Origin of the sequence: Vreelandella malpeensis (genome assembly GCF_020622355.1) — a bacterium.
Lineage (GTDB): Bacteria > Pseudomonadota > Gammaproteobacteria > Pseudomonadales > Halomonadaceae > Vreelandella > Vreelandella malpeensis.
The window spans coordinates 1-112566 of the sequence record NZ_WHVL01000005.1; the positions used below are offsets into that span (position 1 = coordinate 1).

General features: G+C 63.2%; 106 protein-coding genes, 5 tRNA genes and 3 pseudogenes (1 of these 114 only partly in view). 35 read left to right on the forward strand and 79 right to left on the reverse strand.

Annotated elements, in window-relative coordinates; all coding sequences use genetic code 11:
* Window positions 1–692: electron transfer flavoprotein subunit alpha/FixB family protein (locus GEV37_RS11765; RefSeq protein WP_227390458.1), on the forward strand; the 692-nt coding region annotated here is incomplete at its 5' end.
* 29 nt (window positions 693–721) lie between these two features.
* Entirely contained in the window at window positions 722–1681 is a 960-nt protein-coding gene (locus tag GEV37_RS11770; protein ID WP_227390459.1) for an NAD(P)H-dependent flavin oxidoreductase, read from the forward strand.
* Here GEV37_RS11770 and GEV37_RS11775 read toward each other — a convergent pair.
* The 7 genes from GEV37_RS11775 to GEV37_RS11805 form a co-directional block, all read right to left on the reverse strand.
* A complete protein-coding gene (locus GEV37_RS11775; protein ID WP_227390460.1) occupies window positions 1663–2442 on the reverse strand; it encodes an enoyl-CoA hydratase/isomerase family protein in 780 nt (259 codons plus the stop codon). The genes GEV37_RS11770 and GEV37_RS11775 overlap by 19 nt on opposite strands.
* An 11-nt stretch (window positions 2443–2453) precedes the next feature.
* On the reverse strand, window positions 2454–3575 hold the full coding sequence (locus GEV37_RS11780) for an acyl-CoA dehydrogenase family protein (RefSeq protein ID WP_227390461.1): 1122 nt from the start codon (window positions 3573–3575) through the stop codon (window positions 2454–2456).
* Between the two features lie 10 nt (window positions 3576–3585).
* The gene (locus tag GEV37_RS11785) at window positions 3586–4779 is read right to left on the reverse strand and encodes an acyl-CoA dehydrogenase family protein (protein ID WP_227390462.1); all 1194 of its coding nucleotides are present in this window, start codon (window positions 4777–4779) and stop codon (window positions 3586–3588) included.
* Window positions 4776–6191: an enoyl-CoA hydratase/isomerase family protein gene (locus tag GEV37_RS11790; RefSeq protein WP_227390463.1), complete on the reverse strand. Its 1416-nt coding sequence runs from the start codon at window positions 6189–6191 to the stop codon at window positions 4776–4778. The genes GEV37_RS11785 and GEV37_RS11790 overlap by 4 nt, the downstream gene beginning before the upstream one ends.
* Before the next feature lie 94 nt (window positions 6192–6285).
* Complete coding sequence (locus GEV37_RS11795) at window positions 6286–8292, reverse strand: TRAP transporter permease (protein ID WP_227390464.1); 2007 nt, start codon at window positions 8290–8292, stop codon at window positions 6286–6288.
* 47 nt (window positions 8293–8339) lie between these two features.
* A complete protein-coding gene (locus GEV37_RS11800; protein WP_227390465.1) occupies window positions 8340–9500 on the reverse strand; it encodes a TAXI family TRAP transporter solute-binding subunit in 1161 nt (386 codons plus the stop codon).
* A 215-nt stretch (window positions 9501–9715) separates the two neighbouring features.
* Window positions 9716–11416 carry a SulP family inorganic anion transporter gene (locus tag GEV37_RS11805; RefSeq protein WP_227390783.1) on the reverse strand — a complete coding sequence of 567 codons (1701 nt, stop codon included), beginning with the start codon at window positions 11414–11416 and terminating at the stop codon, window positions 9716–9718.
* A 204-nt stretch (window positions 11417–11620) separates the two neighbouring features.
* Here GEV37_RS11805 and GEV37_RS11810 point away from each other — a divergent pair, with 204 nt between their 5' ends.
* A complete protein-coding gene (locus GEV37_RS11810) occupies window positions 11621–13264 on the forward strand; it encodes a methyl-accepting chemotaxis protein (protein WP_227390466.1) in 1644 nt (547 codons plus the stop codon).
* Here GEV37_RS11810 and rarD read toward each other — a convergent pair.
* Entirely contained in the window at window positions 13241–14143 is a 903-nt protein-coding gene (rarD, locus tag GEV37_RS11815) for an EamA family transporter RarD (protein ID WP_227390467.1), read from the reverse strand. The two genes, GEV37_RS11810 and rarD, sit on opposite strands and share 24 nt — an antisense overlap.
* Before the next feature lie 77 nt (window positions 14144–14220).
* Here rarD and GEV37_RS11820 point away from each other — a divergent pair, with 77 nt between their 5' ends.
* Window positions 14221–15036, forward strand: coding sequence for an amidohydrolase (locus GEV37_RS11820; RefSeq protein ID WP_227390468.1), 816 nt, complete (start codon window positions 14221–14223; stop codon window positions 15034–15036).
* A complete protein-coding gene (locus GEV37_RS11825) occupies window positions 15036–15737 on the forward strand; it encodes a pseudouridine synthase (RefSeq protein WP_227390469.1) in 702 nt (233 codons plus the stop codon). The genes GEV37_RS11820 and GEV37_RS11825 overlap by 1 nt, the downstream gene beginning before the upstream one ends.
* A gap of 85 nt (window positions 15738–15822) precedes the next feature.
* Here the strand turns inward: GEV37_RS11825 and GEV37_RS11830 are convergent, their stop codons facing one another.
* From GEV37_RS11830 to gloB, 6 genes are all read right to left on the reverse strand, one after another.
* On the reverse strand, window positions 15823–17415 hold the full coding sequence (locus tag GEV37_RS11830) for an ABC transporter ATP-binding protein (RefSeq protein WP_227390470.1): 1593 nt from the start codon (window positions 17413–17415) through the stop codon (window positions 15823–15825).
* Window positions 17408–18475, reverse strand: coding sequence for an ABC transporter permease (locus GEV37_RS11835; RefSeq protein WP_227390471.1), 1068 nt, complete (start codon window positions 18473–18475; stop codon window positions 17408–17410). Before GEV37_RS11835 ends, GEV37_RS11830 begins: the two co-directional genes overlap by 8 nt.
* Window position 18476: 1 nt before the next feature.
* Window positions 18477–19550, reverse strand: coding sequence for a microcin C ABC transporter permease YejB (locus GEV37_RS11840; protein ID WP_227390472.1), 1074 nt, complete (start codon window positions 19548–19550; stop codon window positions 18477–18479).
* 32 nt (window positions 19551–19582) lie between these two features.
* Complete coding sequence (locus GEV37_RS11845) at window positions 19583–21364, reverse strand: extracellular solute-binding protein (RefSeq protein WP_386110809.1); 1782 nt, start codon at window positions 21362–21364, stop codon at window positions 19583–19585.
* Between the two features lie 173 nt (window positions 21365–21537).
* Window positions 21538–22767, reverse strand: coding sequence for a transglycosylase SLT domain-containing protein (locus GEV37_RS11850; protein WP_227390474.1), 1230 nt, complete (start codon window positions 22765–22767; stop codon window positions 21538–21540).
* A 23-nt stretch (window positions 22768–22790) separates the two neighbouring features.
* Window positions 22791–23558 (reverse strand): hydroxyacylglutathione hydrolase, encoded by a 768-nt coding sequence (gene gloB / locus GEV37_RS11855; protein WP_227390475.1) that lies wholly within the window; start codon window positions 23556–23558, stop codon window positions 22791–22793.
* Between the two features lie 98 nt (window positions 23559–23656).
* On the opposite strand from gloB, the gene GEV37_RS11860 reads away from it, so the two are divergent.
* Genes GEV37_RS11860 through nudC form a run of 4 tightly spaced genes read left to right on the forward strand, consistent with a single transcriptional unit; the run spans window position 23657 to window position 26417 of the window.
* Window positions 23657–24454: a methyltransferase domain-containing protein gene (locus tag GEV37_RS11860; RefSeq protein ID WP_227390476.1), complete on the forward strand. Its 798-nt coding sequence runs from the start codon at window positions 23657–23659 to the stop codon at window positions 24452–24454.
* Window positions 24447–24920, forward strand: coding sequence for a ribonuclease HI (rnhA, locus tag GEV37_RS11865; protein WP_227390477.1), 474 nt, complete (start codon window positions 24447–24449; stop codon window positions 24918–24920). The genes GEV37_RS11860 and rnhA overlap by 8 nt, the downstream gene beginning before the upstream one ends.
* Window positions 24908–25645 (forward strand): DNA polymerase III subunit epsilon, encoded by a 738-nt coding sequence (dnaQ, locus tag GEV37_RS11870; protein WP_227390478.1) that lies wholly within the window; start codon window positions 24908–24910, stop codon window positions 25643–25645. Before rnhA ends, dnaQ begins: the two co-directional genes overlap by 13 nt.
* Window positions 25638–26417, forward strand: a complete 780-nt coding sequence (gene nudC / locus GEV37_RS11875) for an NAD(+) diphosphatase (RefSeq protein ID WP_227390479.1) — start codon at window positions 25638–25640, stop codon at window positions 26415–26417. The genes dnaQ and nudC overlap by 8 nt, the downstream gene beginning before the upstream one ends.
* A gap of 27 nt (window positions 26418–26444) precedes the next feature.
* Here the strand turns inward: nudC and GEV37_RS11880 are convergent, their stop codons facing one another.
* Window positions 26445–26756, reverse strand: a complete 312-nt coding sequence (locus tag GEV37_RS11880) for an SCP2 sterol-binding domain-containing protein (protein WP_227390480.1) — start codon at window positions 26754–26756, stop codon at window positions 26445–26447.
* Window positions 26757–26921: 165 nt separating this feature from the next.
* Between GEV37_RS11880 and sohB the strand changes: the two genes are divergently transcribed.
* Window positions 26922–27962: a protease SohB gene (gene sohB, locus GEV37_RS11885; RefSeq protein WP_227390481.1), complete on the forward strand. Its 1041-nt coding sequence runs from the start codon at window positions 26922–26924 to the stop codon at window positions 27960–27962.
* Window positions 27963–27996: 34 nt separating this feature from the next.
* Here sohB and GEV37_RS11890 read toward each other — a convergent pair whose 3' ends face one another.
* Window positions 27997–28317 carry an ArsR/SmtB family transcription factor gene (locus tag GEV37_RS11890; RefSeq protein WP_227390482.1) on the reverse strand — a complete coding sequence of 107 codons (321 nt, stop codon included), beginning with the start codon at window positions 28315–28317 and terminating at the stop codon, window positions 27997–27999.
* 267 nt (window positions 28318–28584) lie between these two features.
* Between GEV37_RS11890 and GEV37_RS11895 the strand changes: the two genes are divergently transcribed.
* A complete protein-coding gene (locus tag GEV37_RS11895) occupies window positions 28585–30549 on the forward strand; it encodes an acetate--CoA ligase (RefSeq protein ID WP_264477789.1) in 1965 nt (654 codons plus the stop codon).
* A gap of 77 nt (window positions 30550–30626) precedes the next feature.
* On the opposite strand, the gene GEV37_RS11900 is transcribed toward GEV37_RS11895, so the two are convergent.
* Both GEV37_RS11900 and GEV37_RS11905 read right to left on the reverse strand, forming a co-directional pair.
* A tRNA-Ser gene (locus GEV37_RS11900) sits at window positions 30627–30717 on the reverse strand.
* 57 nt (window positions 30718–30774) lie between these two features.
* Entirely contained in the window at window positions 30775–32481 is a 1707-nt protein-coding gene (locus tag GEV37_RS11905; protein WP_227390484.1) for a potassium/proton antiporter, read from the reverse strand.
* Between the two features lie 274 nt (window positions 32482–32755).
* Between GEV37_RS11905 and GEV37_RS11910 the strand changes: the two genes are divergently transcribed.
* Window positions 32756–33829, forward strand: a complete 1074-nt coding sequence (locus GEV37_RS11910) for an ABC transporter substrate-binding protein (protein ID WP_227390485.1) — start codon at window positions 32756–32758, stop codon at window positions 33827–33829.
* 22 nt (window positions 33830–33851) lie between these two features.
* The gene (locus GEV37_RS11915; protein WP_227390486.1) at window positions 33852–35237 is read left to right on the forward strand and encodes a 3'-5' exonuclease family protein; all 1386 of its coding nucleotides are present in this window, start codon (window positions 33852–33854) and stop codon (window positions 35235–35237) included.
* Window positions 35238–35250: 13 nt separating this feature from the next.
* Here the strand turns inward: GEV37_RS11915 and GEV37_RS11920 are convergent, their stop codons facing one another.
* From GEV37_RS11920 to GEV37_RS11930, 3 genes are all read right to left on the reverse strand, one after another.
* Complete coding sequence (locus GEV37_RS11920; protein WP_227390487.1) at window positions 35251–36069, reverse strand: alpha/beta fold hydrolase; 819 nt, start codon at window positions 36067–36069, stop codon at window positions 35251–35253.
* 27 nt (window positions 36070–36096) lie between these two features.
* Window positions 36097–36765, reverse strand: coding sequence for a 7-cyano-7-deazaguanine/7-aminomethyl-7-deazaguanine transporter (locus GEV37_RS11925; protein WP_227390488.1), 669 nt, complete (start codon window positions 36763–36765; stop codon window positions 36097–36099).
* 105 nt (window positions 36766–36870) lie between these two features.
* Entirely contained in the window at window positions 36871–38553 is a 1683-nt protein-coding gene (locus tag GEV37_RS11930; protein ID WP_227390489.1) for an alpha/beta hydrolase, read from the reverse strand.
* 198 nt (window positions 38554–38751) lie between these two features.
* Here GEV37_RS11930 and GEV37_RS11935 point away from each other — a divergent pair, with 198 nt between their 5' ends.
* Window positions 38752–38973, forward strand: coding sequence for a hypothetical protein (locus GEV37_RS11935; RefSeq protein WP_227390490.1), 222 nt, complete (start codon window positions 38752–38754; stop codon window positions 38971–38973).
* Window positions 38974–39023: 50 nt separating this feature from the next.
* Here the strand turns inward: GEV37_RS11935 and GEV37_RS11940 are convergent, their stop codons facing one another.
* Window positions 39024–39197 carry a hypothetical protein gene (locus tag GEV37_RS11940; RefSeq protein WP_227390491.1) on the reverse strand — a complete coding sequence of 58 codons (174 nt, stop codon included), beginning with the start codon at window positions 39195–39197 and terminating at the stop codon, window positions 39024–39026.
* Between the two features lie 101 nt (window positions 39198–39298).
* On the opposite strand from GEV37_RS11940, the gene GEV37_RS11945 reads away from it, so the two are divergent.
* A complete protein-coding gene (locus GEV37_RS11945) occupies window positions 39299–39475 on the forward strand; it encodes a hypothetical protein (RefSeq protein WP_227390492.1) in 177 nt (58 codons plus the stop codon).
* A gap of 24 nt (window positions 39476–39499) precedes the next feature.
* Here the strand turns inward: GEV37_RS11945 and GEV37_RS11950 are convergent, their stop codons facing one another.
* A complete protein-coding gene (locus GEV37_RS11950) occupies window positions 39500–39673 on the reverse strand; it encodes a hypothetical protein (protein ID WP_227390493.1) in 174 nt (57 codons plus the stop codon).
* 69 nt (window positions 39674–39742) lie between these two features.
* Window positions 39743–40579: pseudogene (locus GEV37_RS11955) on the reverse strand (dienelactone hydrolase family protein).
* A gap of 159 nt (window positions 40580–40738) precedes the next feature.
* Between GEV37_RS11955 and GEV37_RS11960 the strand changes: the two are divergent.
* The 5 genes from GEV37_RS11960 to GEV37_RS11980 all read left to right on the forward strand — a co-directional run bounded on the left by GEV37_RS11960 (window position 40739) and on the right by GEV37_RS11980 (window position 42905).
* A complete protein-coding gene (locus tag GEV37_RS11960; RefSeq protein ID WP_227390494.1) occupies window positions 40739–41419 on the forward strand; it encodes a Bax inhibitor-1/YccA family protein in 681 nt (226 codons plus the stop codon).
* 72 nt (window positions 41420–41491) lie between these two features.
* Window positions 41492–41881 (forward strand): sulfurtransferase complex subunit TusD, encoded by a 390-nt coding sequence (tusD, locus tag GEV37_RS11965; protein ID WP_227390495.1) that lies wholly within the window; start codon window positions 41492–41494, stop codon window positions 41879–41881.
* Window positions 41882–41890: 9 nt separating this feature from the next.
* Window positions 41891–42256, forward strand: coding sequence for a DsrE family protein (locus tag GEV37_RS11970; RefSeq protein WP_227390496.1), 366 nt, complete (start codon window positions 41891–41893; stop codon window positions 42254–42256).
* Between the two features lie 9 nt (window positions 42257–42265).
* On the forward strand, window positions 42266–42553 hold the full coding sequence (gene tusB / locus GEV37_RS11975; protein WP_227390497.1) for a sulfurtransferase complex subunit TusB: 288 nt from the start codon (window positions 42266–42268) through the stop codon (window positions 42551–42553).
* Window position 42554: 1 nt separating this feature from the next.
* Complete coding sequence (locus GEV37_RS11980) at window positions 42555–42905, forward strand: TusE/DsrC/DsvC family sulfur relay protein (RefSeq protein ID WP_227390498.1); 351 nt, start codon at window positions 42555–42557, stop codon at window positions 42903–42905.
* A gap of 2 nt (window positions 42906–42907) precedes the next feature.
* Here the strand turns inward: GEV37_RS11980 and GEV37_RS11985 are convergent, their stop codons facing one another.
* Entirely contained in the window at window positions 42908–43540 is a 633-nt protein-coding gene (locus GEV37_RS11985) for a helix-turn-helix domain-containing protein (protein WP_227390499.1), read from the reverse strand.
* Between the two features lie 59 nt (window positions 43541–43599).
* The gene (locus GEV37_RS11990) at window positions 43600–44544 is read right to left on the reverse strand and encodes a histone deacetylase family protein (protein WP_227390500.1); all 945 of its coding nucleotides are present in this window, start codon (window positions 44542–44544) and stop codon (window positions 43600–43602) included.
* A 125-nt stretch (window positions 44545–44669) separates the two neighbouring features.
* Between GEV37_RS11990 and GEV37_RS11995 the strand changes: the two genes are divergently transcribed.
* Window positions 44670–47417 carry a bifunctional acetate--CoA ligase family protein/GNAT family N-acetyltransferase gene (locus GEV37_RS11995; protein ID WP_227390501.1) on the forward strand — a complete coding sequence of 916 codons (2748 nt, stop codon included), beginning with the start codon at window positions 44670–44672 and terminating at the stop codon, window positions 47415–47417.
* A gap of 21 nt (window positions 47418–47438) precedes the next feature.
* Here GEV37_RS11995 and pdxH read toward each other — a convergent pair whose 3' ends face one another.
* The 4 genes from pdxH to GEV37_RS12015 are packed head-to-tail and all read right to left on the reverse strand — an operon-like array spanning window position 47439 to window position 49669.
* Window positions 47439–48083, reverse strand: coding sequence for a pyridoxamine 5'-phosphate oxidase (pdxH, locus tag GEV37_RS12000; protein WP_227390502.1), 645 nt, complete (start codon window positions 48081–48083; stop codon window positions 47439–47441).
* Window positions 48084–48124: 41 nt separating this feature from the next.
* Entirely contained in the window at window positions 48125–48517 is a 393-nt protein-coding gene (locus GEV37_RS12005) for a DUF2069 domain-containing protein (protein WP_227390503.1), read from the reverse strand.
* A complete protein-coding gene (gene wrbA / locus GEV37_RS12010) occupies window positions 48514–49140 on the reverse strand; it encodes an NAD(P)H:quinone oxidoreductase (protein ID WP_227390504.1) in 627 nt (208 codons plus the stop codon). Before wrbA ends, GEV37_RS12005 begins: the two co-directional genes overlap by 4 nt.
* The gene (locus GEV37_RS12015) at window positions 49130–49669 is read right to left on the reverse strand and encodes a gamma-glutamylcyclotransferase family protein (protein WP_227390505.1); all 540 of its coding nucleotides are present in this window, start codon (window positions 49667–49669) and stop codon (window positions 49130–49132) included. The genes wrbA and GEV37_RS12015 overlap by 11 nt, the downstream gene beginning before the upstream one ends.
* Before the next feature lie 101 nt (window positions 49670–49770).
* Between GEV37_RS12015 and smrA the strand changes: the two genes are divergently transcribed.
* Window positions 49771–50361 carry a DNA endonuclease SmrA gene (gene smrA, locus GEV37_RS12020; RefSeq protein WP_227390506.1) on the forward strand — a complete coding sequence of 197 codons (591 nt, stop codon included), beginning with the start codon at window positions 49771–49773 and terminating at the stop codon, window positions 50359–50361.
* A gap of 85 nt (window positions 50362–50446) precedes the next feature.
* Here the strand turns inward: smrA and GEV37_RS12025 are convergent, their stop codons facing one another.
* The 3 genes from GEV37_RS12025 to metH form a co-directional block, all read right to left on the reverse strand.
* The gene (locus tag GEV37_RS12025; protein WP_227390507.1) at window positions 50447–50980 is read right to left on the reverse strand and encodes a DUF934 domain-containing protein; all 534 of its coding nucleotides are present in this window, start codon (window positions 50978–50980) and stop codon (window positions 50447–50449) included.
* On the reverse strand, window positions 50970–52625 hold the full coding sequence (locus GEV37_RS12030) for a nitrite/sulfite reductase (protein WP_227390508.1): 1656 nt from the start codon (window positions 52623–52625) through the stop codon (window positions 50970–50972). Before GEV37_RS12030 ends, GEV37_RS12025 begins: the two co-directional genes overlap by 11 nt.
* A gap of 164 nt (window positions 52626–52789) precedes the next feature.
* Window positions 52790–56509 (reverse strand): methionine synthase, encoded by a 3720-nt coding sequence (metH, locus tag GEV37_RS12035; RefSeq protein ID WP_227390509.1) that lies wholly within the window; start codon window positions 56507–56509, stop codon window positions 52790–52792.
* 269 nt (window positions 56510–56778) lie between these two features.
* On the opposite strand from metH, the gene nfuA reads away from it, so the two are divergent.
* Window positions 56779–57384 carry a Fe-S biogenesis protein NfuA gene (gene nfuA / locus GEV37_RS12040; RefSeq protein WP_227390510.1) on the forward strand — a complete coding sequence of 202 codons (606 nt, stop codon included), beginning with the start codon at window positions 56779–56781 and terminating at the stop codon, window positions 57382–57384.
* A gap of 277 nt (window positions 57385–57661) precedes the next feature.
* The gene (locus tag GEV37_RS12045; RefSeq protein WP_227390511.1) at window positions 57662–59302 is read left to right on the forward strand and encodes a BCCT family transporter; all 1641 of its coding nucleotides are present in this window, start codon (window positions 57662–57664) and stop codon (window positions 59300–59302) included.
* A 61-nt stretch (window positions 59303–59363) separates the two neighbouring features.
* On the opposite strand, the gene GEV37_RS12050 is transcribed toward GEV37_RS12045, so the two are convergent.
* Window positions 59364–60395, reverse strand: a complete 1032-nt coding sequence (locus tag GEV37_RS12050) for a DNA-binding protein (RefSeq protein ID WP_227390512.1) — start codon at window positions 60393–60395, stop codon at window positions 59364–59366.
* A 265-nt stretch (window positions 60396–60660) separates the two neighbouring features.
* Between GEV37_RS12050 and GEV37_RS12055 the strand changes: the two genes are divergently transcribed.
* Entirely contained in the window at window positions 60661–61740 is a 1080-nt protein-coding gene (locus GEV37_RS12055) for a tyrosine-type recombinase/integrase (protein WP_338035127.1), read from the forward strand.
* Window positions 61741–61787: 47 nt separating this feature from the next.
* Window positions 61788–62204 (forward strand): SufE family protein, encoded by a 417-nt coding sequence (locus tag GEV37_RS12060; protein ID WP_227390513.1) that lies wholly within the window; start codon window positions 61788–61790, stop codon window positions 62202–62204.
* Here the strand turns inward: GEV37_RS12060 and yidD are convergent.
* The 15 genes from yidD to GEV37_RS12135 all read right to left on the reverse strand — a co-directional run bounded on the left by yidD (window position 62201) and on the right by GEV37_RS12135 (window position 80162).
* A complete protein-coding gene (yidD, locus tag GEV37_RS12065) occupies window positions 62201–62539 on the reverse strand; it encodes a membrane protein insertion efficiency factor YidD (protein ID WP_227390514.1) in 339 nt (112 codons plus the stop codon). The genes GEV37_RS12060 and yidD overlap by 4 nt on opposite strands.
* Complete coding sequence (gene hisI, locus GEV37_RS12070; RefSeq protein WP_227390515.1) at window positions 62540–63007, reverse strand: phosphoribosyl-AMP cyclohydrolase; 468 nt, start codon at window positions 63005–63007, stop codon at window positions 62540–62542. It lies immediately after the preceding gene.
* A 38-nt stretch (window positions 63008–63045) separates the two neighbouring features.
* Window positions 63046–63492 (reverse strand): transcriptional repressor, encoded by a 447-nt coding sequence (locus GEV37_RS12075; RefSeq protein WP_227390516.1) that lies wholly within the window; start codon window positions 63490–63492, stop codon window positions 63046–63048.
* A gap of 37 nt (window positions 63493–63529) precedes the next feature.
* Window positions 63530–64528 carry an alpha-L-glutamate ligase-like protein gene (locus GEV37_RS12080; RefSeq protein WP_227390517.1) on the reverse strand — a complete coding sequence of 333 codons (999 nt, stop codon included), beginning with the start codon at window positions 64526–64528 and terminating at the stop codon, window positions 63530–63532.
* Entirely contained in the window at window positions 64525–66048 is a 1524-nt protein-coding gene (locus GEV37_RS12085; RefSeq protein ID WP_227390518.1) for an inactive transglutaminase family protein, read from the reverse strand. The genes GEV37_RS12080 and GEV37_RS12085 overlap by 4 nt, the downstream gene beginning before the upstream one ends.
* A 38-nt stretch (window positions 66049–66086) precedes the next feature.
* Window positions 66087–66923: an ATP-dependent zinc protease family protein gene (locus tag GEV37_RS12090; protein ID WP_227390519.1), complete on the reverse strand. Its 837-nt coding sequence runs from the start codon at window positions 66921–66923 to the stop codon at window positions 66087–66089.
* A 237-nt stretch (window positions 66924–67160) separates the two neighbouring features.
* A complete protein-coding gene (locus tag GEV37_RS12095) occupies window positions 67161–67556 on the reverse strand; it encodes an ectoine synthase (RefSeq protein ID WP_227390520.1) in 396 nt (131 codons plus the stop codon).
* A 67-nt stretch (window positions 67557–67623) separates the two neighbouring features.
* Window positions 67624–68895: a diaminobutyrate--2-oxoglutarate transaminase gene (ectB, locus tag GEV37_RS12100; RefSeq protein WP_227390521.1), complete on the reverse strand. Its 1272-nt coding sequence runs from the start codon at window positions 68893–68895 to the stop codon at window positions 67624–67626.
* A 92-nt stretch (window positions 68896–68987) separates the two neighbouring features.
* Window positions 68988–69569 carry a diaminobutyrate acetyltransferase gene (gene ectA / locus GEV37_RS12105; protein WP_227390522.1) on the reverse strand — a complete coding sequence of 194 codons (582 nt, stop codon included), beginning with the start codon at window positions 69567–69569 and terminating at the stop codon, window positions 68988–68990.
* 272 nt (window positions 69570–69841) lie between these two features.
* Complete coding sequence (gorA, locus tag GEV37_RS12110; RefSeq protein WP_227390523.1) at window positions 69842–71224, reverse strand: glutathione-disulfide reductase; 1383 nt, start codon at window positions 71222–71224, stop codon at window positions 69842–69844.
* Window positions 71225–71293: 69 nt separating this feature from the next.
* Window positions 71294–71914: a peptide-methionine (S)-S-oxide reductase MsrA gene (gene msrA, locus GEV37_RS12115; RefSeq protein ID WP_227390524.1), complete on the reverse strand. Its 621-nt coding sequence runs from the start codon at window positions 71912–71914 to the stop codon at window positions 71294–71296.
* Between the two features lie 9 nt (window positions 71915–71923).
* Window positions 71924–76117, reverse strand: coding sequence for an autotransporter assembly complex protein TamB (gene tamB / locus GEV37_RS12120; protein WP_227390525.1), 4194 nt, complete (start codon window positions 76115–76117; stop codon window positions 71924–71926).
* A gap of 9 nt (window positions 76118–76126) precedes the next feature.
* Window positions 76127–77980 carry an autotransporter assembly complex protein TamA gene (gene tamA, locus GEV37_RS12125; protein WP_227390526.1) on the reverse strand — a complete coding sequence of 618 codons (1854 nt, stop codon included), beginning with the start codon at window positions 77978–77980 and terminating at the stop codon, window positions 76127–76129.
* A 64-nt stretch (window positions 77981–78044) separates the two neighbouring features.
* Window positions 78045–78863, reverse strand: a complete 819-nt coding sequence (locus tag GEV37_RS12130) for a hypothetical protein (RefSeq protein ID WP_227390527.1) — start codon at window positions 78861–78863, stop codon at window positions 78045–78047.
* A gap of 9 nt (window positions 78864–78872) precedes the next feature.
* Entirely contained in the window at window positions 78873–80162 is a 1290-nt protein-coding gene (locus GEV37_RS12135) for a nucleotide sugar dehydrogenase (RefSeq protein ID WP_227390528.1), read from the reverse strand.
* A 210-nt stretch (window positions 80163–80372) separates the two neighbouring features.
* Between GEV37_RS12135 and ubiG the strand changes: the two genes are divergently transcribed.
* Together ubiG and GEV37_RS12145 are read left to right on the forward strand one after the other, a co-directional pair.
* The gene (ubiG, locus tag GEV37_RS12140; protein ID WP_227390529.1) at window positions 80373–81116 is read left to right on the forward strand and encodes a bifunctional 2-polyprenyl-6-hydroxyphenol methylase/3-demethylubiquinol 3-O-methyltransferase UbiG; all 744 of its coding nucleotides are present in this window, start codon (window positions 80373–80375) and stop codon (window positions 81114–81116) included.
* A gap of 6 nt (window positions 81117–81122) precedes the next feature.
* Window positions 81123–81824: an HAD-IA family hydrolase gene (locus tag GEV37_RS12145; protein ID WP_227390530.1), complete on the forward strand. Its 702-nt coding sequence runs from the start codon at window positions 81123–81125 to the stop codon at window positions 81822–81824.
* 27 nt (window positions 81825–81851) lie between these two features.
* On the opposite strand, the gene GEV37_RS12150 is transcribed toward GEV37_RS12145, so the two are convergent.
* The 13 genes from GEV37_RS12150 to GEV37_RS12210 all read right to left on the reverse strand — a co-directional run bounded on the left by GEV37_RS12150 (window position 81852) and on the right by GEV37_RS12210 (window position 92818).
* The gene (locus GEV37_RS12150; RefSeq protein WP_227390531.1) at window positions 81852–82613 is read right to left on the reverse strand and encodes a YciK family oxidoreductase; all 762 of its coding nucleotides are present in this window, start codon (window positions 82611–82613) and stop codon (window positions 81852–81854) included.
* Window positions 82614–82631: 18 nt separating this feature from the next.
* Window positions 82632–83429, reverse strand: a complete 798-nt coding sequence (ybgF, locus tag GEV37_RS12155; RefSeq protein WP_227390532.1) for a tol-pal system protein YbgF — start codon at window positions 83427–83429, stop codon at window positions 82632–82634.
* 68 nt (window positions 83430–83497) lie between these two features.
* Window positions 83498–84046, reverse strand: coding sequence for a peptidoglycan-associated lipoprotein Pal (pal, locus tag GEV37_RS12160; RefSeq protein WP_227390533.1), 549 nt, complete (start codon window positions 84044–84046; stop codon window positions 83498–83500).
* An 82-nt stretch (window positions 84047–84128) separates the two neighbouring features.
* Window positions 84129–85415, reverse strand: coding sequence for a Tol-Pal system beta propeller repeat protein TolB (gene tolB, locus GEV37_RS12165; protein ID WP_227390534.1), 1287 nt, complete (start codon window positions 85413–85415; stop codon window positions 84129–84131).
* Window positions 85415–86563, reverse strand: a complete 1149-nt coding sequence (tolA, locus tag GEV37_RS12170; RefSeq protein WP_227390535.1) for a cell envelope integrity protein TolA — start codon at window positions 86561–86563, stop codon at window positions 85415–85417. Before tolA ends, tolB begins: the two co-directional genes overlap by 1 nt.
* Window positions 86564–86576: 13 nt before the next feature.
* Window positions 86577–87014, reverse strand: a complete 438-nt coding sequence (gene tolR / locus GEV37_RS12175; protein ID WP_227390536.1) for a protein TolR — start codon at window positions 87012–87014, stop codon at window positions 86577–86579.
* An 11-nt stretch (window positions 87015–87025) separates the two neighbouring features.
* Window positions 87026–87706, reverse strand: coding sequence for a protein TolQ (gene tolQ / locus GEV37_RS12180; protein WP_227390537.1), 681 nt, complete (start codon window positions 87704–87706; stop codon window positions 87026–87028).
* A gap of 96 nt (window positions 87707–87802) precedes the next feature.
* On the reverse strand, window positions 87803–88213 hold the full coding sequence (gene ybgC, locus GEV37_RS12185; RefSeq protein ID WP_227390538.1) for a tol-pal system-associated acyl-CoA thioesterase: 411 nt from the start codon (window positions 88211–88213) through the stop codon (window positions 87803–87805).
* The gene (gene ruvB / locus GEV37_RS12190; RefSeq protein WP_227390539.1) at window positions 88210–89247 is read right to left on the reverse strand and encodes a Holliday junction branch migration DNA helicase RuvB; all 1038 of its coding nucleotides are present in this window, start codon (window positions 89245–89247) and stop codon (window positions 88210–88212) included. Before ruvB ends, ybgC begins: the two co-directional genes overlap by 4 nt.
* A gap of 61 nt (window positions 89248–89308) precedes the next feature.
* Window positions 89309–89914, reverse strand: coding sequence for a Holliday junction branch migration protein RuvA (gene ruvA / locus GEV37_RS12195; protein ID WP_227390540.1), 606 nt, complete (start codon window positions 89912–89914; stop codon window positions 89309–89311).
* A 106-nt stretch (window positions 89915–90020) separates the two neighbouring features.
* Complete coding sequence (ruvC, locus tag GEV37_RS12200; protein WP_227390541.1) at window positions 90021–90572, reverse strand: crossover junction endodeoxyribonuclease RuvC; 552 nt, start codon at window positions 90570–90572, stop codon at window positions 90021–90023.
* A 123-nt stretch (window positions 90573–90695) separates the two neighbouring features.
* Window positions 90696–92477: an aspartate--tRNA ligase gene (aspS, locus tag GEV37_RS12205; protein WP_227390542.1), complete on the reverse strand. Its 1782-nt coding sequence runs from the start codon at window positions 92475–92477 to the stop codon at window positions 90696–90698.
* A 41-nt stretch (window positions 92478–92518) separates the two neighbouring features.
* Window positions 92519–92818, reverse strand: coding sequence for an FmdB family zinc ribbon protein (locus GEV37_RS12210; protein WP_227390543.1), 300 nt, complete (start codon window positions 92816–92818; stop codon window positions 92519–92521).
* 186 nt (window positions 92819–93004) lie between these two features.
* Between GEV37_RS12210 and GEV37_RS12215 the strand changes: the two genes are divergently transcribed.
* Window positions 93005–93952 (forward strand): D-2-hydroxyacid dehydrogenase, encoded by a 948-nt coding sequence (locus GEV37_RS12215; RefSeq protein ID WP_227390544.1) that lies wholly within the window; start codon window positions 93005–93007, stop codon window positions 93950–93952.
* Between the two features lie 39 nt (window positions 93953–93991).
* On the opposite strand, the gene GEV37_RS12220 is transcribed toward GEV37_RS12215, so the two are convergent.
* Together GEV37_RS12220 and GEV37_RS12225 are read right to left on the reverse strand one after the other, a co-directional pair.
* Window positions 93992–94267: an acylphosphatase gene (locus tag GEV37_RS12220; RefSeq protein WP_227390785.1), complete on the reverse strand. Its 276-nt coding sequence runs from the start codon at window positions 94265–94267 to the stop codon at window positions 93992–93994.
* A 21-nt stretch (window positions 94268–94288) separates the two neighbouring features.
* A pseudogene (locus GEV37_RS12225) lies at window positions 94289–95185 on the reverse strand (YihY/virulence factor BrkB family protein); the annotation flags it as partial.
* Window positions 95186–95437: 252 nt separating this feature from the next.
* Here GEV37_RS12225 and GEV37_RS12230 point away from each other — a divergent pair.
* Window positions 95438–95566 (forward strand): annotated as a pseudogene (locus tag GEV37_RS12230) (bifunctional nicotinamide-nucleotide adenylyltransferase/Nudix hydroxylase); the annotation flags it as partial.
* A 1-nt stretch (window position 95567) separates the two neighbouring features.
* Here the strand turns inward: GEV37_RS12230 and GEV37_RS12235 are convergent.
* From GEV37_RS12235 to GEV37_RS12265, 7 genes are all read right to left on the reverse strand, one after another.
* The gene (locus GEV37_RS12235) at window positions 95568–96485 is read right to left on the reverse strand and encodes a LysR substrate-binding domain-containing protein (protein WP_227390545.1); all 918 of its coding nucleotides are present in this window, start codon (window positions 96483–96485) and stop codon (window positions 95568–95570) included.
* Window positions 96486–96520: 35 nt separating this feature from the next.
* Window positions 96521–97939, reverse strand: coding sequence for a cardiolipin synthase (cls, locus tag GEV37_RS12240; RefSeq protein ID WP_227390546.1), 1419 nt, complete (start codon window positions 97937–97939; stop codon window positions 96521–96523).
* A gap of 96 nt (window positions 97940–98035) precedes the next feature.
* Window positions 98036–99541: a fumarate hydratase gene (locus GEV37_RS12245; protein ID WP_227390547.1), complete on the reverse strand. Its 1506-nt coding sequence runs from the start codon at window positions 99539–99541 to the stop codon at window positions 98036–98038.
* A 178-nt stretch (window positions 99542–99719) separates the two neighbouring features.
* Window positions 99720–100544 (reverse strand): endonuclease VIII, encoded by an 825-nt coding sequence (gene nei / locus GEV37_RS12250; protein ID WP_227390548.1) that lies wholly within the window; start codon window positions 100542–100544, stop codon window positions 99720–99722.
* 2 nt (window positions 100545–100546) lie between these two features.
* Window positions 100547–102571, reverse strand: a complete 2025-nt coding sequence (gene uvrB / locus GEV37_RS12255) for an excinuclease ABC subunit UvrB (protein ID WP_227390549.1) — start codon at window positions 102569–102571, stop codon at window positions 100547–100549.
* 39 nt (window positions 102572–102610) lie between these two features.
* Window positions 102611–103021: an OsmC family protein gene (locus GEV37_RS12260; RefSeq protein ID WP_227390786.1), complete on the reverse strand. Its 411-nt coding sequence runs from the start codon at window positions 103019–103021 to the stop codon at window positions 102611–102613.
* Window positions 103021–103218 carry a hypothetical protein gene (locus tag GEV37_RS12265; protein ID WP_227390550.1) on the reverse strand — a complete coding sequence of 66 codons (198 nt, stop codon included), beginning with the start codon at window positions 103216–103218 and terminating at the stop codon, window positions 103021–103023. Before GEV37_RS12265 ends, GEV37_RS12260 begins: the two co-directional genes overlap by 1 nt.
* 180 nt (window positions 103219–103398) lie before the next feature.
* Between GEV37_RS12265 and ygfZ the strand changes: the two genes are divergently transcribed.
* A complete protein-coding gene (ygfZ, locus tag GEV37_RS12270; RefSeq protein ID WP_227390551.1) occupies window positions 103399–104355 on the forward strand; it encodes a CAF17-like 4Fe-4S cluster assembly/insertion protein YgfZ in 957 nt (318 codons plus the stop codon).
* 63 nt (window positions 104356–104418) lie between these two features.
* On the opposite strand, the gene GEV37_RS12275 is transcribed toward ygfZ, so the two are convergent.
* From GEV37_RS12275 to GEV37_RS12305, 7 genes are all read right to left on the reverse strand, one after another.
* The gene (locus GEV37_RS12275) at window positions 104419–106008 is read right to left on the reverse strand and encodes a peptide chain release factor 3 (protein WP_227390552.1); all 1590 of its coding nucleotides are present in this window, start codon (window positions 106006–106008) and stop codon (window positions 104419–104421) included.
* A gap of 236 nt (window positions 106009–106244) precedes the next feature.
* On the reverse strand, window positions 106245–106454 hold the full coding sequence (locus tag GEV37_RS12280) for a putative motility protein (RefSeq protein WP_227390787.1): 210 nt from the start codon (window positions 106452–106454) through the stop codon (window positions 106245–106247).
* A 91-nt stretch (window positions 106455–106545) separates the two neighbouring features.
* On the reverse strand, window positions 106546–107790 hold the full coding sequence (locus GEV37_RS12285) for an NAD(P)/FAD-dependent oxidoreductase (RefSeq protein WP_227390553.1): 1245 nt from the start codon (window positions 107788–107790) through the stop codon (window positions 106546–106548).
* A 417-nt stretch (window positions 107791–108207) separates the two neighbouring features.
* Window positions 108208–108282, reverse strand: a tRNA-His gene (locus GEV37_RS12290).
* Window positions 108283–108327: 45 nt separating this feature from the next.
* Window positions 108328–108402: transfer RNA gene (locus GEV37_RS12295), tRNA-His, on the reverse strand.
* A gap of 59 nt (window positions 108403–108461) precedes the next feature.
* Window positions 108462–108538, reverse strand: a tRNA-Arg gene (locus GEV37_RS12300).
* Between the two features lie 91 nt (window positions 108539–108629).
* Window positions 108630–108706: transfer RNA gene (locus GEV37_RS12305), tRNA-Pro, on the reverse strand.
* A 203-nt stretch (window positions 108707–108909) separates the two neighbouring features.
* Here GEV37_RS12305 and folD point away from each other — a divergent pair.
* Both folD and mtnN read left to right on the forward strand, forming a co-directional pair.
* Window positions 108910–109764 (forward strand): bifunctional methylenetetrahydrofolate dehydrogenase/methenyltetrahydrofolate cyclohydrolase FolD, encoded by an 855-nt coding sequence (folD, locus tag GEV37_RS12310; RefSeq protein ID WP_227390554.1) that lies wholly within the window; start codon window positions 108910–108912, stop codon window positions 109762–109764.
* A gap of 53 nt (window positions 109765–109817) precedes the next feature.
* Window positions 109818–110528 (forward strand): 5'-methylthioadenosine/S-adenosylhomocysteine nucleosidase, encoded by a 711-nt coding sequence (gene mtnN / locus GEV37_RS12315; RefSeq protein WP_227390555.1) that lies wholly within the window; start codon window positions 109818–109820, stop codon window positions 110526–110528.
* Between the two features lie 96 nt (window positions 110529–110624).
* Here the strand turns inward: mtnN and pyrC are convergent, their stop codons facing one another.
* Window positions 110625–111662, reverse strand: coding sequence for a dihydroorotase (gene pyrC, locus GEV37_RS12320; protein WP_227390556.1), 1038 nt, complete (start codon window positions 111660–111662; stop codon window positions 110625–110627).
* Window positions 111663–111832: 170 nt separating this feature from the next.
* On the opposite strand from pyrC, the gene GEV37_RS12325 reads away from it, so the two are divergent.
* Together GEV37_RS12325 and GEV37_RS12330 are read left to right on the forward strand one after the other, a co-directional pair.
* On the forward strand, window positions 111833–112246 hold the full coding sequence (locus GEV37_RS12325) for a hypothetical protein (RefSeq protein WP_227390557.1): 414 nt from the start codon (window positions 111833–111835) through the stop codon (window positions 112244–112246).
* A protein-coding gene (locus GEV37_RS12330; RefSeq protein ID WP_227390558.1) for an ATP-binding protein crosses the window boundary here: on the forward strand, window positions 112243–112566 show its start. The gene runs 963 nt beyond the window's last position; only the first 324 of its 1287 coding nucleotides appear in the window; the start codon lies at window positions 112243–112245; the stop codon falls past the right edge of the window. Before GEV37_RS12325 ends, GEV37_RS12330 begins: the two co-directional genes overlap by 4 nt.

Consider the following 112566-nt stretch of genomic DNA (forward strand, 5'->3'; position numbering starts at 1 on the left):
AGCTCGCCGGCGACTACACCCACGTGCTCGCCAGCGCCTCGACCACCGGCAAGAACGTGCTGCCGCGCGTGGCCGCGCTCAAGGACGTCAGCCAGCTCTCCGAGATCGTCGCGGTCGACGGCCCGGATACCTTCAAGCGCCCGATCTACGCCGGCAACGCCATCGCCACGGTGAAAAGCGACGATGCGCTCAAGGTGATGACCGTGCGTACCACGGCCTTCGACGCCGTCGGCCAGGGCGGCAGCGCCGCGATCGAGGCAGTAGACACCGTCGTCGAGAACGGCCAGTCGCAGTTTATCGGTGAGGAGCTTGCGGCCTCGGACCGTCCGGAACTGGGCGGGGCGAAGGTGGTGATCTCTGGCGGCCGCGGCATGGGCAACGGCGAGAACTTCAAGCTGCTCGACGCCATCGCCGACAAGCTCGGCGCGGCGGTCGGCGCCTCGCGGGCGGCAGTGGACGCCGGGTTCGTGCCCAACGACATGCAGGTGGGCCAAACCGGCAAGATCGTGGCGCCGGATCTGTACATCGCGGTGGGTATCTCGGGGGCGATCCAGCACCTGGCGGGGATGAAGGACTCGAAGGTGATCGTGGCGATCAACAAGGACGAGGAAGCGCCGATCTTCCAGGTGGCAGATTACGGGCTGGTGGGGGATCTGTTCGAGATCCTGCCGGCACTCGAGAGCAAGCTGTGACGTTCATCTGATTCGACCGGGAGCATGCCATGCCGAAGGATCTTGTTGAGTCTCTGACGCTGCCCGTGATCGGCTCTCCCATGTTCATCGTGTCTGGCCCTGAACTCGTCATTGCCCAGTGCCAGGCCGGTATCATCGGTGCCTTTCCCGCGCTCAACGCTCGCCCGGCCGAGGCGCTGCGCGACTGGCTCGAGCAGATCACCCGGTGCCTTGAACAGTACAACGACGACCATCCGGACACACCGGCGGCACCTTTCGCGGTGAACCAGATCGTGCACCCGACCAACGATCGCCTCGAGAACGACATGGCGCTATGTGCCGAGTACCGGGTGCCGCTGGTGATTACCAGCCTGCACGCGCCGAACCGCGTGGTCGAACAGGTGCATGCCTACGGCGGGCGAGTCTTTCACGACGTCACCACGCTGCGCCACGCCAGAAAGGCCGTCGAGGCCGGAGTGGATGGCCTGATTCTGGTTTGTCAGGGCGCCGGTGGCCACGCCGGGCGGCTCAATCCCTTCGCCTTCGTGGCGGAGGTGCGTGCTTTCTTCGATGGGCCGCTGGTGCTGGCCGGCGCGATCACGCGCGGCGAGCAGATCGCGGCGGCCCGCGCCTTGGGCGCCGACCTGGTCTACATGGGCACCCGCTTTATCGCCACTCGAGAGGCCAACGCCGAGGCGGCGTATAAGCAAATGCTGCTGGAATCCGCGGCAGGAGATATCGTCTATACGAACCTGTTTACCGGCGTACACGGCAACTATCTGCGTCAGAGCATCGAGACGGCGGGGCTTGACCCGAACGCGCTTCCCGAGGGCGACAAGAGCGCGATGCGCTATGGCTCCGGCGGCAGCAGCAAGGCGAAGGCCTGGCGGGATATCTGGGGCGCGGGCCAGGGCGTGGGGTCGATCAACTCGCTTGAAAGCGTGGCCGATGTAGTAGCCACGCTTTCAAGCGATTATCGCTTGGCGCTAGATCACTTGCGCCGGCTTTGACGAAACGCCGCGAGGCGCTGCGTGAAGTCACCCGACGCCTTGCACCGATCCTGAAGCTCGCCTTCTAGGGTCATGGTTTCGGCAAGCGAGAGCGCCTGGGCGCTTCGAAGCGCTCGCTTGGTGGCTGCCAGCGCCTGGGGCGACTGCGTGACCAGTTGACGCGCCAGTGCGTGCGCCTCGGCGACCACCGCATCGTCATCGACAACGCGATTGGCAAGACCTAGCGATCGGCAGCGCTCGGCCTCGATAGGGGTGGCCAGCACCGCCATTTCGAAAGCCTGCGCATGGCCCAGCTTGCGCACCAGGTGCCAGTTGGCGCCGCCATCCGGAATCAGGCCGATGTTGATGAATGCAAGTTTCAGGTAGGCCGAGCGCCCCATCACCACCAGGTCGCTCGCCAGTACGTAGGAGACACCGATGCCTGCCGCCGCTCCGCTGACCGCGGCGATGACGGGCTTCTCCATGGCCATCATGCTCTTCAGTGCGGGCAGGAAAAGCCGTGCCAGCCGCTCGCTGGCCGGCTGTGCGTTGGTGTTCTCGAACTCCGCCAGATCCGCCCCGGCGCAGAAGGCGCTGCCTTCGCCACGCAGGATCACACAGCGCACATCAGGATGTTCAGCCACGCTTTTCAAGGCGTCGCCGAGCGCCAGTGCTGTCGCTTCGTTCAAGGCATTGCGCACGCTCTGGCGATTAATCACCACCTCTATAACGCCGTCTTCCACGGCGCTGATGGTGACCACTTCATCGGTGCAGGACCACATGAAAAGAATCCTTAGGCAGCGTCGAGCCGGTCGCTGACGGTTTCAAGGTGGAAATCGGTATCGCCCAGGTAGTGGTCGAACATCACCAGATGCCGGGCAACGCTTGCGATAGGGCACTCGTCGGTCATGCCCATGGCACCATGCAGCTGGATCGCCTGCTCGGCAATGAAACGGGCTGATTCACCGCAGTACGCTTTGGCGGCGGCGATCCTGTAGTCACGCTCCTCACACGAGAGCGAAAGGCTAGTGGCGGCCAGAATTGTCATCGAACGCGACTGCTCCAGATGCAGGTGCATATCGACCATACGGTGCGAAAGCGTTTGAAAAGAGGCTAGCGTCTGGCCGAACTGCTTGCGCTCCTTGAGATAGGAAAGCGTCTGATCGCAGGCCGACTCCATCGCGCCTAACGCTTGGGCGCAAAGCCCGGCCCGGCCGATGGCAAGTACCTCGTCCAGTGCACCTTCCACGTTCTCGCTCAGACAGTGGTCATTGCTCAGCTCCACGTCCTGTAGTGTCAAATCGCCGGCACTCTGCTCGTCCATCGTGCGGTAGTCGAAGCCCGAGGCGCCGGCGCTAGCGGCGGGCACAACGAACAGCCCCAGCTTGCCGCTATCGAGTTTCGCCGTGATCAGTGTCGCCGCGGCCGACTCAAGGTTCATCACTAGCGTCTTCTGGCCTGTGAGGCGCCAATGGTCGTTCTCGCGGCGCGCCGTGGTGGTGATTCCCTTGGCATCGTTACGGGCGGCGACCTCTTGCCAGGCGAGCGCCAACTGATGCTCGCCGCCAAGCAGAGGATCCAGCCAGCGGGTCTGCTGCTCGGCGCTGGCCGTCAGGGCCAAAAGCTGCCCTGGCAGCACGAGTCCGAACAGGTAGGGCTGTGGTACCAGCCCGCGGCCCAGAGCCTGAAGGATGATCATCAGATCGGTGCCGTCACCATTGAGCCCGCCCACCGACTCGCTGAAGGGCATGTGCAGAAGGCCAAGCTCGGCGAAGGTCTGCCAGAGTGCGTTATCGGCACCTGCTTTAGAGTCGTTGCGCATGTGGCGGCGCTGCTCGAAGGAGACCTTATCGGCCACCAGGCGAGTCAGCGTCTCGTCGAGCATGCGTTGCTCGTCGGTCAATGCAAAATCCATGGCGCTCCCCTTACATGCCCAGAATGGTCTTGGCGACGATGCTTTTCTGTATCTCATTGGCACCGCCGTAGATCGAAAGCTTGCGCCGGTTGAAATACTGGGCGCTGGCCGCCGCGCTGGTGGCGTAGCTTTCGTCCAGTGGTTCGTCGCCGTAGAGAAACTCGGGAAAGAAAGCCACAGCGGCGGGGCCCAGCGCGCGTCGCGTCAGCTCGCTGAGCTCCTGGCGAAGTTCCGATCCGCGCACTTTCAACAGCGAGCTCTCGGCGCCGGGCGCGCCGCCATCGCGGGCGGCAGCGATCACGCGCAAATTGGTCACCTCCAGCGCCATCAGCTCGAGTTCGGCCTTGACCACGCGCTGGCGAAAGCTCGGCTGCTCGAGCAGCGGCTTACCGCGATGCTCGATACGCTTTGCCAGAGATTTCAGGTGGCGAAGTGCCTGCTTGGCATGACCAAGCCCGGCGATGCCGGTGCGCTCGTGGGTGAGCAGAAACTTGGCGCAGGTCCAGCCCTGGCCCTCGTCGCTCACCCGGTTCTCGACCGGCACGCGCACGTTGTCGAGAAACACTTCGTTGACTTCATGGGCGCCGTCGAGCGTGATGATCGGGCGCACCGTGATGCCCGGTGTCTGCATGTCGATCAGCAAGAAACTGATACCCGCCTGTTTCTTGGCAGCGGGGTCGGTGCGCACCAGACAGAACAGCATGTTGGCGTGCTGGCCCAAGGTGGTCCAGGTCTTCTGGCCGTTGACGATGTAGTGATCGTTCTCGCGTACCGCACGAGTAGTGAGGCTCGCCAGATCCGACCCGGCACCGGGTTCGGAGTAGCCCTGGCACCACCAGTCGCGGTTGTCGAGGATGCGCGGCAGGTAGCGCGCTTGCTGCTCGGCGGTACCGAACTTCATGAGTACCGGCGCCACCATGGTGACGCCGAAGGGCACGACCGTGGGGGCGTGGGCGGCGGCGCACTCTTCATCGAAGATATGGCGCTGCACCGGGCCCCAGCCCGGGCCGCCGTGTTCGACGGGCCAGTGGGCCGCTAGCCACCCCTGACGGCTCAGAAGGTTCTGCCAGCGCAGATGATCATCGGCGCGCAGGTGACGGCCAAGGCGCACGCGCTCCTGTATGTCGCCCGGAAGTGCGTCGACGAGAAACTGACGAACCTCGGTGCGAAAGCGCTGCTCCTCGGCGGTAAAGGTCAGGTTCATGGCGACTCCTGGACGGTCAGGGTGGCTTGGCGGTGCGGGCCGCCGAGCGCGCGCGGATAGCCGAGCACCTCCACGGCCAGCAGGTCGATATCGGCCGGACGGAAACACTCGCCCCGCTCGGCGATACCCAGGCTTGCGGCTTCGAGCACCGTCCGACCCGCATCGTCCGAGGCATTCTCGAGAGCGGCCTCGAGCGTGGCCAGTATGCTGTGACGGCGGCTGGCGACCACGTTGACGCGCAGTGCCTTGAGCGTCAGCGCGGCGCGCTGGTGGGTCAGCGGGTCGTCGACGTGATCGACCAGCTCATGAAAAACACCTCGATCGGCCAGAACGAGGCTCAGGCCGACGTTGGGAATATCATCCGATGCTTCTTGTAGGGTGATGCGCACGGCATCGACCGGACAGGTCTCGGTACCGGCGTTCGGGGCGATCAGACAGAGTTCGGTATGCGCATCGGGCGCGTCGAGTAGCGTCATATTGGCGCGAGAGGCGGCGTTGGAGAGCGATTCGAAGAGTGGATGCTCGCCGACGAGCGCCACACGCTCAAAGGCAGTGATGTCTTTCACACCAGTGACCAGATGCGGGCTGCGCGCCGCAAAGAAGAGGTGAATCAGGCCGGCGCGCTGGGGGGAGTCCATGCAGGCCATGAACAGTTCGCGTTCGCGCTTGAGCCCTTCATCGAGCGTTCTTGCGCTGGACGATGCTTCGATGGCCTCGACGATGCGAAAGGGCGAGAAGAGCTCCGGCGTTTCCCGCTGCAAGTGTTCCTGGGCCGCCAGAATGGCTTTCGGGTTCGCCTCTGGCGCAGGCAACTGACCGGTAACACGTGGCGTGATACGCCCGGCCAGCATATCTCGGGCGGCCTTCAACCCTGCGTCCAGAGGGGTTTTAGCCTCACTTACGCTATCGATGATGCTGGCTTCGAGCGCTTCATCGGTATTCACGAAACGCCCGCTGGTGATGATGTCCAGTGCAAGCTCGACGCCGGTCAAGCGCGGCAGGCGTTGGGTGCCGCCGGCGCCGGGTAGAAGCCCCAGCTTGACTTCGGGAAGCCCGACCCGGGTGCCCTCGAGTGCTACGCGGTAGTGGCAGGCCAGCGCCACCTCGAGCCCTCCGCCGAGGGCAGTGCCGTGCAGGGCGACGATCAGCGGTTTGGGGCAGTTTTCGAGCGCCCTGATGACATCGGGAAGTATGGGTGGCTTCGAGGGTTTGCCGAATTCACGAATGTCGGCACCGGCGATAAATGTGCGACCGTTGGCCACAAGCACCAGTACCTGGGTTTGCGGATCGGCGATACCCTCCTCGAGTGCTTCTATCAGGCCACTGCGTACGCAGTGGCCCAGTGCGTTGACAGGGGGATTGTCGATCTCGATCACGCCGATAGCATTGTGGCGTTGGTAGGAAACGGTCATGGTTCTCTCGTCTTGAATGAATGACACATGTGTTCGATCCGGGTGGTTGCAGGATAGTGGCGGTAGCGTTCTTATCGTCATTGTTTGATGGCACTCAAACGGTCTGCTGGACGGTGTGCTGCTTGCGCTGGCCAAGACGCGCAAGCAGCACAGCGGGCACCAAGGCAGCGAACGCGAGGCCTGCAAGCTCGAGTTGACTTAGCGGCACCATGCCGCCGCCGGGTAGCGCGAAGAGCAGCCCCGCCAGCAGTACCAGCGAGCGGATGACGCTCTCCTGTACCACGCCATACCCCAGTCGACCAACGCCGATCAGATAGCCCTGCATGGCAGAGGCGAACAGCACGATACCGATGAGCGCCTGAATGAAGACCGCCGCGATCAGCAGAGGCGCGCCTTGCATGATCAGTGCCGGATTGAGCACGAACAGGAAGGGAATGAAGTAGATGACGCTGCCCAGTCGCATGGCCTGCAGGCCAGTGGCCATGGGGCGGGCGCCGGCTACCGTCGCGGCGGCGAAGGCGCCGAGCGCCACTGGCGGGGTGATGAAACTCAGCATGCCCCAGTAGAGGATGAACATGTGCACTGCCATCGGGTCCAGTCCGCCGCCTTGAATCAACGCCGGTGCCAACGCCACGGCCAGGAAGATGTAGGCGGCGGTGACTGTCATGCCGATACCCAGCACGAAGCTGGTGACTGCGCCCATGATCAGCAACAGCGGCACGCTGCCTCCAGCAATGTTGATGAAATCATTGGCGATGGTGCCGGAGAGCCCAGTCATCGAAAGCGCCCCTACCAGCATGCCTACGCCGGCCAGGATCGCGATCAACTCGGCGAAGAGCTTGGCCGACGAGGAGAGCGCATCTCCCACATCCGACCAGCCCCAGCGGTTGTGCTTCGATAGTTGGTTGAGTACCAGCAGAAGCGCGGTGGCATAGAAAGGCGCGACGGCTTCGCGTTGCATCACCAGTAACATCCAGACCAGCAGGGCGAACACGAAGATGAAGTACCAGCCCTCCTTGAGGGTCTGCTTGAGCGAAGGTAGTTCGGCCGCCGGCAGGCCTTGAATCTCGTTGCGCGCGGCGTAGGCATCGATCTGGATGAAGAGCCCCAGAAAATAAAGAATCGAGGGAATCACCGCTGCCAGTGCTACCGCCGAATAAGGAATGTCGAGGAACATGGCCATCACGAAGGCGGTCGCACCCATCACCGGCGGCATCAGTACGCCGCCGGTCGAGGCGCAGGCCTCCACGCCGCCAGCAAAGGAACGGCTCATGCCGATGCGCCGCATTGCCGGGATCGACAACACCCCGGTAGTCAGCACGTTGCTGATGACACTACCGCTCATCGAACCCATCAGGCCGCTCGAGAAGATCGAGACCTTGGCCGGTCCACCTCGAACGTGGCCCAGCAAAGCAAAGGCCAGATTGATGAAGAACTTGCCGCCGCCGCTTTTCTGAAGCACCACTCCGAAGACCAGAAAGCCGATGACCAGCCCGGCGAAGGCCTGCAATGGCACGCCCATGATGCTTTCGGTACTCATGGTGTGGTACATCGCCGTCTGTTCGAGCGTCGAGGGAAATGCCTGAATCGGGCCGGGCACTTTATCCGCCACCAGCGGATAGAGCGAAAAGAGACCGGCAATGATGGCAATCGGCAAGCCCCCGGCGCGGCGAGCCGCTTCGATGATCAGTACCCAGTAGGCGTAGCTTGCGTAAACCGCAAGGGGCGGTGCCGAGAAGGCCCAGCCGCGCTCGAGAATGGGTACGGCGTTGTAGACGAAGTAGCCCCCCACGATCAGCGTGACAGCGCTGAGCACATAGTCGTACCACGGTATGGGCTGACCCAGACGGCTCACGTGCAAGGGCCAAAGCAGAAATACGAGTGGTAGCAAAAGCGCTACCACAGCGTAGTAGAACTGAGTTTCCAGTCCGGTAACGAAGGTCAAAAGCCCCGTATTGAACAGGTAGTCCAGCGTCAGCAGCATGAGGATGACCGTCACTGCGGCGGGTATCCAGCGAAGGCATGCGGGCAACTCGCGAATCTGACTGATCTTCTCTTTGAGCTGTGCCTTGCGTGCAGCAGGTGGTGTCTCGTTGGTCATGGGAGGTCCCCCCTTCAGTGGACGGGGCAGCGATCGCCCCGAACGAGTCACTCGAAGATCGGTTCGAAACCGGCATCGCGCAGTGCAGTGGCGCGCGCGTTCATCCATTCGCTGGTGAAAGCGTCGTCATCGGCGGGAGCGTTCTGCATGAACTGCTCCCAGGCTTGCATCAGCACGTTCTGGCGTTCGATCAGCAGCTCTTGGTGGGCCTGCAGCTCGTCACTCCACGCGCCGGTCTCTTCGTAGTACTCGACCACCGCATCATGAAACGGCACGACCCACTCGAGATCTTGGTACTCCAGCGCATAGCCGTTTGCACCAGGGGCGTTGTCTTTGTAGTCGTCGTAGTTGTCCTGCAGCGCCTTGATCAGGCCATAGGCGATGTTGTCGTCCAGGTCCTGGTTGGCTACCACGATGGGGTAGGGGTAGCTGGCGCTCGACAAGGGTGTGTCAGGGCCGATGTTACCGGCGCCTGCCGTCACTTCGTGTGGGCGAAAATACGGTGCGACGGCGGCCATGCGCTGCCATCCCGCCTTATCGCTCGGGTCGAGCATCGGCCAACTGATGCCGCGCGGGCTGCTGGCTAGTTGCTGGGCCGGCGGGGTCACGGTGGTCGTGAAGGACGCATCGACGTCACCGGCGATGATGCCGTCGAAGGAGCGCGCGTAACCGGGATAATCCACCCGCTCCACGTCGTCCCAGGTAAGCCCTCCAAATGCCAGATACGCCTCGGTACCCTTGTTGAGTGCGTCGTCACCTCGAATGTAGGCAATGCGCTTGCCGGCAAGGTCTGCAGGGGTCTTCACATCCAGATCTCCCGCCACCGCCAGCGATAATCCGAACGAGGCGGTGGACGTGGTGATCACGCGGATTGACTGAGGCCCCCAATCGCGGTCGGCGAACATCAGTACGCCCTCGGCCCCGTAGTAGCTTGCGATGCCGCAGGCACAGAGGTCGACGCGACCCTGCTTGAGTGGCGTCATTCGGGATACGTCGTTTTCACCCGGCAGCACGCGCACTGACGAACCGTATTCGTTTTGCAGCATGTTGCCGATGGCGACCGCCTGGGCATAGCCGCTGGAGTTGGTGCCGTAGGCCGTCCAGGCCATGGTAGCGGGTAGATCGACTTCGTCTGCTTGAGTGGAAAGGATACCGGCCAACGAGAGGGTGAGGGCGGCGGCGAGCGGGCGTTTATGGAATGAGCGCATGGGGGCTCCTGCGTTGTGCATCTAGGATTGGCGTTATAGTTTTATTTACACTTCATTACTTAATGTTCCGCTATGCGGTACGTTGTTTTGCAATATGCAATTGATAGTAGAGAAGCTTCGAGACCAATGTCAACGCCGGCGTCATTGCAGGAGAAGGGTAGGTACAGACACTCGGAAGCCAGCACGCGGCTGGCTCCATTCATATGTGTGGAGAACTACTGAAATTCGCGCCAGGCGGCGTAGGTACTAAGGAAGACGCGCCCGGTGAGCGCATCGAGGAAATCGCTCTGCTTGAGGCGGTCCATTACCGGGCCTTTCACCTCGGAAAGATGGAGCTTGACTTCGGAGTCCTTGAGGCGCGCATTGATCGCATCCAGGCTTTCCAGCGCCGAGGCATCGATGAGGTTCACCGCCGAGCAGATCAGCACCACGTGCTCGATCTCCGGGCGGCTCGCCACCAGGTTGTAGACGGTGTCCTCGAGATAGCGCGCATTGGCGAAGTAGAGACTTTCGTCGATGCGCAGGAGCGCGGCGTTCTTGGGTGCCTCTACATCGTGACGCTCGACGTTGCGAAAGTGTTCGGTATCCGGCACGCGACCGACCAGCGCGCTGTGGGGGCGACTGGTGCGGTAGAGAAACAGCGCAAGCGACAGCGTCACGCCACCGATGATGCCTGCTTCGACTCCCTCTACCAAGGTGAGCACGATGGTTAGTGCCATGGCCGCGAAGTCGCTGCGCGAGTAGCGCCAGGTCTGGCGTAGCATGGTGATGTCGACCAGGGTGAGAATCGCCACCGTGATGGTGGCCGCCAGGGTGGCGATGGGCAGGTAATGGAGCCAGCCGGTGAAGGTCAGCGTGACGAGCGCAATGCCGAGTGCTGCGAAGGCGCCCGCCGCCGGCGTCTGGGCGCCGGCATCGAAGTTGATCACCGTGCGCGAAAGCCCGCCGGTCACCGGCATGCCGCTGGTCACGCCCGCCGCCAGGTTGGCGGCACCCAGTCCCACCAGCTCCTGGTTCGGCGCAATGCGCTGGCGCCGCTTGGCAGCGAGCATCTGCCCCATGGAAACCGACTCGACGAAGCCCACCAGGCTGATCAGTAGCGCGGGTATCAGAAGCGTCTTCCAGAGCGCGACATCGAAAGACGGCAAGCTCAAGGCGGGGAGTCCGGCGGGAATATCACCCACTACGGCCACGCCCTGGTTCGTCAGCTGGAAGTGCCAGCACGCGAGCGTCGTCACACTGACGGCGAAGACGGGTCCCGCCTTGGTCAGAAGATCCGCCACCCCGTCTGGCAGGCCGAGGCGGATGAACGAACGCTTGCCGAAGCGGCGCATGCCGACCAGAAAGAGCAGCGTGCCCGCGCCGATCACGAGGGTATAGACGTTGCTTGAAGCCAGGTTCGGCACCAGCGTCATGACCCGCTCGACCAGGGTGAAACCGCTGCTGTCGATGCCCAGAAGGCTCCCGAGCTGGCTCGCCGCGATCAGGATGCCCGACGCCGTCAAGAAACCGGAGATGACCGGGTGACTCAGAAAATTGCTGAAGAACCCCATCCGCGCAAGTCCCATGCCGACCAGCATCAGCCCGGAGAGCAACGACAGCACCAGCGCCGCCTCCAGGTAGAGCGCCGAGCCCGGCTCGGCTACCGCACTCAGCGCCGCGCCGGTCATCAATGCGATGATCGCTACCGGCCCCACGGCCAGCGTCTGGCTGGTGCCCATCAAGGTGTACAGAAGCTGGGGCAGGATGCTCGCGTAAAGCCCCACCACGGCGGGCAGGCCCGCCAGCAGCGCGTAGGCCAGCGACTGTGGAATCACCATGATGGTGACGATCAGCCCGGCCAGCGCATCGGCGCCGAGCAGCCGACGGTGGTAGTGGGGTAGCCAGGTGAGGATGGGAAAGTAGTGCTTCAACATGGTGTCCAGACGTCGGCGTTCGAGCGGAAGTCGCACGCCCTATACTAGCGCGTTCACGCAAGGCTTAGCGTGTCTGGTTGAAAATAACGCCCGTCCTTCGTCCAAAGTGCAATTTGCTCGCCGCGCGCGACGCGGTAATCTGGCTTTGCTACCCACGCTTGCAATACGCGTTTCACCAATGACACGACAATAAAGGTGCACGCCATGTGGCGATTGACGATTCTGGTGCCCTTGGCACTGTTGGGGGCTTGCCTCCCTCTGCTGGCGAGTGGCTGGGTGTATTCGGCGTTGGGCTTGGCCTTTCTGGCCGGGGGGCTGACCTGCGCTTGGCTTTACCGCGAGGTCTACGAGAGCGCGAGCGTTGAGGGCTCGTGGCGTCCGGGGTTCAAATCGCTCGCCGATTACGCCTCGCTCAAGGCCATGGCCTATCGCTTGATGGGGCGGGCAAGCCGTACGGCGATCGCCTCCGCCGAGGTATCGCACCACGCCGATGCCATGGATCGGCGCCTGCAAGATCAAAAGCGCAGCACTCGGGAAGCCGCCGCCAGCATGGCCGAGGTGGCCACCGCGATCAGCCAGGTCAGCGCCAGCGCCACTCAGGTTGCAGCACTGGCCGAGCGGGCCGGGCGCTCCAGCCACCAGAACCATGCAAGCCTTGCTGAAATTGTCGAGGAGATGAACGGCGTGACCCAGCGCTCCGGCGAGGCGCTGGCACTTCTTTCGTCACTCAACGAGCGCATCGACCGGGTGCGTAACGTCACCTCGGTGATCGATGAGATCGCCGAGCAGACGCACCTGCTATCGCTCAACGCCTCGATCGAGGCGGCGCGTGCCGGGGAGTACGGGCGCGGCTTTGCGGTCGTGGCAGGCGAGGTGCGAAACCTGGCGCAGAAGACGTCCCAGGCCACGGCGAGCGTGGAGACGCTGGTCGGTGACATGCACAGAAGCGCTCACGAGGTCGTGGCGACTATGACGGATCTGATGACCCGTATCGGCGAGCGCGCCACCGGAATGCGCGCGGTGGGCGAAGGGCTTTCGACGATCACCCAGGAGTTCGACGAGGTGAACCGCGAGATCGGCGGCGTTGCCGAGGCCATGATCAGCACGCGAGCTCACAGTCAGACCGTCAGCGCGATACTCGTTCGTCTCGAGCAGGACGTGGACGAGGGCCATCACCGCATGCATGATCTCGCCTTTCGGGCGCGGGATCTGATGGAAGCGGCCGAAGGTACGGATGGGGAGCTCGCCCAGCAGCGCCTTGAAGGGCGTCACCAGGTGGTGTACAAGGCCGCGCGCGAAACCGCGAATCGACTCCAGGCGCTGTTCGAGAAGGCCATCAGCGAGGGCGAGCTGTCACGTCAGGCGCTGTTTCACCCCGAATATCTGCCCATCGCGGGTACCCAGCCGCCGCTTTATCGTACCGGTTTCGACAGGTTCACTGATCAAAACTTCCCCGCGCTTCAGGAGCCCCTGCTCGAGAAGCTGTCGCTCGCCTACGCGATCGCCTGCGATCGCAATGGCTACGTGCCGACCCATAACCAGGCCGTGAGCCGGACACCGACCGGCGATCTCGAGCACGACCTCGCGTACTGTCGCAGCAAGCGCATCTTCGATGACGCGACAGGCAGCCGCTGCGGCGCCCATACCCAGGCGCTGCTGCTGCAGACCTACAAGCGCGATACCGGCGAGGTGATGCACGACTTGTCGGTGCCGATCTTCATCGGCGGCGAGCACTGGGGCGGCTTTCGCATCGGCTATCGACCCGAGACGACATTGCAGTCGTCGGCACGCTACGTGTCTATCGAAACCGACGAGACCACGGCGCTAGCCCGCCTGGCGCGGGCGTGATCGCCAGGAGGACCAGGAGTAAAGGCCAAGGCCTGCCCAGATCATGACGAAGGTAACGAGCTGAATGCTGCCCAGCGGCTCCCCGAAGACCACCAGCGCGATCAGGAACTGCAAGGTCGGGTTGATGTACATGAGAAACCCGAGAGTCGACAGGCGAAGCCTGCGAGCAGCGCCGGCGAAGGCCAGAAGCGGCAGAGCGGTGGCGACGCCGCAGCTCGCCAGCAGGACGCTCGTCGGCAGGTCCTGCAGAAAGTGCGACGCGCCTTGGGCGCTGATAAAGCCAAGGGCCAGCAGCGCCAGCGGCAGCAGCACCAAGGTCTCCACGAAGAGTCCCGACAAGCCATCCAACGCGACCTGCTTGCGAAAAAGCCCGTAGCTGCCGAAGCTCAGCGCCAGCAGCAGGCTGATCCAGGGCAGCTCGCCGAGGGTCAGAAGCTGGATCAGAATGGCCACGCTTGCAAGCCCGAGTGCGGCGAGCTGCGGCTTGGCCATCGTCTCGCGCAGCACCAGCACCCCGAGCGCTACGTTGATCAAGGGCGTCAGGAAGTAGCCCAGGCTCGCTTGCAGTACCTGGCGGCTTTCCACCGCGTAGATATAGAGCCCCCAGTTGACCCCGATAAGCACCGCACAGACCAGCACCCGCCCGAGCCGTTTCGGCGCTTTCAAGGCATTAGTCACCGGCGCCCAGCGCTTGAGCAGCGTGATCACGCCGACGAGGAAGACGCAGGACCAGAGGATACGGTGGATCAGCACCTCGAAGGCAGGCACGCCGTCGAACAGCGCGAAGTAGAGGGGAAAGCAGCCCCACATCAGGTAGGCGGTCAGCCCGAAGGTGACGCCCTTGGCGACTTCCGGATCGCGAGACGGGAACGAGAGCATGACGGCCTCATTATCAAAAAATGCTAATCTAGCACACAACGTCAACATACACCGGTAGAGCGAAAAGGAGACACGGCATGGCCGAGTTGAAGACGAGCCTCATTCAGTGCGACCTGCGCTGGGAGGACCCCCGGGCCAATCACGCGCACCTGGAAACGCTGCTCGGCGAGCTCGACGGGCGCGATACCGACCTCATCGTGCTGCCGGAGATGTTCGCCACCGGTTTCACCATGAACTCGCGCGAAATGGCCCAGCCCATGGCGCAGAGCGAAAGCGTTGCCTGGCTCTTGGAGCAGGCGAAGGCGCGCGGCTGCGTGATGACCGGGAGCGTGGCGATCGTCGATGGGTGCGAGTACTACAATCGCCTGATCTGGGCGACGCCCGAGGGCGAGGTCATCCACTACGACAAGCGCCACCTGTTTCGCATGGCCGGCGAGCACGAGCGCTACGGCATGGGCCAGGAGCGGCGCATCGTTGAGCTCAACGGGTTCAGAATCCTGCTCAGCGTCTGCTACGACCTGCGCTTCCCGGTCTGGATGCGCCAGCAGCCCGCCGAGGGGGAGCACTTCGAGTACGACGCCATCCTGTGCGTAGCCAATTGGCCCGCCGCCCGTCGCCAGCCCTGGCGAACGCTTCTGCAGGCGCGCGCGGTGGAGAACCTGGCCTACGTGGTCGGCGTGAACCGGGTGGGCGAGGACGCCAAGGGGCTTGGCTACAGCGGCGACTCGCTGCTGGTCGATTTCAAGGGCGAGCCCTTGATCGATCGCCCCGCGAACGAGGCCTTCATCGCCACCGGCGTGCTCGACAAGGCCGAGCTCGACGCCTTTCGCGAGAAGTTTCCCGCCTGGCAGGACGCGGACCGCTTCACCCTCGTGCCGGGGGTGGGCCACTGATGCGCCTGGACCGTTTTCTGAGCGAAACCACGCCGCTCACGCGAAGCCTCGCCAAGCGTGCCTTGAAGGGCGGCAAGGTCACCGTCAACGGGGTCGCGGTCAAGCAGGCCGCGACCCATGTGGTCATGGAGGATGAGGTACGGTTCAACGGCGAGCGCCTGGCTCTGGTCGGGCTGCGCTACGTGATGCTGCACAAGCCTGCCGACGTGGAGTGCACCGCGCGACGCGGGCTTTATCCGCGGGCGATCGATTTGATCGATTTGCCCAAGGCCGAGCGCCTGCAGCCGGTAGGGCGCCTCGATGTCGACACCACCGGGCTCTTGTTGTTGACCGATGATGGTCAGTGGTCGCACCGGGTGACCTCGCCGCGCCATCGCTGCGACAAGGTTTACCTCGCCGAGCTGGCCGAGCCGCTGGAAGGCGCGGCCGCCGAGCGCGCCGAGGCGCAGGTGCGCGAGGGCATCCTGCTCGAGGACGACGACACGCCGACCGCGCCGGCCACCCTCGAACTGCTCACGCCCACACAAGCCAAGCTGACCTTGACCGAAGGGCGCTACCATCAGGTCAAGCGCATGTTCGGCGCGCTCGGCAACCGGGTGGTCGCGCTGCATCGCCATTCGATCGGTTCCATTGCGCTGCCCGACACCCTGGCACCGGGCGAGTGGCGCGAGCTCAGCGCCGAGGAAATTGCCCGCTTCTAGCGAGCGAGTTGCCACGATCATGATTTATACCGTTATCTTGCTTTCAAGCCCCTTCATTTCGAAGGGGCTTTTCGTCTTGACGTCATCAGGCGACGACAGAGGTGAGGTGGGCGGCGTCGATCAGCGCGCGGGTATAGGCATGGCGAGGTGAGGAGAGGACCTCGAGGCAGTCGCCGTGCTCGACGACCTCGCCCTCCTTGAGCACCATGACCCGGTGAGCCATGGCGCGTACCACCGCCAGGTCGTGGCTGATGAACAGATAGCTCAGCCGTCGCCTGGCCTGTACGTCGCGCAGCAGGGCGATCAGCTGCTTTTGCACGGTGCGATCCAGCGCCGAGGTCGGCTCATCGAGCACCAGAAGCTCGGGTTCCAGGATCAGCGCCCGGGCCACGGCAATGCGCTGGCGCTGACCGCCGGAGAACTCGTGCGGATAGCGTGCCGCGCAGCTTACAGGCAGGCCGACCTCCATGAGCGTCTGATGAACCCGGGTGCTCACATCGGCGGCGTCGAGCTCAGGGTGGTGAAAGCGCAGGCCTTCGCTGACGATATCGAACACCGACATGCGCGGCGAGAGTGCCCCGTACGGGTCCTGGAACACCATTTGGAAGCGGTGTCGCTGGCGGCGCAGCGCGTTGCCGGAAAGCGTGCCGAGCGGCGTATGACCCAGGGTGATGCCGCCTTGGCTCGGCACCAGGCGCATGATCGCCGAGGCCAGCGTCGTCTTGCCGGAGCCGGATTCGCCGACGATACCCAGCGTCTCGCCCGGGGCGATGGTCAGGTCCATCGGTTTCACCGCCTCAATGGGTGGCGGCGGGCGTTTGAACAGCCCGCTGCGGGGGCGCGGGAAGCTCACTGCGAGCCGCTGCGCGCTTAGAAGCGGTTGCGCATCCGTGACCGGCGCCGGCCGACCCTCGGGTTCGGCGGCGATCAGCGCCTTGGTGTAATCGCTTTGCGGGTGCGCGAAGATCTGCTCGACGGGGCCGATCTCTTCGATACGGCCCGCCCGCATGACGCACACCCGCTCGGCGAAGCGGCGCACCAGGTTCAGGTCGTGGCTGATGAACAGCATTCCCATGCCGCGGGTGTCGCGAAGCTCACGGAGCAGCGCCAAGATCTCCTGCTGAACAGTGACGTCGAGCGCGGTGGTCGGCTCGTCGGCGATCAGAAAGGCCGGGTTGTTGGCGATCGCCATGGCGATCATCACCCGCTGGCGCTGGCCGCCGGAGAGCTGGTGCGGCCAGGCGTCAAGGAGCTCGTCGACTCGCGGCAGCTTGACCTGTTCGAGCAGCTCGCGGGCGCGGCGGCGCGCGGCGTGACCGCGAAGCCCTTGGTGCAGGCGCAGGGTTTCGCCGATCTGCCTGCCGATTCGGTGCAGCGGGTTGAGCGAGGTCATCGGCTCCTGGAAGACGAAGCCGACCCGATTGCCGCGTAGCGCGTTCCACTCGCGCTTGTCAAGGCTGGATAGCGAGGTGCCCTCGAGCCAGCGTCCGCCACTCACCTCGGCGTTGCCTGGCAGCAGATCGATTGCTCCCAGGGCGGAAACCGACTTGCCGGAGCCCGACTCGCCGACGATCGCCAGGGTCTCGCCGCGTGCCACGCTCAGCGAAAGCGAGGTCACCACCGGCTGCCCGTCGAAGGCGACGCCAAAGTCATCGAGGCGAAAAAGCGGCTCAGGCATGCGAGGCTCCCGGGGTCGGTGCGGTGGCGGCATTCACGTGGCGCGGATCAAAAGCGTCGCGCAGCCCTTCGCCGATGAACACCAGCAGCGACAGCATGATCGCCAGTGTCATGAATGCGGTGATGCCGAGCCAGGGCGCGTGCAGATTGTTCTTGCCCTGGGCGGCGAGCTCGCCCAGCGACGGCGAGCCCGGCGGCAGGCCGAAGCCGAGAAAATCGAGCGCAGTCAGCGTGCCGATGGCCCCGGTGAACAGAAACGGAATGAAGGTCAGCGTCGCCACCATGGCGTTGGGCAGCACGTGGCGCCACATGATCAGCCGTGACGGCAGGCCCATGGCCCTGGCGGCGCGCACGTACTCCAGGTTGCGCGCGCGCAGAAACTCGGCGCGCACGATGTCCACGAGCCCCAGCCAGGAGAACAGCAGCATGATGCCCAGAAGCCACCAGAACCCCGGCTGCACGAAGCTCGCCAGGATGATCAGCAGAAACAGCACGGGAAGCCCCGACCAGATCTCGGTGACGCGCTGGCCGATCAGGTCCACCTTGCCGCCGAAGTAGCCCTGCACGCCGCCGGCCAGCACGCCGGTGACGATGGAGCCGGCGGTCAATACCAGAGCGAAGGCCACCGACAGGCGAAAGCCGTAGATCACCCGGGCCAGCACGTCGCGGCCCTGGTCGTCGGTGCCAAGCCAATGGCGGGTATCCGGCAGGGCGGGTGACGGGCGGCTCATCTGCATGTCCAGCGTCTGGTAGGAGAAGCGGATCGGTGGCCAAAGTGCCCAGCCGTTCTCCTCGATCTGCTCCTGGATGAACGGGTCCAGGTAGTCGGTTCGGGTAGGCAGGAAACCGCCGAACTCGGTTTCCGGGTAGTCCACCAGCAGCGGTGCGTACCACTGGCCGTCGTAGTGCAGCACGAGCGGCTTGTCGTTGGCGACGAGTTCCGCCGCAAGGCTTACCAGAAACAGCATGGCGAACAGCCACAGCGATACCCGAGCGCGGCGGTTGGCCTTGAAGGCGTTCAGGCGGCGCCGGGTGATCGGCGAAAGGCGAAGGGCGGCCATGTCACGACTCCCGGGTAGCAAAGTCGATGCGGGGGTCGACCCACACGTAGGTGAGATCCGAGACGAGCTTGAGGATCAGCCCGATCACGGTATAGAGAAACAGCGTGCCGAAGATCACAGGGTAGTCGCGCTGCATCACCGCCTCGAAGCCGAGAAGGCCGAGCCCGTCCAGCGAAAAGATCACTTCGATCAGCAGCGCCCCGGTGAAGAAGATGCCGATCATCGCCGCCGGTAGCCCGGCAATGATGATCAGCATGGCGTTGCGGAACACGTGCCCGTAAAGGATGCGGTTTTCGCTTGCGCCCTTGGCGCGAGCGGTGAGCACGTACTGCTTGTGGATCTCGTCCAGAAAGCTGTTCTTGGTCAGCATGGTCAGCGTGGCGAAGCTGCCGATGGCCGCCGCGGCGACCGGCAGGGTGATATGCCAGAAGTAATCCTTGATCTTGCCGAGAAGCGAAAGCTCGGCGAAGTCCGGCGAGGTGAGCCCGCGAAGCGGAAACCAGTCCAGGTAGCTTCCGCCGGCGAACAGCACGATCAGCAGGATGGCGAACAGAAAGCCGGGAATGGCGTAGCCGACGATCACCAGCCCCGAGCTCCAGACGTCGAACCGCGAGCCGTGGCGCAGCGCCTTGCGGATGCCCAGCGGAATCGAGATCAGATAGACCAGTAGCGTTGTCCAGAGCCCGAGCGAGATCGATACCGGCAGCCGCTCGATCATCAAATCGATCACCGGACGGTCGCGAAAGAAGCTGGTGCCGAAATCCAGGCGCAGGTAGTCGCCCATCATGGTCAGGAAGCGCTCGTGGGCGGGCTTGTCGAAGCCGAACTGCTGCTCGAGCTGGGCGATGAAGCGCGGGTCGATGCCGCGGGCCCCGCGCGAGTCGTCGTTGACCTGGATGTCCGCGCCGCCCATGTCCAGGCGCGTGCTGGCCATGGCGTCGGCGCCTTCGAAGCGTGCCAGCATCTGGTCGATCGGCCCGCCCGGGGCGGCCTGCACGATCATGAAGTTGAGCAGCATGATGCCCAGCAGTGTCGGGATCATCAACAGCAGTCGGCGTAGGGTATAGCGGGCCACGGTGAACTCCAGTCAGTAGGGCGAAGGCCCGGTCAACGGCGCCGCTCGAGCTCGGCTTCGCGCTCGGCGTCCACCCACCAGGCGTCCAGATCCATGGCGTAGGCGGGGAAGGGTTCCGGGTACCCGAACTTGTCCCACACGGCAATGCGCGTCTCGCCGGAGTGGTAGTGGGGAATGGCGTAGAAGCCCCAGCGCAACACCCGATCCAGTGCTCGGGTCGCGGTGTCCAGGGCCTCGCGGTCCTCGGCGCGGATGATGTGATCGACCAGGTCGTCCACCGCTGCGCTTTTCAGGGCCATGCGGTTGCGGCTCTGAGGCGTGTCGGCCGCCGCGCTCGTCCAGTAGTCGCGCTGCTCGTTGCCGGGGTTGTTCGACTGCGGGTAGTGGCTGATCACGATGTCGTAGTCATAGTCACGCACTCGGTTGAGGTACTGGTTGATGTTGACGATGCGCATGGACGTATCGATGCCAAGCCGTGCCATGTTCCTGAGCATGGGTTGCACCACCCGCTCCATCGCCGCGTCGTACATCAACACCTCGAGGCGCAGCGGGCGGCCGGTGTCGGCATGGATCAACTCGCCTTCCTCGATCTCGTAGCCTGCGTCGTGTAAAAGCGCCAAGGCGCGGCGCAGGCGCTCGCGCAGATTCTCGGGCTCGGCGATCGGCAGGGGATCGGTGAACAGCCGCTCCGAGTGAAAGGCGTCGAGTAGCTCCTCGCGGTGCGGCTCGAGCAGCGCCAGCTCCTCTTCGGAAGGTACTCCTCGGGCTTGCATCTCGGAGTTCTGGAAATAGCTCTCGGTGCGCGAGTAGGCGCCGTAGAAGATATTGGTGTTAAGCCACGGGAAGTCGAAGGTGAGCGAGAGCGCCTCGCGTACCCGGGCGTCCTGGAATTTCGTCTTTTGCAGGTTGAAGACGAAGGCTTGCATCAGCGATGGGTTCACGTCGGGCACGGTGATGCGCTCGATCAGCCCCTCCCGGTAGGCAGGGAAGTCGTAGCCGATCGCCCAGGTGGCGGCGCGAGCATCCTCACGAAAGTCGATGAGTCCCGCCTTGAAGGCCTCCCAGGCGATGTCCCGGTCGCGGTAGTAATCGAAGATCACGCGGTCGATGTTGAAGCGCCCGACGTTGACCGGCAGATCCTTCCCCCAGTAGTTCTCGTCGCGCGCGTAGACGATGCGTCGGCCCGGGTCCACCTCGGCGATCTTGTAGGGGCCAGAACCCGGATGGGCGGCGAGGGTGGGCGAGCCGAAGTCTCGCGGCTCCCAGTAGTGGCGCGGCAGGATCGGCAGCTGGGTGACGATCAGCGGCAGCTCCCGGGAGGTGGTGTCGCTGAACTCGAAGCGCACCTGATGCTCGCTCTGCGCGATCACCTGGGAAACCCCGGCATAGTAGCTTGCGTAGAACGGACTGCCCTGCTCGCGCAAGAGGTCGAAGGAGAACACCACGTCGTAGGCGGTCAGCGGCTCGCCGTCCTGGAAGCGCGCCTCCGGACGCAGGTCGAACTCGATCCATTCACGGTCCGGGTCCAGGCGTACGCCTTCGGCGACCAGCCCGTAGAGGCTGAAGGGCTCGCCGGGGTTACTCGCCATCAGCGTGTCGTAGATCCGGCCGATGCCCGTGGCGGGGGTGCCGCGAATGATGAACGGGTTGGTCGAGTCGAAGCTCGATCCCACGGCGGTCTGGATCATGCTGCCCCCCTTGGGGGCCTGCGGGTTGACGTGGGGAAAGTAGGCGAACCCGTCGGGAAGCTCGGGGCTGTCATAGAGCGACAGGGCGTGGACGGTCTCTACCGGGCCGCTGGCGGGCTCCTCCATGAGCGATTGCACGACGCTCTCGTCGCTTGCCGCCACCGGCAGGGAGAGCGCGCCGAGGGTCAGCAGCAGCGCACGCAAGGTATTCACAAACGCCACACCGCTTTTCATGAAGGATGTCCTGTCGTTGCCAAGAGGCCATCACACCCGCGCGATGGCCAAAGGATGAATGCTCCTCAGCGCGCCGTGAGCGCCAGAAGCTGCCCGGGGGTGAGTGCACCGGGGCGGTCTAGCGCATTCCAGCGAATAAGATCGCGCTGGTCAAGGTTATATCGTGCGGCGATAGCGGAAAGGCTGTCGCCGCTTTCGACGCGGTGGACCGCCGGCGTGTCCGTCGAGGCCAGCACGGCATCGGTGCTCTGCGAGAGTTCGGCGATCAGTTCGCTGTCCGCGGACTCTGGCACCAGCAGCGTTTGGCCATTGCGCGGCCCGGCCTGGGCGCCGAGCAGGCCGGGATTGAGCTCGGCCAGGGTCTGCTGGCTGACGTCGAGAAGCTGCGAGGCCTCGGCCAGGCTCAGCGGGTTCTCGAGCTGGATCTTGGCGAAGGCCGGCGTGGCCTGGATGTCCGGAAGCTCCACCCCGTAACGCTCGGGATTCTGGATGATAGTGGCGATCGCCTTGAGCTTGGGCACGTACTGCATGGTTTCCGACGGCAGCGACAGATCCCAGTAGCTGCCGTCGAGCCCCTGGCTCTGGGCGCTGCGCAGGGCCTTGTTGACGGTACCGGCGCCGGCGTTGTAGGCAGCCAATGAGAGCATGATGTCGCCTTGGTACCACTCGGCGGCCTGGGACTCGAGGTAGTCGAGCGCCGCCTGGGTCGAGGTGACAACGTCCAGGCGCCCATCGTAGCTCTGGTTGCGCACCAGCCCCAGGGCGTCACCGGTGCCGGGCATGAACTGCCAAAGCCCCGCCGCGCCGCGATGGCTCTTGGCACTGGGGTCGAAGGAGCTTTCCACGAAGGGGATCAGCGCGATCTCGCCGGGCAGGCCGCGCTCGCTGACCTGCTCGCTGATCCAGGCAAGCCAGGGCGTGGCCCGCCGGGTGATCTCAACGATGTTCTGCGGACGGGCGCGGTAGTGCTCGATCCATTCGTCGACCCGCGCCTGTGCCTCCAGCGGCAGGGTGATTTCCTGCCACTGGAAGCTCTGGCGCATCACGCTCCAGACGTCTTGGGGCTCGAGGCTCAACGAGTCCCAGAAGTGACCGTGGTAAGCGTCGAGACGCGGCGCCCGGGCTTGCTCTTCGCGCGGCGAGGGCAGGGGTGTCGTGGTGTTGGAGGAGACGTTGAAACTGCCGAGCGTGCCGGGGGAGGCTTCGGAGTTCGCGGCGGCGGCCATCAAGAGGCCCATGATCACGGTGCTGCCGGCGCTCAACAGAAAGCGCTGGCGGATCGTACGATAGGTCATAGTCGGTCTTTTGGCTAAAGGCGTTAGAAACGGTTCTTCCATTCGCGCAACGTCGTGAACGTCGCCAGGTCGTCACCATTCGGGCCTTGTGTACCTGCGCTGCGGCGCACGCTGTCGGTGGCCAGGCGCAAGTAAGGGTTGATCTTGAGTTCGCGCCCGATGGTGCTGGGAAGCGTGGGGCGATCCATCGCGCGCGCTTTGTCGCATTCGTTGCGGACATGAGGGAGGGCGGCATTGTCCGGGTCTGCCGCCTGAGCGAAGGCCAGATTGGCCTGAGTGTATTCGTGTCCCGCGAACACCAGGGTGTCCTCGGGGAGGCGCGCCAGGGTGTTCAGAGAGTCGAGCATCTGGGCGGGCTCGCCTTCGAACAGGCGACCGCAGCCGGCGCTGAACAGAGTATCTCCGCAGAACAGCAGCGCCGGAATGCCGGCGGCGAAGTAGCTGACGTGATCGAGGGTATGGCCGGGGGTGGCGATCACCTCGAACAGACGCCCCATCACGCGGATCTCGTCGCCCTGATCGACGGTCTGGTCGAGGCCTTCGATAGTCGGGTTGTTCGGGCCGATCACGTGGGCCCCGTAGCGCTTCTTGAGCTCCTCGATACCGCCGGTATGATCACCGTGGTGGTGGGTGATCAGGATCGTGGCGAGCGTCAGGCCTTCGCGCTCGAGAAGCTCGATGACCGGTGCCGCCTCGCCGGGGTCCACCACGCAAACGTTTTGGCTGGTATCCTGTCTCAGCAACCAAATATAGTTGTCACTCAGCGCGGGAATCGGTGTCACGCTCATCATGGGCGAGATCCTTTAACGTTCAGACAACGCTGCTGCGTGGGTCTTGGACGACCCTCAGCGGTCGAAAAAAGTCGCTACTTTGGAGGCAAGCGCAGTTCATGTCAAATTCCCCGACGGCGGCGATGCTCGCCCGATGCATTACCCAAAGCCAAGCTTACTGGCAGTCACCGGCGGGGCGTTCGCTGTGGGAAGTGCAACGTGCCTGCCTGGGCCCGGTGGTGGAAAACCGCCGTGGCCAGCACGGCCTGGAGATGGGCATGGGGCGCTCGCTGCTCGGCCCCTCCGCCATTCCCCACCGCATTCGCTGGGCGCCGAGCGAGGCGCTGGCGGAGTCCGCCTCCACGCTGGTGTGCCCGCCGGATCGTTTCGCGCTGCCCGACCGTTGCCTCGACACCGTGGTGATCCATCACTGGCTCGAACAGTTGCCGGATGCCCACTTCACGCTGCAGGAGGCCGCCCGGGTCACCAGCGATCACGGCGTGCTGGTGCTGTTCGGCTTCAACCCGCTGAGCGTGGGCGGGCTCGTGAAGCGCTGGCGCAAGCCCGGCGCGACGTTTCCCTTCGCAGGGCGCTGGATGAGCGTCAACCGCCTGCGCGACTGGCTGGCGTTTGTGGATTTCGAGGTGGAGCGCGTAGACTACTGCTGTTTTCGCGGCCGCATGAATGCTCCCTGTGGCGAGCACTGGGAAGCCCTCGGACGGCGCCATAACTTGCCGCTAGGGCAGAGCTACATGATCAAGGCACGCCGCCGCGAGCGGGGGGCGCCGATCGAACGCATCCGCTTCGGACTGCCCGCCAAGGTTTCCCCTTCGTCGCTGGGCGCCACGCGTCGCCATGCGCCGGTAAAATCCGTCGAGTCGTCATCCCGTCTAGTGAAGGAAAATCAGCGTGACTAAGCAGGACAATCAGCCCCATGTCGTGGTCTATACCGATGGCGCCTGTCGTGGAAATCCCGGGCCCGGAGGCTGGGGAGTGGTCCTGTCGAGCGGCCCGCACGAGAAGAAGCTCAAGGGGTTTGAGCCGCAGACCACCAACAACCGCATGGAGTTGATGGCCGCCATCATGGCGCTTCGCGCGCTCACGAAATCTTGCCATGTTGAGCTTTGGACCGACTCCCAGTATGTGCGTCAGGGCATCACCCAGTGGATTCACAACTGGGTAAAGCGGGGCTGGATGACCGCCGCCAAGCAGCCGGTCAAGAACGCCGAGCTCTGGAAGGCGCTGTATGAGCAGACCCACCGCCACCGCGTCGAGTGGCACTGGGTGAAAGGGCATAGCGGCCACCCCGGCAACGAGAAGGCCGATACGCTGGCCAACGAAGCAATCGACGACCAGAAAAGGAGCACGCCATGCGCCAAGTAATCCTCGATACGGAAACGACCGGCATCGAACCCAAGGACGGTCACCGCATGGTGGAGATCGGGGCCGTCGAGATGATCAACCGCCGCTTTACCGGACGCACCTATCACCAATACATCAATCCCGAGCGGCACATCGATGCCGAGGTGGTGGCGGTTCACGGCATCGACGATGCGCGGGTGGCCAACGAGCCGGTGTTCGCCGCGATCGCCGACGAGTTCTGGGCGTTCATCGAAGGCGCGGAGCTGGTCATCCACAACGCGCCGTTCGACGTAGGGTTCATCGACCATGAGCTGAACCTGGCCAACAAGAAGCGCCACGGCCCGGTGCTGGGGCCGGTGCGCGATCACTGCCGCGTGCTGGATACACTGACCATGGCGCGGCAGATGCATCCAGGCCAGCGCAACAGCCTCGATGCCCTGTGCAAGCGCTACGACATCGACAATGGCCACCGCGTGCTGCACGGCGCCTTGCTCGACGCCGAAATCCTCGCCGACGTCTACCTGGCAATGACCGGCGGACAGACGGCGCTGAGCCTCGATGCGGAAGCCTCGGCCGAGCGCGAACAGAGCGCCCAGGCAAGTGAAGGCATGGCGATTCGGCGTCTGGTGCTGACGCCTGGGCAGCTTCGTGTCATCCGCCCGAACAGCGCGGAAGAAGCAGCGCACAGCGCCAAGTGCCAGACGCACCAGCTGCGCTGGCACGAAGGCGAGACGAACGATGCTTAGGCGCGAGATACCCAGCGGCGTGCGTGAAGGGCGGGTGATTCGACTGGCCCGCGGTCGGCTGGCGCCAGGGCTTGCGACCGAGGAGGGCATGCTCACTCCGCTGCAGCCGAATCAAGCCTGGAGTGCTGCGTTCGAGCCGCTTTGCTACTGGCAGGACGAGCCGGTGGCGCTGTCGATCGAAGCCGACTTCGAGGAGCACTGGCTTGAAGGGCGCGCCTGGCTCGATCAGCTCTCGAGCACCTGGTTCAGCCTGCTTTCGACCGCGTTGCAGGTGGGAGCCTGGCTCGAGAATCACCGCTTCTGCGGGCGCTGCGGCGCACAGGCAACGCGCTTGTCCGCGGAGTTCGCCATGCACTGCCACGCCTGCGGGCATCGCAACTACCCGCGCATTTCGCCGTGCATCATAACGCTGGTGACCCATGGTGACGCGATGCTTCTCGCCCGCAGCCCTCGTTTTCCGCCGGGGCGTTACTCGACGCTTGCCGGCTTCATCGAGCCTGGCGAGTCCGCCGAGGAAGCGGTGCATCGTGAAGTATTCGAGGAGGTGGGGGTTCACGTCGACAACCTGCGCTATCACCAGAGCCAGGCGTGGCCGTTTCCCCATTCGCTGATGCTGGGGTATTTCGCCGAGGCCACGACGCGGCGCATCGTCATCGACGGCGTCGAGATCAGCGACGCCGCCTGGTTCTCGCCGCGCACATTACCGTCGCTGCCGCCGACCTACTCGATTTCGCGAGATTTGATCGAGACGCACCTGGCGCGCGTTCGCTAGGAGGTTTTCGCTAGCCGGTTATCGGTATCATTCGCCGGGGAAGAGGCTGGTGAGCTTGGTGGCCAGCATGATGTTGCCGGTAGCCTTGAGCTTGCCGGTCATGAAGGCGGTCATGCCGTTGACCTCGCCGTTCATTATGCCCTTCAGGGTTTCGGTGCTGGTGCTGAGTGTGACCGAGGGGTCGTCGTGCTCGCCCTGCTGGATGTCCAGGGTGCCATCCTGGACGTGAAGGTAGTGGCTCTGCTCGTCGGAGAAGTGGAACTGGAACACATCGTCCATTCCCTTGGCGGCCTCGGGGTCGAAGCGGCGCTTGAGCTTGTCGAAGGTGGTCGTGGACATCGTGCATTTCCTGTGCGTATTCGTGTGAAGGCATTGCGTACCTGCTCACTGTGAGATGAGAGCGAACGTACGCCTTGGCAGACTATTTAAAACGTTCTTCTTAGGCAAGCGTCGCGACAGGCAGAGCCTTCGCGACATGCCGACAACTGCAAAAGGAGAGTGCAGATGAGTGAATGGATCGTCCATATAGGCACCTTCCTGATTCAGAGCCTCATTCTGACGGTACTGCTAGTACTGGCGGGACTGGTGCTGTTGCGCGGCAAGCGCAGTGGCGAGCGTCAGCCGACGCTGCACGTGGAATCGCTCAACGAGCAGCGCCGCGGGCGCACCCGGCGTCTGAGAGTGGCCGGGACTGCCGAGAGCGCGCGCAAGAAGCTGATCAAGTCGTTACGCCGCGAGGAAAAGGCGCGGCGCAAGCACGCGGCACAAAAGCACGGCAACCCATCGCCGCGCGTGTGGGTGTTGAGTTTTCACGGCGATATCAAGGCCTCGCAGACCGAGCAGTTCGCCCAGGAAGTCTCGGCGGTCATCGAGGCGGCGCGCCCCGACGACGAAGTCGTCATACGGCTCGAATCCGGAGGCGGGCTGGTTCACGCCTACGGCCTGGCCGCCGCCGAGCTCGACCGGCTGCGCGAGGCGGGGCTCGTCACCACCGTGTGCATCGACAAGGTGGCGGCCAGCGGCGGTTACATGATGGCCTGCACCGCCCATCACATAAAAGCGGCGCCGTTCGCGGTGATCGGTTCGATCGGTGTGGTCGCCCAGGTGCCCAACATCCACCGGCTCCTCAAGCGTCACGATATCGATGTGGAGCTTCTCACCGCGGGGCGCTACAAGCGCACGCTCACGGTGCTGGGCGAGAACACCGAAGAGGGGCGAGCCAAGTTCATTGACGATCTCGAGAATACCCATCGGCTCTTCAAGGAGTACGTGGGGCGCCACCGGCCCGGCATGGAGATCGACAAGCTCGCCACTGGCGAGATCTGGTACGGCAGCGAAGCGCTCGAACAGCGTCTGATCGATAGCGTGGGGACGAGCGAGGCATATCTCGTGGAGCGCATGAAGAAGGCGGAGGTCTACACCCTGCGCCTGGAGCCGCCGCGTACGCTGGGCCGGCGTTTCGGCAAGGCGGTGTCGGCGGGCGTCGAGCAGGCGGTGACCAAGGCCCTGGGGATGCTCGAGGCGTCTGGCTGGCAACGCCGTTGAAGGTATGGTTCACGCGGCGCCTTTCGCGCCTTGATCACGCCGCGTAGTGGTGTGCTAGGGCCGACAGTACGGCCTTGGCGCTTTCACTGCTCAGCGAGTAGTAGATCGTCTGGGATTCCCGCCGGGTCTGTACCAGGTCATCGCGGCGCAGAATCGCTAAATGCTGCGAGAGAGCCGACTGGCTGAGGGCGAGCTGTTGGTTGATCTGAGTGACCGATAGCTCGCGCTCCATGAGCAGGCAGAGAATCTGCAGACGTTTCTCGTTGGCCAGTGCCTTGAGGAGCAACGTGCCCGCCTCCAAGGCATGACCATCGTGTTCGAGCAGGCGCGAGGCGGCGCTTGGGGAAGTAGCCATGAAGATCTCCTTGCCGACGCGACCAGGATAGGTGGAAATGGCGTTCGCCAGTAGCGTCGAAATTGCAGTTACGGCGCGATCATACGTTGAATTATTGTTGATCAATGCTCGTTAATTTAGCGATGTTTGTCCAAGTGGGCGTTTAACGCTTTATCAATGGTCAGGAAATTGATGGTCTGACGATCTTTGCCATGGCCATAGCAGCCTGGCGCGATGAGCGCGAGCGTTAGCCAATAGTATGAAGGTCGAGGCGGCGATAACTGCTTATTGTGTCAACAGCACCGATTCTTCGGCCATCGACACAATAAACACAAGGTGACCATGAGCCGCTATCACACCATCTATCGCGCCGCGCTCGACGCACCGCAGACCTTCTGGGCCGATCAGTCCCGGCGCATTCCCTGGTTTCGCGCCCCGGACACCATTCTCAGCTATGACGATCAGCAGCACGCACGCTGGTTCGAGGGCGGTACGCTCAATATCTGCCATGCTGCGCTCGATCATCATGTCGAACAGGGGCGCGGCGAGCAAGCGGCGCTCTACTGGGATTCGCCAGTTACCGGCACCAAGCAGACCCTGAGCTATCGGCTTCTTCGCGATCGCGTGGCACGTGTCGCCGGCGGGCTCGCGCAGCTTGGGGTGACGAAAGGTGATCGGGTGGTGATCTACATGCCCATGGTGCCCGAGGCGGTGATCGCCATGTACGCCTGTGCGCGGCTCGGGGCGATCCACTCGGTGGTGTTCGGCGGCTTCGCGCCCCACGAGCTCGCCCTGCGTATCGAGGATGCCGAGCCCAAGGTGGTCATCGCCGCCTCCTGCGGTGTCGAAATCAATACCGTGCTGCCCTATAAGCCGATCGTCGATCAGGCTCTGGCTCAGAGCCGTTTCAAGCCTTCGGCGACGGTCATCTTCCAGCGCGATCTTAACCGCGCCGAGCTCGGCGAGGGCGAATATGATTGGCAGGAGCTTGAATCCGCCGCCGCCGCCGAGTGTGTTGCGGTGGAGGCCACACACCCGCTTTATATCCTCTACACCTCCGGCACCACCGGCAAGCCCAAGGGTGTGGTGCGCGACACCGGCGGCTACGCCGTGGCGCTCGCCTATTCGATGGAAGCCGTCTACGACCTGGCGCCGGGAGAGGTGTGCTTCACCGCCTCGGACGTCGGCTGGGTGGTGGGCCACTCCTACATCGTCTACGGACCGCTATTGCGCGGCTGCACGAGCGTGCTGTACGAGGGCAAGCCAGTGAAGACGCCGGATGCGGCCAGCTTCTGGCGCATCATCGACGAGTACAAGGTCAAGAGCTTCTTCACCGCGCCGACCGCCTTTCGAGCCATCAAGAAGGAGGACCCGGACGCGCGACTTCTGGCGCGCCACGACCTGACGAGTCTCGAGTACGTCTTCGTCGCCGGTGAGCGCTTGGATCCGCCCACTTTCCACTGGCTGGAGGACGTGCTCGACGTGCCGGTGATCGATCATTGGTGGCAGACCGAAACAGGCTGGCCCATCGCCGCCAACCCGGCGGGTATCGAGCTCGCCCGGGCCAAGGCGGGATCGGCGACCTTTCCGATGCCGGGGTTCGACGTGGCGATCCTCGAACGCGATGGCGCACCCGCCGCGCCGCTTAGCGAGGGGAGCGTGGTCATTCGCCAGCCGCTGCCGCCGGGCTGCCTCACCGGCATCTGGAAGGACCCCCAGCGCTTTCACAGCGCCTACATGGCGGCGTTTCCCGGTAGCTACCTGACCGGTGACGGCGGTCATTTCGACGCCGAAGGTTACCTGTTTATCATGGGGCGCACCGACGATGTGATCAACGTGGCGGGGCATCGGCTCTCCACCGGCGAGATGGAGGAGGTGCTGGGTGGGCATCCGGCTGTGGCGGAGTGCGCGGTGATCGGCATCCACGACGATCTCAAGGGGCAACTGCCCTTGGGGTTCGTCATTGCCAAGGACGGTTTCGACGGCGACGAGGCCAGACTCGAAGCGGAGCTCGTAAAGCGGGTACGCGAGGTGATCGGTCCGGTCGCCGCGCTCAAGCAGGTGTTGGTGGTCGACCGCCTGCCCAAGACCCGTTCCGGCAAGATCCTGCGCAAGCTCATGCGCACCATGGCCGATGGCAAGGCCTATGCCGTGCCTTCGACCATCGACGATCCGGCAAGCCTCGAAGAGATTCACGCGGCCCTGTGCGAACGCGATATCGGCCAAGCCGGGCAGGCTGCGCCCCGAGAGTAGTGACGAGCGGTCCAGACCGAATAGAGCATAACCCATACGAAAAAGGCCCCGACGATGTCGAGGCCTTTTCGATAAGGTGGCGGAGGGACAGGGATTCGAACCCTGGATAGGCTATTAACCTATGCCGGTTTTCAAGACCGGTGCATTCAACCGCTCTGCCATCCCTCCGGCTTATGGGTGCGTATAATACCACCTTTTCCTTGGAAGTCAACGCCTTTGGATGGATCAGTAAAGACGCAGGCCGATACGCGTGATCGTGGAACCTTCCATCTCGCTGACGACCCAGTGAATGCCGTGCCAGTCGATGTCGTCACCCACGACCGGATGGCCGCCAACGCGCAGCGCAATGAAGTCGGCCAGGCTCATTTCCCGCTCGCCGGGGCTCAGGGTGAGCCCGTAGGCCTGGGCGACGTCGAGCATCTGGGCGCTGCCGTCCAGCGTGAAGGTGCCGAAGAAAGCGCGCTCCTGCTTCAGCTTGGCATCGCCGTTGAACAACCGATTTAGGGCGGCGAGATCCTCGGTGCGGCCGATCACGCAGATCACGTCGCCGATCTTGAGCCGGGTGTTGCCCTTGGGGTGCAGCATGACACGGTTGCGAAACAGCGCCGAGATCAATGCTCCTGATGGAAAGCGCAGCAGCCGAATCGGCACGTCGTCGAGATCCTCGTTCTCGACCACGTAGACGAACATCTCGAAATCGTTGTCGGGCAGTATGCCCAGCGGCCCGCGCCGATCCGGAGTAATGCCCTTGGGAACCTGGACCTTGAGCCAGCGCGCCATCAGACCCAGCGAGCCGCCCTGGATCAGCAGCGACATCAGCACCACTGCAAAGGCGACATTGAAGTAGAGCGAAGCGTTCTCGACCCCGCCGATGACCGGGAAGATCGCCAGCACGATCGGCACGGCACCGCGCAGACCCACCCAGGCGATGAAGAACGTTTCGCGCCAGCGGAACTTGAAGAATGGCTTGATGGTGATGAGCACCGCCAGCGGGCGGGCGACGAAGATCAGCGCCAGCGCCACCAGGCCCGCTGGCAGGATGACCTCCCACAGCTGACTCGGGGTGACCAGAAGCCCCAGCACCAGAAAGAGGCCGATCTGGCTTAGCCAGGCCAGCCCGTCGTGAACAGGCAGGATGAAGTTGAGGTGACGCCCGGGCTGGTTACCGATCATCAGCCCCGCCAGGTAGATGGCGAGAAAGCCACTACCACCCAGCACGCTGGTGAGCCCGAAGACGCTGAAACCCAGTGCCAGGGCAAGCATGGCGTAGAGGCCGGGGGCAAGATCGAGCCAGCGCAAGAGCTTGGCGCTGAGCCAGCCGCCGCCAATACCGACGATCAGGCCGATACCGAACTGGGCGATGAAGAAGATCGCCGTATCGCCGAACCCGCCGATGTCGCCGGTCAAAAGCTCAATCAGCATCAAGGTCAAAAAGATCGCCATCGGATCGTTGGTGCCGGACTCGATCTCGAGCGTGGCGCTCACCCGCTCGTTGAGATTCACTCCTCGACCGCTGAGCATCGAGAACACCGCAGCCGCATCGGTGGAACCAACGATCGCCCCGACCAGCAGCCCCTGAACCAAGGACAGGTCGAACACCCACATGGCGATCAGTCCGACCAGGGCACTGGTAACGAAGACCCCGGCGGTGGCCAGCGATAGTGCCGGTTTGAAACCCACCCTGAAGGTTTTCAGACGGGTGCGCAGCCCGCCATCGAGCAGGATCATCGCCAGGGCCAGGTGGCCGATGGTGAAGGCCATCGAGTAGTCGTCGAAAGCCAGGCCCAGCAGCCCCTCTTCGCCTGCCAGCATTCCAAGCCCCAGAAAAATCAGCAATAGCGGAACGCCGAACATCGATGAAAGCCGGCTGGCCAGAATGCTCAGCGCCATCAAGGCGCCGCCCACCAGGAAAAAGGTATACAGTGTGTCCATGTTTCTCCGTCTCTACATCAATGCCGCTCTATTATTGCATGTCACCGAATAATTTATCGTGATCACCGGTGCATCCTGTCATCGAGGACTGGTCATCCTCGCCGACCTGCCGCTACACTCCGCCTTCACGACTTTGGAGTGTGGAGTGATGGCGCACCTGGTTTTGCCTTGGCGACGGTATGGAACACCGGCGCTGATCGCCTTTTTATTGTTTTTAAATTCAAGTCTTTATGCAAGCGATGAAACGGTCGTCAACGATGCCGACGGGGCGCGTTTGACCCTCGATACCGATGTCGTCGTTCCCGATGGGCTCTGGGAGACGCCGCGTGAGCCGCTGCTCGTCACCCCTGAGCCGGGGCTCGACGAGATCCCCAGGGAAGAGGCGTCGAGCAGCGATCCCGCGCCATCGGCGACTCTGGCGCTGCCGCCACCGCTCGACCCGCCACCGCTCAAGGCGTTCGCGGTGATGCTGGACTGGTACCTGAGTCCACAGCACGCCGCGCTGGTGATCGCTAAGGAGCGTGAACTCTTCGAGGACCAAGGGCTCGATGTCGAGCTTTTGAGCCCGGCGGACCCGACCTTGCCGCTCAAGCTGCTGGCCGCCGGCGAAGTCGAGCTGGCGCTGACCCGCGAACCCATCCTGCATCTGCAGGCGCATGCCGGTGAGCCTTTGGTGAGGGTGGGCACGCTAGTGGAGACGCCGCTCAACGCGGTGATCGTCACCCGGTCGACGGCGAGCGTCGACGAACCGGCTTCACTTGCCGGGCTGCGCTACGGCTTCTCCACTCGGGAGGGCGAGAGCGTGGTGGCCGAGCGCCTCGTTCCGCAGTCGATTCGTCAGACCGATGATTTCGTCGAACCGGTCAACGTGCACTTCGATGCCGCCGCCGCCGTGGTCGATGGCCGGGTCGACGTGATCGCCGACGGCTACTACGCCACGCTGCCGGACCAGCTCGCCCCGGAAGGCATCGACAGTCGCGTCATTCACTACGAAGAGATCGACATTCCGCGTCACGACGGCCTGGTCGTGGTGGCGAATGCGACTACGCTTGCCCACACCGTCCAGAGCATCGCACGTTTCATGACCGCCGTGGAGCAGGCGAGCCACTGGATGATCGATAATCCCGAGGCGGCCTGGGCACTGGTGACTGAACGTCACCCCATTCTGGACAACGAAGTGAACCAAGCCGGCTGGGAGGCACTCCTTAGGCGCATGTCGCTGAGTCCGGCGGCGGTGAACACTCGCCGCTACCAGGCGTTCGAAGCCTATCTTCTTTCTCGGGGCATCATCGAGACGGTGTTGCCGGTCTCGCGGCTGGCCATTGACCCGCACGCGTTACAGGAGTAAATCCCTCTTTCAATGGAGTGCCATGAGCCAGCAAGCGCTGATCTTCATCGACCTGGAAACCACCGGTACCCGCGCCACTCGGGACCGGATCACCGAAATCGCTGCTCTCAAGGTCGTCGAGGGGCAGATCACCGAACGCTGGGTGAGTCTCATCGATCCCGGCGTCGCCATCCCGCCGTTCATCTCCCGGCTGACCGGCATTCACGACGAGATGGTCGCCGGTGCCCCGAGCTTTGCGCAGGTCGCGCCGGCACTCCGGGAGTGGCTAAGTGACGGCCGTCTGGTCGCCCACAATGCCCGCTTCGATGCAGGCTTTCTGCGCAATGCTTTCAAGCGCGCCGGCCTCGACTATCGCCCCGAGGTGCTGTGCACGCTGCGCATCTCCCGGCGCCTCGAGCCGCAGCAGCGTCAGCACAATCTGAAGGCGCTGCTTTCGCGTTTCGCGATCGACTCCAGGCGTTCTCATCGCGCCGAGGATGACGCCGACGCGCTTTGGCAGCTGTGGCAAGTCTGGCAGCAGCGTTTCGACGGCGAGACCTGGCAGGCGGCACTCGCCCAGGAGCACCAGCACAAGAACCTTCCCGCGAACCTGGATAGCGACATCATCGCGGACCTGCCGTCGGCACCGGGGGTGTATCTTTTCTACGGGCACAACCGATTGCCGCTCTACGTCGGCAAGAGCATCAACCTGCGTAATCGGGTAAAAGGCCACTTTCAGCGCGATCACCAGGACGACAAGGCGATGCGCATGCTCCAGCAGATCCAGCACGTCGAGTGGGAGGAGACGGCGGGGGACCTGGGGGCTCAGCTTCGCGAGGCGCAGCTGATCAAGGAGCTGATGCCGATCATGAATCGCCAGCTGCGCCGCCAAGGGCGGCTCAAGACCTGGTATTGGGGGGAGGGCGAGCACGCGCCGACACTCGCCGGCAGCGCCGTGCTGGCCAATGCGGAACCGGGCCAGTGCTTCGGGCTGTTTCGCAATGCAGCCGAAGCCAAGCAGGCGCTGCGTACCCTGTGCGACGAGCACAAGCTCTGCGCCCAGGTGCTGGGGCTGGACAAGGGGAAAGGGCGCTGCTTCAAGCAGCAGCTAGGCAAGTGTCTCGGTGCGTGCTGCCAGAAGGAGTCGCTCGAGGCGCATACCGCCCGGGCGCAAATGGCGCTCGAACGGCTCAAGGTCGATGCCTGGCCATGGCCCGGGCGAATCGTGATACGCGAGCGCAGTGCCCGGACGCGCCGCTCGGCCTACCACGCGGTCGATCACTGGTGCTATCTCGGCAGTGCCGAGACGCTGGCGAAGGCGAAACGGATCAAGGGAGCGGCGCCGCAATTCGATGTCGACACCTACCGTATCCTGAACCGCTTCTTGCGCGACGCCGAGGCGCACCGGCTGACCATCACCGCGCTCTAATCCCCCTTTTTGGCTACGCGCGCTGTTCGTCGTAGGCGTCAATGAAGGCCTCGACCGCCTGCTGGAACGCCTCGGGCTGGTCGGCGTGCAGCCAGTGGCCGGCTGCCTTGAGTGTCACCAGGCGCGCCTTGGGCAGCACCTTGCGCAGGGTGGGAAGCATGTCGTCGGTGACGTAATGGGAGTCGGCGCCGCGCAGCACCAGCGTCGGCCCCTCGAACGCTCGCTCGCCGGCAGGCTCGTCGATCACGTCCTCGTAGCCGTTTCTGATCTCCTCGAGTCCGACGCGCAGCGCCATTGCGCCGTCTGCGTCCTTGACCAGGTTGGTGGCCAGAAACAGTCGCGTCGGGCGGGCATCGACGTGTTCGGCCATCAGCGCATCGGCGTCGCGTCGCGTCGCCGGGCGCGTCTGGCGAACCGCGTCCAGTGCGGCAAACACGTCGTCATGACCGTGCTGGTAACGCACCGGGGCAATATCGCCCACGATCAGCGTGGCGGTGATTTCGGGTGCCGTGCGCGCCAGGCTGATCGCCACCTTGCCGCCCATGGAGTGGCCCAGGATGTGCGCCCGCTTGATTCCCTCGCGCGCGAGCAGTTCGATCACGTCACGGCTCAGCTCGGCGTAGGTCATGCCTTCGGCGTGGGGCGAGCGGCCGTGGTTGCGAAGATCCACGGCGATCACCCGGCGCTTTTGCTGCCATACCTTGAGATGCGAGCGCCAGTTGTCCGCGCTACCCAGAAGCCCATGGAGTACCACCAGCGGCGCTTTCGTGGCGTCCGCCTCCGGGGCGGCGGCATCGATGAAGTGAAGATCGAGCGAAGGGGTAGTGTTCATGGAAACTCCTTGGAGTGAAGGCGCTTATCAGGCCGTGCGCGGTGTGCTATCGCGCTGGCCGGTCCAGACCATCAGTCGGCGCGTCAGCCAGGCCAGCAATAGCCCGTACAGCGGCAAGAAGAACAGAAGGCTGATCAAGAGCTTGATGGCGTAATCCACCATGGCGATCTCTACCCAGTGGGCGGCCATGAACGCATCGGGGCTATTATGAAAGGCGGTGAAGAAGAAGGCGAAGGTGTCCGCCAGGTTGCCCAGAATCGTCGAGCAGACCGGCGCCACCCACCAGGCAAGCCGGCGCAGCCGGTCGAACACCTGGACATCCAGCAACTGACCCAGGAAATAGGCCAGAAAGCTCGCCAGCGCAATGCGCGCCACGAACAGGTTCCATTCGCCCAGCGCCTCGATGCCGGCGAAGGCCCCCTGGGGGAAGATCACCGAGACGACGTAGGAGATCACCAGCGCAGGAAACATGACGCGCAGGATGATCGAACGCGCTGGCCCCTTGCCGAACAGGCGCACGGTCAGGTCGGTGGCCAGGAAAATGAACGGAAAGCTGAAGGCGCCCCAGGTGGTGTGCAGGCCGAACAGGGTGAAGGGAAGCTGTACCAGGTAGTTGCTGGCGGCGATGACGGCGATATGAAAGAGAACCATGACCGTCAGGCAGCGACGGTGCTGGGTATCGGTAAGTGCGAACATGCATGAGCCTTTTTGAGTGCGCGAGGGGTTAGGGAACCCTCCTGGGCGGCGCTTGCGCCGTTGGGGCGCGCATTATACGCCATCCAAGGCGCATTGAAAGTGTGCCTACTCGCTCCCCTGGTGCGCGGCCATGACGTGCGCCGCCAGCCTTTCCAGGTCGCTCTCGCTCCACCCTTCGGGCTCGACCAGCGCATTCCAGGCTTTGAGATAGTGCTCGGCGGCCACTTCATGTCCGTACCCCGGCGGTGCACCGCCGGTGGCCAGATCCACCAGCAGCTGGAACATGGTGACCACCGGGTACCAGCGCAGCGCCGGTGAGACGTCCGGGCCGCGGGGCGCGCGCATCCAGTCCGGCTCGCGCCAGAAGGCGGCGGGGTCGAAGAAGACGATCGGGTCGCTTGCGTACTGAAGGTAGGCAATGCGGAAGTCTCCCCAGGGTTCGGCGTAGCCGTCGTAGCCAAGGGTCTGGTTCATGAAGCGTACGCCGCGACCGCCGCGAAACACCGGAAGCCACTCGGGGGAGCCGGCGTCGCGGTCGGCGGTGACGCTGCGCCACGTGTCGCTTCGAAACGGCGGGCCGGCCCACAGTGCCCCGTCGAACGGGTCCTCGATAATGTCGTAGAAGTCAAAAGAGCGGTCGGAGTTGAGCGCCCCGAGGCTCAGTCCGAACAGGTAGAGCGCCGGGCGCTGGTTTTCCGGCAGCTCGCTCCAGTAGCGGTAAATGGCGATGAACAGGGCGCGAGCGCTCTCCACCCCATAGTCGCCCTCGGCGATCAGTGACAGGTGACTGGGCAGGTAGGAGTACTGCGCGGTGACCGTGGCGATGTCACCGCGCGTCAGGTACTCGATGGTGTCCTGGGCGCCGGGGTCTACCCAGCCGCGCCCGGTGGGGGTGGCTAGAACCAGCATCGAACGCTCGAAGCCGCCGATGCGCACGAGCTCCGCCAGGGCAAGCTCGGCGCGCTCCTCGGCGGTTTCTCGAGCATTGAGCCCCACGTAGACCCGGATCGGGTCCAACGCCGGGGCGTTCAGGAAGTCACCGATCTCGTCTCCGTCAGGGCCTTCGGTAGTGAAGCGCCGGCCGCGGCTACCCAGCGCCTCCCAACTGATGAGCGAGGCGTCGCTTCCCGGGCGCAATGGGTCGAGGGGGGCGGCCAGGTCGTCCTGCATGACATCGTCGAGCTGCTGATAGAAGCGATCCGCAAAACGCAACGCGTGCGAGAACAGTACCCCTTCGATGAGCAGCCAGAAAAGCGCCAGTGCCGCCAGGCTGCCGAGCAGGTAGGCAAGGCGGCGTGGCAAGAAGAAGAACACCCGTCGGGACATCAGCCGATAAGTGCGTTTAAACGCCAGCCCGACAAGGTAGAAACCGAAAAAGATCAGCAGGGCAATGGCGGCGATGCTCACCCCGCGAGTACCGCTGTCGGGCTCCATGCCCATCAGCAGCCGGATGCCGTTTTGCCAGTTGGAGGCCTGCCAGAGAAACAGGGCGGCGACGAGGGCGCCGGCAAGCCAGGCCACGCGGGAGACCAGCCGGCGAGTGCGCGCGCGGGGCTCGGGAAGTCGCAGATAGCGCCATGCTTCGTGAAGCAGCACGCCGATCGCGTAACCGGCACTGATGCAAAGCCCCGAGACGATGCCTTGGGCAAACAGCGGGCGCGGCACCAGGCTCGGCGTGAGCGAAAGGGCGAACAGGAGCGTGGCCGTGATGAGCCCCGTACTCGAGAAGCGCTCCAGAAAGCGCCGTACCCGCCACAAAGGACGGCTAGCGTTGAAAGGCTGCGACATCCTGTACCTATAAAAAATTGAATTCCAAGGATAGTTTATCAGATCCACCTATACTGGAAGATGAAGCGCCGACAATAACAGGTGCGCGTTTCGTGCCACGTAGCCTTCGCCGGAAAAGGTTTTTGGCAACGTGGATCAAGGAACCTATTGCGACACGTAGTGTTCAATAGGAGAAGTGGCTAGGTCAGGAGAGACGACATGCAGCATATCGAGAAATGCGACAAGTGTGGCAAGGAGTATGACCCTTCAGCGAAGAAAGGTCCGCCAGAAGATCCTCAGAAATGCGATGAGTGCGGTGCCGATGTTCAACCCAAGCACCACCACCCGCATTCGGAATTTCTCGTCGATGATGCCGATGGCGATCATCACTCCCTGGAAAAGACGTTGAGAGAGGCCTCGCACAAGGCCGATCGCGACTAGATACTCAAAGGCCCGGTCACTGACCGGGCCTTTTTCGCTCGCGGGGCGAATCAGAAGCCACTCTGGGTTCGGGCGCCGCGCAGGCAGTCACCGTAGTGCTTCGTGTCGCCCATCTCCTCAGCCTGTTTGCGGCATTCGGCGCTGCGCGACGAGGAGGGTCCGGAGGCGCAGCCAGCACTGGCCAGCATGACGCCGATTAGGGCGAGAGTCAGAAGATGTTTCATTGATGTCTCCAAGACGGTTGCGTGAGTGACACCTTTTGATGATACCAGCGATGACGCGAGAAGCGCATCGCCCGGTGTGTTCGAGACAGCGAGGTGATGTTATGGAAAGAGTCTATGCCTGGGACGTAAAGCGAGAATGCGTGGTCTACCGTATCCCCGGTCACACGTTCGACGATGGTCGCGAAGACAGCGACTTCAATCCCGTATGGCTTCCCGCCAAGGCCGATGAGCTGCCCGAAGGGGTCAGCGTCGACGACCTGCGCGAAGTGGAAAGTTGAAAGAAGCGTCGTCGCACCGGGCGCTTATTGATTGCTTTCGTCGTTGAGGCGGGCGACCACCTCGTCCGCCTCTGGCTTGGTCGCCACGCGTTGATGCACCAGTGGAACATCTGCACGGGTATCGACGACCCACCATTCGGGTTCCGCGTCGATGGCGGCATCTTCCTTTACTGCGCGATAGACGGCAAATCGGGTCATGGTGATCCTTCTCCTTGTATGAGCGAACTCTAAACGTAGTGCATCTTCACGTAATGGAGAAGGGCATGCTCACAGCGTCTCGTCGAGCCATGCCAGAAAGGTGTGCCAGGAGCGCTCGTCCGCTTGCTGATCATAACGGTCGCTTCCGAAGACGCTGAAAGCGTGAGGCGCACCAGAGTAGATGCCGATTTCATAATTCAGGCCGGCCTGTTCGAGCTCGTCGGCAAAGGTTGCCACGTCCTGAAGGCTTACCGATTCATCGGCGCCGCCGTGGGCGATGAAGATCGGCGCCGTATCGCTTGGGTAGCCTTGTCCTTCCGGTGTTTCCAGTCCGCCATGAAAGCTTGCGTAGGCAGCGATGTCATCGGTATTGCCTTCACGCGCCATTTCAAGCGCGACGGCGCCTCCAAAGCAGTAGCCAAGCACGATGGTGCCGGTTGCCGCCCCCAGTGTGTGCGCCTATTCTAGTCCCGCCTGGGTGAGTTCGCGCATTCGCTGGCGATCATCATAGAGCGCCTGAGTCGCTGCTTGTTTCTCCTCCGTCGCCTGAGGGCGATGGCCTTCACCGAAAAGATCGACCGCGAAGGTGTCGAAGCCTTGTTCGGCCAGCATATCGGCGCGCTCGCGCTCGTAATCGTCGATACCATCCCAATCGTGCACGAGCAGAACGCTGCCTCTTGATGTCCCTTGGGCCTTGACGAAATAGCCTTCGAAAGCCTCGTTGTCGACCTGGTAGTCGATATCTTCACCACTTGGCGAATAGCCGAGCGCCTGGACACTTACCGCCATAGTCGTACAGGCAACGACGTATTTGATGAACGGGTAAATGGCAGGGCGTTTGCAAGACGCGATGGGCTGTACGGCGCTATGACCGACCCGTACCTGATGTTGAAATTGTGCTCGCATTTGTTGCTCCAAGTGGTATAGGTAATGATATGGCCGAGGACACGTGGCGTTGAATCACCGTCCAAAGCACGGGTCTTTTTGAACTTCAAGGGCTTGCGTCTGGAACTACGGGACGGCATGCTTGTCCGTTGTTAGTACGACCACTAGGGAGCTTAGACCATGGCGTTCAACGATTCGCATACCGTACGACCGCATAACGAACAGGCGGTCAGCGGTGCTAGAGCCAACAAGGTATTGCGCAACACCTATGCGCTGCTGGCCATGACGCTGCTGTTCTCTGCCGTGACTGCAGGTGCAGCCATCGCACTGGGCATTCAGCAGATGAACATCTTCGTGTTTTTCATCGGTGCTTACGGGCTGATGTTCCTGGTCCACAAGACCGCCAATTCCGCGATGGGGCTACTCGCCACTTTCGCTTTCACTGGTTTCATGGGCTTCACGCTCGGTCCGATCATCTCGGCCTACCTGACACTGCCCAACGGCGGCGCGCTGATCATGAACGCGCTGGCGATGACGGGCCTGACCTTCATCGGTCTTTCCGCCGTCGCGCTGATGACCAAGAAGGACTTCAGCTTCCTGGGCAACTTCCTGCTGGCCGGCGCCATCGTGCTGGTACTGGCCATGGTGGCGGGGCTGATCTTCCAGATTCCGGCGCTGTCGCTGATGGTGTCTGCCGGTTTCGTGCTGTTCGCCTCCGCGGCGATACTGTACCAGACCAGTGAGATCGTTCACCGTGCCGGCGAGACCAACTACATCCTCGCGACGATCTCTCTTTACGTGTCGATCTACAACCTGTTCATCAGCCTGCTGTCTATCCTGGGCATCATGAGCAACGACTGATCGATACAATTTGCGCTACCCAAACAGGCCCTACTTCGGTAGGGTCTTTTTTTTATTCGAGAGAAAGCGTGCATGAAGTACGGGCTACTGGTCACGGGGGCGCCCTATACAAGCCCGGCGCCCCATTCGGCCCTGCGATTCGCTCAGGCGCTGATAGCGAAAGGTCATGAGCTGGCGGGTGTCTTCTTTTACCAGGAAGGGGTGATGAATGCCTCTTCGCTGATGTGCCCGCCCCAGGATGAGCTCAATCTGCGAGATGCCTGGGTTGCGCTGCACGAGGCACACGGGACTACCCTGGATGTCTGTATTGCCGCCGCGCTGCGGCGAGGCGTGCTGGATGATGCCGAAGCGAGACGGCATGGTCTCGAGAATGCAAGTTTCGACGCCCCCTTCGAGCTGACCGGGCTGGGCCAACTGCTCGAGTTGCAGCGCCGCTGCGACCGTTTCCTGACCTTTGCCTGAGAGGATGCCATGGCCAATGACGTTTCCCGCCTGATCACGCTCAGCCGAGCGCCTTACGACTCCAACGCCCTGCGTGAAGGTCTCGACGTTGCCTTGGTCGCGGCGGCCTTCGGCGAGCCGGTCACGCTACTTTTCCAAGGGCAGGGGGTGCTGGCGCTGGTCAAGGACCAGGCGGCGGGGGCGCCGGGACAGAAAGCCGTGCACCCGACCCTTGCGATGCTCGCGATGTACGATATCGACGAGTTGTTGGTGGCAGAGGAGAGCCTTCAAAGGCTCGGGCTTGCGGTCGAGCAGCTGATACCCGCTGCACGGGTAATCTCGAACGCTGAATTGGCCGCGCTGTATCGCGCCGGGCGCGACATTCTGCATTTTTGAGGGCGGAGCATGCTGCATATTCTCAATAAGGCGCCGGCAAGCGACCGGGCCGACGACATGCTCGCCGTGGTAAGCGAGACAGACGAGGTGGTGTTGATCGAGCAGGCCGTGCAGGCGTGCCTCGTACCGCACTGGCCAGGCTTCGAGCGCTGCCGGGGCCGCCTCTACCTCTTGGAGGAGGACCTGGCATCCCGTGGGCTTCTTGAAATGGCCAGGCGCGGCGCATTTTCCACCATCGATGTTGAAGGGTTCGTGGCCTTGAGCGAGCGACATACTCGGAGCGTGACGTGGTACTGACATGAGCGATAAAATTTTATACCGTTATCTTGATATGAAAGAAACCATCGAATTAGACCCTGAAGGATATTTGGTCAATAGAGCGGACTGGTCGCCAGACATTGCCGAACGTCTGGCGCAAGAAGAGGGCCTTGCGCTCACCGAGGCTCACTGGGAAATTCTGCACGTGGCGCGGGATTTCTACGTACGCTTCGAGATGGCGCCAGCGATGCGGGCGCTGGTCAAGGCGACCCGGCTGGCGCTGGGCGACGAAAAGGGCAGTTCGATCTACCTGATGGGGCTTTTCCCCGAAAGTCCCGCCCGCCGCGTGGCTCGCCTCGCAGGGCTGCCCAAGCCCACCAACTGCCTATGACGCTAGACCAGGTCGCCCCGGGTGCAGACCGACAGCACCACGGCGTCCTGGGCGCTGGTCGAAACCAGCGCGTGCCCCATGTCGCTGTCGAAGTAGATGCTGTCGCCCTGGCCAAGCGCAAGCGGGGCGTAGAACTCGGTGTAGAGCAGTATCTCGCCTTCGAGGATCATCAGAAACTCCTCGCCATCGTGGCGCACCCACTGATGGTACTCGGCGAAATCCCGGGCGCGGACGATGGTCTTGAAAGGAATCATGCGCTTCTGGGCGAGCTGATGACCCAGAAGCTCGTGCTCGTAGGTGGGGGTCGGGTGAAGCTCACCCTTACCCTTGCGGGTCAGGTCGCGCCGGCCCATGGTGTACTGCTCGCGCTTGGGCGGGGTGAATAGCTGGGGCAGGTCGATATCGAGCCCGGCGATCAGCTTCTGGACGACGCTGAACGTCGGTGAGACCTGATCGTTCTCGATCTTGGAGAGCGTCGAGCGGGCAAGGCCGGTGCGCTGACTGACGTCCTCGAGGGTCCACTGGTTGGCCAGGCGAATCTCCTTGAGGCGCAGGCCCAGACGCAGCGGCTCCACGAAGGGTTTGCGTCCTGACGCGATGCGCAGCGCCGCCTGCTCGTCATAGCTCTCCGTCATGCTCTCTGCCCGTTGTCGAATGCCTGGGGAGCGCCATGGTACCACAGCTTGTCGGCGGCTCAGGCCGCCGGCGTTGCGAAAGGCAGGCCAAGCAAGGCCTTGACATGGGCCTCGCAGCCGCTGGCCAGCGACACCGGGTTGTAGCCACCCTCCAGCACCGATACCAACCGGTTCTCGGCATAGAGCGCGGCGATTTCAATCGCCAACTGCGTGACCCAGTGGTAGTCCTCGTCATCGAGGCAGAGGTCGCCCATGGGATCGTCGCGGTGGGCGTCAAAGCCGGTGGAGAGCAATACCAGATCGGGCTTGAAGGCGTGCAGGGCGGGTAGCCAGTGGCGCTCGATCGACGCTCGGAACGCCGCACCGTCGCAACCCGACTCAAGCGGCGTATTGACCACGTTGTGCCATTCGCTTCTCAGGTAGCGCCAGGGATAGAAGGGGTATTGAAAACTCGTGCAGATCAGCACGTTCGGATCGTTCTTGAAGATGTCGATGGTGCCGTTGCACTGATGAACATCGAAATCGAGGATCGCCACGCGGCGTGCACCATGCCTGGCCCGGGCGTGGGCAGCGCCCACGGCCACGTTGTTGTAGAAGCAGAATCCCATGGCCTCGGTGGCCTCGGCGTGATGTCCCGGCGGGCGCACCGCGCAGAAGACGTTGTCTGCCTGGCGTCGAAAGACCTGGTCCACCCCCTTGATCACCGCGCCGGCCGCGACCCGCGCAGCCTTGAGCGAGTCGGCATTCATCAGGGTATCACTGTCGATCGCCGCCAGGCCCTTGCTGGGTAGGCACTTCTCCAGCGCCCGGAGGTGACGCGCGGGGTGAACGCGCTCGAGCGCCTCGAAGGATGCCTCCTTCGCTTCGCCCTGCATGGTCTGCTGCAAGAGTCCGCAAAGCGACAGGCGCGCGCGTATCGCCTCGAGCCGCGCCGGGCTTTCCGGGTGCTCCGGCCCCATGTGGTGCAAGATGCAGTGGGGATGGGTAAGGTAGGCGGTGATCATGCGCTCGCTCCGTTTATCGTCAGGCTACCTTAAACGTCATGTGGGCTTGCGCGACACTGGTCATAGGTCGTAAACACATAGCTCGGTCGTACACAGAGAGTGGCACATTTTCGGGAGAGGCGTTCGTGAGCACACGTTTTTTGCACCACTTCTTCGAACCACATAGCGTGGCCGTGTTCGGTGCTTCCGAAAAGCCTGAGTCCCTGGGCGGCCTGGTGCTGCGTAACCTGCAGGAAGGCGGTTTTACCGGCACGCTCTGGGCGGTGAACCCCAAGGGGTACCGCGACGTGTTCGGCACCGCCTGCTTCAAGAGCGCAAGCGATCTGCCAGGTACGCCGGATCTGGCGGTGATCTGTACCCGGGTGGAAGGCGCACCGCGGCTGATCGGCAAATTGGGCAGAAAGGGCGTCAAGGCAGCGCTGGTACTCTCCGGCGGGGCGTATCTCGATCAAGAGCAGGGCGACGAGGGCTCGATTCGCGAGCAGATGCTCCACGCCGCCCGCGCCTCGGGCATGCGCGTGCTCGGGCCGGAGTGCATGGGCTTGATCGTGCCGGGCAGAAAGCTCAACGCCTCCTACGCCAGCCAGCCGGTCAGGCCCGGGCGAGTGGCGTACCTCGGTCAGTCCGGCATGCTCGCCAACGCCATGATCGACTGGGCCGCCGGGCGCGAGGCGGGCTTTTCCCACCTGATCACCGTGGGCGACAGCGTCGATGTATTGCTGCCGGATCTGATCGATTACGTGAACCAGTTCTCGCCGGCCCAGGCGATCCTTCTTCACCTCGAGCGGGTGATGGACGCCCAGCACTTCATGACCTCGGTGCGCGACGCTTCGCGCAACCGCCTGGTGCTGGCGATCAAGAGCGGCCGTACGCCGGCTTCGGATCTTTCCGGCATGCCGCCGACGCCCGGCATCATCAATCGCGACGTGGTGTTCGATGCCGCCTTCGCCCGGGCCGGAGTGGTGCGGGTCGACGACTCCGACGAGCTGTTCGATGCGCTGGAGACGCTCTCGCGCATGCGCCCGCTGCGCGGCGACCGGCTTGCGGTGGTCTCCAACGGGCTGGGCCCGGCGATGCTGGCCATCGACAAGCTGGTCAGCGCCGGCGGTACGCTCGCCACCTTCAGTGATGAGACGCGTGCTGCGCTCACAACGCGCCGGGTGGACATGAGCAAGCCCGGCGAGAACCCGGTGGACGTGGGCGGCAACGCCACGCCCGCCCGCTTTGTCGATGCGCTGGAGATCGTCACCGCCGACCCCGGCGTCGATGCGGTGCTGGTGGTGCACGCGCCCACGCGGCTCGCGCCCTCGGTTGAGACCGCACAGGCGCTGATCGATCAGCGCAAGCGCTTCAAGCGCAACCTGCTGACCAGCTGGATGGGGTTGAAGGAGGCCTTGAATGCGCGCGGCCTGTGCAGCGCAGCGGGCATCCCGACCTATATCTCGCCGGAGAAGGCGGTCAAGGCCTTCATGCACATGGTCGACTATCAGCGAGTGCAGGCGCTGCTCCAGGAAATTCCGCCAAGCTTGACCTTCACCACCCGCGCCGAGGATCGCGCCGAGTGCCGCGCGCTGATCGAGCGCGCACGCGCCGCCGGCCGTCAGACGTTGAACCATTCGGAAACCGCCAAGGTGCTCGAGGCCTACGGCATTCCCACCGCGCCGAGCGTCTACCTGCAGCACCCGCACGAGGCGCACGAAAACGGCGGCCATTTCGACGGTCCCAAGGCGGTCAAGGTGGTCCACGAGGGCAACTGCCGGCCCTACCGCTACCGCCGCCATCCGCACAAGCTCTCCGCCGGGCTTCTGCAGGACCTGGAAACCGCCGAGCAGGTGGAGGAGGGCATGCAGCGCCTGGGCGCCAAGGTGCAGGAGAAGTTTCCCGAGTACGCCATCAAGGAGTTCTGCCTGCAGCCCATGCAGCGCGGCAAGCACTCGATGCAGATCTGCGCCGGCATCACGCGCGACCCGGTGTTTGGGCCCCTGATCGTGTTCGGTATCGGCGGCTACAAGGTGAACGTGCTGGCGGATCGCCAGGTGGCACTGCCGCCGCTCAACATGAGCCTGGCCGCCGACGTGGTCCGGCGCACCCACGCCGCTTCGCTGATTCGCGAGCACTCGGCGGACGTGGAGCGCGATCTGGAGCGGCTTTGCCAGCTGCTGGTGAAGCTATCCCAGATGGCGTCGGATCTCACCGAGCTTCGCGGGCTCGAACTCAACCCGCTGCTTTTGAACCGTGACGGCATGCTGGCGGTGGATTTCGCCATGGACCTGGGGGCGCCGGCGCGGTTCGCGATCATGCCCTATCCGGAGGAGCTGCGTGAATGGGTGACGCTGAACAACGGCTGGCGGGTCGAAATTCGCCCGATTCGCGCCGAGGATGCGCCCTTGATCACCCGCTTTCATACCCGGCTTTCCGAGGAGAGCATCCGCTTTCGCTACTTCCACAACAAGGCAAGCCTTACCCAGCGCGACCTGTCGATGCTTTCGCACATCAACTACGACCGCCAGATGGCCTTCATCGCCGAGCACCAACACGACGACGGCAGCAAGGAGATGCTCGGCGTGGTACGGGTCTACAATGATGCCGACAACATTCGCACCGAGTTCTCGATCATCGTGCGCGATGATCTGCAAGGGTTGGGGATCGGGCGGCTGCTGATGGAGAAGATGATCGCCTACTGCAAGGGGATCGGCACCATCGAGATGATCGGCAAGATCATGATGGACAATCACCCCATGCGTGCACTGATGAAAAAGCTCGGCTTCAAGAGCCGCTACAACATGGACGAGCAGGTGATCGACGCGGTGCTGCGCCTCAACGAGCCGGACAGCGAATGGCAGCGCCACCGCCTCGAGAGCCTGGCGGACTAGCCGCCCGGCTCGTTGGCGAACTCACGGGGCGAGACGGAAGCGACTCCAGGGGCCGTCACCCTGGCGTTCGAAGCGCAGGCGATCGTGAAGCCTGCTGGGCTGGCCCTGCCAGAACTCGATCATGTCGGGCTTGATGCGATAGCCGCCCCAGTGGATCGGGCGCGGGATCTGCTGGTCGGCGTAGGCGTGCTCGAAACGGGTCTGACGCTCCTCGATCCAGTTGCGATCGGGAATCACCACGCTCTGGGTGGCGATCCAGGCGCCCAGCTGGCTGCCACGCGGGCGGCTGGCGAAGTAGGCATCCGACTCTTCGGCTGCCACCTGCTCGACCGGGCCTTCGACACGTACCTGGCGCGACAGGCCGGGCCACCAGAAGGTCGCGGCGGCGAAGGGGACGTTGCTGAGCTCACTGCCCTTGTGGCTATGGTAGTTGGTGTAGAAGGTCAGCCCCTGATCGTCGAAACCTTTCAGCAGTACCACCCGGGCGTGGGGTCGCCCTTGGCTGTCCACGGTGGCGAGCGTCATGGCATTGGCGTCCTGGCCATCGCTTTGAAGCGCAAGGTCCAGCCACTCGCCGAAGAACGCCAGCGGATCGGTCGGGGTGGTGGCCTCTTCCAGGTGGCGGCCTTCGTAGTCACGCCGAACGTCGGCAATGTTACGGGTCATGGTGCCTGCTCCCTTGTGTTGTTGACGTTAGTGTACATCACTCATGCGGTGCCGCGGATTTGCCGGGCGCGAAACCGCGCGTAGCCAAGCGAGCCTGCGAACAGCCCCAGGGCGGCCAGCACTTCGAGCGCGCCGCGCAGCATCTGACCCGTGGCAGAGGCGAACATCACGCCCTGGGCCACGTACAGAAGGCTCACGAAGGCGAGCCAGGCGTGACCACGAGGACGCTGGGCGATGATCGACGGCAAAAACAAAATCAACGGCAGAACGAAAGCGAGTACCGGACGCCACTGATACTCGTCGCCCTGGACCATGAAGCCGCGAAACATCACCAGCGCCAGCAGCACCACGAAGCTTGCCAGTACCAGCCGGCGCGTCGTGTGCGTCAGGGCATCGACGCCATGGCGACGCTCGAAGTCGTCGAGCCACCTCATGTACGCTTCTCGGCGCGCATCGCGTGAAGCGCGAGCGAAAGCCGGGCCAGGCGCTGGCCCTGGGCCACGCACAGGGCGCGCTCGTGCTCGTCCACCGAGCGGTCGGCGCGGGCCCCGGCCACGTGGCTGGCTCCATAGGGGGTGCCACCGGAGCGGGTCTCGATCAGCTCGGTTTCGCTGTAGGGAATGCCCGCGTAGACCATGCCGTGGTGTAAGAGCGGCACCAGCATGGTCAGAAGCGTGCTCTCCTGGCCGCCGTGCAGGCTCGACGACGAGGTGAAGCAGGTGGCGGGCTTGTCGATCAGCGCGCCGTTCATCCAGAGCCCGCTGGTGGTGTCGAGAAAGTACTTGAGAGGTGCGGCGATGTTGCCGAAACGCGTGGGGCTGCCCAGCGCCAGGCCCGCACAGTGGCGTAGATCGTCGTGGTCGGCGTAGATCGCACCTTCCTCGGGAATCTCGCTCTCCACCGCCTCGCAGGTGGGCGACACCGCCGGTACGGTGCGCAGCCGGGCCTCGATGCCCGCCACGCGCTCGACCCCCGCCGCCACCTGGCGTGCCATCTCCCGCGTCGCCCCGGAGCGCGAATAGTAGAGAACCAGAATGTAGGGCGTGTCATGACTCATGGCGTATCCTCGAAACGGGGCTTGCAACGATGGGGCGCGCCGTGTCGGCGGCCAGCTGTGAGTATCCTATCAGAGCTTGGCGGCTCGGCGCAGTCGCGGTGTGGGTATGCGGCTCGGCCAGACGCCGATAGACCCAGGCCTGCTCGCCGTCTGCAAGAGTCAACTCTTCGCGCCGGTAACGCACGCCCAAACGCTCGTAACGGTCGAGCCGGGCAAGCTCCTGCGGGGTCACCTGCAGCACAAGTCCCGATACCGTGGCAGCTTCGTCCCGGGTCAGGTCAAGCCCTTCGCGGCGAAAGCCGGCCAGCGACGCCGTCTCGGGGTCGCCGCCGGCCCGCATCACCACCCAGCGCACCGGCGCGACGGTCAGCGTCCCGTAGACGAAGACCTGATGGGAGCGCTGCTCGATGGGCTCAAGATGCGCCGGGCGCTCGTAGAACCAGGGGCTGAGCATGGTCAGCCAGAGCCATGCGGCTGCCGCTCCAAGCAACAGGGCAAGGGCGAGCAACGTCCGTTTCACCACGATCATGTTCTATCCTTGTAAAAGAAAGCCGGCCGGCGCCAGGAAGTCTTAAGCCGGGCGCCCGGGTTTGCTAGGATACATAACGCACCCCATCGAAGGAGCCCGCTATGAACCAGCCACTTCGCGATGACATGGATTTTCGCGCGTTTGTCGGTGATGTGAAACCACTGGCAAAGCGTAATCGGGCGGAAACCAGGACAGGGCATGCGCGCCCGACGGAGGCGCAGCTGGCACGCCGCGAGCATGCTCAGGAGGTGCTCGGCGCCAGCAACTTTCTTTCCGACGATTTCGTCGACCTGCTGGCCCCGCTCGATCCCATCGAGTACCGGCGCGAGGGCATTCAGCAAGGGGTGGTCGACAAGCTGCGTCACGGCGGCTACAGCGTGCAGGCCCAGCTGCACCTTCTGCGCCGCCCGCTCGACGAGTGTCGGCGCATGCTGTTTCCCTTCATTCAGGAGGCCTACGCGCACGATCTGCGCTCGGTGATGATCGTCCACGGGCGGGGGCGCGAACTCGAGAGCCCGGCCAACGTCCTGCGCTCTTACTTGGCCAAGTGGCTCGCCCAGTTCGACGAGGTGCAGGCCTACGTGTCGGCGCAGCCCTCGGAAGGCGGCATGAGCGCCACCTGGGTGATGCTCAGAAAGAGCGAACGCGCCAAGACTAACAACCGCGAGCGCCAGCAAAAGCGTCGCGGCTGATTTACTTTGAACGCCGTCACGGAAGATCGACGCAAAAGGGCGGCCCGAAGGCCGCCCTTTGCATGAGCGCTGATTCGATTGCGTTTCAGTGCGTCTGTACCAGGCGCCGCTCGAACAGCGCCGAGCGCTGGTGGACGTCACTCTGGTAGCTCACGCTGAAGGCGCTCAAGGCGCGCAGGGCATCCGCCGGGTCCTGATCGTCGCGCAGGGCCATGGCGTCGAAGCCGCAGCGACGCATGTAGTCGAGCTGGTCGACCAGCACGTCGCCCACGGCGCGAAGTTCGCCCTTATAGCCATAGCGCTCGCGCAGAAGTCGCGCCAGGCTGTAGCCACGCCCGTCGGTGAAGGCGGGGAAATCGATGGCGACCGCCTTGGCCCGCGCAAGCTCTTCGCCAAGTGCGGCAGTGAGCTCGGTGTCGCTGGTCAGAAGCGGGGCGAGCTCGTCGTCATCGGCGTGCTCGCGCCACAGCGCCAGCGGCACGAAGGCCGGCAGCTGTTCGGGCAGGGCGCTCTCGTCGAAAGAGACGCACCAGGCGTTTTCCATGGCGAGTTCGCCATCGACGATCAGGTGATCGACGTGAACCGGCGCAGGCGCGCTCTCTTGGACTTCAGTGGGCATAGACGCGCTCCTTGAAGGGTTTCAGGCCGATGCGGCGATAGGTGTCGAGAAAACGCTCGTCCTCGTGGCGCTCGGCGACATAGACCTCTAGTACCTTCTCGACCACGCCGGGCACGTCCTCGCGGAAGAACGACGGGCCGAGGATCTTGCCAAGCGAGGTGTCGTCGGTGGCGTTGCCACCGATCGAGATCTGGTAGTACTCCTCGCCCTTCTTGTCGACGCCGAGAATACCGATGTGGCCGACATGGTGGTGGCCGCAGGCATTCATGCAGCCGGAGATGTTGAGATCGATCGGCCCCAGGTCGTACAGGAAGTCGAGATCCTCGAAGCGCTCCTGCAGTGACTGGGCGATCGGGATCGACACCGCGTTGGCGAGGCTGCAGTAGTCGCCGCCGGGGCAGCAGATGATGTCGTTGAGCGTGCCCACGGTGGGGTTGGCCATGCCGAGCGCCTCGAGCTTCTGCCAGAGCGCTTCGATCTCGTCGACCGGCACGTCGGACAGCACCAGGTTCTGCTCGTGGGTGACGCGGATTTCACCGAACCCGTAGCGGTCAGCGAGATCCGCCACCGCGTCCATCTGGTCGGCGGTGACGTCGCCCGGGGCGTGCTCGCGACGCTTGAGCGACAGTGTCACCGCCTTGTAGCCCGGTACCTTGTGATCGGTGACGTTGTTGGTGACGAAGCGCGCGAACGCCCGGTTCTCCTGGCGCAGCGCCTCGAACGCGTCGATCGCGCCATCGGCGACCGGTCGACGTTCGGGCTCGGGGAAATGACGTTTGGCGTCATCCACCGCGGCTTGGGTCAAGGTCTGCGGGCCATCCTTCAGGTGCGCCCACTCCTCGTCGACGCGACGGCGATACTCCTCGACGCCCAGCGCCTTGACCAGAATCTTGATGCGCGCCTTGAACTTGTTGTCCCGGCGGCCGAACTGGTTGTAGACCCGAACGCAGGCCTCGAGGTAAGTGAGCAGGTGCTGCCAGGGCAAGTCCTCGCGCACGGTTTCGGCGATCATCGGCGTACGACCCAGGCCACCGCCGGCGAGTACTTTCACGCGCAGCTCGCCTTCGTCGTTGCGCCACAGGCGCAGGCCAATATCATGGACCTGGATCGCCGCGCGGTCGTGAGCCGCGCCGCTCACCGCGATCTTGAACTTGCGCGGCAGGTAGGCGAATTCCGGGTGCAGGGTGGACCACTGTCGAATCAGCTCGCACCAGGGGCGCGGGTCTTCCACTTCGTCGTTGGCGATGCCGGCGAACTGGTCGCTGGTGGTATTGCGGATGCAGTTACCGCTGGTCTGGATGGCGTGCATCTGCACCTTGGCGAGCTCAGCGAGGATGTCCGGCACGTCCTCGAGCGCCGGCCAGTTGAGCTGCAGGTTCTGGCGCGTGGTGAAGTGACTATAGCCGCGATCATAGCGGCGCGTGATCTCGGCCAAGGCCTTCAGCTGATGGCCGGCCAGCATGCCGTAGGGGATGGCGATACGAAGCATCGGCGCATGACGCTGGATATACAGGCCGTTTTGCAGGCGCAGCGGGCGAAACTCCTCTTCACCGAGCTTGCCGGCCTGGTAACGTTCCATCTGATCGCGGAACTGAGCTACCCGCTCGTCGACGAGCGTTTGGTCGTGAATATCATAACGGTACATGTGCACGGTCCTGCATAGCGAAATGGTCACGTCGAGACGGACGGTAATTTGCCGTCACCTTAACGCATATCTGCATATTCTATGAAAGAATATATAATTATCTTTTTATCGTTAAAAGCTATTTGACGGTTTTGGGCGCCGGCGGTCTGGACGGCGTCATCCTGTCATCCGGCGGCTCGATCCTGGTTCTGGCCGGGCTCGTAGGAGAGCACCGGCGAGAGCCAGCGCTCCATTTCCTCGAGGTGCATTCCTTTACGCGTCGCCAGCGCCTCGACCTGGTCGCGGGTAATCTTGCCGGTCGAGAAGTACTTCGACTGCGGATGAGCGAAATACCAGCCGGATACCGCCGCCGCCGGCCACATGGCGAAGTTCTCGGTCAGCTCCAGACCGGTGTTGTCCGGGGCGTTCAAGAGCCTGAAGAGTGTGGCCTTCTCGGTGTGGTCCGGGCAGGCGGGGTAGCCCGGCGCCGGGCGGATGCCCTGGTACTTCTCGGCGATCAGCGCGTCGTTGTCGAGCGTCTCGTCCGCGGCGTAGCCCCAGAACTCCTTGCGCACCCGCTCGTGGATGCGCTCGGCGAAGGCTTCGGCCAGGCGGTCGGTGAGCGCCTGCACCATGATCGCGCTGTAGTCGTCACCGGCTTTCTCGTATGCTTTGGAAAGCTCGTCCACACCGTGGCCGGTGGTGACCGCGAAGCCGCCGATCCAGTCGGCTTTGCCGGTCTCCTTGGGGGCGATGAAGTCCGCAAGGCTGTAACAGAGCCCGTCGCGGCCCTTGGTGGTCTGCTGGCGAATATGGTGGAGCCGTTCGACGACCTCGGTGCGGCTTTCATCCCTGTAGACCTCGATCACGTCATCGTCGACGGTGTTGGCCGGCCACAGCCCGATCACGCCTCGGGCATGGATATGGCTCTCGGCAAGGAGCTTCTCGAGCATCACCTGGGCGTCGTCGAACAAGTTGCGCGCGGCCTCGCCGACGACCTCATCGTCGAGAATCTTCGGGTACTTGCCGGCGAGCTGCCAGCTCATGAAGAACGGCGTCCAGTCGATGCGCTCGACAAGCTCGCGCAGATCGTAGTTCTCGAATACGGTGATGCCGGGCTGCAAGGGGGCGACGGGCGTGACCTCGTTCCAGTCGGTCTTGAAGCGGCGCTTGCGCGCCTGGGTATAGTCGAGATCCGCCGCTTTCGGCCGGCGTTTGGCGTTGCGCTCGCGTACCACCTCGTACTCCTCGCGAATGCCCTGGACGTACTCGGCCTTAAGACTCGGGGTGAGAAGCTTGCCGGCCACGCCCACCGCGCGGGAGGCATCGGTGACGTAGATTACCGGGTGTTCGTACTGTGGCTCGATCTTCACCGCGGTGTGCGCCTTCGAGGTGGTGGCCCCGCCGATCAGCAGCGGCAGGTCCATGCCACGGCGCTGCATCTCCTTGGCCACGTGAACCATTTCGTCGAGCGACGGTGTAATCAATCCGGAAAGGCCAATGATATCGGCATTATGCTCTTCGGCGGCCTTGAGGATCTTCTCGGCGGGCACCATCACGCCCAGGTCGATCACCTCGTAGTTGTTGCACTGAAGCACCACGCCGACGATGTTCTTGCCGATGTCGTGGACATCGCCCTTCACCGTGGCCATGACGATCTTGCCCTTGGCCTGGGTGTCTTCGCTCTTTTCCGCCTCGATGTAGGGGATCAGATACGCCACCGCCTGCTTCATCACCCGAGCGGATTTGACCACCTGGGGCAGGAACATCTTGCCGGCGCCGAACAGATCGCCCACCACGTTCATGCCGTCCATGAGCGGGCCTTCGATCACCTCGATGGGGCGCTCGGCCCGGGCACGGGCCTCTTCAGTGTCCGCCTCGATGTGGGCGGTGATGCCCTTGACCAGCGCGTGCTCGATGCGCTTGTTCACCGGCAGGCTGCGCCACTTCAGGTCCTCCTTCTTCGGGCCGCTGCTGCCATCGCCCTTGTACTCGTCGGCGATGTCCAGAAGGCGCTCGGTGGCATCCGCACGGCGGTTGAGCACCACGTCCTCGACGGCGTCGCGAAGCTTGGCCGGCAGATCGTCGTAGACGGCAAGCTGGCCGGCGTTGACGATGCCCATGGAGAGGCCATTCTTGATCGCATGATAGAGAAAGACCGAGTGGATCGCCTCGCGCACCGGGTTGTTGCCGCGAAACGAGAACGATACGTTGGAGACGCCGCCGGAGATCATGGCGTGAGGCAGGTTCTCGCGAATGAAACGGCACGCCTCGATGAAGTCGACCGCGTAGTTGTTGTGCTCCTCGATGCCGGTGGCGATGGCGAAGATGTTGGGGTCGAAGATGATGTCCTCGGCAGGAAAGCCGATCTCGTCGACCAGCAGGCGGTAGGCCCGCTCGCAGATCTCGCTCTTGCGAGCGAAGGTGTCCGCCTGACCCTCCTCGTCGAAGGCCATGACCACGATGGCGGCGCCATAGCGCATGCACTTGGTCGCCTGCTCGCGGAAGATGGCTTCACCCTCCTTGAGCGAGATCGAGTTGACCACCGCCTTGCCCTGCACGCACTTGAGCCCGGTCTCGATGATCTCCCACTTGGAGGAGTCGATCATGATCGGCACCCGGGCGATGTCCGGCTCGCCGGCGATCAGGTTCAGAAAGCGCTCCATGGCCTCGCGGGACTCGAGCATTCCCTCGTCCATGTTGATGTCGATCACCTGGGCGCCGTTTTCCACCTGCTCCAGCGCCACCTCGAGCGCGGTGGTGAAGTCCTCCTCGACGATCAGGCGCTTGAAGCGCGCCGAGCCCGTGACGTTGGTACGCTCGCCGACGTTGACGAACAGCGAGTCCGCCTCGATGTTGAACGGCTCGAGCCCGGAAAGTCGGCACGCCTTGGAGCGTTCGGGGATGATGCGCGGCGCGACATGGCGCACCTTTTCCGCAATGGCGCGAATGTGTTCCGGCGTCGAGCCACAGCAGCCGCCGATAATGTTGACCAGCCCGCTACTGGCGAACTCGCCGACGATCGCCGCCATCTCTTCCGGGGTCTGGTCGTACTCGCCGAACTCGTTGGGCAGGCCTGCGTTGGGGTGGGCGGAGACGAAGGTGTCCGCTTTGCTCGAGAGCTCCTCGAGGTAGGGGCGCAGCTCCTCGGCGCCGAGGGCGCAGTTGAGGCCGACGGACAAGGGCTTGGCGTGGCGCACCGAGTTCCAGAACGCCTCGGTGGTCTGGCCCGAGAGCGTGCGGCCCGAGGCGTCGGTGATGGTGCCGGAGATCATCACCGGCAGACGCGCTCCGAGATCCTCGAACAGCACTTCGAGTGCGTAGATCGCCGCCTTGGCGTTGAGCGTGTCGAAGATCGTCTCGATCATGATCAGGTCGCTGCCGCCCTCGATCAGCGCGGCGGCGGCCTCGTAATAGTTTTCATACAGCGCATCGAAGGTAACGTTGCGCTTGGCCGGGTCGTTGACGTCCGGCGAGAGCGAGGCGGTGCGCGAGGTCGGGCCAAGCACGCCTGCTACGAAGCGCGGCACGCCGGTCTCTTTGGCCACTTCGTCGCACACCCGGCGAGCCAAGCGTGCGGATTCTCGGTTGAGCTCGACGACCAGCGCCTCCATGCCGTAGTCGGCCTGGGAGAGGCGGGTGCTGTTGAAGGTATTGGTCTCGATGATGTCCGCGCCGGCCATCAGGTAGTCGCGGTGGATGCGGGCCACGAGTTCCGGGCAGGTCAGCGCCAGCAGGTCGTTGTTGCCTTTCAAATCCGACGGCCAGTCGTGAAAGCGCTCGCCACGGAACTCCTCCTCGCCCAGCCCGGCTTCTTGCAGCATGGTGCCCATGCCGCCATCCAGAATCAGGATCTGCCGCGTGAGGCGGTGGGTAAGCGATGCAGTCGTTTCACGTAAAGCCATGGCGAGGGGGAGCTCCAGCAACACAGTCGGATATGTCTGCGCGACGATCCACGCAAGCGGCGCACAGCATATCAAAGGGCGCGTGGCGGGGCAGCATCGCAAGCGCCCGACATCATGCCCGTTTGGACTTTACTTAGATGCGCGCCAGGCCTGGAACGAATAGTTTACTAAAATGGTCGGGATTGTGTCGGCCCGCGGTTTTGCTTACCATAAGCCGCAAATGACATGTGAGGCGGCCGTGCCGCTACCACAGAAGGAGTAGACCGCTCATGACCACGACTATCGAAGCGCCCGGCATCGACATCACCGACAGCGCCCAAGGCTATCTCGCGGAGCTTCTGGAAAAGCAGAACGTTGAAGGTATCGCGGTGCGCATCTTCATTACCCAGCCCGGCACCCCCTACGCGGAAACTTGCCTGGCCTACTGCCGCCCGGGCGAAGAAGAGCCCACGGACGTGCTGCTCGAGCTCGACAAGATCAACGTCTACCTGGACAAGAACAGCCTGGCGTTTCTAGAGGAAGCGGTCGTCGACTTCAACGCCGATCGCATGGGGGGGCAGCTCACCATCAAGGCGCCCAATGCCAAGATGCCCAAGGTGAATGCGGATAGCCCTCTGGAAGATCGCATCAACTACATTCTCTACAGCGAGATCAACCCGGGCCTGGCGGCTCACGGGGGCGAGATCAAGCTCGTCGAGCTGACCGAGCAGAAAGTGGCGATCCTGGCCTTCGGCGGCGGTTGCCAGGGGTGCGCGGCGGTCGATCTCACGCTCAAGGATGGCGTCGAGAAGACGTTGATCGAGCGTATTCCGGAGCTTGCCGGCATTCGCGACGTTACCGACCATACCGATACTACCAACGCCTATTATCGTTGATCCCGCACGTTCTACTTTCGAAAAGCGCTCTGCTCCGGCAGGGCGCTTTTTTTGGTTCAGCTTTTGCTCCGACGTTGGCAATGAAAACGTTTAAACCCGATCTCAACGCTTTACATTTGTACAACAATTGTCAAAAAAGGGTTTATGCTCTATTTCATATTCATTGCTTGGGGCGATGCAGCAAAGGCCGTCGTTTCCATGGGTCCTACCAACGCTGAATCATACTAAAACTGAGTCGTATCAAGACAAGGGAGCCACGACCATCAATAAGCCTTCGATGTTTTCCAATATTCACAAACCGATCTTCTTCGGTTCGCTCGGGCTTCTGCTACTGGTTACCCTTCCGCTGATCTTGTTTCCTGACATGGGACGCGTCTGGGTCATGGCGGCCCAAGGGTTCGTGTCGCAGAACTTCGGCATGCTGTATCTGGGTATGGGCGTCGCCTCGCTCGGCTTCATGATCTACATCGTGTTCAGCGATATCGGTCAGATCAAGCTCGGCGACGTGGATAGCGAACCGGAGTTTTCACTGCTTTCCTGGGGAGCAATGCTGTTCGCCGCCGGGATCGGTGGCGCAGTGGTGTTCTGGGGCATGGTCGAGTGGATGTACTACCTGCAGGATCCGCCGTTCCATCTCGAGCCGTTTTCCGAAGAGGCCACCGCCTGGGCGGCGACCTACGGCATGTTCCACTGGGGGCCGATCGCCTGGTCGATCTACCTGGTGCCGGCACTGCCGATGGCTTACTTTCTGCACGTACGCAAACATCGCGTGTTGCGCATCAGCGAGGCGATCCGCCCGGTGCTGGGCGAGAAGCTCGCCAGGAGTTGGCTGGGCGACATCATCAATGTCTTGTTCATCTTCGGCATGCTGGGTGGCGGGGCAACGTCTCTCGGCATCCTGGTGCCGCTGATCAACGAGGGGTTGGGCAACCTGTTCGGCTTCACCCCCAATACCGCCAGTCAGCTCGCGGTGCTCGGCGGCACCACGGCGCTGTTCGCGATCAGCGCCTGGCGAGGACTCAAGGGCGGAATCGAGGTTCTCTCCGATATCAACATGTGGCTCGGGTTGGCGGTGCTGGCGTTCATCCTGGTAATGGGGCCGACGGTCTTCATTCTGGATACGGGCCTTAACTCTATCGGCCTGATGCTGAGCAACCTTGTCCGCATGGCGACCTGGACCGAGCCCTTTGGCTCCCTGGGCGATTTCCGGGATACCGGTTTCACCGAGTCCTGGACGATCTTCTACTGGGCCTGGTGGCTGGTATTCGCGCCGACGGTAGGGCTTTTCATCGCGCGTATCTCCAAGGGGCGGCGGATCAAGACCATGGTGGCCGGGGCGATGTTCTTCGGCTCGCTCGGCTGCGCGCTCTTCTTCATCATCCTGGGCAACTACGGGCTGTATCTTCAGCTCAGCGGCGCCCTCGACGTCATCGCCATCATGAACGAAAGCTCCGCCAACGCCGCCTTCTACGCGGTGCTGGGCGAGCTGCCGCTGACCTGGCTGGTGACTCTTGCCGTAGTCGTGCTGCTGTCGATCTTCACCGCGACCACCTTCGACTCCATCGCCTACATTCTCTCCTCGGCGGCGGAGAAGAACCTCGAGGAAGAGCCCGGGAAATTCCACCGCCTGTTCTGGGCATTCACGTTATCGCTTCTGCCCATGTCGCTGCTGTTTCTAGGTGGGCTCGAGACGCTGCAGACCGCGAGCATTGTCAGCGGCGTACCGCTACTACTGATCGCGGTACTTCTGATGATGTCGATGGTGCGCGCGGCCAAGTACGATCTGCGCTACCAGCCGGACTACTCGGAGCCTGAGATCAACATCGAGGAGTTTCCGGAAAACGACCCCTGGAGCGAGGACGGTACCTGGGAGCTTCCCGACGAGTCGGGGAGTGAGCCGCCCAAGCCTCTGAGCTGATCATCAACGCAAAACCGCCTCTCGAGAGGCGGTTTTTTTCATGACGGCATAAAGGCTTTTCTCATTTCTCTGCGTCTTTTGGCGCCTCTTTGGCCAGCAGTGACGTGGGTAGTTCGCTGAGCTGGCGATGCAGCGCTTCGATCTGCTCATCCAGCTGGCGTTGCCAGGTGCTTTCACGCTCTCGCTGTTGACGCTCCTGCTCGAGGCGCTCTTCCATCTTGGTTAAGGCGCGCTGGGCGCTGTCGAAATCATCCACCAGCGCCGCGTTCTCTCGCTCTCTGGCCATCAATCGCTCTTGCAACTGCTGCTTGGCCGCTTGAGCTGACGTCAAGTGATCACGCTCGGCGGCGAGCGCCTTCTCGAGCGTGGCGTACTTCTCTTCCCACTGGCGCAGGCGCTTCTGCTGGCCTTTCTCTTCCTGGGCGCGCTCCTGGCGCAGCGTGTCGAGTGCGGCCATCAGCTTGCCCTCGGCGGCTTCGTTGCGCTCCTCCTCTTGCTTGAGGCGCTGCTCCCAGCTCTCCTGCAATGCCTGGCGCTCCTTCACGGCACTGTCCTGAAGTGCGTGATAGCGCTGCTTCAGGTCACGCTCCGACTCTTTTGCCTCGGCGGCCTGGCGTTCGCCGCGCCGGGCATCTTCGGCGAGTTGTGCCTGGGCAGCTTCGGCGGTGGCGAGCTCACGGCTCAATGTTTCCAGGCGCGCCTCGGTATGGCGCAGGTGTTCTGTCAGCGCCTTCTCGCGCTGCTCGGCGTCAAGGGCATGCTGCTCGGCGCGCTCGGCAGCCTCGCGCGCTTCGAGCACCTGGCGGTTGGCATCCTCCCGGTAGTGGGCGAGCGCTTGATTGGCGGCTTCCTGCGCCTGATTCCAGAGCGCGCTGGCCGCAGTCACGACGACTTCCGGTACGCCCTTGGGTGGCGGAACGTCGCGATTCTGCTCGCGTTCGCTGCGCCACTGGCGAAAGTGCTCGCTGATGGTCGTGAAACTGCCGGTACCGAGTACTTCACGAATGCGTTGAACGCTCGGCGTATCGCCTTGGGTCAGCAGGGTATCGATCGCCTGCTGCACGTCTGCGTATTGGATGCCGCTGCGTGCCATGTTGTCTGCCTGTCACCGAATGAAAGCGCCATTTTGCGCTAGGAAAGGTAAAATCACAATAATTACGTATTACATAAAACGTAATAATATTTATTTTATTGGTTATAAATTCAAGATTACACGTATTATCTTGAGTTGATTGACGTGAAGAGGCAGACTTTGCGTGAGTGGTGAATGAGGCGAGCAAATGGACGATAGTGCGGGGAATGTTGTTCACGCAAATGAAATACCGAGAACTTTGGAGAGTAATGCTTCACGAAGCCCGGTGCGTATTGACGCGGGGAGTGATGCCGAAGCGGTGGCGCAGTGGCTAGCCGAATACCAAGCGAGCCCGCAAACCTTCAAGGCGTACCGACGGGAGGCAGAGCGGCTGCTGTTATGGCTTGCCAGCATCGGCCGGCGCCTCGACGAGCTGGACCGCGAAGCGCTGCGTGCCTTCGAGGCGTTTCTGGAGGACCCGCAGCCGGCGACACGCTGGGTAGGGTCGGGGGCGCCGCGAACGAGCCTTGCGTGGCGTCCGTTCCGGGCGGGGCTTTCGCCGGCAAGCCGACGCCAGAGCCTGATGATTCTGCAGGGGCTTTACGGCTGGCTGGTCGAGGCGGGGTGGGTGGCACACAACCCCTTCAAGCTGATGCGCGACAAGTCGCGCCGGCTCGACAACCAGACTGCCGGCGTGGAGCGTTACCTGGAGCAGGATCTGTGGCAGTGGCTCTGGGGATGGCTGAATCGAGAGCTGGAGGAGGGTGCCAGCGCCCGGCAGCGCTTCGAATGGTCGCGGCGACGGTTCATCTTCAGCTTCGCCTATCTACTGGCCCCGCGCATCAGCGAGATGGCCGCGGCCAGGATGAGCGATTTCGTTCGCCGGGAAGGGCGCTGGTGGTGGGAGGTCACGGGCAAGGGCGACAAGCGCGCGCGCATTCCGCTGCCCGAGGACATGCGCCAAGCGCTTGCCGACTGGCGTCAGGCACTCGGGCTTTCGTCGACGCCCGACTTCGACGAGACCACGCCACTTCTTCGTGCCCTCGACGGCGTTCGCGGCATCAGCGACAACCAGCTCTATCGGCTGATCAAGAGGTCGTTTTCGGAGGCTGCGCTGACACTGGAAGTAGAGCAGGGCGCTGGCGAACATGTCGAGGCCTTGAGGTGCGCAACCCCGCACTGGCTGCGCCACACCTCGATCACCCATCAGGCCCAGGCCGGCGTGAGCCTGCGCTATCTGGCCGAGAGCGCGCGCCACGCGCGGCTCGAGACCACCAGCCGCTATCTGCATACCGAAGCTGATGAGTGGCACGCCGAGCAGCAGCGCCACCGCCTTGGCGGCTTGCTCACAAAAGAGCGGCCTTGAGCGTTATAATGGCGACCAATTCAACGTTTGAGCTTCAAGGAGAGACCATGAGCACGCCCGGCCCCGAGCTTGCCCAGCAGGAACTGATCGACGAATTCGAGATGTTCGACAACTGGATGGATCGCTACCAGTACATCATCGACCTGGGCAAGCAGTTGCCCGCGTTTCCTGTCGAGTGGCAGACTGAGGAGTACAAGATTCAGGGGTGTCAGTCCAACGTCTGGATGAACTGTGAGACCGACGGGGACAAACTGGTGTTCAAGGCGACGTCCGATGCCGCGATCGTCTCGGGCCTGATCGGCGTGCTGCTGCGCATCTACAGCGAGCGCACCGCCGAAGAAATTCGTGCCACCGAGCCGCACTTCCTGCAGGATCTGGGTCTCGACAAGCACTTGTCGCCTACGCGCAGCAACGGCCTGCACGCCATGCTCGAGCGTATCTATCAGGTGGCGCGCAGCGCCTAGGATTTTTTCCGGCGGGCAGGGCGGCCGCAAGGGGCTTGCGCGGCACTGCTCTCATCTTCGCGACACAGCGCTTCGCTGCGACCGCCGGGTACCGGGTCCATCCCTCCGGCGCTGCCCGGATGGCATTTGATGATGCGTTTGAGCGCCATCCAGCCCCCCTTCAGCGGGCCGTGGACCTGGATGGCCTCGACGGTATAGCTCGAGCAGCTCGGCCAGAAGCGACAGCGCGGGCCGAGCAGGGGGCTTAAGGTATACTGGTACACCTTCACCAAGGCAATCAGCACGGCACCCAGCGCTTTGCCGAGCCTCTTACCGATCGCCTGCAAGATATTCATTCAGCTCTTCTTGTACAGCGTTGCGGGGTCGATCAGCGGCTCGCTGTCGATGGCGGCCTTTTCGCTATCGAGGGTGATATAGAAGCAGCTGCGGCGCCCGGTATGGCAGGCAGGTCCGGTCTGGTCGACTTTCACCAGCACCGTGTCGCCATCACAATCGAGAGCGGCACTCACCAGCGCCTGCTGCTGGCCCGAGGTTTCACCCTTGCGCCAGAGCTTGCCACGCGAGCGCGAGTAGTAGCACACGCGCCGAGTCGAGAGCGTCTCCTCAAGCGCTTCACGGTTCATCCATGCCATCATCAGCACTTCGCCGCTATCATGCTGCTGGGCGATGGCCGGCAGCAGCCCATCGGCGTTGAATTTGGCGGCATCGAGAAGGGCCTTCGTGGCCGGTAGCGGCTCATCGCAGGTGGCGGACTCCAGCGCCTTGAAAAGAGTCGTAGGGGGAAGCGGGTCGAAGCGGGACATGACAGCGTACTCGAATGGCAAGGGTGGAGAGCAGGGCGCTACTTGCCGCCGTTCGCGCGGCACTCGGCGCACAGGCCCTGAAGCTCGATGGTCTGGCGTTCGATATGAAAGCCTCGCTCCTTGGCGAGACTTCCAAGCTCTTCGCTGATGGCGTCGAGATGAAGTTCCTCGACATGACCGCAGCGCCGGCAGATGAGCAGTTGAAAGCCGTGGGCATGCTCGGGACAGGCGCAGGCGATATAGGCGTTCTGCGACTCGATACGGTGCACGAAGCCCTCGGCGATCAGAAAATCGAGGGCGCGGTACACCGTGGGTGGCCGGGCAGAAGCGTGTTCGCTCGAGAGCTGATCGAGCAGGTCGTAGGCCTTGAGGCCGCCGCCGTTGTCGACGATCAGCTCCAGTACCCGACGGCGAATCGGTGTGAAGCGAACGCCTCGCGTGATGCACTGGGATTCTGCCTGCTGGAGTAACGCGCTGGTATTCATGATGATGACGACTCGCCCTGAACGATAGACATCTAGTTTACGCGTTCGCTGCCGTCGTGTCAGGCGAGGCACCCAGCTCACTCTGGCGAGCGAAGTGGTGCCGGGCAAAGGCCACGCGCTCTTGGGCGCTCACGCCGTCGGGCTGGCGTTCGATCAAGTCCAGCCGGCGGCGAAGGCCCTCGCCGTTGGTCATCTGGATGGCGAGTCCCGGACGGGCGTTGAGCTCAAGGAGCATGGGGCCGTGTACTCGGTCGAGCACCATATCGGTACCCAGGTATCCGAGCCCGGTCATCTCATAACAACCTGCGGCCAGGTTCAATAGGGTGTCCCACTGGGGTACGCGCAGGCTTGCCAGGTCATGGCCGGTGTCCGGATGACTGTAGCAGGGGCGGTCGAACTGCACGCCTCTGAGCGCTGCCCCCGTGGCGATGTTGAGCCCCACGCCCACCGCACCCTGATGGAGGTTGGCCTTGCCATCGGAAGCGGCAGTGGACAGGCGCATCATCGCCATCACCGGGTAGCCCTTGAAAACGATGACACGAATGTCCGGTACGCCTTCGTAGGTGTACTCCATCAGGCTTTCGTCGAAGTTGATCAGCGTCTCGATCAGCGCAACGTCCGGCGAACCACCGAGCGAATAGAGCCCGGAGAGAATATTGGACACGTGACGCTCGACATCGGTGATCGTCAGGTGCGCACCGCTGGGCTTGACGAACTCGTTGTCGATGACCTTCTCGATCACCAGAATCCCCTTGCCGCCGCTGCCCTTGGCAGGCTTGATCACGAAGCCGTTGTGGCCGGCGAGCATCGCGCTGATGTGCTTCACCCCGAACTGGGTCGAGACGGTGCCGATCAGCTTGGGCGTGGTGATGGCGTACTTCTCGGCCAGTAGCTTGGTCTTGAGCTTGTCGTCGACCAGCGGGTAGAGCTTGCGAGAGTTGTAACGGCCGATGTAGCGAATGTTGCGCCGGTTCATCCCGATGATGCCCTTGTCCTGCAGGCGAGTTGGCCAGGTCCAGTTCGAAAGCCAACTCATGAGGGCTTCTCGTCTTCAGTGATCGGCTTGAAGCGACGAAGCTCCAGGAGCCGGTAGCCGGTGTAATTGCCCAGCAGCAGGATGAACGCCATCAGAATCAGCTGCACGCCGAGGAAGTTGAAGGTGATGTGGCGAATCCACGGGTTGTTCATGGCCAGGTACGCCAGCACCGCCGTGAGCAGGCTGCCGCCGCCTTGGATCAACACTTCCTTGGGGCCTTCTTCCTCCCACAGGATCGACATCCGCTCGATGGTCCAGGCGAGAATGATCATCGGGAAGAAAGTGACCGTGAGGCCGGCGGAGAGCCCCATGCGATAGGCCAGCACGGTGAAGGCAGCGATGATTGCGATCACCGTGATGATTACCGCCGACACCCTGGCCACCAGCAGCAGATTCAAGTACGACAGATAGTTGCGAATGACCAGGCCTACCGCGACGATCAAGAGAAAGCCGATCAGGCCGGTCAGGAGCGTGGTCTGGATGAAGGCCAGCGCGATGAGCACCGGCATGAAGGTACCGGAGGTCTTCACCCCGATGAACACCCGCAGCAGCACCACGACCAGCGCGCCGATCGGAATCAGTAAGATGGTCTGGAACAGCGCCTGCTCCTCCAGCGGCAAGCTGTGGATCGAGAAGTTCAACAGCGTATCCTGTGAGCGGTGATTGCGCACCGCGGCCGAGGCGGGCTGATTGTGGGTGAGCATCGAGAAGCTGACTTGGGAGTTGGTACCACCCTCCACCTCGAGCACCGCGCGACCGCCGGTTTCCCACAGCAGCAGGTTTTCCGGGCGCCCGCGTTCGCCGGTCGTCGGGTTGAAGATTGCCCACTGCTCGCCGGGCTCGTCGAACACCTGGATCCAGCTCGACAGCGACTGGCGACGGCGAGCATCCTCGAGCATCAGGCCGCTCACTTCACGGGCTTGGACGCCGGCCTGGTTGAGCAGGCGCACGATCAGCGCAGAAGGATTTTCCTGGGTGAGCAGAAGACGCGCGTTCTCGCCCTGACGCTCGCCGTTGATGTCCAGGATCAGTTCGCGCGCGAAGGTAGCGTTGTTGGCGCTGCGCGCCCAAGCGCGCTCGATGAGCTGGTCGGCGGCGGTTTCGTAAGGGCTTTCCCAAGGTGTGGGGGTAGCGAGCCCCGGCGGCGGCTGGTTTGGCGCGCGGGCATCCGGCGCGACCAGCATCTGCACCGAATAGTAGAGCTGCTGGCTGCCGGCCGCCTCGCGAATCGTCCACTGTGCCTGGCGGCCAAGCTCATCGGCGCTATAGGAGAGGCCGTAACCCGACGAGGCGGTATTTTCGGTCAGCACGCGGTAGCCGGCCTGATTGGCAGGCAGCGCCAGATCCACCTGGACCGGGCCGTTTTGGGCATTAAAGGTGATGACCGCTTCGATTTCCCATACCTGGCGCTGCTCACCGGGTACCCAGGGGATCTCGAACTGAATATGACGATGAATGCTGGTGGCGATTCCCGCAAGCAGCAAAAAGCCGACGATCAAGTAGAAGGGCAAGCGTGACATTGAGATTCCTTTCAGCATAGGTCCAAGGAGGAGGGCACTTACTCTTCCTTGTCGTCCTGATCATCGGCGACTTCATCGTCCGCCGCCTGGTCGGCGGGCTCGCCGCCGGGAAATTCGGGCCGCTCGTGTAGATAGGTCTGCGCCACGTCGATGGTGGCGATATCCATCATGAAACGCCGGCCCAGCAGTACCGGAAAGTCCAGGTGCGTGCGATCATTCAAGGTGAACTCGACGTTCTCGCGGATCGACCCCAGCGTCATCAGAAGTGAAATCACCGGGCGCGACTCCTCTCCGGAAGCCTGCACGATGCGCACCCGGCGCTGAATGGGCGCCTCGATCCACTCATCGCGCACGCGATCGACCACCACATCATCGTCGTTCAGCGCCAGCTTGAAGCGTACCCAGTTCTCGCCATCACGCTCGAAGCGTGTGACGTCGGTGGCGGATAATGACGAGGTATTGGCGCCAGAGTCGATACGCGCCTTCAGGTAGGTGCCAATGGCGGGAAAGCCGACCCACTCGCTGCGCCCAAGCAGTGTCTTGTCATCCATCACCTGGGCGACCTCGCACTCTTCGCGAATGATGACCGGCTCTTCGTTTCGCGCCTCGATTTCTGCCATGTCGCTGCGCAGTGCTCGCAGCAGGCTGCCCACTTCGTGCACGTTGGACAAGAGTATCTGGTGGTGATCGAGCTGGCGGCTCTCCAGGTTCGAGACGTCGCACTGCTGGGTGAGCGATGCCTGAAGCTCCGCAATACGCGCGTCGAACGTGGCCTCGCTGAGGGGCGGGGGTTCGTTCGACTCCGGCTGATTCATCGCGCAACCTGCCAACAGAAGCGGCATACCTGCCATCAGCCAACCAATACGTGGACGCATAACGAGGAGATTCCTTAACAATCGAGAGCACGAATGATATGAAGAAGTGCGCTTGCTTGTCCAATGCGACGCCGTGTTTTAGATCGATACGTCGCTTATTTAACATAATATATATTATGCGAACCATAGGACGGGAGGATGATGTGCTCGCTCACTGCCCAGCCGTTACGCTTGATTCCCATCGTCGTTCCATCAAAAAGGCAGCCCATGGGCTGCCTCTTCATCTTTTACCGGGTTTTACTCGTCGGCCGGCGCGTAGGAGCCGTCTTCGCGGTGCACTTCCTTACCGGTGAGCGGCGGCGTGAACACACAGGCCACGGTCATGCCTTTTTCCTTACCCCGCAGCAGATGCTCGTCGTGCTGATCCAGCAGGTAGATGTCGCCAGCCTTGATCGGCCAGATCTTGCCATCGGCGATGGTCTCCACTTCGCCTTCACCTTCGTAGCAGAACACGGCTTCGTAGTGGTTCTTGTAGTGAATGTGGGTTTCGGTCCCCGGAAAGATCCGGGTGATGTGAAACGAGAAGCCTGCCTTGTCCTCGGCGAGCACCAGGCGCGTGCTGTCCCAGTTACCATTCTCGGCGGTGACCAGGCGATCCGTCTTGCGGGCTTCTTCCAAGTTGCGAACAATCATCGCTGTGCTCCTTGCAAGGTGGCTCAGGAGGCCACCGTGGGTTGAATATCGTGTCAGGGTGTGAACGTCACTTCTGACGGGCAACGGCCTCGACGCACTTCTCGAGGATGTCCAGGCCCTCGATCAGGTCCTCGTCGGTGATGGTCAGCGGACACAGGCACTTGACCACCTCTCCATCCTGGCCGCTGGTCTCGATGATCAGGCCGTGTTCGAAGGCCATCCCGGTGATCTTGTCGGCGATCGCGCCATCGACCACGTCGATGCCGCGCATCAGGCCGCGGCCGCGTTCGGTGGCGGGCATGCCGTTGTCGCTCAGCAGCTTGGCGAGCTTCTGGAAGCGCTCCTCGACGATACGCGCCTTGCGCTGGACATCGCGCTCGAAGGTATCGTTGGACCAGTACTTCTTAAGTGCTGCGGTAGCGGTCACCATGGCCAAGTTGAAGCCGCGGAAGGTGCCGTTGTACTGGCCCGGCTTCCACTGGTCGAGCTCCGGGCGCATCAGTACGTGGGCGAACGGCAGTCCGAAGCCTGAAAGCGACTTGGAGTTGGTGACCATGTCGGGCTTGATGCCGGCGTGCTCGAAGCTGAAGAACTTGCCGGTACGCCCACAGCCTGCCTGGATGTCATCGATGATCAACAGAATGTCGTGAGCGCGGCAGATGCTTTCCAGACGCTTGAGCCAATCGAGCCCCGCAACGTTGATACCGCCCTCGCCCTGCACCGTCTCGACGATCACCGCCGCCGGCACGTCCAGGCCGCCGGACTTGTCGCCCAAGAGCTTCTCGAAGTAGTCGAGCGTATCGGCATGATCGCCCAAGTATCCATCGAAAGGCAGAAAGCTCGCGCCTTGGGTAGGAATGCCGCCGGTGGCCTCGCGGAACTTGCGGTTGCCCGTGGTGGCCAGCGCCCCCATGGTGACGCCGTGAAACCCGTTGGTGAAGGTCACGATGTTGTAGCGACCTTTAGCAACACGTGCCAGGCGAATGGCCGCCTCGACGGCGTTGGTACCGGTAGGGCCCGGCAGGTGCACCTTGTAGTCGAGCCCGCGCGGCTTGAAGATCAGCTCTTCGAGCGTATCCAGGTAGTCGCGTTTGGCAGCAGTCCACATATCGAGGCCGTGAACCACGCCATCAGTCGACAGGTAGTCGATCATCGCCTGCTTGAGGTGCGCGTTGTTGTGCCCGTAATTGAGCGTGCCCGCACCGGCGAGAAAGTCGATGTACTCGCGGCCGTTCTCATCGGTCAGCCGAGCGTTCTGCGCCTTGGTGAATACCACCGGGAACGAACGCGAGTAGGTGCGAACGTTGGATTCCATGCGTTCAAACGTCTGGGTCTGCATCTTGACCTCCTTTTCGATGACTTCGACTGCCCTCGCGACGAGGGCCTGTTAATGCTTTTGCAAGGGGGAGCCTGTCACTTCAGCGCCCGAGCTCAGACGATGCGGTCCGTCTGAAAAGGCCCGATGCGCACCAGGTTTTCCGGGTCGTGCTCGCCACCGAGCTGTTCGGTGGAGAAGTATTCACGACTGTTGAGAGGTGCCTGCCAGCGTGCGGCAAGGCGCCTGAAGAGCCCCCAGGACGCCAGGTTGTCCGGCGTGATGGTGGTTTCAAGATGGTGCACGTCGTCGAGTTCGTCGCGAGACATCACCGCTTCGACGAGGCGACGCGCGAGGCCAGTGCCGCGGGCTTTCTCGCCTACTGCCACCTGCCACAGGAAAAAGGTATCGGGCGCATTGTCTTTCACGTAGCCGGACACAAAGCCAACGATTTCACCCTCCTCGTTGGTGGCCACCGCACAGGTATCGCGGAACTGGGTGGCCAACAAGAGGTAAGCGTAGGCCGAATTGACGTCCAACGGCGGGCACGCCTTGACCAGTTCGTAGATTCCCCAGCCATCGTCGGCATTGGGTTTGCGGATGAACAGCGACGCCTGGTTGCTACCGACGACCGCGTCGGCGACGGTGGGTCGCGCAAGGTCGAACGAGGGGGTGAACGGTGTTTGGGGCATGCTCATGGTTATGCTTCGCTGTAGCGAATTTGGTAGCCATTATAACAGTCGATTATTAGCATCTCAAATTCCCTATTATATTAATCTCAATTTTCTATAATTTAAGATTATATCGTGGTTGAAAAAGCTGTACCGCTGCGAGCAGCTACGCCGCATGAAAAAAAGTCTAGTCCAACTCCTTGGAAAGCGGGAATAAAAAAGGCGAGCTTATGTTCGCCTAAAGATGAAATGGACATGATGACAGCGCGTAGCAGGTATAACCCGGTCGAAAGCCGTGCTTAGCGTCGTGAGGCAGACCGCATGGTGACGAGCTCCTCGGAGCCGGTCGGGTGAACGCCCAGGGTGCGGTCGAAATCCGCCTTGGTAAGCCCGGCGCGCACGGCGATGCCCACGTTCTGGATGATCTCACCGGCCTCCTCGCCCACGATGTGCGCACCGACCACCACGTCGCTTTCATCATCGACTATCAATTTCATCAGCATGCGCTCGTCGCTGCCGGATAGCGTGTGCTTCATCGGTCGAAAGTCGGTGCGGTAGACGCGAATGCCCGAACACCGCTCGCGGGCTGCCTCCTCGGTCAACCCGACGGTGCCGATGTTGGGCTGGCAAAAGACCGCCGTGGGCACGCGCTCGTAATCCAGCGGCGCCGGCGTGGTATCACCATAGTGATGCTCCACCAGTTGCATGGCCTCGGCCAGCGCCGCCGGGGTCAGCTCCGGCCCCTCGATCAGGTCACCCAGAGCGAGCACGGAAGGCACGCGGGTCTCGAAGCGCTCGTTGACCGCGAGCTTGCCCTGGTCGTCAAGTGCGATGCCGAGGTTGTCCAGGCCCAGGCCGTCGATATGTGCCTTGCGCCCGGTGGCGACCAGCACCGTATCCACCGTGAGCGTCTCCCCGGTGGTCAGGGTGACGGCAAGACCCTCCTCGCCTTTGTCGATGCGCTCGATATTGGCCGAGAAGTGCAGGTTGACGCCCTTCTTGCGCATCTCGTCACGGGTGAACGCGCGCACTTCGTCATCGAAGCCGCGCAGAAAGAGTTCCTTTCGGTAGATCAGATGAGTGTCGCTGCCGAGCCCGTTGAAGATGCTGGCGAACTCGGCGGCGATGTAGCCGCCGCCCAGCACCAGAAAACGCTTGGGAAAGGTTTCCAGGTCGAACACCTCGTTGGAGGTCACGGCGTGCTCGCTTCCTGGAAAGTCCGGCACAAAGGGCCAGCCGCCGGTGGCCAGCAGGATCTTCTCGGCGCTGACCGTGCTGTCGCCCTTGGCCGAGGCGAGCGATACGGTGTGTTCGTCCACCACCGTGGCGCGGGCGTTGTAGAGCGTCACGCCGGCGTCTTCGAGCAGACGCTGGTAGATACCGTTGAGGCGCTTGATCTCGCTGACCTTGTTGTCTCTGAGCGTCGCCCAGTCGAAGCTCGCGGCCCCCGGCAGCTGCCAGCCGTAGCCCGCCGCGTCGTCGAAGTCGTCGCGAAAGTGAGCGGCGTAGGCGTAGAGCTTCTTCGGCACGCAGCCCACGTTGACGCAGGTACCCCCGAGGTAGCGGTCTTCCGCGATGGCCACGCGCACGCCGCGGGCTGCGGCCATGCGCGCTGCGCGCACGCCGCCGGAGCCGGCACCGATGATCAGTAGATCGTAATCGAATTCAGCTTGCGCTGACATAAGGACTCCTTGCCGCTTAACTGTTTGCCGCTTGACTGTTTGCCGCTTGACTGTTTGATCGCATCCCGCCTAGCCGATCGGGCAGGTGACGCCGGTGCCCTTCAGCCCGCAATAGCCATTCGGGTTCTTGTCCAGGTACTGCTGATGGTACCCCTCGGCGTAGTAGAACGTCTCGAGCGGGCGAATCTCGGTTGTGATGCGTCCGCGCCCTGCCGCGTCCAGCGCCGCCTGGAAAGCCTTGGCACTCTCTTGCGCCTCATGCTGCTGGGCATCATCGGTGGTGTAGATCGCAGAACGATACTGGCTGCCGATGTCGTTGCCCTGGCGGTTGCCTTGGGTCGGGTCGTGCTGCTCCCAGAAGATCTGTAACAGCGTGGCAAGCGACACCTGGCTCGGGTCGTAGATCACGCGCACCACTTCGGTGTGGCCGGTACGCCCGGTGCAGGTCTCGTCATAGGTCGGGTTGGGCGTTTCGCCGCCGGCGTAGCCCGCGGCGGTAACGAAAACCCCCGGGGTCTGCCAGAAGAGCCGCTCGACGCCCCAGAAGCAGCCCATGCCGAGCACGATCTCCTGCAGGCCTTCCGGGAACGGTGGCTTCAGCGGGTTACCGTTGACGGCATGGTTTTCGCTGGTCGCGATCGGCGTATCACGGCCGGGCAGTGATGCCGATGTCTTCGAAAATAGTGTCATAACGCCCTCTTACTGCCGTGGAAAGATGGTTGGCGAACCGGGCCGCGAGAAGGTGTAGATCAGATCCACCGCCTGACTCGTGCCGGTCACCGCTTGAAGGTAGAGATTGCGCCACAGCGTGTAGCGTAGGGTTAGTTCCGCGATCGGCGAGAAGATTCCCACGCCGTAGCTGATACGCAGGTCATCGGTCAGCTGGCCGCTCAGCGCCACTTGGCTATCGTCGCCGGCGCCGGTGGTGTCGAGGGTCAAGTCGTCGATGCCGAAGGCCTGGCCGATGGAACCGACCGCTCCGCCGGTGCGTCCCAGCGACATGCCGATCAACGCGGTGGTCAGGGCACTGTCGATCCCACCACCGGAGGCGTCCGGGGCGCGTCCGCGCAGCACGTAGGAAAGCGCGCTGGATTCGGGCATGGCCGGCTCCGAGAAGATTGCCACGTTGGGTTCCTCGGCGGTACCGGTGACACGCAGCCCGGCGATGACGTCGTCCTCGGTGATGTCCGGGTTGCGGATCGCCTCGAAGTCCAGCACCGGCAGTCCCGGCGGGCCACTGAAGATCAGTTGGCCCCGGCGAATCAGCAGGTCCTGGCCGAAGGCCTGGAAGCGACCGTCGACCAGGTTCACCTCGCCGAACAGCTGCAGCACGCCGCTGTCCTGGCGAATCTCGAGGCTGCCGGCAAGACCCGACTCCAGCCCGTAGGCGGCGAAGTGCATGTCGCTGCCGAGCGTCACGGTGATCAGCAGATCAAGATCGATGCCGCTCTGGGCGAGCTCTTCTGAGGTGCTCGGGCCTTCGCCACTGGCGGCGCGCAGCTGGGCCTGACGTTCGGCTTCACGATCCTCGCGCTCGGTGATGATGATCTCGTCGCCGCTTGGCTTGATCGCCGAGGGCGGCAGCCGCCCTACCTCGAGCCGGGCCCAGGGAATGTCGACGTTGCCGCGGATCTGGAGCATGTCCGGGTTGATGCGAATGCGAATGTCCGGCGCGGCTTCCAGGCGGCCGAACTGGGGCAGCACCACCAGCAGCGGCTCCTGAACGGCGTTCAGGTCGATACCCATGCGCCAGGGCTCGTCGGCGGGCCAGAAGGCGTCGCCGGTGATGTTCAAGCGACCGCGCTCGGCGGCGAGAAAGCCGTTGATGTCGCCACGCTCGCCGTTGAAGCGCAGCACCAGCTCGCCGTCGCTGACCAGCACGGGAATGTCCGGGCCCTGGGCGCGCACGCCGCGCAGCGCGAGCTGGCCTTGAAGATCCGGCTGGGCGGTGGTGCCGCCGATCTGGACGACACCGTTCAACTCGCCCTGCAGTTCGTCGAGCTGGGACACCAGCGGACGATAGGGTGACAGCGACAGATTGCTCGCCCGCAGCTCGCCGCTGAGCGCTCCCCGCCCGATGGGCTCGACGATGCTCAGATCAAGGGTCATCTCGCCGGCGTCTGAAAGCGACAGCACCACGTTGGCATTGGCCTGGGCCTGGTTGGCCTCGAGCCGGGCGTTCAGGTCGACCACCGGCAGCCGAACCGGCTGGCCGTAGTCGTTGATCGCGGTGATGGCGAGCCGGCTTTCGAGCCCCAGGTCCGCCTGGAAGCGCGCTCCACCCTGGCTCCAGGCCAGATTCAGGTCCGCGGTGGTGTCGCCGTCGAAGCTCCACTGCTCGGGCAGGAAGGGCTCGAGCATCTCCATCGGGACCTCGCGCAGGGTCAGCACCGCCCGCCCCTGCTCTGCCGAGGCATCGATAGGCTGGGTGGAGCAGACCAGGCCGCCCTGCACTCGCCGCAGGCAGAACGGCGACAGCCGCGCCTGGCCACTGGCGAGGTTGTAGCGCAGGTCGAGCGGTGCTTCCAGGCGAATGTCGCCAGCCTCGGCATCCACTTCCAGGGGCGTGATTCGCGCCTGGTAGAGTTGCCCCGGCTGGTCGAAGCGTCCGTCGAGGGCCAACGCGGCACGGCTGAAGGCATTGCCATCACTGCCTTGGGCGTCGAGTGTCAAACGATGCTGTGATAGCCGCCCCTGCAGGGCCAGGGCGACGCTTTCGAGATCCTGCCCGCCGGCAATCACCCGACCAAGGCGCAGGTTCACGTCCAGGCGCGGGTCATCGATGCCGGCGATGTCGGCATCGAGAGTCAGGCGCTCCACCAGGTTATCGGCAAAGCGCAGCCCTTGGCCTTCGAGCGTGGCGTCCAGGCGCGGCTGCTCGAGGCTACCTCGCGCGGTGATGTCGCCGGTCAGCCGCCCGGCAAGCTCGGGGTGAAGGGTTGCCAGGTCCGTCAACGCGATGCTGGCATCCAGCGACAGCGCTGCCTGGCTCGCCTGGCCTTGGGCGGTCAGGCGATTCTGTCCCTGGGTGAAGCGCAGCTCGTCGATGTCCACCTCCAGGTCGGTGTTGGCGCGCAGCGCGGCGTTCAGGGTCAGCGGATAGTCGCGCAGCTCGCCATCAATGGCGAGTGCCGGCACGTCGATCAGCCAGCGCTCACCCTGCTGGAGCACGCCCAGGTCGATGTCGCCGTCGAGCGAGCCGTCGAGCCCTTCGACGAAGTGCGACGGGTCGACGTCATCCAGGCGCAGGCGCGCGTCAAGAGCGATGGCGTTGGCCCAGCTCACCCGCCCCTGGCTCGAAATAACACTCTCGTCGAGACGCACCACCAGCGACGACCAGTTGAAGAAGCTCGTGGTGCCGTCGCCTTCGAGGCTCAGCGAGGTGGCCGGCACCTGGGGCCCCTGGACGTCGACGTCGAGTGCCACGTCGAAGGCATCCAGATCGCCGTTGGCGCGCAGATCCAGCCCCTCGATGACGTAAGGCTCGGTAGCGTCATCGAGCACGACCAGCGGCCACTGCAGGCGCTCGCTTTGCAGCCGCGCGGTGAACGGCAGCGCCGGGTCGTAGATGTCGGTGCGTACCTCGAGCCGGGTGTTGACGATCCCTTCGCCGTTCAGGGTAGCGGTGAATGCCTCGAGATTTCCCTCGGCGCGCAGATCGACGTTGTCGAGCCCCGTGGGAGTGGCCTCGCTTTCCGGCGCGCTCAGCGGCCACTGGAAGCGCTGCCCTTGCAGATGCAGGCGAAACGGCAGGCGCGGGTCGAGCACGTCCGCATCCATATCCAGGGTTGCGGCGACCACGCCGTCGGCTTCGATGGCACCGCTCAAGTCTTCCAGCGAACCGGAGAGCGAAAGGCTCAGCGTTTCACCGCTGAGCTCCGGAAAGCGCTCGGGGAGATAGAGGGTGGTGTCGAGGGACACGTCCAGCGGGTAGCTATCGGCCAGGCGCACCTGCCCTGCAAGCGTTGCCTCTGCGTCCGGGGTCAGTACATAGAGCGAATCGAGGGTGAGGTCATGCTCGATGAAGGCACCGGACAACGCAAAGCGTTCGACACAATAGTCGATGGCACCGTAGAGCTCGAAGGCCTCGATGGTGAGCTCTTCGACGGTGAGATCCACCGGCAGCGTGATCTCGGGAAGCTGGACACGGTCTCGCTCGGCCAGCGGGATTCGCTCGGAAGTCTCTTCGATGACCGGCTCACGGGCGGCAATGGCCCCGTCGATGCCCGCGGCATCGAGAGGCGTGTCGAGGCCCTCGGTCAAGCGCACGCCTGGTGAGGGCGGCAGGTATACGCGAGGATTCTCGATGCGGCTCGGCGCAAGCGCGACGTGCTGGCCTTCGGCGGTTGCCGCCGTGGCAAGCTCTGTCCATTCGATCAGCGTGCCGTTGCCCAGGCGCAGGGCGACGTCGTTCAGAACGAGTTCGCGGACTTCGAGCGGAAACGGGAAGGTGATCCGCAGCGGTGACGTCTCTTCCTGGGGGGGCTCTTCATCGGCGCCGGGGGCCAGGCGAACGTCCGCCCCGTCGACGCGCAGCGTGTCGAGGCAAAGCCTTCCCGACAGCAGGCAGTTTTCCGCCCAGCGAAGCTCCAGATCGTCGATGGCGATTCGCGTGCCACCGAGCTCCAGGCGAAAGCCCTGCAGGGTGAAGGCTTCCAGCAGCCCCCCAGACTGGGCCTCATAGCTTAGATAGCCACGCTTTTCCGCCTGGGAGAAGAGCTGCGCCGTGCCCCAAGGCGAGAGCGCGACGCCCAGTACGAGCGCGATGAGACCGAACAGCCACAGTGGAATCAGGATTAACAGCCGTATCACGCTCCATACGCCGAGCCAGGTACGCCGTTTGGAGGAGAGCCGCTTGCGCGTGCGCGGTGACTGGGTTGCAACGTCGTTCAAGAGGCTCTCCTAGAACTCGGGGCCGATGGAAAAATGTAGACGGTAGTCGTTGTCATCGTCGTCGAAAGGGTGCGCCACGTCGAAGCGAATGGGCCCGACCGGCGAGATCCAACGCACGCCGAGGCCGGCGCCGGTCTTCAGGTCTTCCGGGCCCCAGTCATCGAAGGCATCGCCGGTATCGACGAACGCGGCGCCCCACCAGTCGCCGCGTACCCGGCGCTGGTACTCGAGCGTCGAGGTCAGCATCTGCTGGCCACCGCGAAGGCGCCCGTCGTCATTGCGCGGTGACAGGCTCTCGTAGGAGTAGCCGCGCACGCTGCGATCGCCGCCGGCGAAAAAGCGCAGCGACGGTGGAATCTTGTCGAAGTTGTCGGTTTCGATGGCGCCGACGCTGATACGCCCGACGAAGCGGTTGTTCGCGCCCAGCGTGCGAATCCATTCGGTATCGCCGGTAACGCGGGCAAAGCGGGCGTCCGACCCCCACACCGTGTCCGAGTACTCGAGCGACAGCTGCTGGCGGTCACCCCACAGTGGAAAGCGTTGGGGTTCGGCCCGGGTGCGCGACCACTGGATGCCGGGATAGAAGAGCCATACCTGGTCCGAGAGCCCCCCTTGGGTGAAGTCCTCGTAGGTGGTTCTGAAGTAGAGCGTCTGTACCCAATCATTGTCGAACTGCCAGCGCCGGGCGATCTCGACGGTGCCCTCGAGGGAGCGTGTGTCGCTGTCGTCAAGGTTGCGGATACCGTACTGGAGGCGATAGCTGTCGCGCAGCGGGTCGTCCAGCGGGATGTTGTAGACCCCGGTGAAGCGCTGCTCCGGTGCCGAGACGTAAAGGTCGTGATTGAGGCTATGGCCGAGGCTGTTGATCCAGGGCTGCTGCCAGCCGAAGCGCAGGCGCGGGCCCACATCGGTGGCAAAGCCGATACCGGTCTCGAACTGGTGACGAGCGGAAGGCTCGACGGTGACGTCGATGGGCAATTGGTTGGTGGGGGGGCGACCGATGCTCAAGGCACTGGCGAAAGCGGCGCTTGAGAGTCTTGGCCGCTGGGGTTGCGAGGCCGTGGCGGAGTCGTACCACGCCGCCCCACCGCCGGGCGGTGCGATGACCAGCTCCTGGGCGGTCTGCAGGCGCGGGCGCACAGTGACCGAACTGAACCAGCGGGTCTCGCCCAGGCGCTGACTGTAGCGGGCGATGGATTCCGCCAGGTACGGGTCGCCCGCCTCGAACCCCTGCATGTTCTTGAGTCGCTCCGGGTCGATGTGGCTGCCGACGACGACGGTGTTACCGAACTGGTAGCGCGGCCCGCTATCGAAATCCATGTAGAGTCGCGCGCTCTGCTGGTAAGGGCGCACTTCCATGCGCCGGTCGTTGAAACCCCAGTCGAAGTAGCCGCGCTCGATGGCCAGCCCCGAGAGCTGTGAGCTCAGCCGATCCCAAGGCGCGTGACGCAGCGGATCGCCCTCCTTCAGCGGAAAGTCGTCAACGGCCTCCTCGAAAGGCGGGTCGCGTTCGGCGTCGCCGCGAATGTCGATCGAGAGCACCTCGATACGCACCTGCTCGCCGGGCTGGATGCGCACCGTGACCGGCGTTCGAGCAACATCGACCTGAATGTCGGGCTCGTAGTAGCCGAAGACGCGCATCGCCTCCTGAGTGCGCTGGCGAATCTCGCCTTCGAGACGGGTATCGGTGTAGCGTTCTTCATCGATGTTCTGAAGGTAGGCATCGATGTTCTCTTCCACCGGACCGTCGACGCCGCTGATGACCGCTTCCAATGCCAGCAGCGGCTGGCTGAACACGAGAAGCGGTGTGGTCAATAGAAGTGCCAGGCGGGTCGCCGATGACCGTTGACCGTGTCGTTGCATGTGTGTCCTTCCCTAGTCTGAGCGGCGATGGGGCGCGTGGCGGCACGCGTTCTTCATGTACGAATTATCGCAGCATTTCCATTTGGGCACTGAAGGCCAGCTGCGCCTGGCGAACCTGACGTAGATCGCTTTCGAGGGCGGTGATACGCGCGAGCAGGCGCTCGGACAGGGTGTCGAGCGCCTGCTGGTCAACGGCCTCGCGGTCATCGGTGTTCTCGGTCAGGGCGGCGATCTGGCCATCGAGGGTGTCACCCCATTCGGCCAGACGCGCCTCGACGTCTTCTCGCTCGCGCGTGAGCCGCTCCTCGAGCGCCGCGATGCGCTCGCTGGCGTTCTGTTCGAGATAATCGACTTCCTGCATCAGGTTCTGGCGTCCGGACGTACCCGCGCGCTCGAGCGCGCCGAGCGAGGTGCGCAGCGCCTCGAGCTGGCGGTCGTTGAGCGTGGCGGCGGCGTTGAGTGCATCGAGATCCTGGCGGATCTCGTCCAACGCCTCGTTAGAGGCGAACTCGTCGTCGCCGGTCAACACGGCGTAGAACTCCTCGCGGGTATTGGTGAGCTGGACGGCGAGCTGCTCCTGCTCCTGGAAGAGCGTGGTCATCTGGGCCTGGAGGTAGGTGACCGAGTCGGCAACGTCGGTATCACCGGCGTCGAGCCGTGCATGCAGGTTCGAGACCTCGCCGCTCACCCGATGGAACTCGTCCAGCAGCCGTTCGCGCTCGTACCAAAGCCCAGCGACAAGCGCCCCCAGCAGCGCGATGAGCAACAGCACCATCAGCCAAAGCGGCCAGAGGCTCGGTGCGCGTCGATGGCGCAGGTGCTGGGCACCCAGACTTTGGTCCACGTCGGGCACGATACGCTGGGACGAGGCGGCGTCAGACATGAAAGTTCCTCAATAAGTCGTGGGGTCGGCGCGACGACCGATCCCTCTATAGCGTAGGCCACAGCTTGCCACAAAGGCAGGGTCGAAGATGTTGCGTCCATCGAGAATCAGCCGGGAGCCGAGCAGCCCCGCCAGGCGGTGCCAGTCCGGGTTCCAGTAGGTCTTCCACTCGGTGACCAGCATCAGCGCATCGGCGCCTTCGCAGGCCTGGTAAGGATCATCGGTGAAGAGCACGAGATCGTCGCGTTCGCCGACAACCGCCTTCAGGGCCTGGGTCGCGGCGGGATCGTGGAGGCGCACCGCCACGCCCTGGGCCCACAGCGCCTCGAGCAGCGTGAGTACCGGGGCATGGTCGATGCGGGTGGTACCGGGCTTGAACGCCGCACCCCAGATCGCCACCGTACGTCCGACGAGTTCACCCTCGAAGAAGGTCCAGAGCTTGCGAAACAGCGTCTCCTTCTTCTGCTCGTTGATGTCCATCACCTGCTCGAGCAGCGCCGACGCGCGACCGCTTTGCGACTGCACATCGGCCAGTCGCATCAGATCGCGCGAGAAGTTGGGGCCTCCGAAGCCGCAGCCCGGGTAGAGGTACTCGAAGCCGATGCGCGTGTCCGCCCCCATGCCCTGGCGCACGTGCTCTACATCGACCCCCAGGGTATCCGCCAGGCCTGCGATCTCGTTCATGTAGCTGATGCGCGTGGCGAGCATGCCGTTGATGGCGAGCTTGGTGAGCTCCGCGGCGCGGCGCGGCATCGACTGGAAGACATCCTGGCGGCGGTTGAAGGCGCGCAACAGCTCACGCAGCACCTGCTCGCCCTGGGCGTCGTCGCAGCCCATCAGCCAGCGGGTCGGACGGGTGAAGGCCTCCCAGGCACGGCCTTCCTCGAGGGTGTCCGGCAGCGCAACGCTGCTGTGCTGCTCGCCCATCAAGGCGTGCAGCCGCTCGGTATCGCCCACGGGAAAGGTCGAGTTGTTGACCAGCACCACCCGGTGGGTCTTGAACAGCGCATGGCCGAGCAGCGTTTTTGCCGCCGGGCGCTGGCTCGGTGACAGCGCAAGCCACACCACGTCCATCGGGGCCGCCTGATCAAGCCGGTCGATCAGGCGCAGGGTCTTCTGACTCATGCCCTGCTCGAGGTGCTGAAAGAGTTCCGGCTCGCGGCGCAGCCAGTCAAGTGTAGAGAGCACCGCCCAGGGCGTCTCTTCGTGCAGGAGCCAGTCGACCTGGTGGCCGACGAAAGCGAGTGCGGCGGCGGCGGTGGCGGTGCTCAGTTCACTGCCGTAGAGAAGTACGCGCATCAAGGACGCTCCCGGTGCAACGGCCGGATTTTCAGGGCTTTTCGAATCATCCTGCGTTCCTTTTCATGCGCTTGGCTCAAGGAGTGGTTAGAATGCAATAATACAAAACCGGGGCGTGGATGCCACCTTGTAGCTTGATGTAACCGAGTCGATTCATACAGCTCGCCTGTCCCCGGACATCTCGTGCCGTTCATGAAAGGGAGTGACACCATGCAAGCGACATCTCAGGATAGCACTGCAGATCGCTATAAAGACAATGTCGACCAGGCGGAAGTAGCCAAGTTTGAAGCACTTGCCGATCAATGGTGGGACGACAAGAGTGAGTTCAAACCGCTGCACGACATCAACCCGCTGCGCCTGGACTTCATCGATGCCCGCGCCGGGCTCGCCGGCAAGCGCGTGCTGGACGTAGGCTGCGGCGGGGGCATCCTGAGCGAATCCATGGCGCGTCGCGGCGCCCAAGTGACCGGCATCGATCTCGGCGAAGCGCCGCTTGGCGTTGCCCGCCTTCATGCCGAGACGCACGACGTGACGCTCGAGTACCGCAACATAAGCGTCGAGAAGCTCGCCGACGAGATGCCGGGTGCCTTCGACGTGGTGACCTGCATGGAGATGCTCGAGCACGTGCCGGACCCGGCGTCGGTGATTCGCGCCTGCTGCACGCTGGTACGCCCGGGAGGCTACGTGTTCTTCTCGACGCTCAACCGCACGCCGAAATCCTACGCCTTTGCCATCGTCGGCGCCGAATACGTGCTGGGGCTTCTGCCGCGCGGTACCCACGACTACTCGAAGTTCATTCGTCCCTCGGAAATGGCGGCGTGGGCACGCGGCACCGGCCTCGAGGTGCGCGAGCAGACCGGACTGACCTACAACCCGCTCACCCGCCGCTACAAACTGGTCGCCCACGACGTGTCGGTCAACTACATGATGTACTGCCGTCGAGTGGGCGAGTAGATGGCGATGCTCGAGACCAGCGGCCACGCAGCCACCGATCCCCTGGCAGACATGCTGCCCCCCCAGGCAATCCTTTTCGACCTGGACGGCACGCTGGTGGACACCGCGCCGGATCTGGCCAACGCCACCAACATACTGCGCGAGCATCACGGTCTGGCGCCCTTGCCCTTCGAGCAGATCCGTCGCGAAGTGTCCAACGGTGGCAGCGCCCTGGTGACGCTGGCCACGGGCCTTCAGGCAGACGCGCCGGCTCATGGCGAGGCACGCCAGTTCCTGCTGGACGCCTACGAGCGCGCGGTGGCGGTGCACAGCAAGGTCTTCACGCCGCTGGACGACTGGCTGCGCCGCTGGCATGCCGACAATCGTCACTGGGGCATCGTCACCAACAAGCCGCGGCGCTATACCCTGCCGCTGCTCGAGGCGCTGGCACTGTCACCCGGCGCGCTTCTGTGTGCCGATGATCTGAGCGTCAAGAAGCCCGCGCCCGAGCCTCTCTGGGAGGCAGCGCGGCGGCTGGGAATCGAGGCCGGGGCGTGCTGGTACGTGGGGGATCACCGCCGCGATATCGAAGCCGCCAAGGCGGCGGGTATGACGGCGATCGCGGTGGGTTACGGCTATATCAGCGAGCAGGACAACCATCGCGACTGGCCCGCGGATATCTGGTTCGATACCTGCGAGGAACTCGTCGAGCGCCTGGCCTCGTTCTAGGGCTCCCAGCCGCTCGTAGGTTCGGGATCAGCCCTTGGGCGGCTGGGCGTCGATCTTCTGGCCGCTCACGCCGCGGCTGTCCGGCCCCATCAGCCAGAGATAGGTCGGCATGATCTGCTCCGGGGTGCGCAGCGTCAGCGGATCTTCCTCGGGATAGGCACCGGCGCGCATGTCGGTACGGGTGGCTCCCGGGTTCAGCGTGTTGATGCGCAGGTTCACCTGCTCCTTGAACTCGTCGGCGAGCACTTCCATGAAGCCTTCGGTGGCAAATTTCGAGACGCTGTAGGCCCCCCACTGCGCCCGCCCCCTGCGTCCGACGCTCGATGAGGTAAAGATCAGCGAGGCGTCCTCGGAGTGCTCGAGCAGCGGCAGCAACGACTGAGTCATCCAGATCGGTCCGTTGACGTTGACCTGCATCACTTGATCCCAGAGCTCAGGCTCGTACTCCTCGAAGCGCATGATCTCGCCGAGCAGGCCGGCATTGTGCAGCACGCCGTCGAGACGGCCAAACTCCTTGTTCAGGCGCCTTGCCATGTCGTCGAAATCGTCGAGCGTGGCACCTTCGATGTTCATCGGGAAGATGGCGGGCTGCGGGCCACCGGCAGCCTCGATCTCATCGTAGACGCGCTCGAGCTTCTCGAGGGTGCGTCCGAGCAGAATGACGGTGGCCCCGGCCCGGGCGTAGCTCAGCGCTGCACAGCGGCCGATACCGTCGCCGGCGCCGGTCACCAGGATCACCCGATGCTTCAACAGATCAGGCGCGGGCCGATAGTCGATCTTGCAGGTCATGCATAACCTCGGAAAAGATTATCCGGCGGACTGGCGCAGGAAGTCGTTGGCGAGCCCGGCGGCGCTGCTTTGCGGATAGTCGTCGCGCACCTGCTCGAGCAGTTCGCGGCTGCGCTCGGGCTCCCCCTGGCGCGCCTTGACCAGGCCCAGCTTGTAGAGAGCGTCCGGCACCTTGCTGCTGGCGTTGAAATCGTTGATCACCCGGCTGAAGGCCTCGTCGGAGGCATCCAGCTCGTTCTCGGCGGCGTAGAGCTCGCCGAGCCAGTAGTAGCCGTTGGCGGCCAGGCTGCTGTCGGGGTGGGCGGTGACGAAGCCCTTGAAGGCGTCGATCGCATCACCGAAGCGACGCGCCTGGACGTGGGCGAAGGCCGCCTGGTAGTCGGCCTGGGCGTCCTCGCTCACGTTGCGCGCGGAGGGGGCATTGACCACCTCCTCCGCGGCTTCGGGTTCGACCTGCGGGGTGGACTGCTGGATCTGGGTAGGGCCGCTATCGAGGTTCATCAATCGATCCTCGATGTCGATGTACTGCTGCTGCGACTGACGCTTGAGCTGCTCGAGCTGGTGGCGAAGCTCCTCGATCTGGCCGCGCAATTGCTGGATTTCCTGAGTGTGCTCTTCCACCTGGTTGAACAGCACGAGATTTCCACCCGAGGCTTCCTGGCGCTGAGTCTGCTGGTAGAAGCCGCTGGAGCCCGAGGAAAGGTCTTGAACCAGGGGCTGCTGAGCGAGCGCCGCCAGAGGCAATACGGACAGCGGGAGCGCAAAGGCTCCCGCACCGCACAGCCTCCCAATAAAACGTTTGAGACTGCGATTCATGTTCACTCCTAGAGTATTGGCGCGCGCTGCGCGCCAATACGCCGTTTCTAGTATCGCTGGTCGGCTACTTAGTAGCTGAAGACCACGCGACGGTTCTGCGAGTAGGCGCTCTCGCCCTGACCGTTGACCGCCGGGCGCTCTTCACCGTAGCTCACCACGCTCATCTGGGACGGGGATACGCCCTGGATGTTCAGAAAACGCTGCACGGCGCGGGCACGACGCTCACCGAGTGCCATGTTGTATTCACGGGTGCCGCGCTCGTCGGTGTGGCCTTGCAGGGTCACACGGGCGTTCGGGTTGGACTGCAGGTAACGGGCGTGGGCCATCACCACGGACTCGTACTCGCCCTTGATGCTGTCACGGTCGTAATCGAAGTAGATGGTGCGCACTTCGGGGATGCGTGAATCGGCCTGCTGGCCGGCGCCGCCGCCCGAGGTGGAACCGTACTGACCAGTGCCGCTGGTACCAACGCCGGAACCGGTGCCGGTGCCGGCGGTGCTGCCGCTCTGGCTACCGTAGGCATCGCCGTCTTGAGTACCACCGGTGCTGGAACAGCCAGCGACGGCCAGAACGGAGAGCGCGACCGCGAGTGAGCGAACCAATGGCTTAAGTTGCATAATCAGACTCCTTGCCTGAAAACAGAATTTCTGTCGTTCAACTTTTATGTGATCGGCGGGCGTGAATCGCAACCGCTCGATCTTAGTTTAAGAAGGGAGACCACGCGGGATCGCGTACTTCGCCCTGTGCTGCCGGCAGTCTGAATGACGAGCGGCCATCCGCGGAAACGGCACTCAAAAAGCCACTACCACCCTGTTGGGTAGCGAAGATTACCATGGTCCCGTTCGGCGCAACACTAGGAGATTCATCTCTTGTGGTTTCGCTGATGACCACAAGACGACCGCCGTCGAGCTCCTGACGCGCAACCTGATAACCACGCCCGGACTGGTGGATCAAGAACAGCTCGTCACCCTCCGGCGAGAAGCGCGCACGGGCATTGTAGTTGCCCGTGTAGGTCAGGCGATCAGCACTGCCACCGCCGACCGGGGTGCGATAGATCTGCGGGCCGCCGCTGCGATCCGAGGTAAAGATCAGGCTGCGACCGTCCGGTGACCAGGTGGGTTCGGTATCGATGCTGTTGCTCTGGGTAACGCGATCCAGCGAGCGGCTGCCGATATCGAGCACGTAGATGTCGGGCTGACCATCCTTCGAGAGCGACATGGCAAGCTTGCGGCCATCCGGTGACCAGGCCGGTGCCCCGTTGATGCCCTCGAACGAGGTCGCCTGGACGCGCTGGCCGGTGGAGACATCCTGAATATAGATCGCCGGGCGCTCGGTTTCAAAGGAAACATAGGCCAGCTTGCGACCGTCCGGCGACCAGGCCGGCGACATGATCGGCTGGTCCGAGGTCAGCACCTGCTGGCTGCGCTGGCCATCGGCGTCGGCCACGTACAGTCCGAACTGCATGTTGTCACCTACGCCCTGGGCGGTCACATAGGCGATCTTGGTCGAAAAGGCGCCGCGAATGTCAGTGATCGCCTCGAAGACCTGGTCGCTGATGTAGTGAGCTGCCCCGCGCAGGTCGTTGCCGCTGACGGTCACGGTTTCGCCGATCATGCGCGATTGACCGCTGATGTCCATCAACTCGAACTGGAGTTCATAGCCATTGCCGGTCTGCTGGGCGCGGCCGACCACCAGGTAGCGCACGTCGAGCGAGCGCCAGGTGCCGAACTGCACGTCGCTTGCCTGGCTCGGACGTTCGAACATGGCGTTACGAGCCAGGGGCGCGAACATGCCGCTGCGTTCCAGGTCGTCCTGGACGATCTGGGCGATGTCCTCCGGCAGGCCCTCGCCGCCGTCGAAGGGCACCACACCGATCGGCAAGGCCTGATCGCTCCCTCGGGTGATTTCGATGGTCAGGTTGGCACTGGCGACACTGCTGATCAGCAGCAACGCGCAAAACAACCATACTTTGCTCAAGGTTTGCATCAACGTACCCCTCCTGGCGAGAAGTTGAAGGTCATCGGATTCTGTCTGATGTAGCGCTGCTGCTCCGGTGTCAGTTGCAGCAGCTCGCGAAACGGCGCGGCCTGTTCGACCGCCTGCACGGCGGACTGGTCGAACGCGCTGTTACCGCTCGAAGTTACTATATTAGCTAACAAAACCTCTCCCGAGGGACCCAGGCGCACACTTATTACCGCGCGCATGCTGTCGCCGGATCCACCAGGAATGATCCACGCCTGCTCCACGGCGCGCTGGACGATGTTGCTGAAGTTGTTGGCGGCCTGCTGCGCCTGCTGGGCGTTTGCCGCGGCGGCCGCCGCCTCGCCTTCGAGCTGACGCTGCATGGCGGCTTCGGCCTCGCGCTGACGGGCGGCTTCCGCTTCCCGCTGGCGCTGCTCCTCGGCTTCGCGTTCGCGGCGTGCTTCTTCCTCGCGCTGGCGCTCGGCTTCGGCTTCACGCTCGCGACGCGCCTGCTCCTCACGTTCACGCTCGGCCTGTTCTTCGGCTTCACGCTGACGTTCGGCTTCGGCTTGGCGGCGTGCCTCTTCCTCGCGCTGACGCTCGGCCTCCGCCTCCTGCTCCTGGCGGGCCTGCTCTTCGCGCAGGCGTTGCTGCTCCGCTTCGGCTTCGACCCGCGCCTGTTCCTCGGCGGCCCGCTCTTCGGCGAGCCGCTGCGCCTCTTCTTCACGAGCGCGGGCCTGGGCGGCCTCCTCTTCGGCTTGACGCTCGGCCTCCTGCTCGCGGCGTTGAGCCTCGGCCTGGGCTTCTTCGAGCGCGCGCTCGCGCTCCTGAGCGGCCTGAGCTTCGGCCTCGGCACGCGCTGCCGCCTCGGCTTGCGCCTGGGTATTCTCCTGCGAGGCAGGAGGCTCCGGCGTGGGCTCCGGCGGCGGCTCTTCGGCCTGGGCGCCGGCCTGCAGGGCCGCTTGCTGTTCGCTTGCCTGCTGGGCCTGATCGGTAAAGGTTTCGGTACTGACGAAGGTCGCCTGCACGATCGAGGTGGTATCTGGCTCCTCGGTACGGGTCGGCAGACTGATCAGGCTGAAAACCACGATCAGCACATGCACACCGATGGCCAGGATCGTCGGCCAGCCGTAGCCAACATCCTGCGGGTCGCGGGAAGAGTCCTGGGGCATAGAAAGATTCCCTTTACCCATCCTGCGGCGGCTCGGAAAGAAGCCCGACATTGGCGACGCCGGAGCGTTGCAGCGTGCTCATCAGTACCACGATCTGGCCATACTGGACGTTGCGATCGCCCCGTACCATGACCGGTGTATTGGGCTGGCGACCGAGAATCGCCACCACCCGCTCGGACATCTCATCGAGACTGACCGCCGTGGTGTCTTCGCCGAGGGTGACGTAGTAGCTGCCTTCGCTGTCGACGGAGATGATGATCGGGTCGTTGTCGTTATCGTTGTCCAAGGGCTCCGAGCTGACCTGCGGAAGGTCGACCTGGACGCCCTGGGTCAGCATGGGGGCAGTGATCATGAAGATCACCAGCAAGACCAGCATGACGTCGATAAAGGGAACGACGTTGATCTCCCCCATCGGTTTCTTGCCGCCGCCGCGGTGAAATGGACCGTGCATGACGAACTCCCTTAGCCGGCGCTCTTGCTGCTGTCGCGACCCTGGAGATTGCGATGCAGGATGGCGTGGAACTCCTCGGCGAAGTCCTCGTATTTACCCAGAAGGCGGCCGACGTCATTGGAGAGGCGGTTGTAGAAGATGACCGCGGGAATCGCGGCGAACAGGCCCATGGCGGTGGCGATCAGCGCTTCCGCGATCCAGGGCGCGACCGTGGCGAGCGTGGCCTGCTGAGACATGGAGAGCGACTGGAACGAGCCCATGATGCCCCAGACCGTACCGAACAGGCCGATGTAGGGACTCGCCGAGGCGACGGTGGCCAGGAACGTGAGATGCTGGGTCAGGCGGTCCTCTTCCCGCGACCAGGCCACGCGCATGCTGCGCTGCACGCCTTCGAGGATGGTATCGGCATTGCGGGTCTTCGGCATCAGGCGGTTGAACTCGCGAAAGCCCGACTGGAAGATATGCTCGGCGCCGTGGCGCGGGTCATCGGCGGGGATTTCGCGGTAGAGCTCGTTGAGGTCCACCCCGGACCAGAAGGACTCCTCGAACTGGCTGTATTCGCGTTTGGCGCGACGCACGGCGATGCTGCGCTGGAATATCACCACCCATGAGAGGATCGACCCCACCACGAGCAGTAGCATGACCAGCTGCACGACGGTGCTGGCACTCATTATCAGGTGGGGGATGGACATGGTGTTATCGTTCACAGTTGCCCTCATCGGTCGGTTGGCGCCAGGCGCATTGGTCAAATGGGTTGATCGTGTCGGTCGCGTGGTGGCCGCTCGGGTTCATGGCACGGCTCGCTCGCCGTTCAAGCGCTCAAGGTCGAAAGGCCACGGCTTGGGACGCAGCGTCTGGCCGTTCAAGCAGGCTATCTCGACTGTAGCGCGGCACAGGAGTTCCGCTTCGCGCCACACGCGCTGCTCGAACACCATACGACAGCGGCCGATACTGTCCACCGTGGCGTCCACCGTGAGCTGGTCATCCAGGCGGGCCGGCCTGCTGTAATGACAAGCCAAGCGGTATACCACTAGCTGCGTCCCCTCGTCCAGCAGCGTTTGCTGGTCGAAGCCACTTTCCCTGAGCCACTCGCTGCGGGCGCGCTCCATGAATTTCAGGTAGTTGACATAGTAGACGATCCCTCCGGCATCGGTGTCCTCGATGTAGACCCGGATGGGCATCTGGAACGTCGCGCTCATGAACGCCGCTCCCCTTCCATGTCAACGCTCTGCTCGTGGGGCACGCGATCGAAGTGCAGCCACGCCTGGCGCGTCACCATGCGCCCGCGCGGGGTGCGCATCATCAGCCCCTGCTGGATCAGGTAGGGCTCGATCACGTCTTCTATGGTGTCACGCTCCTCGCCGATCGCCGCTGAGAGGGAATCCACCCCGACCGGGCCGCCATCGAACTTGTCGATCATGGCCAGCAGCAAGCGGCGGTCCATGTGATCAAGCCCGTGATGATCCACGTTTAGCATATTGAGCGCGGCGTCCGCCAACGCGGCGTTAACGACGCCGTTGCCCTTGATCTCGGCGTAATCGCGTACCCGGCGCAACAGCCGGTTGGCGATGCGTGGCGTGCCCCGCGAGCGCCTGGCCACCTCGATGGCACCGTCACGGTCAGTCTCGACCTTGAGCAGCCGTGCCGAGCGAGCGACGATCTCGGTGAGCTCCTCGAGGTTGTAGAACTCCAAGCGCTGGACGATACCGAAGCGATCGCGCAGCGGCGATGTCAGAAGCCCCGCCCGGGTGGTGGCGCCGACCAGCGTGAAGCGTGGAAGGTCCAGCTTGATCGAGCGCGCCGCCGGGCCCTCGCCGATCATGATGTCGAGCTGGAAGTCCTCCATCGCCGGATAGAGCACCTCCTCGACCACCGGCGACAGCCGGTGGATCTCGTCGATGAACAGCACGTCACCGGGCTCGAGGTTGGTGAGCATGGCGGCCAGATCACCGGCGCGCTCGAGCACCGGGCCGGAAGTGGATTTGAGCCCCACGCCCATTTCGGTGGCAATGATGTTGGCAAGCGTGGTCTTGCCGAGCCCCGGCGGGCCGAACACCAGGGTATGATCCAGGCTCTCCTCGCGCAGGCGCGCCGCGCCGATGAAGATCTCGAGCTGCTCGCGCACCCGCGGCTGGCCGATGTAGTCGGCGAGCTTCTTGGGACGGATGGCGTGGTCGATGCGTACCTCGCCCTGCTCCGGGGCGGCGGCGATGAGCCGGTCATGTTCTAGCATGGGAACTCGCAGAATGGGGACGTGCAGGCGCGTGGAGAGAGAAAGCCGGAAGACGCTGCATTCAGCCTCCCATGCGCTTGGTGAGGGCGGCCTTGATCAGCGCCTCGGTGCTCTGGCGCGGATCGATATCGGCCAGCATCCTGGAAGCCTCGGTGAGCTTGTAGCCCAGGCTCACCAGCGCCGCTTCGGCATCCGCCAGGCTGTCACGCGGAGCGGGTTGGCCGTTGGCGGCTTCCAGGGCGAGCGGTGCGTGAGCGGCGTCCCATTCGGGGAAACGGTCGCGCATCTCGATGATCAACCGCTCGGCGGTCTTCTTGCCGACGCCGGGGAGTTTCGTCAACGCCTTGCTGTCGTCGTCGCGCACGCAGCGCATGAAGGCGTCCTCGTCCATGCCGGAGAGGATCGCCAGGGCGAGCTTGGGCCCCACCCCGTTGACCTTGATCAAGGCGCGAAAAAGCGCGCGCTCGTGCTCGCGGGCGAAGCCGTAGAGCAGGTGCGCGTCGTCGCGAATCGTCAGATGGGTATAGAGCGATACCTTTTCCCCCGGAGCGGGAAGCGCGACGAGGGTGTTCATGGAGGCTTCCAGCTCGTAGCCGACCCCGTGCACGTCGATGATCACCCAAGGGGGGTGTTTTTCCAGCAGCGCGCCGCTCAAACGACCAATCATAGAATGCCCCATTAACGATGAAACAAAGGGTTAGCTGGCGCGTACAGAGCCAGACAGAGGGCTACTATAAGATGACTCTGTACACATGACCAGTGATCGGGACGGCTCAAAGCCGCCAGCGTCCGCTCGTGCGTCGACGCGCAGTGCGGGTGGCCGAGGTATCGAACCCTTGGCCCGCATAGGCGTGAGTCAGGGCGATCGCCAGGGCGTCGGCAGCGTCCGCCTGGGGAGTGGCCGACAGCTTGAGGATAGCGGTCACCATGTGCTGGACCTGGGTCTTGTCCGCCCCGCCCTTTCCCGTCACCGCCTGCTTGATCTGGCGGGCGGCGTACTCGGCGATGACCAGCCCGTGGTTGGCAACGCACACCAGGGCCGCACCACGCGCCTGGCCGAGCTTCAAGGCGGAATCCGCATTCTTGGCCATGAACACCCGCTCGACGGAGACTTCAGTGGGGCGGTGCAGACCGATGACCTCGGCAAGCCCGGCGTAGATCTGAGCCAGGCGCTGCTCGAGGGCAGTATCGCTTGCGCGAATGCAGCCGCTGGCCACATAGGCGGGCTGAGTCCCGCAGAGCTCGATGACGCCGTAGCCGGTGATGCGCGATCCCGGGTCGATGCCCAGGATGCGCCGGGGCAAGACGCCTTGTCTTTCCTCCATGAGGACTCCTCTTCCAACGAGCATATCGTCTCAAACAAAAACGTCTCAAACAAAAACACCGACGCGAGCGTCGGTGTTTCGAAGAACAGTTTCGAAGAGCCGTTTCGAAGAACCGCCCGGCGATCACTCGCCGGCGGTGTCGGCCTTGGCCTTCTGGCGCAGGCGAATGTTGAGCTCCTTGAGCTGCTCCGCGCTGACTTCGCCCGGGGCGTCGGTCATGAGACACGCAGCACTCTGGGTCTTCGGGAAGGCGATCACTTCACGAATGGTCTTGGCGCCGGCCATCAGCATCACCAGGCGGTCGAGACCGAAGGCCAGGCCGCCGTGGGGCGGCGCGCCATACTGGAGCGCGTCGAGCAGGAAGCCAAATTTCTCCTGGGCATCTTCTTCGCCGATGCCGAGGATCTCGAACACGCTGCGCTGCATGGTCTGATCGTGGATACGGATCGAGCCGCCACCCAGCTCGGTGCCGTTGAGCACCATGTCATAAGCACGCGAGAGCGCCTTGGCCGGATCGGCCTTGAGCTCTTCCGGCGAGCAGGACGGTGCTGTGAACGGGTGATGAAGCGGGCTCAGGCGGCCGCTGCCATCGGTTTCGAACATCGGGAAATCGACCACCCACAGCGGCGCCCAGGCCTGGGTGTAGAGTTCGAGATCGGCGCCCAGCTTGACGCGCAGCGCGCCGATCGCTTCGTTGACGATCTGGGTCTTGTCCGCGCCGAAGAAGATGATGTCACCATCCTCGGCACCGACACGATCGAGAAGCTCCTCGACCACGTTCTCCATGAACTTGACGATCGGCGACTGCAGGCCTTCGAGACCCTTGGCGCGCTCGTTGACCTTGATCCAGGCCAGACCCTTGGCGCCGTAGATACCGACGAACTTGGTGTACTCGTCGATCTCCTTGCGCGAGAGGCTGGCGCCGCCCCTCACCTTGAGGGCGGCGACACGACCGTCTTCGGCATTGGCCGGGCCGGAGAAGACCTTGAAGTCGACCTGCTTCATCAAGTCGTCGATGTCGGTTAGTTCGAGCGGGATACGCAGGTCCGGCTTGTCGGAGCCGAAGCGATCCATGGCTTCCTGCCAGGTCATGCGCGGGAAGTCGGGAAGCTCGACGTCGAGCACTTCCTTGAAGAGCTTCTGGATCATCGACTCGGCGATGCCCATGATATCGCTCTCCTCGACGAAGGAAGCCTCGATATCGATCTGGGTGAACTCCGGCTGACGATCGGCGCGCAGGTCCTCGTCGCGGAAGCACTTGGCGATCTGGTAGTAGCGATCGAAGCCGGCGACCATCAAAAGCTGCTTGAACAGCTGCGGCGACTGCGGCAGCGCGAAGAACTCGCCGGCGTGGGTACGGCTCGGCACCAGGTAGTCGCGGGCGCCTTCCGGCGTTGCCCGGGTGAGGACCGGTGTCTCGATATCGAGGAAGCCTTCGTTTTCCAGAAACGCGCGAACGCTGTGAGAGATGCGCGAGCGCAGGCGCAGCTTCTCGATCATGTCCGGGCGGCGCAGGTCGATGTAGCGGTGCTTGAGGCGCACTTCCTCGCCCACCTTGCCGTGCTCGTCGAGCTGGAACGGCGGCGTGGCGGCGGTGTTGAGGACCTCGACGTCCTTGGCCAGAATCTCGATCATGCCGGTGGGCATGTTGGGATTCTGGGTACCTTCCGGGCGCAGACGAACGCGGCCGGTGATGCGCAGAACGTACTCGCTGCGCGCGCGGTCGGCGGTGGCGAAGGCATCGGCGGTGTCCGGGTCGACCACGAACTGGGCGATACCGTCGCGGTCGCGCATGTCGAGGAAAATGACGCCACCGTGGTCGCGCCGACGGTGTACCCACCCGCAGACGGTGACCGTTTGATCCACCAAGGTTTCGTTAAGCTGGCCGCAATAATGACTGCGCATGTCTCATCCTGTTTTGTTACGTGACGATAAAGGCGTCGCGGTCAGGCCGCGGCCCCTTTATTCGGTGAAGAGCTACTTGTCGGCGCGGCACTGCCGTCCTTCGAGGTGCCGCCGGTCGGGGCCGAGGGGGCGCTGTCCGCCGCCAGATTCTTCTTGCCCCCGGTCTTGAAATCGGTTTCGTACCAGCCGCCGCCCGCCAGGCGAAAGCCTGCCGCCGAGACCAGACGCTCGAGGTCCTCCTTGCGACAGGCGGGACACTCCTTCAAAGGGTCGGCGCTGATCTTCTGCAATTTTTCCATGCGATGTCCGCAGGCCTTGCACTCGTACTCATAGATGGGCATGTTGATGGCTCCTGAAAAGCTCGACTCCAACAGGACAGTGAACATCCCAACGGCGTTGGGCCGTGAGAATATGTGGCCTGCCGAAATAAATTCCAAGACTGCGGTCGACAAAGCAACGCATTATACCCTTTTGTGCCCCCTGACGGGCAAGGCCAAGCGGCCATAGCCGCTGATGGAGAACGTTCAATGCCAAACGCCGTGATGCTCGACGCCCAGAGCATGGGTCCGGATATCGATTTCACTCCGATTCGCGCGTGCGTCTCGTCTCTTGCAGTTCACGATAACACTACGCCAGAACAGGCTTTCGAGCGGCTCAAGGATGCCGAGGTGGCACTGGTCAACAAGGTGGTGTTGAATCGCGAGCTATTGGACGCTTTACCCAAGCTGCGACTGATCTGCGTGATGGCCACGGGCCTGAACAACATCGATCTCGACGCCGCCAGGGCCAAGGGGATCACGGTGAAGAACGTGACCGCCTACGGCACCGCGAGCGTATCGCAGCACACCGTTATGTTGATTCTGACGCTTGCCGCGCGCCTGCCGCGATATCAGCAGGAGGTCGCCGCCGGCGCCTGGCAGAAGAGCGCTTTCTTCTGTCTGCAGCAGTACCCTACCCTGCAACTCGCCGGCAAGACGCTGGTCATGGTCGGTCAAGGAGAGCTGGGGTCGGAAGTGGCGCGCCTGGCAGAAGCCTTCGGCATGAACGTCGTCTTCGCCGCCCGCCCCGGCGCCGAGCAGAGTGACGATCGTCCGAGCCTCGACGATCTGCTGCCAAGCGCCGACGTGATCAGCCTGCACTGCCCACTCAACGACGCGACTCGCCACTTGATCGACGAAAAGCGCCTCGCTCGGGCCAAGTCGTCACTGCTGATGGTCAACTGCGCGCGAGGTGGCATCATCGACGAGCATGCCGCTCTCACCGCGCTGCGCGAGGGCCGCATCGGCGGGCTGGCAGTGGATGTGCTTCCCGAAGAGCCGCCCCGTGAGGGTCATGCGCTGCTGGATGCGCTGGCGGCGAACGAGGCGCTCAATCTCGTCGTCACCCCGCACAACGCCTGGATCACGCCGGAGGCGCGCCAGAACATTGTGCGACTGACTGCCGAGAACATCGCCTCCTTCGCCGCCCCCACCTGACGACCTGACGACGCCCTTAAACGTAGCGGGGTATCGCTCTCACGCCGTGGTGAAACTTTCCGGCACGTGAGCCTCGATGATCTCCTCGAGGTTCACGTCCGTGACGCGCGCATTCTGCGGGCCCTCGTGAAGCCAATCGCAGAGGGTCTTGACGGCCGCTTCCTCGCCGCACATCAGCACTTCGACTCGACCATCAGCCAGATTCTTGGCATAGCCACTGACGCTAGAGGCGAGCGCTTTCTCACGGGTGGCACTGCGAAAGTTCACGCCCTGAACCTTGCCGCTCACCAGCGCTCGTACGCTTTTGGTGGTCATGTCCGCCTCCTTGAACTCCTTGATGAACTCGTGCTTGACGCGTACGGCACTGTTGCGCGGAACGATCGCCCTGCCGCGTCGAACCAGCAGCGAGCGGGTGAAGGCCGCGCCGAACAGCAAGATCAACGAGCTGTAGTAGACCCAGAGCAGCACCATCACCACCGAGCCTGCCGCCCCGTAAGTCGAGGCCGTGGCGGTATAAGTGAGGTAGATGGCAATGAGATTACGTCCAATGGTGAACAGCACCGCCGTGACCAGGCCCCCGATCAGCACGTCCCGCCAGCGCAGCACGACATCCGGCAGCACCTTGAAGATGGTGGCGAACAAGAGCGTCACCATCCCGAGCGACACCAGCGACTCGAGCGTGGTGGTAAAGAAACTGATATAGGGAACCACATAGTTGGCCGCCTGGAGCATGCCGCGCAGAACGATCCCAAGAACCAGCGAGACCAGCAGGATAAAACCGATCGCCAGCACCACGGTGAGCGATAGAAGACGGGTCTTGATGAAGATGAACACGCTGTTGGAAGTGGGCTTGGCCGTCACATCCCAGAGGGTATTGAGCGAGAACTGCATCTGACCGAAAACCGTGGTAGCCCCGATCAGCAGAGCTCCGAAGCCCAGCAGCGTCGGCAACAGACCTGACTCCTGGATGCGGGACTGGGCCACCGCCTGCTCGATCGCCTGGGCGGCGTCCATCCCCAAGGTACCCTGAAGCTGGGCGACGATCTGTCCCTGAGCGGCATCTTCACCGAGCACGATGCCGATGACGGTGACCGCGATGATGATGGTGGGGGCCAGCGAGAAGAGCGTATAGAAAGCCAGAGAGCCTGCGTAGCTGAAGGCGTTGCGTTCGAGCCACAGCGAGATGGCGTCCTGCACCACTTTCCACCAGAACATCAGCCTACGTTTCAGCATATTGATTCCCTTGCAAAATACTTTTTTAGGACGCGAGTTCGATCATGGCGCCAAGTGTGGGCGGTAGCATACCTAACTATAGCGTGGGGTGCAGCGTTCGTCGTTGGGTGCCCTGGGAGCAGTGCACATAATGGGGCTACCTCTTCTCATCGACAGGATGCACCAGGAACGCCGCCACGCCGAACAGGGATTTCGACTGCCTGATCTTCATCAGCCGTTTTCAGCCCATCCACCTGGGGCATCTGGCGGTAGCCCGTCAAGGGAGGCGACCACGCCCGCTGGGTAGCGCTTGCCGAACTCGAGCCGGAAAGCCTGTTCGAGGATCACTTCTTCATCGTCCAGAACTTCCTGGGGCTGCCGGCTCATTTCGGCACCGGCTAGCTCACGCCTGTAGAAAGTCCCGAGGCAACTTCATCATCTGCTTCCAAAGGCGCTCGACGCCGGGCTTGTGAACCAGTGAGCAACGGTAGAGGCGAATCTCGAGCGGAATGTCCAGACGCTCGTCGCCGGCGCGAACAAGGCGCTTGCTCTTGAGTTCTTCGCGAATGCAGAAATCGGGAATCCAGGCCATGCCGACGCCCTGCATCACCATGCCCTTGAGCCCTTCCGCCATGGCGGTCTCGTAGACCGTGCGCAGTTTGAGGCGCAGCGGATCGTTCTTGAGCACCATGTGCACGCTGCGCCCCAGAAAGGCCCCCTGGCTATAGGTGAGATACGGTACGGGGTCCGGCTGGTCCAGGCTGAACAGCGGCTTGCCGTCGGCATCGGCAAGCGATACCGGCAGCATCTTGACGTTGCCGATGGAAAACGACGGGAAGACCTTGGTATCGAGCTGCATGGTGGCGAACGGGTCATAGTAGGCGAGCATCAGATCGCAGTTACCCTCGCGCAGCACATGGATTGCCTCGCCCACGTTCATTGCCACCAGCCGGGTGGGAAGCTCCCCCAGCCCTTTTTGCAGTCGCGAAATCCAAGGCGGATAGAAGCTCAGGGCCAGCGAGTGGGCCGCCACGATATCGAGCGCCTCATTGGCGATGGAGAGCCCGCGCAGGTGACTCATCGATTCGTTCAACTGATCGACGAGGTTGCGCGCGGTGACAAGAAAGAGCTGCCCTTCCGCCGTCAGCCCGATCGGCGTAGTCGAACGATCCACCAGCGTAGTGTCCAGTGCCTGCTCGAGCGCGCGGATGCGCCGGCTGAAAGCCGGCTGGGTGACGTGACGCTGGCGAGCCGACGCTGAAAAGCTGCGCGTATTGGCGAGGGCCACGAAATCTTCGAGCCATTTGGTTTCTAGATTCACCCGGAACTCCTTATACCGGCGACGAGGCTTGCAGGCTACTGAATGGGGGCGGTCAGGTAAGCGGCCCGGGAAACGACCTTCTTCCAGAGCGGGCGGCTATTGATTTCATCGATCGTTACCCGCCGACAGTGCGCAAAGTCCTTCTCCAGCATGCAGGCGACGCTGTCGGCGAAATCCTGTGACGGAATGTACGCGGTGACCTCGAAATTGAGTCGAAATGACCGGTTGTCGAGATTAACCGTCCCGACGGTCGCTGCGTCGCTATCGATCAGCATGACTTTCTGGTGAAGAAATCCAGGAAGATAACGGTATATTTTTACTCCTGCGCGCAACATGTCGGGTAAAAACGAAAACGCCGACAAGAACACCAGCAGGTGGTCCGGCCGCTCGGGGATCATTACACGTACGTCGACCCCGCGCATGGCAGCGAGGCGCAGCGCATCCTGAACGCCCTGGTCGGGCACGAAATAGGGGCTCGTCACCCATAGCCGGTCCACGGCGCTGTGGATCAGCTGCTGAACGAGCAGGCTTGCAGTGTCGTGCTTATCCGCCGGGCCCGAAGGCACGATAACGACTTGATGATCCTCCTGGGCATGGTTCTCGGCGTGCCAGTTGAGGGTGATCACCTCGCCGGTCGCCCAGTGCCAATCCTCCCAGAAAGCTTCCTGCAAGCCCAGCACGCCCGGCCCTTGGAGCTTCAGGTGGGTATCGCGCCAGGGCCCGTGACGGGGATGCTCGCCCAGGTACTCCACGCCAACGTTGAGTCCCCCTACCCAACCTTTCTTGCCATCGATCACCATGATCTTGCGATGATTACGAAAATTGAGCTGAAAGCGGTGCTTGAATCCTCGCGATGACCCGAACGGGCTGATCGCCGCCCCTGCCCCGGCCAGCTCCTTGAAGTAATTGTCGCGCAGCTTGCGACTGCCAAGCTCGTCGTAGAGAAAATAGATGCGCACGCCGCGCTCGGCGGCGCGCAACAGGTGCGCCTCGAGCTCGCGGCCAAGACGGTCGTCGCGCACGATGAAGAATTGCAGCAGCAGGTAGTCCTTGGCTTCGTCGATGCCGGCGAAGAGGCTCGCGAAGGTCGCCTGACCATCGATGAGGAGTTCGGCGTGGTTGCCCTTGGTCAGGGGCATCATGGCCAGCTGCTCGACGGCTTGGACATCCGGGGTCGCAGGCAGCGAAATGTGCGGTTTCATGTTGTTGCGATAGCGGCGCAGCACGCGGCGCAACACGTTGTCCTTCGCCCCGCGCGCAGTGACGTAGCCGTAGAAGCGCGGGCGGCCGAAGAACCAGTAGGCAGGCAGCGCGATGTAGGGAAAGGTCATCAGCGATACGATCCAGGCCACTGCGCCCTGGGAGGTACGGCTCGACATCAGCGCCATGATGGCGGAAACGATGCCCATGAGGTGAATGAGCATGATGCTCGTTCCGATCAACCATGAGGTCATTGAACCCCGCCCTCCATACGCCTGCTCCCTGTTACCCTGCTATATGCGCAAAAGCCCCGCAAGACGGGGCTTTGTGTTCGACGCTTGGCGTCAAGTCTACGCGGTTTCGGCGATGATTGCCTTCCATTTGGCGGGCCCCGTGCGGTGCACCGAGGTACCCTGGGTATCCACGGCCACGGTGACCGGCATGTCCTCGACCTCGAACTCGTAGATCGCTTCCATGCCCAGATCCTCGAAGCCCACTACGCGGGACTTCTTGATCGCTTGGGCGACCAGATAGGCCGAGCCGCCCACCGCCATCAGGTAGACCGCCTGGTTGTCACGAATGGCGTCAATGGCTTCCTGGCCGCGCTCGGCCTTGCCGACCATGCCGAGAAGCCCGGTCTGCTCGAGCATCGTGCGGGTGAACTTGTCCATGCGCGTGGCGGTCGTCGGGCCGGCCGGGCCGACCACTTCGTCACCCACCGGGTCAACCGGGCCGACGTAATAGATGAAGCGCCCTTTCATGTCCACCGGAAGCGGCTCGCCTTTCGCGATCATGTCGGTCATGCGCTTGTGGGCGGCGTCACGTCCGGTCAGAAGCTTGCCGTTGAGGAGCAGGGTGTCACCGGGCTGCCAGGTCTTCACCTCTTCCGGGGTGACGCTGTCGAGATCGACGCGCTTGACATTGCCGCCTACCTCGCGGGTGATCTCCGGCCAATCCTCGAGCTTTGGCGCGGGCAGCGCCACGGGGCCTGAACCGTCGAGGGTGAAGTGCGCGTGGCGGGTGGCGGCGCAGTTGGGGATGATCGCCACCGGCTTGTTCGCCGCGTGGGTCGGGTAATCCTTGACCTTGATGTCGAGCACCGTGGTCAAGCCGCCGAGGCCCTGGGCACCGATGCCGGACTTGTTGACCTTGTCGAACAGCTCCAAACGCAGCTCCTCGGCGCGATTGCTCGCCCCGCGGGCCTGCAATTCCTGGATGTCGATCGGGTCGAGCAGCGCTTCCTTGGCGATCTCCATCGCCTTTTCGGCAGTACCGCCAATGCCGATGCCCAGCATGCCCGGCGGGCACCAGCCGGCGCCCATCTTCGGCAATTGCTCGAGTACCCAGTCGACCACGCTATCAGAAGGGTTGAGCATGGCGAACTTGGATTTCGCCTCGCTGCCACCGCCCTTCGCCGCCACGTGGATATCGACCTTGTCGCCGGGCACGAGCTTGTGATGAATGATGGCGGGCGTGTTGTCCTTGGTATTCTGGCGCTTGCCGTCCGGATCCGCCAGCACGGAAGCGCGCAGCACGTTGTCCGGCAGCAGGTAGGCGCGGCGCACCCCTTCGTTGACCATGTCGTCGAGGCTCATGTCCGCTTCCCAGGTCACGTTCATGCCGACATGGACGAAGACGGTCACGATGCCGGTATCCTGGCAGATCGGGCGGTGGCCCGTGGCGCACATGCGCGAATTGATCAGGATCTGGGCGATGGCATCCTTCGCGGCCGGGTTTTCTTCGCGATCATACGCGGCGGCCATGGCATCGATGAAGTCTTTGGGATGGTAGTAGGAAATGTACTGCAGGGCATCGGCGACGCTCTGGATGACATCGTCCTGGCGAATCACGGTCATGGACAACAGGCTCCTGGTGGATCGAGACAAGCGGCTATTCGTGAAGCGATTTCGAGTATCGTTAGCCGTCTAGGTGTGGCGCGATTATACCCGAACACGCGTCGCGCGGCACTCGCCTGTTGTGCTGACCGGATGTGTGCTTAGTAAGTAGTTAACGTAGAAGATAACGGTATAAAGGCTAGTTGACTGGCTGGCACCGCGGGCACCAGTAAAGCCGCCGGGAACCGACCATCTGGCGTTCGATGACGTCGTTACAGCGATGACAAGAGAGCCCGGCACGCTCGAAGACGCAAAAGCGCCACTGGCGACGCGTCTCGCCAGCCGCTTTGGCCTGAGCGATCCAAGCTTCGCGATTGGTCACCCCGGCCTGGCGATAGGCCTGCCAGGTCGTCTCGAGAATGATCTGCGCCAGCGCCTTGCGCTTTTCATCGGAAAGGTCCGCCGGGCGATGTCTAGGATTGAGCCTGGCAAGAAACAGGATTTCCGAGCGCAGGTAGTTGCCCAACCCTGCCACCAGGGATTGATCGAGCAGCAGTGCCCCCAGGCTTCGGCGGCGAAAGCGCGGATCGTCCAGGCGCTCTTGTATCTGCTCGGCACTGACGTGCTGGCTGAGAAGATCCGGCCCCAACCGTGCCAGAAACGGGTGCTCGTCGAGGGCGTCGGCGTCGAGCAGTGCAATGTCCGAGGCGCTGTAAAGACTCGCTGCCCTGCTCTCGGCGACCATGCGCACGCGCAGCGACCGGTTGGTTTTCGGCTCCTCGTGGGCCGGGTGCAGTTTCCAGACACCGTAGAGCTGATTATGCGAGTAGAGTACGCGGCCGCTCGAGAAGCGAATCAGCATCGCCTTGCCTCGGGTCTCCACGGCGTCGATACGCAGGTCGATCAGCGAATCGGCCTCGGCCTGAAGCGCCTCGAAGGCGAACCAGGCGTGCTCGACCACGCGCCCTTTCAGCTGTTTTTCTATACGATCCGCCGCGCGACGGATTTCGGGTCCTTCCGGCATGTCTACCCCAGCACCAGCTGCTTCTCTTTCATCTGGTTGAGCTGATCACGCAGGCGCGCCGCTTCCTCGAACTCCAGATTTTGGGCCGCCTCGAACATGGCATCCTCGAGTTTGCCGATCGCCCGCGCCAGCTCTTCTTGCCCCATGTTGGCGATATCGTATTCCGTCTCGGCGCGCTTCTTGCGATCGTTGCCGCGCCGGCCGTTGGTCTTCTTGGCGCCGGGTGCCTGGGCGGCCTCGAGGATGTCCGCCACCGAGCGCGTTACCGTGGTCGGCGTGATGCCGTGCTCTTCGTTGTGCGCCATCTGCTTGGCGCGACGTCGCTCGGTCTCGTCGATCGCCCGGCGCATGGAGTCCGTCACCCGATCGCCGTACAGGATCGCCTTGCCGTGGGCGTTACGTGCGGCACGGCCGATGGTCTGGATCAACGAGCGCTCGGCGCGAAGGAACCCTTCCTTGTCCGCATCGAGAATCGCCACCAGCGAGACTTCGGGAATATCGAGGCCCTCACGCAGCAGGTTGATCCCCACCAGCACGTCGAACTTGCCCAGACGCAGATCACGAATGATCTCGACGCGCTCGACAGTATCAATATCCGAGTGCAGGTAGCGCACGCGCACGTCGTGGTCGTCCAGGTACTCGGTGAGATCCTCCGCCATGCGCTTGGTCAGCGTGGTGACTAGCACCCGTTCGCCGACGGCGGTACGCTTATTGACCTCCGATAGCAGGTCGTCGACTTGAGTACTTGCCGGGCGCACCTCGATTTCCGGGTCGAGCAAGCCCGTGGGGCGCACCACCTGCTCCACCACTTGCCCCGCATGCTCGGCCTCGTAGTTGCCCGGCGTCGCAGATACGAAAATGGTCTGGGGAGAGATCGATTCCCACTCCTCAAACTTCATGGGGCGGTTATCAAGCGCCGAGGGCAGGCGGAAGCCGTACTCCACCAGCGTCTCCTTGCGCGAGCGGTCGCCCTTGTACATGCCGCCCACCTGCGGAACGCTGACGTGGGACTCGTCGATGAACAACAGCGCATCGTCCGGTAGGTAGTCGAAGAAAGTGGGCGGCGCCTGACCGGGATCGCGCCCGGAGAGATAGCGCGAGTAGTTCTCGATGCCGTTGCAGTAACCGAGTTCCAGCATCATCTCAATGTCATAGAGCGTGCGCTGCTCGAGGCGCTGGGCCTCTACCAGCCGCTCGTGCTTTCGAAGCCACTCCAGGCGCTCCTTGAGCTCGCCCTTGATCGACTCGATCGCTTCCAGAATCGTCTCCCGCGGCGTGACATAGTGGGATTTCGGGTAGATGGTCATGCGCGGCACCTCGCCACGCACGTCGCCGGTGAGCGGATCGAACAGGCGAATGGAGTCGATCTCGTCGTCGAACAGCTCCACCCGCACCGCCTCCTCGTCGGAGTCCGCCGGGAAGATGTCGATCACATCGCCACGCACACGATAGGTACCCCGGCGAAAATCCATGTCGTTACGGGTGTACTGAAGCTCCGCCAGCCGGCGCAGGAACTTGCGCTGGTCGATCAGCTCGCCGCGGGTGAAGTGCAGGCGCATCTTCAGGTACTGATCCGGGTCGCCCAGACCGTAGATCGCTGACACCGATACCACGATCAGCGCGTCGCGACGTTCCAGCAGCGCCTTGGTGGCTGACAAGCGCATCTGCTCGATGTGGTCGTTGATCGAGGCGTCCTTCTCGATGAAGGTGTCCGAGGAGGGTACGTAGGCCTCGGGCTGGTAGTAGTCGTAGTAGGAGACGAAGTACTCGACGGCGTTATCGGGAAAGAACGCCTTGAACTCGCCGTAGAGCTGGGCGGCGAGCGTTTTGTTGGGGGCCATCACGATGGTCGGTCGCTGCAGCTTCTGCACGATATTGGCCATAGTGAAGGTCTTGCCCGAGCCGGTCACGCCCAGTAGCGTCTGGTGGGCGAGCCCCGACTCGAGCCCGTCGACCAGGCCCTTGATGGCGGTCGGCTGGTCACCAGCGGGCTGAAACTTGGACGTTAGCCGAAACTCTTTGCTCATCGTGACTCCTGGTCGGGTAAATCGGTGGTCTTGCAGTGTCTAGGTACTCAGATGAGTCTCGATGGTGACATCGGCCTGAGTGATCAACCGCTGGATGGGACAGCGTTCGCTGATCTCGAGCAGGCGCTGGCGCATGGCATCGTCGAGCTCCCCCTCGAATTCGAGCTGCACATCGAGGCGGTAGACACCCTCACGCTCCTGACTATCGTCTCGGGCGACGATCACTCGAAGGCCTTCAAGCGGCCACCCCTTTCGCTTGGCGTACATTTGCACGGTGATCGCCTTGCAACTGCCCAGCGCCATATCGAAATAGTCGTGGGGGTCCGGGTCCTGCCCGTCGCCACCGAGCACGGCAGGCGCATCGCTGTACAGCGCCTCTACGTCGGCCACCTCGATACGCTGGCGAAACGCCCGGTTGCGCTGGCTTTCGACGACGATAGGCGTGCGCATCATGAGACCTCGATACCCAGCTTTAGATCCTTCACCGCCTTGACCAGCGCCTGATGGCTAGCGCGCCCTTCCACTTCGGCCCCGTGTCGGCCCACTTCAGCGCTTTCGACGCCGTCGAGCATCATCAGCGCGGTAGTGATCCGGTTGACCTGATCGGCGTTTTCCACGCCCTTGAACGCGAGGGATTGATAAGCCATGACACATCCTTCTTCCAACGAAGCCATGCTCGGGACGAAGGCCCCGAACCTGTGCAAAAGTGATACAGAAAATCCAGTCTAGCACGGCGCCGATACCTTGCAATCACGGCCCGACACCCGCACCTTCTTACATCAGTGTTACGCTAGGCGAACGCCTTTCTACCGAATAGTGGAGCTTTCATGGCAACCGACGTTACCCCCCTGCCGAGCGGCGAAACCCGTCTCGATCTTCTGAGCGCGCTGGACATAAAGGGTACGGGCGCCGACAAGTTCCTGCAGGGTCAGACCAGCGCCCAGGTCAATCTGGCCGATGGACGCTTCGCACCGCTGACCTGCTTCTGCACGCCCAAGGGGCGCATCATCGCCAACGGTCAGCTGATCAAAGTGGCCGACGACCATTACCGGCTGCTGTTGAGCGCCACGCTCGTCGAAGGCCTCGCCGCGCACCTCGGCAAGTTCGCCGCCTTCTACCGCGTCGAGCTGGACGTAATGGAGGGTGCGGTGATCGGCGCCAGCCCTACTGCTGCCAAAGCGCGCGCCGAGGCACTCGGGCTCGCGCTGCCCCCCAACCCTTACCTGCACGCAAGCGATGCCAACGGCAATGTCGTACTCCGCCTGCCGGGCGACGAGCGCTACCTGTTCTGTGAACGCGAGGCCGACGCAACGAGCGATCCCGCACTCGACAACGCATGGCAACTGGCGGACATTCGTGCCGGTCTCGTCTGGCTCACCGACGCGCAGCAGGATCACTTCCTGCCCCAGATGATCAACTGGGAGGCGCTGGGCGGCATCAGCTTCAAGAAAGGCTGCTACACCGGCCAGGAAGTGGTGGCCAGAGCCCACTTTCGCGGTCAGGTGAAAAAACGCCTGGCGCGGGCAGTGATGACAAGCGATGACCTGCCGGACATCGGTGAGACCTTGACCGACGATCAAGGCAAGAACCTGGGTGAGGTGGTCAGCAGCGCCTTCGCCGCCGAGGGGCAAGTGGAGCTTCTCGCCGTAATGGCCACCAAGGTGCTCGAGACGCCCCAGCCGCTACATCTCGGCGAGCGGCTGGTGACCCTCGAATCGCTCCCCTACCCGATCGAACGCCTCGACCCGGAGAAGCTCGCCCTCGAGCTGCGTGACGTCTCGTAGCGCCACTGGTACCCGAGTGGCCGCCCTGCCCATGCGGGGCCGGCCACCCGGCACTTGGTGGGCTCAGTGTTCCCGGGTGGGCTGGAAGCGAACGTCCGGCCAGCGCTCCTGGGTCATCTGAAGGTTGACCCGAGTAGGCGCGATGTAGGTCAGGTAGCCGCCGCCGTCGATGGCGAGGTTGCCGCTCGCCTTGCGCTTGAACTCCTCGAGCATCTTGGCGTCGTCGCAGTAGACCCAGCGCGCGGTCTGCACGTTCACCCCTTCGTAAATGCAGTCAACCTTGTACTCCTCCTTCAGCCGGTGAGCGACCACGTCGAACTGCAGCGTGCCTACCGCGCCAAGGATCAGGTCGTTATTGTCCATCGGCATGAACACTTGGGTGGCCCCCTCTTCCGAGAGCTGCTGCAAGCCTTTCTGCAGCGCCTTCATCTTGAGAGGATCCTTCAGGCGCACGCGCTTGAACAGTTCTGGAGCAAAGTGCGGGATGCCGGTGAAGCGCATGTCTTCGCCCACGGTAAAGGTATCGCCGATCTGCACCGTGCCGTGGTTATGCAGCCCGATGATGTCGCCGGGCCAGGCTTCCTCGACCTGTGAGCGGTCCGAGGCCATGAAGGTCAGGGCGTCGGCGATCTTGACGTCCTTCTTGATACGCACATGGCGCATCTTCATGTTCTTCTCGTACTTGCCGGAACAGACTCGCAAAAAGGCGATGCGGTCACGGTGGTTCGGGTCCATGTTGGCCTGGATCTTGAATACGAAGCCGGTGAAGCGCTCGTCACTCGCGGTGACTTCGCGGGTATCGGTTTCGCGCGGCTGGGGCGCCGGGGCGTGTTCGACGAAGCCGTCGAGCATCTCGCGCACGCCGAAGTTGCCCATGGCGGTACCGAAGTAGACCGGCGTCAGCTCGCCGCGGCGGTAGGCGTCCAGATCGAAGGCGTGGGAGGCGCCGCGCACCAGCTCGATCTCCATGCGCAGCTCCTCGGCCTCGTCCTCACCGAGCAGCGCATCCACCTCGGGGCTATCTAATCCCTTGATGCGCTTGTCGTCGGGAATCCGACTGCCCTGACCCTGGGTATAGAGATGGATCTCGTCGTTGTAAAGGTGGTACACCCCCTTGAAATGACGCCCCATGCCGATCGGCCAGGTCATCGGTGCGCACTGGATATTGAGCACTGTCTCGACCTCGTCCATCACTTCGATGGGGTCGCGGATGTCACGGTCCATCTTGTTGACGAAGGTCAGAATCGGCGTGGTACGCAGCCGGCACACCTCCATCAGCTTGATGGTACGATCCTCGACGCCTTTCGCGCCGTCGATCACCATCAAGGCAGAGTCCACGGCGGTCAGCGTGCGGTAGGTGTCTTCCGAGAAGTCCTCGTGGCCAGGGGTATCGAGCAGGTTGACGATGCGTCCGCCGTAGGGGAACTGCATCACCGAGGTAGTCACCGAAATACCGCGCTCCTGCTCCATCTTCATCCAGTCGGAGGTAGCGTGGCGGTCGTTGCGTTTGCTCTTGACCGAGCCCGCCATCTGGATGGCGTTGCCGAACAGCAGCATCTTCTCGGTGATGGTGGTCTTGCCCGCATCCGGGTGCGAAATGATGGCGAAGGTCCTTCGAAGCCCCGCCTCCTGGGCCAATTGCGTCTCTTTCATCTTGCCTCAATCGAGATGTGTACCCAGCCGTGCAACGTCGCACAGGCGGCGCCGGCCAAGCAGTCGGAAAATGGTTCGAAAAAATAGCTCGAAAAGATAGTTCGAAATACGTCGTTCGAAAGTGGGCGGGATTGTAACGCTCCATCAGCAAGCGTGCCACGCTCGTACCGTCACGAGCACGAAGCGGGCATAAAAAGAGCCGCCCATGGCGGCTCCTCGATCACTGACGCAAAGGCTCAGGCGTAGGTATTGATCTGCGTACCCAGCGTACCTTCATGGGCCAGATCCGGCTGGGCCTGGAGATCGGCACCGGCCAGCACTTCAGTCACCTGCTGGGCCTGTATATCCAGCGCCTGACGAAAGAGCTGCATCTGCGCCTGTTCGGCAGTCTGCGCCTGATTCATGTAGAGGGCCTGGCTGACCGCATTGCTCGCCGTGACATCCATCATCCCACCTCGCGAAGTGAAATCCTTGATCATTTGAAAGGGTATGCAGCAAAGGTTAGCAAAGCATCCGTGCCGGCACCAGCGCCCGAGTCTAGAAACGGTCCGCGCGGAATGGTGCCATGTCGATGGCGGTGGGCTCCTCGAACATCATGCTCGCCAGCAGCTCACCGGTGGCCGGGCCGAGGGTAAAACCCTGATGGCCGTGACCGAAGGCGAACCATAGCCCCTTGTGGCGCGGCGCCGGCCCAATGATCGGCTTCATGTCGGGCAAACAAGGGCGAGCCCCCTTCCACGCTGTCTGCTCACGACGCTCGCCGAGCGGAAACATATCGCGCGCGACCTTCTCTGCCGCCTCGAGCTGCTCTTCGTCGGCAGGTGATTCCAGCCGGTCGAGCTCGGCGCCGGTGGTCAAGCGTACGCCCGCGTTCATCGGCGCCAGCAGGTAGCCGACTTCCGCATCCATCAGCCAGTAATGAAGCTTTGCGCCAGGTTGCGTGGCGTAGTGCATGTGATAGCCGCGCTTGACGAAGGTAGGCAGCGAATAGCCGAGCTCCTGTGCCCACTGCCCGGACCAGGGGCCCAGCGCCATGACAACGTCGTCCGGGGTAAAGGTCTCTTGGTCTGTTTGCACTTCGAACCCTTCGCCCCGGGGCGCGATGCGCTGGATATCCGCCTGGCAGATACGCCCGCCCATCTGCGTGAAGGCATCGGCGTAGGCGGCGACCAGCGCGCCGGGGTCGGCGACGGTCCAGGGGTCGAGCCAGTGGATCGCACCGATGATGTCAGCACCGATATCGGGCTCCTTCGCTTCGAGCGCGGCCCGGTCGAGCACCTCGAAGTGCACATCGTAGAGCGCAAGCGCCTCCTGGGCTTGCGTGATCCGCTTGTCGAGCCGCTCCTGGGTACGGTAGATCTCGAGCCAGCCTTCGCGGCGCACCAGGTGATCGGCACCGGACGCCTCGATCATCGGGCCATGGGCCTCCAGGCAGAGCTTGATCAGGGAGGCGTACTCCGGAACGATCTTCTTGTAGAGCCGGGACGAGGAGTTGTGCCAGTAGCTGAGAAGTGGTGAAAAGGCGTTGAGCATGCCGCCGGGACGATAGCGAATGTCCACCCGCTTGTTGGGCAGCACGCTCAGAATGGTCTTCATGTCGCGCGGGAAGGCGTAGGGACGAACGGCCTCGCGCTGGATGATGCCGGCATTGCCGTAGGAGGTTTCACGCCCTGGCTGGCGCCGGTCGACCAGCGTGACCTGGCAACCCCGCTTCTGCAGGTGCCAAGCGATGCTCACCCCAACCATGCCCGCCCCCAGCACCACTACGTTACGCTGCGCCATGCCGATTCTCCCCCTCGTGATGTGTTGATATAACCCTTTGAAAGAGAGTGAAAAATATCACCAACCCGCACGCATTTGCACAGCAGTTTCCACTATATTGAGGCCGTCGAACGGTTATTTTTTCTCGATTTCGAGATCCATCAGTCGATTTTACCGCCAAAAAGGGAGGCACAGTAAATTCGCCTATACATCAGCGTCGAGAATCCTTCATCATTGAAGCACTAAGTAACAGACCTAGAATAGCTACATGAAAAGCAGAAAGCAGAAAGCAGAAAGCAGAAAGCAGAAAGCAGAAAGCAGAAAGCAGAAAGCAGAAAGCAGAAAGCAGAAAGCAGAAAGCAGAAAGCAGAAAGCAGAAAGAGTATTGGAACGAGAAAGAAAAGAAGGGATTTTACGAGGAGAAAAGAGAGAAGGTCATGGGGTGGATGATGGGGATCGAACCCACGACCACCGGAGCCACAATCCGGGGCTCTACCACTGAGCTACATCCACCACGACCGGCACTACCTGAGTGAAGCATCCTGTTGTGTTCATCGATGGGGTGGATGATGGGGATCGAACCCACGACCACCGGAGCCACAATCCGGGGCTCTACCACTGAGCTACATCCACCAACGATGACAACCAAGGTACCACACCTGCCACTTGCGTTCATCAGCGGCCACGATGAGTGGCACGCCCAGCAGGACTTGAACCCGCAACCTACGGCTTAGAAGGCCGTTGCTCTATCCGGTTGAGCTATGGGCGCACATGAAGCATTCCTGCCGCCGAACACCGATGAGCACTTGACCACAGCTGACGTCGGGAAAAGCTGACCGTCGCCCTTCGCGAAAGGCAGATGGTCGGGATGGAGGGATTCGAACCCCCGACATCCTGCTCCCAAAGCAGGCGCGCTACCAGACTGCGCTACATCCCGATTACTCGCCTTGGACGCTACCGCCTGGCCCGTCTCAAGCGAGGCACATACTACTGATTTTAATTTTAAAGTCAACACTTAAAGCCCGTGCGGGCATCGTGGCTTTGCCTGTCAGGCCCAACATGCGAAAATTGCACATCGGTCAGTGCCGCAGCCGCGCAGCGCCGGATCGATTCGCTTCCAAACTCCATAGGACTCACTACATGAACGCCCGACTCATCGATGGCAAGACCATCGCCGCTAACGTCCGTCACCGCGTTGCCGAGAAGACCGCCGCCCGTCAGCAGGCCGGCATCCGCGCTCCCGGACTAGCCGTTGTGGTGGTGGGCGACGACCCCGCGTCTCATGTGTATGTCAACAACAAGCACCGCGCCTGCGATCAGGCAGGCATCCTGTCGTTCCAGCACCAGCTCCCTCACGACACCTCCCAGCACGAACTCGAAGCCCTGGTGGATCGCCTGAACGAAGACGCCCAGGTCGACGGCATCCTGGTTCAACTGCCGCTGCCCGAACACCTGGATGCCGGCCCCATTCTCGAACGCATCGTTCCCGGCAAGGATGTCGATGGCTTTCATCCCTACAATCTCGGTCGTCTTGCCCAGCGCCTGCCGGCCCTGCGCCCCTGTACGCCCAAGGGCATCATGACGCTGCTCGACGAGAGCGGCCTCGAGGTACGCGGGCTCGACGCCACGGTAGTGGGAGCCTCCAACATCGTGGGGCGCCCCATGGCGCTGGAACTGATGCTGGCCGGCTGCACCACCACGGTCTGCCACCGCTTTACCCGCAACCTGGAAGAGCACGTGCGTCGCGCCGACCTGGTGGTGGTCGCCGTCGGCAAGCCCGGGCTCGTCAAGGGAGAATGGATCAAGCCCGGGGCGATCGTGATCGACGTGGGCATTAACCGCTGCGAAGACGGCACCCTGGTCGGCGACGTGGATTTCGACGCCGCCGCGGAACGGGCGAGCTTCATTACCCCGGTGCCCGGCGGCGTCGGCCCGATGACCGTGGCCACGCTGCTCGAAAACACTCTGGAAGCCGCCGAAGCCCACGACGCTTGAGCAACCCGGTCCACGCCCACCTCATTTCAACGCTTTTCAAGGAGTAATGCCGAGTGCAACGCATCGGAATCATCGGCGCGATGGCCCAGGAAGTTGCCATTCTCGCAGGCCAGCTGGAAAACGCTCAACGTATCGAACATGCCGGCTTCATCTTTCATGTCGGCACCCGCCACGGGCTCGAGGTGATTGTGCTGCAGTCGGGCATCGGCAAGGTCAACGCCGCCGTGGGCACCGCCCTCCTGCTCGAGCGCCATCACCCGGAGGCGGTGATCAATACCGGTTCGGCAGGCGGGTTCGCCGAGGACCTCGACATCGGTGATATCGTGATCTCCAGCGAAGTGCGCCACCACGACGTCGACGCAGTGGTGTTCGGCTACGAACCCGGCCAGGTGCCCGGCATGCCGGCAGCCTACGTTGGCGATGCTGGCCTGCGTGATGTCGCCAAGCGCGCGATCGCCACGCTCGGCGAGGTGAAAGTGCGCGAAGGCCTCATCGCCACGGGCGATGCCTTCATGGCGGACCCCGAACGGGTCGCGGCCACTCGGGCGCAGTTCCCTGCCATGCTCGCCGTGGATATGGAAGCGGCGGCCATCGCGCAGACCTGCCACCTCTACGGCTGCCCCTTCGTGGTCACCCGAGCGCTTTCCGACATTCCCGGCGCCGGCGACAACCACCTCTCCTTCGAGCAGTTTCTCGAGATCGCGGCCGAGCACTCTTCGCGCATGGTCGATCAGATGCTGATCGAGCTCGGCGCTCGCGCCTGAAACGCATCGAGCGCGGCCGAAGCCGCGCTCGATACTCAAGCATTTACTTCCCAAGGGCGCTCGCTGCGCGAACGCCTCTTGCTTCCTTTCCCGCTTCTAGCGCTTCATTGTCCACGCCAGGCACTCGCCGGCCATCAGCGGCACGATGGAAAGCCCGTTGCCGTAGCCATACTGCGCCGGCAGCGTCTGCTCGCGTCGCTCCAGGGTGATGGTGTCGGCGTTGGGCTCGAGGCCGTAGAAGCGCGGGCCGTTCAGGCTGGCGAAGGCTTCGAGCTTGTCGAGCGCCCCCATCTGCTCGAAGGCAGTAGCGTAGAGTTCGATCGCTACCGGCGCGGTGTAGGCACCGGCACAGCCGCAGCTCGACTCCTTGTCGCCCTTTTCGTGCGGCGCGCTGTCGGTGCCCAGAAAGAACTTGGGGCTGCCGCTGGTTGCGGCCTTCAACAGCGCCTGGCGATGCTGCTCGCGTTTGAGGATCGGCAGGCAGTAGTAGTGCGGGCGAATACCGCCAGCCAGCATCTTGTTGCGATTGAACAGCAGGTGGTGCGCAGTGATAGTCGCGGCGAGGTTGTCGGGCCCTGCGGCGACGAACTCCGCTGCCTGCTGAGTGGTGATGTGCTCGCACACCACCTTGAGCGACGGATGGCGCGCCAGTAGTGGCTTGAGGACACGCTCGATGAACGCCGCCTCGCGATCGAAGATGTCGATCTCGCCGTCAGTCACCTCGCCGTGAATGAGCAGCGGCATACCGAGCTTGGCCATCATCGCGATGGCCGCATCGCAATGCGCGATGTCGGTCACACCGGAGGCCGAATTGGTGGTCGCGCCGGCCGGGTAGAGCTTGACCGCCTTGACCATGCCACTGGCCACCGCCTTCTCGATCTCTTCTGCGGTCGTGGTATCGGTGAGGTAGAGCGTCATCAAGGGTTCGAAGCGGTGAGCCGGGTCGGCCGCCTCGAGAATGCGTTCGCGGTAGGCGAGTGCCTGCTCGGTGGTGGTCACCGGCGGCTTGAGGTTGGGCATGATGATCGCACGGCCCATCTGGGCGGCGGTGTGGTTCACCACGGCCCCGAGCACGTCGTCGTCGCGCAGGTGAAGATGCCAGTCGTCGGGGCGGGTCAAGGTAATGGAGTCCACGGTCGATCCTGTGTCAGCGGGAATGAAAGCGCTCGTAAGCAACGGCGGCTAGTATACCTAAACGCTGCACGGGAGGAATCGAGCCACTAAATCCCGCCCCCGTCGTCCACAGCGCTTTCCAAGTGTCGTATCATGGCGCCCTGTCACCCGTTGAAGGATTTCCGTCGCCCATGCAAAACGTCAGGCGCTACGCAGACATTCTCACCAGCATCGAAGGATTGATGTGGCTGGCGCTGGCCTGGTCGATCAGCGTCTCGATGCACAAGGGCAGCACCGAACCCACCCTGGCCGTGCTGTTCGTGGTCGGCGCCGTCCTGCTGTTCAGCTGGGCGCACAAGCCCTTGCGCTATCTGCTGCGCCGCTATCACGTGCGCAAGCGGCGCACCGACATGTGGATCCATACCCTGGCGCTGCCACTGCTGCTCGCCATGGCGGCGCACATCCTGCTCGAGGCGCTGCTGGGCCGGTGGCTGCCGCCCAAGATACTGGTCTTCAATTTGCTGGCTACCGCCGGCTGGCTCACTTTCGTGATGACGCTGTTCATCAAGTTCGTCATTCACAGCGTCAAGACCTCCGCCCGATGAGCCCCGCCCAGCCCGAGCTGCCCCTGCCGCTCTCCACGCCTAATCGCAATCTGGTACGCCTGACCATCGTGCGTGGCATCACCTGGACCGGCTTTCTGCTGGCCATCATCGTCGGCGTGGAAATCCTCGCCTTCGAGCTCGAGGTCACGGCGGTGGTGAGCGTGGTCATCGCCATGGGCGCGCTCAACATCCTCACCTGGTGGCGACTGGGGCGCCCGCGAGCGGTCAGCCACCTCGAATACCTGCTGCACCTGCTGGCCGACATCACGGGTCTGACCCTGTTATTCTACTTCACCGGCGGCTCGACCAACCCGTTCATC

Coding starts and splice junctions, on each gene's coding strand:
- msrA (WP_227390524.1), bottom strand. CDS start 71,914: ATGACACTATTTTCGAAGACATCGGCATCACTGCCCGGCCGTGATACG.
- tusB (WP_227390497.1), top strand. CDS start 42,266: ATGCTGCATATTCTCAATAAGGCGCCGGCAAGCGACCGGGCCGACGAC.
- GEV37_RS11890 (WP_227390482.1), bottom strand. CDS start 28,317: ATGGCTACTTCCCCAAGCGCCGCCTCGCGCCTGCTCGAACACGATGGT.
- GEV37_RS11950 (WP_227390493.1), bottom strand. CDS start 39,673: ATGACCCGATTTGCCGTCTATCGCGCAGTAAAGGAAGATGCCGCCATC.
- GEV37_RS11770 (WP_227390459.1), top strand. CDS start 722: ATGCCGAAGGATCTTGTTGAGTCTCTGACGCTGCCCGTGATCGGCTCT.
- GEV37_RS12085 (WP_227390518.1), bottom strand. CDS start 66,048: ATGTCACGCTTGCCCTTCTACTTGATCGTCGGCTTTTTGCTGCTTGCG.
- GEV37_RS12210 (WP_227390543.1), bottom strand. CDS start 92,818: ATGCCCATCTATGAGTACGAGTGCAAGGCCTGCGGACATCGCATGGAA.
- gorA (WP_227390523.1), bottom strand. CDS start 71,224: ATGTCAGCGCAAGCTGAATTCGATTACGATCTACTGATCATCGGTGCC.
- ubiG (WP_227390529.1), top strand. CDS start 80,373: ATGCAAGCGACATCTCAGGATAGCACTGCAGATCGCTATAAAGACAAT.
- GEV37_RS11820 (WP_227390468.1), top strand. CDS start 14,221: ATGGCCGAGTTGAAGACGAGCCTCATTCAGTGCGACCTGCGCTGGGAG.
- tamA (WP_227390526.1), bottom strand. CDS start 77,980: ATGCAACGACACGGTCAACGGTCATCGGCGACCCGCCTGGCACTTCTA.
- GEV37_RS11835 (WP_227390471.1), bottom strand. CDS start 18,475: ATGGCCGCCCTTCGCCTTTCGCCGATCACCCGGCGCCGCCTGAACGCC.
- metH (WP_227390509.1), bottom strand. CDS start 56,509: ATGGCTTTACGTGAAACGACTGCATCGCTTACCCACCGCCTCACGCGG.
- yidD (WP_227390514.1), bottom strand. CDS start 62,539: ATGAATATCTTGCAGGCGATCGGTAAGAGGCTCGGCAAAGCGCTGGGT.
- nudC (WP_227390479.1), top strand. CDS start 25,638: ATGCTTAGGCGCGAGATACCCAGCGGCGTGCGTGAAGGGCGGGTGATT.
- GEV37_RS11845 (WP_386110809.1), bottom strand. CDS start 21,364: ATGGAGGAGCCCGCCAGCGGCCCGGTAGAGACCGTCCACGCCCTGTCG.
- GEV37_RS12080 (WP_227390517.1), bottom strand. CDS start 64,528: ATGAGTTGGCTTTCGAACTGGACCTGGCCAACTCGCCTGCAGGACAAG.
- GEV37_RS11790 (WP_227390463.1), bottom strand. CDS start 6,191: ATGACCGTTTCCTACCAACGCCACAATGCTATCGGCGTGATCGAGATC.
- GEV37_RS12005 (WP_227390503.1), bottom strand. CDS start 48,517: ATGAGGTGGCTCGACGACTTCGAGCGTCGCCATGGCGTCGATGCCCTG.
- dnaQ (WP_227390478.1), top strand. CDS start 24,908: ATGCGCCAAGTAATCCTCGATACGGAAACGACCGGCATCGAACCCAAG.
- aspS (WP_227390542.1), bottom strand. CDS start 92,477: ATGCGCAGTCATTATTGCGGCCAGCTTAACGAAACCTTGGTGGATCAA.
- ybgF (WP_227390532.1), bottom strand. CDS start 83,429: ATGAATCGCAGTCTCAAACGTTTTATTGGGAGGCTGTGCGGTGCGGGA.
- GEV37_RS12030 (WP_227390508.1), bottom strand. CDS start 52,625: ATGTACCGTTATGATATTCACGACCAAACGCTCGTCGACGAGCGGGTA.
- GEV37_RS12150 (WP_227390531.1), bottom strand. CDS start 82,613: ATGACCTGCAAGATCGACTATCGGCCCGCGCCTGATCTGTTGAAGCAT.
- pal (WP_227390533.1), bottom strand. CDS start 84,046: ATGCAACTTAAGCCATTGGTTCGCTCACTCGCGGTCGCGCTCTCCGTT.
- tolB (WP_227390534.1), bottom strand. CDS start 85,415: ATGCAAACCTTGAGCAAAGTATGGTTGTTTTGCGCGTTGCTGCTGATC.
- GEV37_RS11940 (WP_227390491.1), bottom strand. CDS start 39,197: ATGAAACATCTTCTGACTCTCGCCCTAATCGGCGTCATGCTGGCCAGT.
- GEV37_RS11880 (WP_227390480.1), bottom strand. CDS start 26,756: ATGTCCACGACCACCTTCGACAAGCTCAAGCGCCGCTTCGACCCCGAG.
- GEV37_RS11795 (WP_227390464.1), bottom strand. CDS start 8,292: ATGACCAACGAGACACCACCTGCTGCACGCAAGGCACAGCTCAAAGAG.
- tolR (WP_227390536.1), bottom strand. CDS start 87,014: ATGCACGGTCCATTTCACCGCGGCGGCGGCAAGAAACCGATGGGGGAG.
- rarD (WP_227390467.1), bottom strand. CDS start 14,143: ATGCTCTCGTTCCCGTCTCGCGATCCGGAAGTCGCCAAGGGCGTCACC.
- GEV37_RS12050 (WP_227390512.1), bottom strand. CDS start 60,395: ATGGCACGCAGCGGCATCCAATACGCAGACGTGCAGCAGGCGATCGAT.
- GEV37_RS12075 (WP_227390516.1), bottom strand. CDS start 63,492: ATGAATACCAGCGCGTTACTCCAGCAGGCAGAATCCCAGTGCATCACG.
- tusD (WP_227390495.1), top strand. CDS start 41,492: ATGAAGTACGGGCTACTGGTCACGGGGGCGCCCTATACAAGCCCGGCG.
- GEV37_RS11860 (WP_227390476.1), top strand. CDS start 23,657: ATGTCAAATTCCCCGACGGCGGCGATGCTCGCCCGATGCATTACCCAA.
- GEV37_RS11925 (WP_227390488.1), bottom strand. CDS start 36,765: ATGTTCGCACTTACCGATACCCAGCACCGTCGCTGCCTGACGGTCATG.
- GEV37_RS12060 (WP_227390513.1), top strand. CDS start 61,788: ATGAGCACGCCCGGCCCCGAGCTTGCCCAGCAGGAACTGATCGACGAA.
- GEV37_RS12045 (WP_227390511.1), top strand. CDS start 57,662: ATGTTTTCCAATATTCACAAACCGATCTTCTTCGGTTCGCTCGGGCTT.
- GEV37_RS11850 (WP_227390474.1), bottom strand. CDS start 22,767: ATGACCTATCGTACGATCCGCCAGCGCTTTCTGTTGAGCGCCGGCAGC.
- uvrB (WP_227390549.1), bottom strand. CDS start 102,571: ATGAGCAAAGAGTTTCGGCTAACGTCCAAGTTTCAGCCCGCTGGTGAC.
- ectB (WP_227390521.1), bottom strand. CDS start 68,895: ATGCAGACCCAGACGTTTGAACGCATGGAATCCAACGTTCGCACCTAC.
- sohB (WP_227390481.1), top strand. CDS start 26,922: ATGAGTGAATGGATCGTCCATATAGGCACCTTCCTGATTCAGAGCCTC.
- GEV37_RS12095 (WP_227390520.1), bottom strand. CDS start 67,556: ATGATTGTTCGCAACTTGGAAGAAGCCCGCAAGACGGATCGCCTGGTC.
- tolQ (WP_227390537.1), bottom strand. CDS start 87,706: ATGTCCATCCCCCACCTGATAATGAGTGCCAGCACCGTCGTGCAGCTG.
- GEV37_RS11980 (WP_227390498.1), top strand. CDS start 42,555: ATGAGCGATAAAATTTTATACCGTTATCTTGATATGAAAGAAACCATC.
- GEV37_RS11825 (WP_227390469.1), top strand. CDS start 15,036: ATGCGCCTGGACCGTTTTCTGAGCGAAACCACGCCGCTCACGCGAAGC.
- ruvC (WP_227390541.1), bottom strand. CDS start 90,572: ATGGAGGAAAGACAAGGCGTCTTGCCCCGGCGCATCCTGGGCATCGAC.
- GEV37_RS12090 (WP_227390519.1), bottom strand. CDS start 66,923: ATGCGTCCACGTATTGGTTGGCTGATGGCAGGTATGCCGCTTCTGTTG.
- GEV37_RS12245 (WP_227390547.1), bottom strand. CDS start 99,541: ATGACCGTGATTCGCCAGGACGATGTCATCCAGAGCGTCGCCGATGCC.
- ruvA (WP_227390540.1), bottom strand. CDS start 89,914: ATGATTGGTCGTTTGAGCGGCGCGCTGCTGGAAAAACACCCCCCTTGG.
- GEV37_RS11810 (WP_227390466.1), top strand. CDS start 11,621: ATGTGGCGATTGACGATTCTGGTGCCCTTGGCACTGTTGGGGGCTTGC.
- GEV37_RS11920 (WP_227390487.1), bottom strand. CDS start 36,069: ATGAACACTACCCCTTCGCTCGATCTTCACTTCATCGATGCCGCCGCC.
- GEV37_RS12135 (WP_227390528.1), bottom strand. CDS start 80,162: ATGCGCGTACTTCTCTACGGCAGTGAACTGAGCACCGCCACCGCCGCC.
- GEV37_RS12025 (WP_227390507.1), bottom strand. CDS start 50,980: ATGCCCACTGAAGTCCAAGAGAGCGCGCCTGCGCCGGTTCACGTCGAT.
- GEV37_RS12325 (WP_227390557.1), top strand. CDS start 111,833: ATGCAAAACGTCAGGCGCTACGCAGACATTCTCACCAGCATCGAAGGA.
- ruvB (WP_227390539.1), bottom strand. CDS start 89,247: ATGCTAGAACATGACCGGCTCATCGCCGCCGCCCCGGAGCAGGGCGAG.
- tolA (WP_227390535.1), bottom strand. CDS start 86,563: ATGCCCCAGGACTCTTCCCGCGACCCGCAGGATGTTGGCTACGGCTGG.
- GEV37_RS12015 (WP_227390505.1), bottom strand. CDS start 49,669: ATGATCGTGGTGAAACGGACGTTGCTCGCCCTTGCCCTGTTGCTTGGA.
- GEV37_RS12275 (WP_227390552.1), bottom strand. CDS start 106,008: ATGAAAGAGACGCAATTGGCCCAGGAGGCGGGGCTTCGAAGGACCTTC.
- wrbA (WP_227390504.1), bottom strand. CDS start 49,140: ATGAGTCATGACACGCCCTACATTCTGGTTCTCTACTATTCGCGCTCC.
- GEV37_RS11780 (WP_227390461.1), bottom strand. CDS start 3,575: ATGGATTTTGCATTGACCGACGAGCAACGCATGCTCGACGAGACGCTG.
- GEV37_RS11945 (WP_227390492.1), top strand. CDS start 39,299: ATGGAAAGAGTCTATGCCTGGGACGTAAAGCGAGAATGCGTGGTCTAC.
- ygfZ (WP_227390551.1), top strand. CDS start 103,399: ATGGCAACCGACGTTACCCCCCTGCCGAGCGGCGAAACCCGTCTCGAT.
- GEV37_RS11830 (WP_227390470.1), bottom strand. CDS start 17,415: ATGCCTGAGCCGCTTTTTCGCCTCGATGACTTTGGCGTCGCCTTCGAC.
- GEV37_RS11805 (WP_227390783.1), bottom strand. CDS start 11,416: ATGTTGAAGCACTACTTTCCCATCCTCACCTGGCTACCCCACTACCAC.
- GEV37_RS12285 (WP_227390553.1), bottom strand. CDS start 107,790: ATGGCGCAGCGTAACGTAGTGGTGCTGGGGGCGGGCATGGTTGGGGTG.
- GEV37_RS12280 (WP_227390787.1), bottom strand. CDS start 106,454: ATGGATGTCACGGCGAGCAATGCGGTCAGCCAGGCCCTCTACATGAAT.
- hisI (WP_227390515.1), bottom strand. CDS start 63,007: ATGTCCCGCTTCGACCCGCTTCCCCCTACGACTCTTTTCAAGGCGCTG.
- GEV37_RS11775 (WP_227390460.1), bottom strand. CDS start 2,442: ATGTGGTCCTGCACCGATGAAGTGGTCACCATCAGCGCCGTGGAAGAC.
- GEV37_RS11915 (WP_227390486.1), top strand. CDS start 33,852: ATGAGCCAGCAAGCGCTGATCTTCATCGACCTGGAAACCACCGGTACC.
- GEV37_RS11785 (WP_227390462.1), bottom strand. CDS start 4,779: ATGAACCTGACCTTTACCGCCGAGGAGCAGCGCTTTCGCACCGAGGTT.
- ybgC (WP_227390538.1), bottom strand. CDS start 88,213: ATGAGCGCGACGTTCCAGATGCCCATCCGGGTCTACATCGAGGACACC.
- GEV37_RS11930 (WP_227390489.1), bottom strand. CDS start 38,553: ATGTCGCAGCCTTTCAACGCTAGCCGTCCTTTGTGGCGGGTACGGCGC.
- nei (WP_227390548.1), bottom strand. CDS start 100,544: ATGCCGGAAGGACCCGAAATCCGTCGCGCGGCGGATCGTATAGAAAAA.
- ectA (WP_227390522.1), bottom strand. CDS start 69,569: ATGAGCATGCCCCAAACACCGTTCACCCCCTCGTTCGACCTTGCGCGA.
- GEV37_RS11990 (WP_227390500.1), bottom strand. CDS start 44,544: ATGATCACCGCCTACCTTACCCATCCCCACTGCATCTTGCACCACATG.
- GEV37_RS11800 (WP_227390465.1), bottom strand. CDS start 9,500: ATGCGCTCATTCCATAAACGCCCGCTCGCCGCCGCCCTCACCCTCTCG.
- GEV37_RS11935 (WP_227390490.1), top strand. CDS start 38,752: ATGCAGCATATCGAGAAATGCGACAAGTGTGGCAAGGAGTATGACCCT.
- GEV37_RS12220 (WP_227390785.1), bottom strand. CDS start 94,267: ATGACCACCAAAAGCGTACGAGCGCTGGTGAGCGGCAAGGTTCAGGGC.
- GEV37_RS11985 (WP_227390499.1), bottom strand. CDS start 43,540: ATGACGGAGAGCTATGACGAGCAGGCGGCGCTGCGCATCGCGTCAGGA.
- GEV37_RS12260 (WP_227390786.1), bottom strand. CDS start 103,021: ATGCGCACGCCTATCGTCGTCGAAAGCCAGCGCAACCGGGCGTTTCGC.
- GEV37_RS11970 (WP_227390496.1), top strand. CDS start 41,891: ATGGCCAATGACGTTTCCCGCCTGATCACGCTCAGCCGAGCGCCTTAC.
- GEV37_RS12130 (WP_227390527.1), bottom strand. CDS start 78,863: ATGTCTGACGCCGCCTCGTCCCAGCGTATCGTGCCCGACGTGGACCAA.
- gloB (WP_227390475.1), bottom strand. CDS start 23,558: ATGATGAGCGTGACACCGATTCCCGCGCTGAGTGACAACTATATTTGG.
- GEV37_RS11960 (WP_227390494.1), top strand. CDS start 40,739: ATGGCGTTCAACGATTCGCATACCGTACGACCGCATAACGAACAGGCG.
- GEV37_RS12145 (WP_227390530.1), top strand. CDS start 81,123: ATGCTCGAGACCAGCGGCCACGCAGCCACCGATCCCCTGGCAGACATG.
- cls (WP_227390546.1), bottom strand. CDS start 97,939: ATGACCTCATGGTTGATCGGAACGAGCATCATGCTCATTCACCTCATG.
- pdxH (WP_227390502.1), bottom strand. CDS start 48,083: ATGACCCGTAACATTGCCGACGTTCGGCGTGACTACGAAGGCCGCCAC.
- GEV37_RS11905 (WP_227390484.1), bottom strand. CDS start 32,481: ATGGACACACTGTATACCTTTTTCCTGGTGGGCGGCGCCTTGATGGCG.
- GEV37_RS12265 (WP_227390550.1), bottom strand. CDS start 103,218: ATGGCTTATCAATCCCTCGCGTTCAAGGGCGTGGAAAACGCCGATCAG.
- folD (WP_227390554.1), top strand. CDS start 108,910: ATGAACGCCCGACTCATCGATGGCAAGACCATCGCCGCTAACGTCCGT.
- nfuA (WP_227390510.1), top strand. CDS start 56,779: ATGACCACGACTATCGAAGCGCCCGGCATCGACATCACCGACAGCGCC.
- GEV37_RS12215 (WP_227390544.1), top strand. CDS start 93,005: ATGCCAAACGCCGTGATGCTCGACGCCCAGAGCATGGGTCCGGATATC.
- smrA (WP_227390506.1), top strand. CDS start 49,771: ATGAACCAGCCACTTCGCGATGACATGGATTTTCGCGCGTTTGTCGGT.